A 115343-nucleotide genomic window follows, 5' to 3' on the forward strand; every position below is an offset into this window, starting at 1 on the left:
CGCCGCCACGTCCTGATCGACGGCGCCGAGTTGCTCCCGGACGGCGTTCGCGCGTCGGGCATCCGACGGGGACGGTCGGCGACGGGTGGGCGCCGTCGGTTCGCAACGATGCGAAGTTTCCCGTTAGTATGGCAATCGATCCGATTTGCCCTTTTGGCGAACGGCATGCAGTTCGGGGCGTCCCTAGTTTCGGCGGTGTGCCGCGCGCACAATGCGACCGTGTGCCCTGCACACACTTGCAAACCTGTTACACCCCGCCGCCAGGCCCGACCCCGACGGAGTGCCTTTTGCTCGTCATACTCTTCGCCCACGCGGTGGCCGCACTGCTCGCGCCATCCCTGGTCAGAGTCATGGGGAGAAATGCTTTCCTGCCGTTGTCGCTGGTACCGCTCGGCGGTCTGGGTTGGGTGCTGGCGAACTGGGGAACCGAGCGCACGCTCCACATCACCTGGGCCGCCACGGTGTCCATGGACATCGACATGCGTTTCGACTCGCTCGCCGCGATCATGTCGGTGCTGGTCCTCGGGATCGGTGCCCTGATCCTGCTGTACTGCTCGCGCTACTTCAGCGACGACGAGCCGCGCCTCGGCATCTTCGCGGCCGAGATGGTTGCGTTCGCCGGCGCGATGTTCGGCCTGGTCACCAGCGACAACATGCTCGTGCTCTACACCTTCTGGGAACTGACCACGATCCTGTCGTTCCTGCTGGTCGGCCACTACGCGGAACGCGCGTCGAGTCGTCGAGCCGCGACGCAGGCCCTGCTGGTGACGACCGCCGGTGGTCTCGCGATGCTCGTCGGCATCATCATCCTCGGGCAACTGGCCGGCAGCTACAACCTGTCCGCGGTCATCGAGGCCGCCCCGGGCGGCTGGCTCGCCGGGGTCGGCCTCGTGCTGATGCTCATCGGCGCGTTGTCGAAGTCCGCTGTCGTTCCGCTGCACTTCTGGCTGCCGGGAGCGATGGCCGCCCCGACACCGGTGTCCGGTTATCTGCATGCGGCGGCCATGGTCAAAGCCGGCATCTACCTGGTCGCGCGCCTCGCCCCGGCGTTCGCCGATGCGGCGCCCTGGCGACCGATCGTCATCACGCTCGGTCTGGCGTCGATGTTGCTGGCCGGGTGGCGTGCGTTCCGCGCGTTCGACCTGAAGCTGATCCTCGCGTTCGGCACCGTCAGCCAGCTCGGTTTCCTCACGATGCTGGTCGGTGTCGGCACCCGTGAGGCCGCGCTGGCCGGGATGACGATGGTCGTCGCCCACGCGATGTTCAAGGCGTGCCTGTTCATGGTGGTCGGCATCATCGACCACTCCACCGGCACCCGCGACATTCGCAAGCTTGCTCATCTGGGCAAGCGGGCCCCGTATCTTGCGGCCGTGGCGATCCTCGCCGCAATGAGCATGGCCGGATTGCCCCCGCTGCTCGGGTTCGTCGGCAAGGAAACCGCACTCGAGTCGGTGCTGGTCGCGGACGTGCTGCCGGCGTGGGCCCGGATCGCGGCGATCATCGCGATGGTGGCCGGCTCGATTCTGACCCTGGCCTACAGCATACGGTTCATCTGGGGCGCGTTCGGCCGCAAGCAGCTCAAGCGTCCCAGCCTCGCCGTCCAGAATTTCCACGCCCCCGGCCCGCTGCTGTTGTCGGCGCCGTCCGTGCTGGCCCTCGGCGGCCTGGCCGGCGGACTCGCCGCACCGTGGATCGATTCGCTGCTGAGCCCGTACGCCGACACCCTGCCTTCGAGCCTCGGCTCTCCGTATCATCTGGCGCTATGGCACGGGCTCACCCTGCCTCTGGGCCTGACCGGCATCGTCGTGGCCGGCGGTGTCGCGATGTACCTGGCTCAGCGCACCGTGACGCGACTGCGGTTCGAGCATCCGCCACTCGGCAACGCCGACCGCATCTACGACGCGACGCTGCGCGGCATGGACACCCTCTCGATGCGTCTCACCGGTGTCACCCAGCGCGGTTCGCTGCCGCTGACGCAGGCGACGATCCTCGTCAGCCTCGTGGTCCTGCCCTCGGTGCTGCTGCTCGTGTTCGGTCTCGACTCGGCACCTGCCACCCGCCTGTGGGACACCCCGTGGCAGGTCCCGGTCGTGCTGATCGTCTCGGCCGGAGCGCTGGCCGCGACCGTCCTGCGCAACCGTCTCGCCGGGGTCCTGGTCGTCGGTCTGACCGGTTACGGTCTCGGCGTCCTCTTCGCGCTGCACGGCGCTCCCGATCTCGCGCTCACCCAGTTCCTGGTGGAGACGGTGACACTCGTGGTGTTCGTGCTGGTGCTGCGCAAACTTCCCGCCGAGGCCGACCCGTCCGCGAACGTCGGCAAACGCCTGCCCCGCGCTCTCCTCGGGATCGCCGTCGGTGTCGCCGTCACCGCGATCGGCGCATACGCGGTCGCGGCCCGCAGCACCGAGCCGATCTCGCTGCTGCTCCCGGACGCGGCCTACAACCTGGGCAACGGCAAGAACGTCGTGAACGTGCTGCTCGTCGATATCCGCGCATGGGACACGATGGGCGAGATCTCCGTGCTGCTGGTCGCCGCAACCGGTGTCGCGAGCCTCGTGTTCCGCACCCGCCGGTTCGGGACGGCACCGCGCATCGCCGACGCACCCGCTGCACAACTCGACGCCGCGAACGCAAGCACCGAGACGACGTGGCTGCGCGGCGGTGACTTCATCGATCCGCGGCATCGTTCGCTGATTCTCGAGGTGACCACCCGCCTGGTGTTCCCGACGATGATGATGCTGTCGGTCTACTTCTTCTTCGCCGGGCACAACGCCCCCGGCGGCGGCTTCGCGGGCGGTCTCGTCGCGGGCCTGGCCCTGGTGCTGCGGTACCTCGCCGGTGGACGGTACGAACTCGGCGAAGCCGTTCCGATCGACGCCGGCAAGATCCTCGGCCTGGGCCTGACGTTCTCGGCCGGCACCGCACTGGCGTCGCTGTTCCTGGGCGCCCCCGCGCTCTCGTCCGCGACGATCGAGGTCACGTTGCCGCTGCTCGGCCACATCAAACTGGTCACCGCCATGTTCTTCGACCTCGGCGTGTACCTCATCGTGGTCGGCCTGGTCCTCGATGTGCTGCGCAGCCTCGGGGCCCGCCTCGACGCCGAGACGATCGGAGGTCCCCGGTGAACAGCGCGAATCTGACCCTCCTCGCGGCTGTCGGGGTACTCAGCGCGACCGGTGTCTACCTGCTGCTCGAACGCAGCATCATCAAGATGCTGCTCGGCCTGCTGCTGATCGGCAACGGCATCAACCTGCTGATCCTGACCCTCGGTGGCCCCTCCGGCAGCGCGCCCATCGTCGGCAGTTCCAACGACCTGCACGAGGCCATGGCCGATCCGCTGGCACAAGCGATGATCCTCACCGCAATCGTCATCACGATGGGCATCGCGGCGTTCGTGCTGGCCCTGACCTACCGCTCCTACACCATCCGGGCACGCGACGAAGTCGAGAACGACCCCGAGGACACCAAGGTCTCGCGGCGCCGCGCCCCCGCGGATGCACCGGACCGCGACCGGTCCGACGACCCGCTCACCGGCGAGCCCAGCAAGAGCGGCGACGCGTTCGACGCCGCGGGCAATCCGATCCCCCTCGAGGCACTGACCAACATCGAGGACCTCGAAGCCTACGAGGACCTGCACGACGGCGACTTCGACGACGTGACCGACTCGGCGTACACCGAGGTGCACGCGGGCGGCGACGAGCCACGCGACGGGGACGGCCGGTCATCCCAGCGTGGCCGGGACGCCTCGTCACCGAAGGGAGACCGCCGATGACGCTGTCCGCGGCCGCACTGATCCCCCTGCCCGTCCTGATCCCCCTACTCGCCGCCGCAACGACCCTGATCCTCGGCCGGCGGCCCCGCGCGCAACGGTTCGTGACGGTGTCCGCGCTGACCGGGTCGCTGGTCGTGACGGCGCTGCTGTTGTACCTCGCCGACCGCGACGGCATCGCGGTGCTGCAGATCGGCGGCTGGGAGGCCCCGATGGGCATCTCGCTGGTCGTGGACCGGCTGGCCGCCCTGATGCTGGTGGTCTCGGCGATCGTGCTGCTCGCCGTCATGCTGTTCGCGGTCGGTCAGGGCATCCACGACGGCAACGAGCAGCAACCGGTGTCGATCTTCCTGCCCACCTATCTCGCCCTGACGGCGGGCGTGAACATCGCCTTCCTCGCCGGCGACCTGTTCAACCTGTTCGTCGGATTCGAGGTGCTGCTCGCCGCGTCGTTCGTGCTGTTGACGTTGGGTGCGAGCGCCGACCGCGTTCGTGCCGGCGTCTCGTACGTCATGGTGTCGATGGTGTCGTCGCTGATCTTCCTGATCGGCATGGCCTTCGCGTACGCCGCGACGGGCACCCTGAACCTGGCGCACATGGCCGTGCGGCTGGACGACGTGCCGTCCGGGACCCGCGCCGCGATCTTCGGGGTGCTGCTCGTCGCGTTCGGTATCAAGGCGGCGGTGTTCCCGCTGTCGACGTGGTTGCCGGACTCCTACCCCACCGCGCCGGCCCCCGTCACCGCGGTGTTCGCGGGCCTGCTCACGAAGGTCGGCGTGTACGCCATCATCCGCGCGCACACGCTGCTGTTCCCCGGCGGTGAACTCGACAATGTGCTGCTGATCGCAGGTCTGTTGACGATGCTGATCGGCATCCTCGGTGCCATCGCCCAGAACGACATCAAGCGTCTGCTCTCGTTCACCCTCGTCAGCCACATCGGGTACATGGTCTTCGGTGTGGCGCTGTCCACCCAGACCGGCATGACCGGCGCCGTGTACTACGTGGCGCACCACATCCTCGTGCAGACCACCTTGTTCCTCGTGGTCGGGCTGATCGAACGACAGGCCGGTTCGGCGTCGCTGCGCCGGCTCGGTGGTCTGGCCCTGGCCAGCCCGCTGCTGGCCGTCCTGTTCCTGATACCGGGACTGAATCTCGGCGGCATCCCGCCGTTCTCCGGGTTCATCGGCAAGATCGCGTTGCTGCAGGCCGGCGCCGAGGACGGGTCGGCGCTGGCATGGATGCTGGTCGCGGGCGGTACCGTCACGAGCCTGCTGACGCTGTACGTCATCGCGCGCGTCTGGTCGAAGGCGTTCTGGCGGGCCCGCGCCGACGCCCCGGAAGGCGAGCTTGCCGATGTCGCCCCGTCGGCGCTGATCGACGAGTCTGCCGAGGACATCGCGTTCGACGACCGCGCCGATGTCGGCAAGATGCCGTTCGCGATGCTCGCCCCGACGGTCGGCCTGGTCGCGGTCGGCCTGGCACTGACGGTGTTCGCCGGGCCGCTGCTCGACATCAGCGAACGGGCAGCCGCGAACCTGCTGGATCGCTCGGTGTACATCGAGGCCGTGTTGGGAGGCCCGCGATGACGATGAAACGGTCGAATGTTCTGCGGTTGTTCGTGCTGGGCTGGATGACGCTCGTCTGGGTGCTGTTGTGGGGCAACATCACCGTCGCGAACGTCGCCGGGGGTGCACTCGTCGCCGTAGTCGTGTCGCTGGTACTGCCGCTGCCGCGGGTACCCGTCGAGGGTCGCGTGCACCTGGGGTCGGCTGCATATCTCGCGGTGGTGATCTTCGTCGAATCGATCCGGTCGACGATCGCAGTCGCGTGGCTTGCGATCCGGCCGTCCGCCCCTCCGGTGACGGGTGTGCTGCGCTGCCGGCTGACCATCAAATCCGACCTGGTGCTCACGCTGTGGACGGACATCATGAACAACATTCCGGGCACCATGGTCCTCGAGATCGATCAGGTACGCCGGATCATGTACGTGCACGTGCTGGATGTGAGCACCGACCGCGCCGTCGCCGACTTCTATCGTTCGGCGCGGCGCATCGAACGGCTGCTCATCCACACATTCGAGCGGGACGTCGACTGGCAGCCCAGCGCGTGGAAGGGCTCCTCGGAGGGAAGGTCATGACGACGATATTGACGGTCAGCGGGGTTCTGCTGCTGATCTCCGCGTTGCTGATCACCATTCGGGTGCTGGCCGGTCCGACGTCGCTGGACCGCCTGGTCGCGGTGGACGCGATCCTCGCGATCGCGATGTGCGGATTGACCTTGTGGGCGGTGTACAGCCGGGACACGACGATCGCACCGGCGATCGTGGCGCTCGCGCTGGTCGGGTTCATCGGGTCGGTGTCGGTGGCTCGTTTCCGGGTGCGTGACGACCGATGAGCACAGCCATCGACGTCGTCGGCCACATCCTGATCCTCGTCGGGTCGGTCATCTCGCTGACCGCCGCGGTCGGCATCATCCGCTTCCGGGACACCCTCTCACGCATGCACCCGGCAACGAAACCGCAGGTCATCGGGCTGCTGTTCGTGCTGGGCGGCGCAATGCTGATCCTGCGCGGCAACATCGACATCTGGATGCTGGCGCTGGCCGGCATGTTCATGGTGCTCACCGCGCCGGTCATCGCGCATCGGATCGGACGCGTCGCCTATCGCGAGCAGCTCGGCCGCGACGGGCTCATCGATTCCGACGAAGAGTCGTGGCCCTCGGGCTCCTGAGCGGGGAACGCCGTCCGGAAGGCGACGATCATCGCGACGAGTGAGGCGAGCAGCAGCGGCCCGGCGATCAGGGCGTGCTCGGCCATCACGGCCGGCAGATATCGGTAGGCGGCGAGCTGCGCGACGACGAGCAGCGTGCCGCCGGCGACGAGCCGGATCCGGAACGGTCCCCAGCCGCGGTCCGGGTCACGTAGCGCCGATTCGAGGGTCAGGCACAGCACCGCGCCGGTCACCAGATCGACGCCGTAGTGGTAGCCGAAACCGAGGGTCGCGGCGAGGGTGCCCGCCAGCCAGACCGCGCCCATCCACCGCAACCATCTCGGGCCGCTGCGCGAATGCAGGAACAGGGCCGTCGCCCAGGCGGTGTGCAGGCTGGGCATGCAGTTGCGGGGGGTCGCGTCGTCGAACGGAACCGGCACGGGCTGCAGGTTCAGCGGCGCCCACGCGGGCCAGGCGTCGACGATCTGCCAGCCGTTGCCGCTGCCGCCGAAGGCGAACACCGGCCCGACCACGGGAAAGAGCACGTAACACAGCGGTCCGACGAGGCCGATCAGCAGGAACGTGCGCACGAGGTGATGCGCCGGCCACGGTCGGCCGCCACCGACGTTCCGCAACTGGTACACGGCGACGACGATCGCGGCGACGGGCAACTCGATGTACACCCAGTGCAGCACCGCGTAGGCGACGTCGCCGAACTCGTTCAGAACCTGCCCCGCCAGCCACGACGGGTTGCCGAGCGCATGATCGGCGAGCTGGACGTATTCGTCGAGTACCTCGGGGCCGGCGAGCACGGTGAGCTTCAGCCACGCGTCCCCGATCTTCACCGACAGCACCAGCAGCACACCGAGTCCGATCCCGCGGAGCGCACCGCGGCGGGCCTCGCCGGTCATCGTGGCCGCGGTGTAGAGGGCCAGCACAGCCAGCACGATCGTCGGCCCGTTGCCGACGGTGAACGGCCCGTCCGCCAGGAGTCGTTCGACGAGGAATGCCCCGTCGATCAGGGCCGCAGCACCGATCGCCAGCCAGCGATCGCGGGCGGTCAGCCCGACCATCGCCAGCACCAGACCCGCCCACGGCACCGATGCGGACTGCGGAACTCCCACGACGTCACCGATCAGACCCGGCAGCGGCCCGGAGAATCCGGCATGCCGCGCGACGGCCTCGGCGATCAGGATCCCGGCGACCGCACCGGTGAGTGCGAACGGCACGAACCAGTGCGCGCGCTGACGCCGTTCCTGTCCAGTGGGTGGGGATTCCATGACCGACACCCGATGATGGTAAACGGGTGGTGAACGCGGACCGAATCATCGGTCGTCGAACGCGGGCGGGCTACCCGCCGTCAGTGACGCAGCTCGTCCACCAGCGAATCGACGACCGCACCGAGGTCGCCGCCGGTAGCCTCCGCGACACGGCGTTGACGCTGATAGGAAGCTCCCCGGACGGGGATGTCGGCAACCTTCGCCAGTTCGTCGGCGCAGCCCAGACGCACCGCTGTCGGCGTCAGCTGCTCGAGCAGGTCGTGCAGGTCGTCCGTGACGAGCCTCTCGTTGCAGACCGGGTCGAGGATCACCTCGGCGTCGAGCCCGTACCGCGCGGCCCGCCACTTGTTCTCCTTGACATGCCACGGCTGGAGCGTCGGCAATTCCTCACCGCGTTCGAGGCATTCGTCGAAGTACACGACGAGGGAGTGAACGAGGGCGACGAGGGCGGCGAGTTCACCGCGGTTCGTGATGCCGTCGAACACGCGGACCTCGAGGGTTCCCCACTTCGGTGCGGGCCGGATGTCCCAGTGCATTCCGCCGGGCTTGCTGATGACACCCGATTTGAGCTGGTCCTCGATGAACGATTCGTACTGCGCCCAGTTCGCGAAGTGGTAGGGCAGTCCCGCGGTGGGCAACTGCTGGAACATCAGCGCCCGGTTGCTCGCGTAACCGGTGTCGAGTCCGGCCCAGATCGGCGACGAGGCGGACAACGCCAGCAGATGCGGGTACTTCACGAGCATCGCGTTGAGGATCGGGATGACCTTCTCCGCCGATGAGATGCCGACGTGGACGTGCACGCCCCAGATGAGCATCTGGCGCCCCCACCACCGGGTCCGGTCGATCATCTCGTTGTAGTCCGGGCTGCAGGTCACCACCTGATCGGACCACTGCGCGAACGGGTGGGTGCCGGCGCACATCAGGTCCACCCCGAGCGGGTCCGCGGCGGCCCGCAGCAGATCGAGCGACTCGGACAGGTCGTCGACGGCCTCGGCTACCGTGTCGTGCACGTCGGTGACCAGCTCGACGGTGTTGCGCAGGAATTCCTTGGTCAGTCGCGGAGTATGCCCGGCCCTGGCCTCGACCGCGTCGAAGACGACCGCAGCGGTGTTCGACAGATCCCGCGTCGACTTGTCGACCAGCGCGATCTCCCACTCCACGCCGAGGGTGGGTCGCGGCGAACCGGGGAACTCAACAGACACACCCCGAATCCAACCACAGCGCCCCGGCGACCGGCACTCGGTCGCGGGGGCGCTGTGAGGGGCTGTGCTGTGAAACGTGTTACGCGGGCGCCGATCAGCCGATCACGCCGCACGCGAGACGCGCGCCACCGGCGGTCTCCTCGTGCACGACGACGGACGTGCCGTCCGGGCCCTGGAGGTCGGCGATCGTGAAGGCCGTGGTGGCGACGGTGGCCCGCGCGGTGCCGTCGGCGACGACGACGAACGCGCCGAGGTCGCCGCTCTCCGGAACGGCGGTGTGGCCGGGGACCTGCAGGTGTCCGCCGGCGGAAAGGAAGTTCCCGGGCTCGCCGCCGGTCGGTGCGGTGGAGTTGGTCTCACACTTGCCGATCGAGTGCACGTGCACACCGCGGTAACCGGCGGGCAGGCCCTCGAGGTTGAGCGTCACCTCGACGGCGTCGCCCTGGCCGGCGAACTCGATGGTGCCCGCCTCCTCGCCCGTCGGCGTCTTCAGCGTCGCGGTCAGCGATTCGGCCGCGCCGCCGCCGGCGGCCCCTTCGGTTTCTCCGTGGGCGCCCGCTGCGGGTGCCGGCGAACCGGTCCACACCGGCGGGGTGGTGCCGGGGATGTCGGACGCTTCCTCACTGTTGCTGCAGGCACTCAGGCCCACCGCAGCGATCGCGACGATCGGGGCGAGCGCACGCCAGGACATGCGACGGGTGGAACTCGAGGCCATCAAACCGCTCCTTCGAAATGCCGGAAAGTCACTCGATCATAACCGGGTCCGAATCACCCTCATTGGGAGGTGACGATGACGATGACGCCGGGCGAGGAGTCCGAGATTCCCTCGAATCGGGGTTGTGCGGTCACGCCGAGCGCCTCGGCGACGGCCTCGGCGGTCTCGCGTTCGCCGGGCCCGGTCCCGTAGTAGACGGAGGTGGTGGCGATCAGTCCGTCGCTGTAGTTGCCGGTCTCGCTGATGACGAATCCGTCGTCCTCGAGCAGGCTCGCGGTCTGCGCGGCCAGACCCGCCACCTCACTGTTGTTGAACACCCGCACCGGCGTCGCCGACTCGGGGGCGAGGCCGCCGAGCGACGACGTGCTCGTGGTGGCGGCGCTCGTGGTGGTTGCCCGCGCGGCGGTCGTGGTCGGAGCAGCGGCGGCGGTCGACGGGGCGGCCGCACGGGTCGAAGGGACGGCGGTCGATGTTGCCGGGGCGGCGACCGGTTCGGTCGCCGGTGGGGTGGCACTGTCCGAATCGGAACCGCCCAGCGACGCCAGGCCGATGCCCGCGAACAGTATCGCCAGCGAGATCAGCACCATCGCGAGTGCCCGCAGCGGTGGGCCCGAGGATTCGGTGTTCGTACGCACGCCTTCGACCATAGTTGCCTCGCCGATGTCCGCCCGCGGTCAGCGGGTGATCTCGAAACCCAGGCGCCGCGCGGCCCTGGCCTTCTGCCGGCTCGCCCGCAGCCGACGCAGCCGCTTGACCAGCATGGGGTCCGCGGCGAGCGCTTCGGGCCGGTCCACCAGCGCATTGAGCACCTGGTAATACCGGGTCGCGGACAGCCCGAACAGCTCCTTGATGGCTTCTTCCTTGGCGCCCGCGTACTTCCACCACTGGCGTTCGAAGGCCAGGATGTCGTGCTCCCGGCGGGTCAGCCCGTGCTCCCCCACCTCGTTCGGGTTCGCGGGAGCCTGAACCTCGGCGGCGTCGCTGCTCTGCTGGGGATCGTCCACGGACCGGTTCACATTGTCGTGCGCCGCTGCGCCGTCCATCTCACTCCTCGCCTGCCTCGAATCACACCGATAACACCCGTGTGTTTCCGACGCCAATTGAACCACGGGGTAGCGACAGGTACCGGTTCGTCGAGCGGGCGAGTCCGGCGCACTATTCTGTTCCACCATGGCCATCCTTCCCATCGTGATCACCGGCGACCCGGTTCTGCACAACCCCACGGCACCGGTGACCGAATCCCCCGCCGAGATCGCCCAGCTGATCGCCGACATGTACGAAACGATGGACGCGGCCAACGGCGTCGGTCTCGCCGCGAACCAGGTCGGGGTCGGCAAGCGCCTGTTCGTCTACGACTGCCCCGACCACGACGGCAACGGCAACGTCGTCCGCCGCCGCGGCGCGGTGATCAACCCGGTCCTCGAAACCTCCGAGATCCCCGAGACCATGCCCGACCCGGACGACGATCTCGAGGGCTGCCTGTCCGTTCCCGGCGAGAACTTCCCGACCGGCCGCGCCGAGTGGGCGAAGGTCACCGGCACCGACGCCGACGGCAATCCGATCGAGATCGAGGGCCACGGCTTCTTCGCGCGCATGCTGCAGCACGAGGTCGGACATCTCGACGGCTTCCTGTACATCGACGTCCTGATCGGCCGCAACGCACGCGCCGCGAAGAAGACGATCAAGCGTGCCGGCTGGGGTGTGCCCGGGCTGACGTGGCTGCCGGGGACCGTCGAGGATCCGTTCGGCCACGACGACGACGAGGACTGACGACACGGTTATGCCCTCCGATCCGGCGCGGCCTTCCGACCCTGGCGGCACGATTCCGCTGGGATCCCGGGTCGTGCTGCGCTACCGGCTGCCCGCCGGATACAGCCACCCGATGACCGACGTGATCGGTGAGCTCGTCGCCCTCGAACCCGCGGTCGTGGTCCGCACCGAAACGCGGCAGCTCGTCCAGGTCGCGCCGGACTCCGTCGTCGCGCTCAAGGCGCTCGCTGCCCGGCCCATCCGGACCCGCGAGATCCGGGCGCTCGAGGTGGCCGCGGCAGCGGGCTGGCCCGGTCTCGAACTCCAGTGGGTGGACGGCTGGCTGCTGCGGGCCGGCGCCGGATTCACCTCGCGCGCGAACTCGGCGATTCCGCTCGGCGAGCCCGGTACCGTCGCCGATCCGGCCGACCCGGAGGTCCGGGCACGGCTCGCCGGCTGGTTCGCCGACCGTGGGCTGCCGCTGCGCCTGCTGATTCCCGATCGGCTCGCCCGGATCCCCGCCGGGTGGCCGTCCGGTGAGGAGATGCAGGTCATGGCCGCCGACCTGGACAGCGTCCCGTTGCCGGAGGGACCGACCCCGGTCATCGTGAGCAGCACACCGGACCCGAACTGGCTGTCGCGGTACCGCGGAGGGACGCTGCCCGAGGACGCTCGTCGCGTGCTCGGCGCGGTCGCGCGCGGTGTGCTCGGGTTCGGCCGGATCGGCACACCCGGCACCGAGCCGGTCGCGATCGGCCGGGCCGCGGTGACCGACGCACCCGACGGCCGGCGGTGGGTGGGATTGACCGCGGTCGAGGTCGCGCCCGAGCACCGCCGGAACGGCCTGGGCACACTGCTGTGCGGATCGTTGCTGCGTTGGGGCCGTGGCCGTGGCGCGACGCACGCCTATGTGCAGGTCGCCGACGGCAACACCGCGGCGCGGGCGCTGTACCGCGAGTTGGGGTTCGTCGATCACCACCGCTACCGATACGTGACCGAGCCTGTCGGGCCGCTCGCCTAGAGTGTGCGTGTGCGCCTTGCTACCTGGAATGTGAACTCCGTCCGCGCCCGGACCGATCGGATCGTCGACTGGCTTCAGCGAACCGAGACCGACGTGCTGGCCATGCAGGAAACCAAGTGCAAGGACGAGCAGTTTCCGTACGGCCGTTTCGAGGAGCTCGGCTACCAGGTCGCGCACGTCGGGTTGAGCCAGTGGAACGGGGTCGCGATCGTCTCCCGCGTCGGACTCGACGACGTGCAGATCGGCTTCGATGATCAGCCCGGCTTCACGAAGGACCCGGATGCTGCGCCCGCGCAGGAGGCACGCGCGATCGGCGCGACCTGCGGCGGTGTGCGGGTGTGGAGCCTGTACGTCCCGAACGGTCGCGAACTGGAAGATCCGCACTACACCTACAAGCTGGACTGGCTCGCGAAGCTGCGCGCCGACGCACAGGGCTGGCTGCATGCGGACCCGCAGACTCCGATCGCGCTCGTCGGCGACTGGAACATCGCACCGACCGACGAGGACGTGTGGGATCCGGCCTTCTTCGAAGGCAAGACGCACACGTCCCGGCCGGAGCGTGAGGCGTTCTCCGCGTTCGTCGACGGCGGGTTCACCGACGTGGTGCGCCCGCACGCGCCCGGCCCGGGTATCTACACGTACTGGGACTACACGCAGCTGCGTTTCCCGAAGAAGCAGGGCATGCGGATCGACTTCGTCCTCGGCTCGCCGGCGCTCGCGGCGCGGGTCCGCGGTGCCGAGATCGACCGGAACGAACGCAAGGGCAAGGGCGCCAGCGATCACGCCCCCGTCGTGGTGGATCTGACGGACTGACCGTGCCCGCGCCGGCCGGGCGAATGCCCGTCAGGCGCGACGCCGCGCCGGTTCGACGGGCACGATCACGTCGCGATACTCGGGGTTGGAATCGAGGAACCGCCGCACGTACGTGCAGACCGGGCGCACCTTCCAGGCCCGGCGGCGAGCGATGTCCAGCGACCGTCCGACGAGAATGCCCGCCAGTCCCTGATGACCGAAATCCTCGACGATCACGGTGTGCAGGAAATCGACGACCGGATGGTTGCGTCCCGGAACACCCGACGGGCGGTCGGTGTCGAAGTATCCGAGGATACCCACGAGATCTCCGTTGAGCCGGAGCTCGAAGCGGTTCTGATCCGCATTGTCGGACACCTCGGCATGCGGCAAGTTGGTGACCATGAACCCCTCCGTGGTGCCAGAACATTAATGTGACGCACGCCACTATAGAGCACGACATGCCGGCCGCTGGAAGCCCCCTGCCGGTGTTCTCACTCCTCTCCGATCCGGGAGCCCCGATTCCATGACGCTCCACATCGAACACCCGCCGGGATAGGCCGAACGGCTGTCACCACCAGGACGTTTCGCCGAGACACGACCACCGTCGCCGGACCGGACCGTCACGCTCCGGCAGTCGCCGCCGAGCCCCCGGTAGGCTCACGCGCGTGAAGTTGCTGCCCTTGGCCCCCCGCGGCCAGACCCCGATCCGGGCCCTCACCATCGCCGGTACCGATTCCGGAGGGGGCGCGGGCATCCAGGCCGACTCGCGGACGATGGCGATGTGCGGAGTTCATGCGTGCGTCGCGGTGGCGGCGGTGACGGTGCAGAACTCGCTGGGCGTGAGCGGGTTCCACGAAATTCCCCCGGAGACCGTCGCCGCGCAGGTGCGCTGTGTCGTCGAGGACATCGGCGTGACGGCGGCGAAGACCGGGATGCTGGCGTCGACCGCGATCATCGAGTCCGTCGCGCAGGTGTGCACCGAAGTCGGCATCGGGCACGGGCAGCCGATTCCGCTCGTGGTGGATCCGGTGTGCGCGTCGATGCACGGCGATCCGCTGCTGCACGCCGAGGCCCTCGACGCGGTGCGCACCGTCCTCATCCCCCGGGCCACCGTCGTGACACCGAATCTGGACGAGATCCGGCTCATCACGGGCATCGACGTCGTCGACGATGTCACCGCGCGACGCGCCGCCGAAGCCCTGCACGCGCTCGGCGCGCAGTGGGCGATCGTCAAGGGCGGGCACCTGCGCACGTCGCCGGACAGCACCGACCTGCTGTTCGACGGTGACCACTTCCTGGAGTTCACGAGCCCGCGCATCGACACGGGCAACGACCACGGCGGCGGCGACACCCTCGCCGCGGCGATCGCGTCGGCGCTCGCGCACGGCTGGTCGGTTCCGGATGCGGTGGCGTTCGCGAAGGAGTGGGTCACCCGGTGCCTCGAGTGGGCGTACGACCTGGGCGGTGGGCACGGGCCGGTCAATCCGCTGTGGCGGCTGCAGGCCTGATCCCGGTCAGTTTCCGGATCGTTCCCGGTCCCGCGCGTCCCCGGTCGGCACTCCGTCGAGCGACTGCGCGTAGGTGCCGACGCCGTAGCCGACCGACGCGGCGGTGACCGCGAGCGCATCGCGGTCGATGTTGCCGAGGGTGTCCTGCGGCGAGTGGTAGTTCGGGTCGAACGCGGTGTCGACCTCGCCACCCCACTTGCCGGCCTGATCCGCGGACTTACGTTCGTCGGCCCCACTGAAGACACCGCCGGCCGGGATGCCGGCCTCGACGAACGGGCCGTAGTCCGACCGTCCGTCGAAGTCCGTGCCGTCGGCGGCGACGCCGCGGGACTCGAAGAACGAACGGAAGGTCTGTTCGATGCCGGCCGAGCCTTCCGGGCCCGGACCCGCACCCACCGCATCGGAATCGTCGCCGTCGTAGACGAGGTATCCGGGGTTCGGGGAACCCAGCATGTCGAAGTTGAGATACAGCGCGATCGAGTCGCGCTCGTCGTCGGACAGGGATTCGACGTACCGGGTCGAGCCGACGAGGCCGGTCTCCTCGGCGCCCCAGAACGCGAACCGCACCGCGTTGGTGATCGTCGGGCCGGAGCCGAGTTGCAGCGCGGTCTCGAGGACCGCAGCGACGCCGCTGCCGTTGTCGTTGATGCCGGGCCCTTCGGGAACGCTGTCGAGGTGCGCGCCGACCACGACGACGTCGTCGGTGCCTCCGGTTGCGGTCTGCGCGATCACGTTCCGGGAGCGGATGTCCTCGATGGTGGTGTCGACGACCAGGGTCGCGGTTTCGGCCGCGGCGAGGGCGGCACCGTCGTTGCCGCTGACACCGGCCGCGGGGATCAGCTCGTCGCCGTCCTCGCCGAGGGTGCCGCCGGCGAGGGGTCCGGGTTCGTTGTTGACGACGAGCAGCGCCGCGGCGCCGCGTTCGGCGGCGGCCTTCTGCTTGGCCGAGAACGGGCACACACCCCGGTCGACGACGGCGATGGCCCCGGCGGCGTCGAGGCCGTCGTAGTCGGTGACCTCGCAGCCGGGGGTGTCGTCGGCGGGGACCCGCACGACGCGTGCGGTGATGCCGTCCGGACCCGTGGACGGCGACATCCCGAGGACTCTCAACTCGACGGGTGCGCCGTCGACGGTCAGCGAGGCATCGTTGACATCGAACGAGGTGACGTCGAATTCCGGTGTCCGCACATCGAACCCGGCTTCGCGAAGTTTCCCGGCGACGTAGTCGACGCTCGCGTCGTAGCCGGTGGTCCCCAACGCACGGTTGCCGCCGTTCTCGGTGGCGATGCGTTCGAGTTCCTGCAGGTGCCCGACGACCGCGTCGAGCTGGACCGCGTCGGCGAGGGCGGGCGCATCGAGCGGCGCGGGCGGCGCGGAGGTGTTCGAGCAGGCGGCGATCCCCAGCGCAGCGGCGGCGATCATGATTCCCGACAGTGTCATCGCGTTCATCACGGTCCGCCCCATCCGGCGAGGATACCCGCCAGGTCCGTCCGAACCGGGGGACGACACCGAGACCGATAACAGAGCAACCGCTCTGTTATCGTGTGCGGCATGGCCCGCACCCGCACCTACGACCTCGACGGACTGCTCGACGCCGCCGAACGCATCGCCGCCGAATCCGGTGCCGCGGCCGTCACACTTCGGGGCCTCACCGACGCCACCGGCATGTCGAACGGCGCGATCTACCATGCCTTCGGGTCGCGGCTCGGGGTCGTCGGACAGGCATGGCTGCGCGCCGCACGCCGATTCCTCGAGATCCAGCGCGAGGCCGTCGAGGCGGCCCGGGCCGACCGCGCCGCCGATGCCCCGGCGGTCGAGGCGGTCGTTGCCGCCGCGGACGCACCCGCCGTATTCGCCGAACGCCACCCGACGTCGGCGCGACTGGTACTGACCGTGCGTCGCACCGACCTGCTCGGGTCGTCGCTGCCCGAGGATCTCGCCCGCGACCTGTTCGGGCTCGACCGTGAACTCGGCGAGCTGATGGCAGATCTGGCGACGGCCCTGTGGGATCGCCGCGACGGTGCCGCCGTCGACGTCGTGCACTCCTGCATCGTCTCCCTCCCCACCGGACTTCTGTTGCACACCAACAGATATCGCGACCCTGTCGCACGCCGCCGACTCGCCGCCGCGGTCCGCGCGGTGCTGGCACTCGGCCCCGAGAACTCCTCCCCGAAAGGCACAGCATGACCGTCTCCACGACCCACCACGACGCAGTCACCGTCCTGAATCTCGGTGACGACGAGAACCGCTTCTCCCCCGGATGGCTCGACAGCGTCGATGCCGCGCTCGACGAGATCGAATCCGGCGAGCCCACCGCGCTGGTGACCGTCGCGAGCGGAAAGTTCTATTCCAACGGACTGGACCTGGACTGGCTCGCGGCGAACGGCGAGAAGGCGCAGTGGTACGTCGACCGCGTGCACGGATTGTTCGCGCGTGTCCTCACCCTGCCGGTCCCGACCGTCGCGGCGATCAACGGGCACGCGTTCGGGGCCGGTGCGATGCTCGCGCTGGCCCACGACTTCCGGGTGATGCGCACCGACCGTGGCTTCTTCTGCCTGCCCGAGGTCGACATCCGCATCCCGTTCACGCCCGGCATGGCCGCGCTGGTGCAGGCCAAGACCACCCCGCGCACCGCGACCGCGGCGATGACCACGGGACGGCGGTTCGGCGGACCCGACGCGCTCGCCGCCGGCATCGTCGACGCGACGGCGGAGGAACCCGCGCTGCTGACCTCTGCGGTCGGCGTGGTGGCACCACTGGCCGGGAAGGACCCCGGCACGCTCGGCGCCATCAAGTCGACGATGTACGCGACGACGATCGAGGCGCTGACGAAACCCCAGTAGTCCCGATCCCAGCCTTCGGGAGACGCTCGGCCGCGGCAGTCGATTCGACCGCCGCGGCCGAGATCATCTACCGTCCGGAGAACCGGTCCAGCAACCACGATTCGACGCCGTGTCGCGCAGTCGCGGCCAGGTCCGTGGGATGTCCCGTGAACCCGTGCGGCGCCGCGGGATAGATCCGGCACTCGACGTCGTTCCCGGCGGCCGACAGCCGTCCGGCCATCGCCAGGTTGTCCTCCAGCAGCACGTCCTCGGCACCGACGATCAGCAACGTCGGAGGCAGGTTCCGGAGGTCCGCGAAGATCGGGGAGATATCGGGATCTGTTCGGTCGCCCACGTGACCGGCGTACGCCTCGATGAAGTATTCGTCCGCGATCAGGCGCCCGGCCGGGGTCTGCGCGCTGAGATCGTAGGTCCCGAATTGCAGTGCCGCGCCCACAAACCCAGCCTCACCACGGTCCCGCATCCGCAGCAGGGTCACCAAGGCAAGTGTTGCGCCGGCGGAACTCCCGCCGATCGTGCTCCGGGTGGTCCCGAATCGCGTCTCGGCGTACTCGACGAGCCACAGTGCCGCCGTTTCGCAGTCGTCGGGTGCAGCCGGCCACGGATTCTCCGGGGCGAGCCTGTAGTCGACGCTCACGACGGCGACGTTCATCCTGTCCGCAAGTTCACGGTTGCGGAGATCCCCTCGCGCAGCGGACTCCATGTAGAAGCCGCCGCCGTGGATGTCCAGGTGGACCCCCCGTACGAGATCGTCCGCCGGGGTGAACACCCGAACCGGAACGAACCGTCCAGCGGCACCGGCAACCAGTTCGAGCGCCGGTGGATCGGCGGCCGGCGGTGCAGACCTCGCCGCGCGCGCCTGTCGCAGTTCGTCGGGGTTCGCGGGGCCTCGGCCCGCCGTTCTCGACCGGTAGAAGGCCTGCGCGTGCTCGATCTGTCCTGCGGGTACGTCGGCGATCAGGGTGTTCAGTGTGAACCGCATCGTTCAGGCGTCGCGACGGTTCACCACCGCCACCGCGGCACCGAACACCACCAGCACGAACACCGCGAAGTACAGGAACGCACCCCACGGGCCCCAATGGAAATCGATGCCCTGGTCGGTGCCCAGGAAATAGTTGATGTTCGCGAACGGCAGGAACGGCTGCACGTTCCGGCCGAACGACCCGAACAGCCCGAACAGCGATTCGATGAGCATCGGCCACAGCAGCAGGATCGCGATCGTGCCGGCGGACTGACGCAGCAGGGCGCCGACCCCGACCGCCAGGATCGACGCCAGCAGCGCGAACAGCGCGGTGCCGTAGATCGTCCGTCCCGCCGAACCCTCGAGAACCAGGTCGCGTCCGGCCTCCGGCCCGGCGAGCGCCTTGGTCAGATAGAACGCGGACAGCGCGAGCACACCGGACAGGATCGCCCCGAGCACGCCGATGAACAGCGCCTTCACGACGAGCACGACACTGCGGTTCGGCAGTGCCTGGAACGTGGAGCGGATCACGCCGAATCGATATTCGCTGGTCACCGACAGCGCGGCGAGGATCATCAGCACCAGCACACCGAAGCCGGTCACCCCGCTGACGGCGACGTCGACGGTGGGATAGAACCGGACCGTTTCGTCGTCCGCGGACATCGACGCCTTCGCGGCCACACCGAGGATGGCGGCGAGCCCCAGCCCGAGCGCGACGATCACCGCGGTGCACCACCACGGTGACTGCACCGATGTCAGCTTGATGCGTTCGGCGCGCATCGTGTCGATCGCCACGCTCATCACAGGCCACCCTTCATCACGGAGTCGGCGCCGGTGCCGTGGAACTGCACGTCGCCACCGGTCATCTTCATGAATGCTTCTTCCAGCGACGCGTGCTGCCCGGCCAGTTCGTGGAGCACCACCGACCGGGCGGCCGCCAGCTCTCCGACCTCCGCCGTGGTCACCCCGGCGACCACGAGCGCACCGTCGTCGTCGCGGACGGTGTGACCGCGCTCGGCCAGCGCGGCCCGCAGTGTGTCGAGCTGGGGGCTGCGCACCCGTACCGCCGCTTCGGATGCCTGTGCGACGAAGGCGTCGACGGAGGTGTCGGCGATGAGCCGGCCCCGCCCGATCACCAGCAGGTGATCGGCGGTCTGCGCCATCTCCGACAACAGGTGACTCGACACCAGCACCGTGCGGCCCTCCGCGGCGAGCGCCTGCATGAACCGCCTGATCCACACGATGCCTTCGGGATCGAGGCCGTTGACCGGCTCGTCGAACAACAGCACCTGCGGGTCGCCGAGCAGCGCACCGGCCAGACCGAGGCGCTGCGACATGCCGAGCGAGAAACCACCCGCGCGTTTGTTCGCGACCTCGGTCAGGCCCACCTGGCGCAGGACCTCCTCGACCCGCGACGCGGGCAGCCCGTTCGACGCCGCCATCCACCGCAGGTGCGCGCGGGCCGACCGGTTCGGATGCACCCACTTCGCGTCGAGCAGCGCGCCGACGGTACGCAGCGGCCGCCGCAGCTCCCGGTAGGGCTTCCCGGCGACCAGGGCGGTGCCCGCCGTGGGGCGGTCGAGGCCGAGGATCATCCGCATCGTCGTGGACTTCCCGGCGCCGTTCGGACCGAGGAATCCGGTGACGATGCCGGGCCGGACCGTGAACGTCACGTCGTCCACGGCCGTCGTCGACCCGAAGGTCTTGGTCAGTCCCGTCACTTCGATCATGACCCCTACCCTGCCCGATCCATCCGGATTGTGCAGGGGGCTCGCCGGACCTACGGTTCGAGCGGGGACGACGCCTGCGCCCAGAACCGCTTCGGGATCCGGCCGGCGTGCCGCGCCCGGAAGCCCGCGTCGACAGCGTGCCGCATCGCGGACGCCATCAGCGCCGGATCCTTCGCCCGGGTCACCGCGGTCGCGAGCAGGACCGCGTCGCATCCCAGTTCCATCGCGAGCGCCGCGTCGGACGCGGTGCCGATGCCCGCGTCGAGCACCACCGGGACACCGGCGGCTTCGACGATCATCTCGATGTGGTGCGGATTGGCGATGCCCAGGCCGGTGCCGATCGGCGACCCGAGCGGCATCACCGCCGCGCATCCGACGTCCTCGAGCCGCTTCGCCAGGACCGGATCGTCCGTCGTGTACGGCAGGACCACGAACCCGTCGTCGACGAGTTGTTCTGCGGCGGAAACCAATTCGATGGCGTCGGGCAGCAGCGTGCGTTCGTCGGCGATGACCTCGAGCTTGACCCAGTCCGTTTCGAGCGCCTCGCGGCCCAGCTGCGCGGTGAGCACCGCCTCCTTCGCGCCGCGGCAGCCCGCGGTGTTCGGCAGCGGGGTGATGCCGAGGCGGCGCAGCAGGTCGAGCACCCCGGTTCCGGAGGCCGCGTCGACGCGCCGCATCGCGACGGTGGTCAGTTCGGTGCCGGACGCGACGAGCGCTTCCTCGAGCACCGCGAGATTCGCGGCGCCACCGGTGCCGGTGATCAGCCGCGACGCGAAGGTGCGCCCGGCGATGGTCAGCTGCGGCAGGTCGTGTGCCGGATCGCGGAGGTCAGCCACCTTGGACCGCCGTGAGAATCTCGATCTGCCAGCCCTTTCCGACCGGCTCGGACCAACGTCCCCGCGGGAACACCGCGCCGTCGACGGCGATCGCGATGCCCTTCTCCGGTAATCCCAGCTGCGCCAGCAGTTCGGTGACCGTCGGCGCCTCCGCGAAGTAGTGGTCCTCACCGTTGACGGTGATACCCACCGAGATCGGGTTCGTCATCACAGTCCTTCCTTCGAAAATCGTTGCGGATCGGCATTTTTCGCTTCGGGGAGCGGATCGTCGGCGAGTTCGGCGAGCACGGCGTCCGCGGTGATCGGGGTGAACAGGACCCCGTTGCGTCCGTGCCCGGTCGCGGCGACGACCCGCTCGGACAGCCGCCCGATCAGCGGCAGGTTGTCCGGGCTCATCGGCCGCAGCCCCGCCGTCGCCTCGTACAGCTCGTACTCGCCGATCGCGGGCAGCAGCGCTTCGGCGTCCGCGATCAGGTCGCGCACCCCGGCGACCGTCACCTGCGTGTCGTCCGCCTCGTACTGGGTGGCGCCGACCACGAGACCGTCGCCGCGCGGCACCAGATAGGCGGGCCGGCCGTGCACGCTGCCGCGGATGGTGCGGTTCGGTGCGGGGGTGGCACCGGGCCGCGCCCGCAACCGCAGGATCTCGCCTTTGACCGGTCGCACCGGAAGTCCCGGCCACACCCGGGCCGACGCCGAACCCGCCGCCAGCACCACCCGGTCCGCGCGCAGTTCGTCGAGCGAATCGACCGTCGCGGCGACGAACCGCACCCCGGTATCGACGCACGCGCGGTGCAACGCGTCGACGAGGACCCGGTTGTCGACGGCCAGTTCTGTCGGGGCGAGCAATCCGAGCCGGATCCGCGGGCCGAGCGACGGCTCGAGGTCCCGGATCTCGGCGCGTGTGAGCACCCGCATCTCGTGCCCCTGCGCCTGCACCCATTCGGCGACGGTGCGCAGGTCCGCGGCGTCGGCGGCGTCCAGGGCGACGGTCAGCGACCCGTCGGAGGTGAACAGGTCGCAGCCGGTCGCGCGCTGCAGCCGGTCCCCGAACTCGGGCCAGCGTCCGAGCGACGCGGCCCCCAGTTCCAGGACGTGTTCCTCGCCGGGCCAGCCTTCCGACAGCGGCGCGAGCATGCCGCCCGCGACCCACGAGGCACCCGACCCGGGTGCCGGGTCGTGCACCGTCACGGTCCAGCCGGCACACGCCGCGCGCCATGCGATCGACAATCCGATGACACCGCCACCGACGACGGCTACCGTTCCCACCTTGCGTCCACCTCACTCCCTGCGCCGGCATGATCCGGGTCAGGTCATAACGGTCGGGGCCGGCAGGCCCCCTCTCAGCCCCGCGTTCCCCGGGACTCCCGTGTTGTCATGTCTCCCTCAGAGGCTACCGTCTGGACTGTGACTTCCTATCTCGGCAACCACCCTTCCCCTCGGGAACGACTCGCGGACGCGCACCTGTACCTGTGCACCGATGCCCGGCGCGACACCGGCGACCTGGCGCGATTCGCGGAGGAAGCCCTCGCCGGTGGCGTCGACATCATTCAGTTGCGCGACAAGGACTCGGCGGGCGAGAAGAAGTTCGGGCGTCTCGAGGCCCGCGACGAACTGGCCGCGCTGGAGATCCTCGCGGACGCGTGCCGACGCCACGGCGCGTTGCTCGCCGTCAACGATCGCGCCGACATCGCGCTGGCCGCGGGCGCGGACATCCTGCATCTGGGTCAGGGCGATCTGCCGGTCGCGCATGCCCGCAAGATCCTGGGCCCGGACATCGTCATCGGCCGGTCCACGGGCAGCCGCGGGCAGGCGGCACTTGCCGAGATCGAGGACGGCGTCGACTACTTCGCGTCCGGTCCGGTGTGGGATACCCCCACCAAGCCGGGACGCAGCGCGGCCGGACTGGATGTGATCCGGGAGGTCGCGCAGTCCCACCCGACGCGCCCGTGGTTCGCGATCGGCGGGATCGACGCCGAGCGGTTGCCCGAGGTGATTGCCGCCGGTGCCACCCGGGTTGCGGTGGTGCGCGCGATCACGAAGGCCGCCGATCCGCGGGCTGCGGCCGCGGCCCTGAAGGCTGCGCTGCCGGTATAGCGCTGCCGGTATGAGCGGGCCCGGCCTGTGCCAGCCCGCGTGAGCGGGTCTACAGCCAGCCGAGGACCGTCGACGGCGACAGGGTGACCACCGAATGGGGTAGGCGCTGCCGCAGCCCACGGTCCGCGGTCACCACCACCGTCACCTCCGACTCGAGGGTGGCGGTGGTCCCGGCGAGTCGTGCCAGTTCGTCGTCCCCGCTGCCTGCGGCGGCGTGTACCGGGATGCGGGCGTCGTCGACGGTCGCATGCCGGGCCTGGCCTTCGAGCACCGCCTCGATCCGCGTCACCCAGCCGAACCCGCCGTCGGGCAGTTCGAGGGTGCGCGGCAGCACCGCCGCCAGTTCGCCCAGCAGCACGCCGGTCGCTCCGGGACGGTCGCGCCACCATCCGGTCGGCCGCGAGCCGAGCACGTTCGCGGTGTCGAGCAGGACCCGCACCACGCGGGTGCGCAGCGTCGGCCAGGACGCGGCGAAACCCGCATGCAACGCCATCGCTTCGACCTCGACCTCCGGCACCCACCGCAGTTCGGTGCTCTCCCCGTTCGGTGTCGTCGCCAGCGGGATCCCGGCGTCGGCGACGACCGTCGTGTAGGTCCAGCCGCCGGTGACGCCGGCGGTGACGCGCTCGGTCCGGACCGCGACCGCGTCCACATCGATGCCCGTTTCCTCTTGTGCTTCCCGGACCGCGGCGTCGACGGTGCTCTCGTGACTGTCGCGGGCGCCGCCGGGCAGCGCCCAGGTCCCGCCCTGGTGACTCCACGCGGCACGGTGCTGCAGCAGCACCGCGGGCTGACCGTCGGGCAGGGGCGCACGCAGCAACAGCCCGGCCGCACCGTGCTTGCCCCACCGGCGGTCGCCGTCGGGGCCGACGGCCCATCCGTCACCGTCACCGCGCATCGTGTCCGTCCTCCCAGCCGCCGCGGCCTGTCGAGCCCCTGTCCCGAGCGCGTTCGCGCGGCGCATTCCTGTCCGTACTGCTTATATGCTCGCCAAGGACAGTGCAACACCGAAAGGGGCGATTGGTGGACCCGCGTCTGCACCCCACGATCGACCCCGGCGAGCACCGCACCGCCGAATCGCGGTCCGCACCGGCCTTCGATCGGGAACGGACGAGCGGCCGCGAGGTGTCCGAGGACCTCGGTGCCGTCCTGCGCTCGACCCCTTCCAAGCTCATCGCGCTCGGCGTGATCGTTTCGATCCTGCTGTTGCTGTCGGGGTTGGTCGCGGCCCAGACGGTGAGCAGCCGCAAGGCCACGCACGACGCTCTGCTCGCGACGACCGAACCTCTCGCCGACTCCGCGCAGAACCTCTACAGCGCTCTGTCCGTCGCCGACGCGGCGGCCGTCACCGGGTTCATCTCGGGGGGCATCGAACCTGAGGCCGTCCGCGACCGGTACGAGAGGGCCGTGGCGGAGGCGTCCGCTCAACTGGTCGCGGCGGCCGGCGGCACCGGCGACGACCAGGACAGTTCCCGCCTGCTGTCCGGGATCTCCGGACGGCTGACCGTGTACACGGGTCTGATCGAGACGGCACGCGCCAACAATCGGATCGGTAATCCGGTGGGCACCGCGTACCTGGGCGAAGCGTCGCATCTCATGCAGACGTCGCTGTTGCCGATGGCGCAGGAACTGCACATCCGGGGTGTCCGAGCCGTCACCGACACCCAGCACGACGCGGTCCGGCCGCCGTGGTTCGCGATCGGGTTGCTCGTCGCGGCGGTCGCGGCGCTCGGCGGGATCCACCTGATCGTCTCCCGCATCAGCCGGCGTGCCCTCAATCCCGGGTTGATCCTGGCGATCGCCTCGACCGGCCTGCTGCTGGTGTGGCTGCTCGTGGCGGGGTTGGTGTCGTCCACCGCGACGCAACGCGCCATCCGTCACGGCGCCGAGCCGCTCGGCACGGTGGCCGCGGGTCGCATCCTCGCCCAGCAGTCCCGTACCGCGGAGACGCTGCTGCTGGCTCGGCGCGACAGCACCGGCGAGTACGAGGCGGTGTTCGAGCAGTCGATGGCTCGTCTCGGCGATCTGCTACGCGTCCATTCGGGCGGTGACCCGGTCATCGGCGATGCGGTGTCCCGTGCGATCACCGCCCGCAACGAATGGGTGACATCGCACGAACGCACGCACGCCGCCCTGTCGCGCGGCGACTACGGCGCAGCCGCGGTGCTGGCGGTCGGTCCGGGACCGAACGGGTCGGCGGCACAGTTCGCCGCCCTCGACCTGGCCCTGACCGAAGGTATCGAGACAGCCCGCTCCGAGCTGCGTTCCAACGAGGCCCGCGCCTCGCAGCTTCTGTCCGCGCTGGCACCGGCTGCGATCGCCCTCACCCTGGTGTCGTTGATCGGTGTCACCATCGGATTGTGGCCCCGGCTTCGGGAGTACCGGTGAGGAACCGCGCGGCGCTGGCCGCTGCGCTGCTGTGCGGCGCCCTCGTCGCCGGCTGCGCGTCGACGCCGGTGTCGCCGCTGCCCCGGCCCGAGTCCACCTACAGCGAGGTGCCGCTTCCCGAACGCGCGGCCCTGGCCCCGTCCCCCACCACGGAACCGGCGTTGCCCGACTGCGGCGATCCGACGGCGAGCCTGCGTCCCGACGGCGCGACCACCGGACCGACCCTCGACGCGATCCGCGCCCGCGGCCGGCTGGTGGTGGGTCTCGACACCGGCAGCAATCTGATGAGCTTCCGGGATCCGGCGACCGGCCGCATCACCGGTTTCGACGTCGACATCGCCCGGGAGATCGCCCGCGACCTGCTCGGCGACCCCGAGCTGATCGACTTCCGGATCCTCAACTCCGCCGACCGCGAGCAGGCCCTGCAGGATTCCACCGTCGACATCGTCGCCAAGACCATGTCGATCACGTGCGCCCGGCGGGAACACGTCGCGTTCTCGTCGACCTACTTCCTGGCCCGGCAGCGGGTCCTGGTGGTCAAGGGCTCGGGCATCCGGAACGCCGCCGATCTCGCGGGCCGGCGCGTGTGCATCGTGCGCGGTACCACGTCCCTGACCCGCATGCAGCAGGTGCAGCCGTCGGCGTCGATCCTGACCGTGCCGGCGTGGGCGGACTGTCTCGTCGTCCTGCAGCAGGGTCAGGTCGACGCGGTGAGCACCGACGACACCATTCTCGCGGGCCTCGCATCCCAGGACCCGTATCTCAAGCTGGTCGGGGACACCATGGGTGTGGAGCCGTACGGTATCGGCATCACGCGGGGCAACGACGATCTCGTGCGGTTCGTCAACGGCACCCTCGAGCGGATCCGCCGCGACGGCACCTGGGCGCAGTTGTACGACAGGTGGCTCACCGTCCTCGGGCCGACACCGGCGCCGCCGACCGCGACGTATGTGGATTGAGGGACGATTCGATGGCCCACACCGAACCCCCCAGCGGACCGGCGACCCAGCGCACCCCGCACCCCGCCGCGGCGGAACCCGGCGAGTCGACCCGGCGTCCCGCCGTCCAGCCGAGCGTGCCGTCGCAGCGGGCCTCGAGCCGCCGATCGCGTCCCCGCGGCCTGTTGCGCCGGCGGATCGCCGGACTCGTCGACGTTCCCGTTCCGGCACCGCTCGACCCGGCGAGCGTCGTACTGCGCGATCCGCACGTCGCCGAGGGCAAACGCTTCTGCTGGAAGTGCGGAAAACCGGTGGGGCGCAGCACCCCCTCCGGTCCCGGATCCCCCGCCGGCAGCTGCCCGTCGTGCGGAACACCGTTCGAGTTCACCCCGAATCTGGTTCCCGGCGACCTCGTCGCCGGACAGTACGAGATGCAGGGATGCCTCGCGCACGGTGGACTCGGCTGGATCTACCTGGCCGTCGACCGCAACGTCAGCGACCGCTGGGTGGTGCTGAAGGGACTGCTGCACGGCGGCGACGCCGAGGCGCAGGCCGTCGCGGTCGCCGAACGGCAGTTCCTCGCGGAGGTCTCGCATCCGAGCATCGTCCGGATCTACAACTTCGTCGAGCATCCGCGCCCGGACGGCACCCCGACGGGTTACATCGTCATGGAGTACGTCGGCGGGCACACCCTGCGTGATGTCCTGGGCACCTACCCCAAACCCGATCGGATGCCCGTCGACCAGGCCATCGCATACCTGCTCGAGGTCCTGCCCGCACTCGGTTACCTGCACGAGATCGGTTTGGTCTACAACGATCTCAAGCCCGAGAACATCATGGTCACCGACGAGCAGACCAAGCTGATCGATCTCGGCGCAGTCTCGGGCATCGAGGACTACGGCTTCCTGTACGGCACGCCGGGTTATCAAGCTCCGGAAATCGTCCGTACCGGGCCGACCCCGGCCACCGACATCTACACCGTCGGCAGGACACTCGCGGCGCTGACCCTGGATCTTCCGGTGGAGAAGGGTCGCTACGCCGACGGACTGCCCACGACCGAGCAGGCGCCGCTACTCGCCGAGTACGATTCGTTCCACCGATTGTTGTTGCGCGCCACCGATACCGACCCGGAAAGGCGCTTCCGATCCGCCGACGAGATGGCCGGTCAGCTCACCGGGGTGCTGCGCGAAGTTCTGTCGCAGCAGACGGGCACCGAGCATCCCGGTCTGTCGGCGAGGTTCAGCCGCCAGCGCACGACCTTCGGCACCGACGAGGCCGTCGCACAGACCGACGTGTTCGTCGACGGTATCGCCCGCGACAAGACCATCGCCTCGCGTGATGTGGCTGCGGCTCTTCCGGTTCCGCTGCTCGAACCGGACGATCCCAGTGCCGCGCTGCTCGCCGCTGCCGTGCACAGCGAACCCCAGCAGACACTCGACGCACTGCGGCACGCCCGCGACAACGGGCTCGAACGGGTCGTGGGCACCGCCGACGTCTCGTTCTCCCGCGAGATCACGTTGGCCGAGGTCCGCGCCCACCTGGACCTCGGGCACGGGGAACAGGCCGAGGAGCTCCTGCGCAATCTCGAACGCGACCTGGGAATGGACTGGCGGATCGACTGGCACGCCGGGATCGCCGCGCTACTGCTCGACGAATATCAGACGGCATTCGACCGGTTCGAACGGGTGCTCGAGGCGCTGCCCGGCGAGACCGCACCGAAGATCGCGTTGGCCGCGACCGCCGAACTCATTCTGCAGCACTGGGAGAGCGACGATCCGGGAGCGTGGCGCCGGTTCTGCGAGAACTACTACCGGACGGTGTGGCGCACCGACCACAACATCGTCAGCGCCGCGTTCGGGCTGGCCCGCCAGCTCGCCGAACGTCACGACCTGACCGCCGCGGTCGCAACCCTCGACCAGGTCCCCGCAACGTCCCGGCACCACAGCGTCGCCAGCATGACGAGCATTCTGATCATGTTGCACGACAGGCCGATCGATGACGTGACCGAGGCCGAGTTGCGCGAGGCCGCGCACCGCGTCGAGGCGCTGCCGCTCGACGAGGGTCGCGCGCTGCAGATGCGCACACTGGTGCTCGGCACCGCCCTCGAGTGGGTGCGCGCCGGTCACGCCTCCCGCAAGTCCCTCGATCCGATCCTCGGGGTCCCGTTCACCGAGAAGGGATTACGGAGAGGCACCGAAGCCGGACTGCGGGCGCTCGCGCGCAGCGCACCGGCGCGCACGCACCGCTACACCCTGGTCGACCTCGCCAACGCGATCCGCCCCCGCAGCCTCCTCTGACCGCACGATCGATCGGCCGAACCCGCTCGGCCAGTGGATATCCGCGCGTGCCCGAGCGCGCGCGGATATCGTTCCGCTCGGCGAATCCCGACGACGATCAGCAGGACAGGCTCTTCGCGAGCGCATCGGCGGCGCGGGCGATCGCCAGTTCCTCGTTGGTGGGGATCACCAGCACCCGAACCTCCGACTCGGGTGTCGAGATACACCGTTCCCCACTCTCGTGCGCCTTGTTCGCGACCCGGTCGACGGCGATGCCGAACCGTTCGAGCCCGGCGAGCGCATCCCACCGCACGTCTGCGTTGTTCTCCCCTACCCCTCCGGTGAAGACGATCACATCGACACCGCCGAGCTCGATCATGTAGGCGCCGAGGTACTTCCGGATCCGGTGCACGTACACGTCGTAGGCGAGTTTCGCGTCCGCGGACCCCTCCTCGACCAGCCGGTGCAACGCCCGGAAGTCGTTGACACCGCACAGCCCCTTGAGTCCCGAGCTGTGGTTCAGCATGTCGTCGATCGCCTCGACATCCATACCGGCACTGCGCTTCAGGTGCATGAGTACACCCGGGTCGACGTCGCCGCAGCGGGTTCCCATGGCCAGGCCCTCGAGGGGTGTCAACCCCATCGACGTGTCGATCGGGTGGCCGCCCGCGATCGCCGCCGCGGATGCCCCGTTCCCCAGGTGGAACACGATCTGATCGAGATCGGAGTATTCGCGGCCGAGGAACTGCGCCGCCCGCCGCGAGACGTATTCGTGTGAGGTGCCGTGGAATCCGTACCGGCGGATGCCGTGCGCGGCCGCGATCTCCCGATCGATCGCGTACGTCGCCGCCGCGGCCGGCAGGTCGTGGAAGAACGCGGTGTCGAAGACGCCGACGTGCGGAATGTCGGGCAGCACCGCGCGAGCGACTTCCATGCCGATGACGTTGGCCGGGTTGTGCAGGGGCGCGAGCGCGGACAGCTCGGCGACCGCGTGCACCACCGCGTCGTCGATGAGCGTCGGTGCGTAGAACAGGCCGCCACCGTGCACGAGCCGGTGCCCCACCGCGACGATGCCGGCCTCGTGCAGCGACCGGCCGAGCCCTTCGACCATGTCCAGCACGACCCGAAGTCCCGCCCGGTGATCGGCGATCGGCCCGAGACTCTCCTCGGTTCCGGTGGTGTGGTGGAAGACGATGCGTCCCTCCGGCTCACCGATCCGCTCGATCAGCCCGTGCGCCACCGATTCGGCCGTATCCGGGTGGATCAGCTGGAACTTGATCGACGAGGAACCGCAGTTCAAGACCAGCACGGTTCCCGCGGTCGCACCGTCGGGGGCAGTCATGAGCTCAGACCTCCTGTGCCTGGATCGCGGTGATCGCCACCGTGTTGACGATGTCCTGCACCAGCGCTCCCCGGGAGAGGTCGTTGACCGGCTTGTTCAAGCCCTGGAGCACAGGGCCGACGGCTACCGCGCCGGCGCTGCGTTGCACCGCCTTGTACGTGTTGTTGCCGGTATTCAGATCGGGAAATATGAACACCGTTGCGCGACCGGCAACTTCGGAGCCGGGGAGTTTCGCGTTCGCGACCGCGGGCTCGATCGCGGCATCGTATTGGATCGGGCCCTCGACCGGCAGATCCGGCCGTCGCTTCCGGACCAGCGCGGTGGCACTGCGGACCTTGTCGACGTCGGCGCCGATCCCGGAGTCGCCGGTCGAGTACGACAGCATCGCAATCCGCGGCTCGATGCCGAAACGGGCCGCGGTCTCCGCAGAGGAGATAGCGATGTCGGCGAGCTGCTCGGTGGTCGGGTCGGGCACGACCGCGCAGTCGCCGTATGCGAGCACGCGATCGGACAAGCACATCAGGAAGACGCTCGACACGGTGGAGACGCCGGGCCGGGTCCGGATGATCTCGAAGGACGGGCGGATGGTGTGCGCAGTGGTGTGCGCGGCCCCCGACACCATGCCGTCCGCGATCCCCAGGTGGACCATCATGGTGCCGAAATAGGATATGTCGCACATGATCTCGCGGGCTCGGTCGAGATTCACTCCCTTGTGCGCGCGCAGCCGGGTGTATACGGCGGCGAAACGCTCGGCGAGCTCGGAGGTACGAGGGTCGATCATCTCCGCCTTTCCGAGGTCCACGCCGAGTGCGGCGGCACGCCGGCAGATCTGCGTTTGGTCACCGAGCAGCGTGATGTCGGCGATGCGGCGTTGCAGGACCCGTCCGGCGGCGCGGAGGATGCGGTCGTCGTCGCCCTCGGGCAGCACGATGTGCCGGCGTTGCGCGCGGGCCCGGTCGATCAGCTGGTATTCGAACATCTGCGGGGTCGTCACCGTCGGATGCGGAAGACGCAGTCTGTCCAGGATGGCCGGTGCGTCGACGTGCTGTTCCATCAATGCGACCGCGGTGTCGATCTTGCGTTGGGCACCGTGCACCATGCGACCGCGGGTCCGGTCCGCGGCGGAGGCGGTGTCGAATGTGCCGAGGTCGGTCGTGAGGATGGGCAGGGCGGGCTCGAGACCCGCGACGAGTTGCGCGATCGCGGGATGGGGGCGCAACCCGCCGTTGAGGATGATGCCCGACAGTGACGGAAACCCTTCTGCGGCATCGGCATTGACAAGTGCGAGCAGGACGTCCGAACGGTCGGCGGATACGATGACCGCCGACCCCTCGGTGAGACGTTCGAGGATGTGTTCGGCAGTCATGTCGCCCACCACGACTCGCAGCGCTTCGCGGTGCAGCAGTTCGGGATCGCCGCTGTAGAGGTCGCCGTGAACGACGGCCTGCAATTCCGCCATCGTCGGCGCCACCAGGATCGGAACCTCCGGCAGCGTCCACACCGGCACGGGGTGCCCGGCGAAATGTGCGGCGACGGCGTCGAGTTCGGCCGGGTTGCAGCGATTGACGACGATCCCGGTCAGGTGTGCGTGGTGAGCAGCGAGTTCGGCGGACGAGACCGCCGCGAGCTGCGCGATCTCGGACGGTGTTCGTCGCGACCCGCGCAGCGCGAGCAGGACCGGCGCGTCGAGGTTCGCCGCGATCCGTGCGTTGTACGAGAGTTCGCTGGGATTCGCGATCTCGGTGTAGTCGCTGCCGACGACCACGACGGCGTCGCACCGGTCCGCGACGGCGTGGTACCGGGAGACGATCTCGCTCAGTGCCGCATCGGGGTCCGCGTGCACCTCGTCGTAGGTGACGCCGATGCAGTCGGCGTAGTCGAGGTCGACGGTGATGCGCTCGAGCAGCAGCTCGAGGATGTAGTCGCGATCGGCGTCCGAGCGCGCGATGGGCCGGAACACGCCGACGCGGGCGGCGGATGCGCACAGCATCTGCAGGATGCCGAGCGCCACCGTTGATTTCCCGGTGTCGCCTTCGGGCGACGCGATGTAGATGCTCGACACGGATCCCGCAGCGGCGCTCATGGATGCCACCCTAGTGCGGTGCGGGACGGCCCGTACCTGAGTCGCCCCGCACCCCGGAGTCGCGAATTCAGGCCAGCGCGCGCAGACGCGGGGCAAGATCGCGTTCGAACAGTTCGAGGAATCGCTTCTGGTCGTGCCCGGGAGCGTGGAACACCAGATGGTTCAGGCCCGCATCGACGTACGCCTTGACCTGCTCGACCGCCGCGTCGGGATCCGACGCCACGATCCAGCGCTTCGCGACCTGTTCGATGGGCAGCGCGTCGGCGGCCGCCTCCATCTCGATGGGGTCCTCGATCGAGTGCTTCTGTTCCGGGGTCAGCGACAGCGGCGCCCAGAATCGGGTGTTCTCGAGGGCGAGCTCCGGATCGGTGTCGTAGGAGATCTTGATCTCGATCATCTTGTCGATCTCCGCGACGTCCCGCTCCGCCTTCTCGGCACCCTCCGCGACGGCCGGCAGCAGCTTGTCGTTGTACAGCTCCATGCCCTTGCCGGAGGTGCAGATGAATCCGTCGCCGGCGCGGCCCGCGTAGCGTGCGACGACCGGCCCGCCCGCGGCGATGTACACGGGGATACCGCCCTCGGGCACGTCGTAGATCGAGGCGCCCTTCGTCGTGTAGTACTCACCGTCGAAGTCGACGCGGTCGCCGGTCCACAGGGCGCGCATCAGCCGCACCGACTCGCGCAGCCGCGCGAACCGTTCCTTGAAATCCGGCCATTCGCCCTGGTATCCGGTGGCGATCTCGTTGAGCGCCTCACCGGTACCGACACCGAGCATGACGCGCCCCGGGTACAGGCAGCCCATCGTCGCGAACGCCTGCGCGATCACCGCCGGGTTGTATCGGAAGGTGGGGGTCAGCACGGAGGTACCGAGCTGCAGGCGCTGCGTGCGCTCCCCGACGGCCGTCATCCAGGACAGCGAGAACGGCGCGTGCCCGCCGTTGTGCCGCCACGGCTGGAAGTGATCCGACACCGTCGCCGAATCCATGCCGTGCTCCTCGGCGAGCACGGCCAGCTCCACCAGCTCGCGCGGTCCGAACTGCTCCGCGGACGCCTTGTATCCCAACTTCAAGCCCTGTGCCACCGAGTTCTCCTATATGTCTTCGATCTCAATCTGCTTCGAGTATGACCGGACCGACGTGCCGGTGGAGAGTTCACCGTCCGGGGTGCGGCTCGGCGAGGTGAGGATCGGGCTGCCAGTCGTAGACGACCACGGTCCGCAGCACGATGTCCTGCAGGGACCGTCGTCGCCGATCGACGGCGACCACGATCAGCCCGACCGGGAACACGACGCAGAACCCGGCTCGCACCACCGCGCGGACCCAGCCCACGAGCCGGTCGTCGCGCCCCACGACCCGCAGGCCCATCACGACGGCGCCGACGGTGCGGCCGGTCGTCGCCCAGCACGCCGCGAGATACAGCACCGACAGTGCACTGAAGGTCGTCACCGACATGACGACCTCGACGTCGGGAAACGCGAACTGCTGCGGGGAGAACAGCAGTCGCATCAGCGCCCACGACAGGTACAGGCCGCCCATGCCTGCGAGCACGATGCCGAGATCGAGGAGGGCCGCGAGTCCGCGCGTGACGATGCCGGCGGGCCGGTGCTCGCTCACGCTTGCCCCTCCGGTCCGTGATTCTCGGGGCGCCGCCCGAACATGCGGCCGACGAGCCCGGAGACCGCGTCGTCGGCACGCATGCCCTGGCTGCGCACCCCCTGGACGGCCTCGGTGGACATCGTCCCGGTGGATTCCCGGATGATCGAGGGCAGGTCGACTCCGTCGATGACGGTGTCGGCCAGACCGATCAGATCGATGCGGCGGATCACCGCATCCACGTCCACACGTGCCGCGATCGCGTCCACGTCCACACGGTCCAGGATCGGCGTCAGATCCAGACGCGCGGCGATCCCGTCGATGTCGACCCGGCCGATGATCCGGTCGATGTCCACCCGCGCCGCGATCCCGTCGATGTCCACCCGGTCGAGGATCCGATCGATATCGACCCGCTCGGCAATCCCGTCGATGTCGACCCTGCCGACGATTCCGTCGAGGTCGACCCTGTCGACGATCTTGCCGACGTCGATGCCCTCTGCGACCGCGTCGAGGTCCACGTGGTCACGGACCACGGCGGTGATGTCCACCTCGAGCAGTGCCGCCTGGACGATCTTGCGCACGGTCACGCGCAGGATCCGGTCGAGGGCGGCGTCGGCCGCACGCAGCGTGTCCTCGCCGCGCGCCTCGAGATTGTCCAGGACCGGCGCGACCCCGGGCAGGCGACGGGCGAGACCGATGCTCAGGCCCATCACCTTCCCGACCGCACCGGCCAGCTCCGCCCCGGCGCCCACGGCGAGACGCACCGGATCCGCACTTCTGTCGACAGTCATACCCACATCAAAGTCTCGTATCCGGCGAAATGCACGTATCGGCTCACCGGCCGGGGAGAGTGAAGTCGTCGAAGTCGAATCCGGGGACGACGACGCACCCGACCAGACTCGGTTCGCTGCCGGCGGGCCGTGCCCGCTGCCAATGGCCCGGCGGCACCACGACCTGCGGCCGGTCACCGGCGGCGAAGTCGGGACCGACGCGGTACTCGGTGATCTGACCGGGTTCCTTTCCCGGCCCGGCGATCTCGAGCAGCACCGGGCTGCCCCTGTGATACAGCCACAGTTCGGCGCCACGCACCGTGTGCCAGGCGGACTGCTGCCCGGGCATGAGCAGGAACAGGATCGCGGTGCCGGCGCTGCGCGACGCGGGATATCCGGGCAGCGCCGCGACAGGAAGCTCGAGGTCGCTGCGCCAGGTCTCCCGGTACCAGCCGCCCTCGGGATGCGGGGCGAGCCCGAGAGCGCGGGCCCACTCCGGAAGGTCCTGGTCCTGTGCCCCGCCGGGGTGGCCGAATGTCACAGCAGGTCAGCCTAACCGAACCGCTGCGGCATTCGGCCCCGGACACGGTCAGGCGGCGCGCAGCCCCGCGAGCCCCCATTCCCGCGCGAGCAGTTCGTACGACCGCAGCCGGTCCTCGTGCCGGTGCGTCACCGACGTGACGACCAGCTCGTCGGCACCGGTGACCCGGCGCAGCGTGTCGAGCCGTTCCGCGACGGTGCCCGGGGAACCCACGAACTGGGTGGCGAGACGGTCGTCGACGAGTTCCCGTTCCTCGGCGGTGAGGGGATCCGCGGTCGCCGGGTCCTGGTAGGGCTCGGCGCCGCGGCCCGAGCGAATGCTGTGGGCCCAGTGCCCGTACGTCGCCGCGAGATCGCGGGCGGTCGCGTCGTCGTCGGCGACGACGGCGTCCGCGGAGACCACGACATACGGTTCGGCGAGAAACCGCGACGGGCGGAACGCCGCTCGGTACGCCTCGACGGCCTCGACGGTGCTGGACGGTGCGACGTGGTAGTTCGCTCCGAACGGCAGGCCGAGCCGGCCCGCCAGGGCGGCGGACGGGCCCGCGCTCGACCCGAACACCCACACCTCCACGTCCGCGTTCTCCCCCGGGTGGGCGTGCAGCTCGACTCCGTCGGCGGTGCGGTACGTGCCGTCGAGCAACGCGAGGATGTCGTCGACCTGCCCGTCGAAGTCCGGCGACTGCGCGCCAGGCTGCTGGAGCGCCGCGAAGGAGGCCGTGAGACGCGGTGAGGCGAGGATCCGACCGGTCGGGAACGGCGGCGGGATCACGAGTCCGTCCCGGATCTCGGTGGCGCGCGGAGCCGGCGGCTCCGCCCCGGACGCGGCGGCCTTCAGCGCTTCGACGCGGCGCTGCCCCGAACGGCCGAGACCGAGATCGATCCGACCCGGATGGAATGCGTCGAGTGTGCCGAACGCTTCGACGACACCCGCGGCGGTGTTGTGACCGAGCTGCACCGCCGCAGCACCGACCCGGATGGTGCTGGTGGCCGCGGCGATCGCGCCGATCAGCACCGCCGGGGACGACGAGGCCACCGCGACGAAGTGGTGCTCGGCGACCCAGTAACGCCGGTAACCCCACGTCTCGGCCTTCCGCGCGAGGTCGACGGTGTTGCGCAGTGCCTGCGGCACGGTCGACCCCTCGCTGACCGGCGACAGGTCCAGCACGGACAGCGGGACCGGATTCGTCACTGCCATGGTCACTCCCGATTCTGCGGTGTGCGCGGATTGCGTTCGCCTGCTTCGACGGCGAACGGCAGACGGTTCTCGGCGGGCGCGATCGGGCAGGTCGCGGCGTCGGTGAAGGCGCAGGGCAGATTCTCGGCTCGTGTGAAATCGATTGTGACGGCGTTGTTCTCGTCCGGAACACCGAGGTCGAGCTTCCGCGCGGCCGGGTATGTGGTGACCCCGCTGGTGGCGTCGGTGAACAGCACCCGCAGCGGTCCGCCCACCTCACCGAACGCGACGAGCGTGTGTTCGCCACCGTCGTGGCCGAACCGGACGAGTCCGGCTGCGCTGTGATGATGTTCGAGACCGTCGACGACGGCACCGGTGGTGACGGTGCGGGACTCGTCGAACGCTTCGAAACGTCCGGTCAGCACCCACTTCGTATCCGGTTCGTACACCGGCACTTCCGTGAAGGCGACGAGCGCGGGAGCATTCCGGTCATGGACACGGATCGCGAAACGTCCGGTGCGGCGGATGATCTCGACGTATCCGCGCTCGAACCGAACTTCGAGACCGGCGGCACCCTCGACCGGCGCGTAGGTGACCACCTGGCTTCCCGCCACGTGCACGACGGTGTCTCCGTCGACGTGCCAACTGCCCGGTGCCTCGTCGAATTCGGTGGGGTTCTCGTCGAGCCAGTGCAGCGCGGTGAGGCTGAGCCAGCCCAGCGGCTGCCGCAGCGCGTCGTTGCGCGCGGCGTGCCACTGCTGCCAGTCCTCGGCGAATCGGGTGTGGTCGAGTGTTGCGGTCACGATGCTCGGATCCCTTCGTTCGTCTCGTGCGGGTGGCGCAGCCCGAGATGGCCGCGCAGGGTGGTGCCGTCGTACTCGGTGCGGAAGCTGCCGCGTTCCTGCAGCAGCGGAACAACGCTGTCGACGAATTCGTCGAGTCCGCCGGGGGTCAGATGCGGAACCAGGATGAAACCGTCGCTCGCGTCGGTCTGCACGTAGTGGTCGATCTCGGCGGCGATCTGCTCGGCGGTCCCGACGAACTGCTGACGGGCGGTGACCTCGATGATGAGTTCACGGATGCTGAGATTCTCGGCTTCGGCCTTCGCCCGCCACTCCTGCGCGACCGCACGCGGGTCCTTCGCGTGCCGCACGCGACCGCGCGTGATGTTCACGTTGTCCTCCGGGTCGACGTCCGGCAGCGGACCGTCCGGGTCGTAGCCGGAGAGGTCGCGGCCCCACACCTGTTCGAGAAACGCAATCGCGGTCTGCGGGCCGACCTGCTGCAGCCGGATGTGCCGGGCACGCTCCTCGGCGTCCGCGGCGCTGTCGCCGAGGACGAATGCGGCCGCGGGCAGGATCTTCAGATCGTCGTAGCTGCGCCCGTACTTCGCGAGCCGGCTCTTGACGTCGGTGTAGAACGCGCGGCCCTCCTCGAGCGTCCCGTGCCGGCTGAAGATCGCGTCGGCCTTCGCGGCACCGAACTCGCGACCCTCGTCCGAGTCACCGGCCTGCAGCAACACGGGATAGCCCTGCGGGCTGCGCGGCACCTCGAAACGCCCGGTGATGTCGAACTGGGTGGTGTGCAGGTCGAACGGGGCGATGTCGGTGTCGGCCGCGAAGATGCCGTTCGCGCGGTCGACGACGGGAGCGCCGGGTCGCCAGCCGTCCCACAAGCTCCGGGCGACGTCGACGACCTCGTGGGCACGCACGTACCGCTGCGAATGGTCGAGGAAGCCACCCCGGCGGAAGTTCTCGCCGGTGAACGCGTCGGACGAGGTCACGAGATTCCACGCGGCGCGGCCCTCGGACAGGTGATCGAGGGTGGCGAACTGCTTGGCCACTTCGTACGGCTCGTTGAAGGTGGTGTTGATGGTACCGGCGAGGCCGAGATGCGTGGTCGCGCCCGCGAGTGCTTCGAGCACGGTGAGCGTGTCGGGGCGGCCGACGACGTCGAGGTCGTGGATGCGACCGCGGTGCTCGCGCAGCCGCAGTCCCTCGGCGAGGAAGAAGAAGTCGAACTTGCCGCGCTCGGCGGTGCGCGCAAGGTGCAGGAACGACGAGAAGTCGATCTGGCTCTTCGAATCCGGATCGGCCCAGACGGTGGTGTTGTTGACCCCCGGGAAGTGTGCGGCGAGATGGATCTGCTTGCGGACGATAGTGCGTGACAAGGTGATCGATCCTTCAGTGAGCGGAAGCGAAACGGTTGGCGGGGCGGGGCAGACCGAGCCGGTCGCGGAGGGTTCCCGTTGCCGGCGCGACCACGGGTCGGATGACGGGCAGGACGTTCTCGACGAGCCGGGGCAGGGTGGACGGGAGAGCAAGCGGTCGCAGTGTCACTCCGTCCACGCCCCGTATGTCTCCGAGGACCTCGACGGCCCCTGCGTCGGTGCCCACGTGGACGATCGTGTCGGAGACGTACGGCGCTCCGGCCCACGCTTCGAGTTGCGCGAGGCCGGCGACCGCTTCGGCCTCGGTGGCGGCGAGCAGCAGGTCCACGTCGAGCAGGACGAACACCGAGCGGTCCCCTGCGGCGGCCCGGATGCGCGCGGCGAGATCGGCCGCAGCCTCGGCATCTGTTGCCCGAATGCGCACGAGATCGGCTCGCCGCGCCGCGAATTCGAACGACTCTCCGCCGGTGACCGTCACCGCGACCAGCGGTTGCCCCTGCGGAGACCTCGGCACGATGGACGATCCCTTGACGGAGAAGTACTCGCCGACGAAATCGATGTAGTGAACCTTGTCGCGGTCGATGAAGCGGCCGGTGGCGACGTCACGGATCTCGGCGTCGTCCTCCCAGCTGTCCCACAACCTGGCCGCGACCTCGGCGGCCTCGTGCGCCTCGGCCCACAGCGACGCGGTGTCCTGCTCGTCCGCGCGCCCGAACAACGCGACCGGGTCGGCCCCCGGCGTCACCGCGACCTCCCAGCCCGCGCGGCCGAGCGTGGTGTGGTCGATCGCCTGGATCGCCTTGGCCACGTGGAACGGCTCGGTGTGGGTGACGGTCGCGGTGGGGACGAGCCCGATCCGGGTGGTGGCCGCTGTGAGACGCGCAGCGAGCCCCACCGCTTCGAGGCGACCCCGCACGGTGGACGCATCCGTGGTGACGCCGAAGGTGTCGGGGAAGAACGCGAAGTCCACGCCGGCGCGGTCGGCGGCCCCGACGAGGCCGGTCCAGTAGCGGGGGGTGAACAGTTCCTCGGCGCGTGAATCGTCGCGGCGCCACGACGACGGGTGGATGCCGGTGCCGGCGAATTCGACGGCCAGCAACAACTCTGAACTATCGGACATGATGGACCTTCCCGGGGATGGCCTTGAGCAACGTCTGCGTGTACTCGTGCCGTGGGTTGTCGAAAATTTCTGCGGTGGAGCCGTATTCGACGACCCGGCCGGCGCGCATCACAGCGACGGTGTCGCTGATCTGCCGGACGACGGCGAGGTCGTGCGAGATGAACAGGTAACTGAGCCCGAGTTCGGTCTGCAACGAGGTGAGCAGCTCGAGAACCTGTGCCTGGACCGACACGTCGAGCGCCGAGACCGGCTCGTCGAGCACGAGCAGGTCGGGTTGCAGCGCGAGCGCCCGGGCGATGGCGACACGCTGCCGTTGCCCACCCGACAGTTCGGCGGGTTTGCGGTCCAGGTGAGCCGTCGGCAGCGCCACCTGATCGAGGAGGCGTGCGACGTGTTCGGCACGTTCGGTCCGTGTGCCGATGCCGAATGCGTCGAGCGGTTCGGCGACGATGTCGCGGATCCGGAGTTTCGGATCGAGCGACGCGTACGGGTTCTGGTGCACGATCTGCACGCGACGACGCAGCGCCCGCAGTGCATTCCCGTGCAGACCGGTGATGTCGTCGCCGTCGAACCGAACGTGTCCCGCGGTGGGGGTCTCGAGCCGGATCGCGATACGCGAGACCGTGGACTTGCCGGAACCCGATTCGCCGACCAGCGACAGCGTGCCGCCGCGCGGTACCTCGAACGACACGTCGCGCACGGCGTGCAGCGCGGACTTGCGGTCGATGCGGAACGTCTTCGACACGTTCGAGACCGTGAGGATCGGGGCGGCTTCGCGCAGCGCGGGGCGTGCGGGCGCCTCCGCGAGACTCGGTGCCGCGGCGATGAGCGAACGCGTGTACTCGTGTTGCGGGTCGGTGAGTACCTGTGCTGCCGGTCCGGTTTCGACGACCCGTCCGCCCTTCATCACCACGATGCGGTCGGCACGATCCGCCGCGACCCCCAGGTCGTGGGTGATGAGCAGAACCGCCGCGCCGGTGTCGGCGATCCTCGCGTCGAGGTGGTCGAGGATGCGGCGCTGCACCGTCACGTCGAGCGCGCTGGTCGGTTCGTCGGCGATGACGAGGTCCGGGCGGCACGCGAGAGCGATGCCGATGAGCACGCGCTGGCGCTGCCCACCCGACAACTCCTGCGGGTACTGCCGTGCACGCAACTCCGGATCGTCGAGCCCGGCCTCCTCGAGGATGCGCAGTGTTTCGATCCTCGCGGTGCGCCGGTCGGCGAGACCGTGGATGCGCAGCACCTCGGCGACCTGATCCCCGACCCGGATGACGGGATTGAGTGAGGTCGTCGGGTCCTGCGGAACGAACCCGATGCGTGCACCGCGGAGACGCTCGAAGGCCCGCTCCGGCAGGTCGTCGAGCCGGGTGCCGTCGAAGGTCACCGACCCCGCGGTGACACGTCCGGTGCCGGCGAGCAGCCCGATGATCGCCTGGGCGGTGGTGGACTTGCCCGAGCCCGATTCGCCGACCACCGCGACCACCTCGCCGCGTGCCACGGTGAGATCGACACCGCCGACCGCGACCATCGGTTCGCGCGCCGATCCGTAGGCGACCTGCAGGTCGCGGACCTCGAGCAGGGTCATTTCGCGCTCCTGTCCTCGATGGCGTGACCGATACGGTGGGCGGCCAGCACGACGGCCACGATGACCAGGCCCGGCAGGGTCGTCATCCACCACGCCGCGGCGAGATAGTTGCGGCCCTCCGAGATGAGCGAGCCCCACTCGGGAGTGGGCGGGACGGCACCGAAACCGAGGAAGCTCAGCGACGACACGGCGAGCACGGCCATCCCGAATTCGACGGCGGCGAGGGCGGTGACAGGCGCGTACGAGTTGCGCAGCACGTGCCGGCGGAGCACGGTGCGCCAGCGGACACCGCACGCGAAGGCCGCCTCCACGTACAGGGCCTTGCGAACCCGCAGCACTTCCGAACGCATGACACGGGCGAAGTTCGCGACCAGGCTCACGCCGACGGCGATCGCGACGTTCATCGTGCCGAAGCCGAGTGCTGCCACCAGTGCGAGCGACAACAGCAGTGCCGGGATCGACAGCAGCACGTCGACTATGCGCATGAGGACTGCGTCGACGCCGCCGCCGAGCGCGCCCGAGAGCAGGCCGACGAGCGAGCCCACCACCAGGGCGATACCGACGGCGACGAGCGTCGCGGTGAGCGACAGTCCGGCTCCGTACACGACGCGCGTGTAGACGTCGCGGCCGAGATTGTCGGTGCCGAACCAGTGTGCTGCGCTCGGTCCCTGCAGTTTCTCGGCGGGCACGCCCCGCAGCGGGTCGCCGGACGCGAACACCGACGGGAACAGCGCGAAGCCGACGGCGAGGAGCAGGACGACCGCGGACACCGAGAGCACGACATTGCGTCGCAGCGCCGTCACGACGGACGAGATACGAAACGTTCTGTGCAAGGGCGGTTCCGGCCACGGCGACGTCGCCGGTGCCGTCTCGCGGATCAGCGTGTCAGACACGTGCCTCGACCTCCAGGAGAGTGTCGTCGTGAGCCGGGTTCCCCTCCGTCGACGCCACCGCAGCACGGCGCGGCGCCACCGCACCTCTGCGTTCGATGCCGTGGGTGATTCGCGGGTCGATGAGGGGGTAGAGCAGGTCGACGGCGAGGTTGACGAGCACGAAGACGGTGGCCGAGAACACGACGATGCCCTGCACCACGGGAATGTCCTGCGCCATCACCGACATCTGCGTCAGACGTCCGATGCCCGCCCGCGAGAAGACGGTCTCGACGACGACGGCTCCTGCGAGCAGGTTGCCGACGATGACGCCGGCGATCGTGAAGGCGGGGATGCTCGACAGTTTCAGGGCGTGCCGCGTGTGGATGCGCAGGCGCGACGCGCCTTTCGCCCGTGCCGCCTCGATGAACGGCTGCCGCCAGGTCGTCTGCAGGCTCGTCGCGAGCACCTGTGCGATCACCGCGCCGGTGGGCAGTGCCAGGGTGATCGCGGGCAGGATCACGTGTTCGATGCCCTGGTCTCCGAAGGCCGGGAACAGTCTCAGCCGGAACGAGAAGAGCTGCAACAGGATCAGGCCCACCCAGAAGGTCGGCACGGCCACACCCAGCGGAGGGAGCGAGAACAGCAGGCTGCGAAGCAGGTTCGTCCGAGTGTAGGTCGCGAGAAAGGCGACCGCCGTGCCGAACACCAGGGCGAACACCAGCGCTGTGCCCGCCAGTGCGAGAGTGCTCGGCAGGGCGGCGGCGATCGCGTCGGTCACCTGCTGGCCGGTGGAGATGGACATGCCGAAGTCACCTCGGACCGCGTTGCCCAGCGCGTTCCAGTACTGCACCGCGACCGGCTGGTCGAGTCCGTATCGAGCCTGGAGTTGTTCGATCGCGGCGGCGTCGACCGGCGTTCCCGCATCGGCGCCGGCGGCGATGGAGACCGGATCTGAGGGCAGCAGGAACAGGACCGCGAACGACACCGTGAACGCCGCCCACAGCACACCCACCGCCTGGAGCACACGGAAACCGAGATAGCGCAGCATGATCTACTCGCTCAGCCAGGTGTCGACGAACTGCAGTCGCGCCGAGGCCTCGAACTTCAGGTCCGCGACGTTCGGCCCGGCACCGATCGCCTGCGACAACTCGACGGTGGGAATCCACAGCCCGTTGTCGAGCACGAGTTGCTGCGCCTGCCCGACGAGCACGCCACGCGCCGCCGGATCGGTCGTGGACAGCTGACGACCGAGTACGTCGTCGAGCTCAGGGATCGGGTTGCGCCGGTTGATGTTCCGACCGTCGAGACCGAATGCCGTGCGCAGAATGTCGCCGTCGGCCCGGGTGCTGTTGTAGTAGGACGCCTCGTAGTCACCGGCGTTCTGCCGGGCGGTGGTCTCGGGAGTGGAGACGAGATCGAGCTGCAGGTCGATGCCCACCGCACGCAACTGCTGCTGCACGAGTTCGAGGATGGCCTGGTTACCCGCGAACACGGAGCTGAAGAGCACCGGGAAGCTCAGGCGCTGCCCGTCCTTGACACGGATTCCGTCGGGACCGGGCACCCAGCCCGCATCGTCGAGGATCTGCTCGGCCTTCCGCGGGTCGTAGGTGACGTCGGCGAGCTCGACGTAACCGGGGGTCGCGGAGGCGAGGGTGCTGGTGGCGGGGCGGAAGTCGGGCCCGAGGACGGTGTCGACGAGTTCCTGCCGGTTGATCGCCGGAACCAGTGCGCTCCGGACGGCCGGGTCGGCGAGGACGCCGCGGCTGACATTGGGCTGGAATCCGAACGGAATGCCCGGGTTCGGCGTGGTGAGGATGCGGCCACCGGCACCTTCGATCTGCGGGGCATCCTGCGGCAGGGCATCCGAGATCGCGTCGAGCTGCCCGGACGCGAGCGAGCCGGTGCGGACTCCGGATTCGGGCACGATGGTGAATTCGATGCGGTCGAGGTAGGCCTCACCGTCGTGCCCGAACGCCTCGGACCCCCACGAGTATCCCGCGCGCTTGACGAGCGTCGCGGACTTGTCCTGCTGATAGCCCTCGTAGACGAACGGACCGGTACCGGAAAGGTCTCCCGCGCAACGCTCCTCGGCGCTCTTCGCGGTGTCCGCGGCCGAGAGCAGACCGAGCTGGTGGCTGGCGGTGGCCTGCAGGAACGGCGCGTTCGGAGCCGAGAAGTTCACCTGTGCGGTGCGGTCGTCGACGACCGTGGTGCCGGTGTACCCGGCGAGGAAACCGACGGCCTGCGGTGCCTTGACCCCGCCGAGGGTGTTCACGATCGCGTCGAAGTTCCTCTTCACGGATTCCGCGCTGAGCGGGGTGCCGTCGCTGAAGGTCACGCCCTCCTTCAGGCGGAAGGTGAACCGGGTGCCGTCGGCGTTCGATTCCCAGCTCTCCGCCAGCCACGGCACGATCTCACCGGTCTCGGGATCCTGGTCGGTGAGCGAGTCGACGACCTGACGGGCAACGTAGATGGTCTGGTTGCTGCCGGCCTGGGCCGGATCCGCGCAGGTCGGTGCCTGCGACAGCCCGTATCGCAGGGTGCCGCCGGGCTGCGGATCCCCGGCGGGCTCCGAGTTCGCCGCAGTGCCGGATCCGCACGCGGTCAGTGCGGCTCCGAGCACTGCGGCTGCGGCTGCCGTGACGACGAGCCGGGACGCAGAAGAGGACGAGATGGACAACGACGGGCTCCATGATCTGGACATGGCTCCGGCAGCATGACGCAGGCGACGCCGCCGGGCGGACGGAAGGAAGGTGAATTCGACGCGGATCTCAGCGGCCGCGACACCTGGCCCCGCAGTGGCGGCACAGGTCGACGTGGATACGTTCCCACGCACCCGTCAGGCCTTCGCTCGTCATGTTCTCCTCCATCGTTCCCGGCGGTAGCACCCTCACCTGCCGGGGCAGGGGGTTGCTGCGACGTCGTCGAGCCAGGTCTCTCGGTCGCTCTGGATGGTCGTCGCCGACGGTAGTGACCTCTCGATCCCCCGAACACCTTTTTCGTCAGCGCGATCGAAACCCCTCCCGGCGACACCGGCGGTCACCAACGGCGAGGGGCCCACGAGTACCCGTTGTGCGCAGGGCACCGATGGCGCCGCGGATCCGCGGCGCCACCGGGCGTGGAGACAAGTTCGAGTCGACTCAGACGCGAGAACCGGAGTGGGAGGTCGCGCGCGACGGATACCGGTCGAGGGGCTCTGGATGGTCGGTGCAGACGTCAGCGAGCCCGAAGATCCCGGAACACCGTCAACCTCACCGCGATCGAAAGTCCATCTACTCGTGCCGGATGGGTGCCGACGCGCGCGCCAGTTCGAGGACCTCTTCCTCGGTCGGCGGACTCTTCGGGTGATAGGTCAGGCACAGCGGCGTCTGCGTCTTGCGGAATTCGGCCCCTTCGACGGCGGCGTAGAACTGCCCGGCGGGCAGCCGGCCGATATCGGGTACCGTGCCGCCCTTCACCGCGGCCATCTCCTTCGCCGCGTCGATCTGGGCGGGGCTGTTGAGCAGGCCGTAGAACTGGGTCGCGGCGTTGCCCGGTATCCGGTTGTTCAGTCCTTTCGGCGCCTGCGTGGCGAACACGAGACCCAGACCGTACTTGCGTGCCTGGGAGGCGAGAGCCAGCGTGCTCTGCGTGCACGCGGTGGTCTGGCCGGACGGCGCGAACGTCTGCGCCTCGTCCATCACGAACAGACCTCCCAGTGGTCGATCGCCGGCCGGGTTCTTCTTGATCCAGGCGAACAACGCCATCTGCAGCTGGTTGACGAACCCCTGGCGCTGGGAATCCGAGGGCAATCCGGACAGGTTCACCACCGACACCCGGGCTCGGCGGCCCGGCGACGGCGTCAGCAGCACGCCCGGATCCACCGCGGTGCCGATCCCGCCGAACATCGGGTCGGTGGCCATCGCGGCCTTGAGATTCTCGGCGAGGTCCGCGGCGATCTTCTCGGCGTTCTTGAGATTGCTGATGTCCTCCGGGAGCTCTTCGAGGAGAGCAACGAAATCGTCCAGCCCACCGGATGATCCACGGCCGAAGTATTCGAGGGCCTGTTTGAGCACGGCCTGCGCCTTGCCTGCCGCGGCGGTCCGTCCGTCGGCCCTCGCTCTCGGTGCCAGCGCAGCGACGGCGGAGTCGATGGCCGCGCCGAACTCGTCCCGGTCGTCGACGACGCTCGGGAAGTCCGGGAGCGGCTGGAAGCTGAGCGGCAGGCCGTTGGACCGGCGCGGCGTCCAGACCAGCACCTCGGTGTTGTTCAGGTAGTCGGCCGCCTTGATCTCGTCGCCCGGCGTCCAGCCGCGGGATCCGGCCGGCCACGGTGTGCCGAGCCGGGACAGGTCGTTGTTCGGATCGAGGATGATCGAGGACACCCCGTGGAGTGCACACTCCTCCACCAACCGGCGGATGAGCACGGTCTTCCCCGAACCGGACCCCGCGAAGATCGCCGTGTGCTTGCGCAGCGCTTCGAGGGGGATCCGAACCTCGGTTCCGCCGGCGACAGCGGTACCGACCGGGATCGACGGGACCTCGACGGAGTCCGCCGGGCCGGCCTCCGGCTCGTCCACCACCGACGCATCCGGCAGCGCGGCCGATTCGGACGTTCCGGTGCCGGTCGCCGGGGCGGGCTCCGCCGCCGGTCCCGGCGATGCACCGTCGGCCCCGGCGACGTCCAGCGCCGCGCGGAACACACCGACCTCGTGCGCGGGCCGTCGACTCGCCAACCACTCGTCCAGCCTGTCCGGGTTCGCCTCCAGCAGACCGTGAAGTGCTGTCAGGGTTCGGATGTCGTCGCGTGACAGCGGCAGTGTCCGCCCGCCTGCCGCATCGAACGACGCGACGGTCGCCTGAGTCTTCGCGCCCCCGGACCACGGCTCGTTCCGCAGCAGGAACAGCCGACGTCGCGGCATGCTTCCGGCCAACCCGGCTGCGGTACATGCCTTCTGGATTCGATTCATCGACGCGACGGCGTTCGTCGACGACACCGCACGGAACGCCCAGTGTTCCTCGTCCTCGGTGGCGGCATCGAGAGTGCGCCGAAGCCGTGCGTGCAGAGCAGGTTTCGCGCCGGGCAGCGGATCGCGCTGGAATGCGCCGTCCGGTGCACCGGCTTCCCGGATCCACGCGTCGAGCCCCGCGGCGAGCAGCCGTGGCACGACCGTGTCCTCCGATCCGGCGTCGACGGCATCGTCCGCGGCGGCTCCGGCCACGAGCGCCTCGAACCGGGCATCGAGCGCGGTGAGGTCCACATCGCCGCTCACTCCCGGCGTCTCATCCGGTTCTTCGCCGACGGCCCGTCCGAAGTCGGTCATCTCGATCACCGAGTCACGATCGAGACAACGCCGGATGTGCGCGTCGACCTGTTTCAGGAGTTCGCGCGGGGTGATGTCCGGGGTGCCGGCCAGGGCAGCGTCCGTCACGGGCCAGGTCGGATACGGGGCCTCGAACCCGACGGAACCGTAACCCGACCGAAACCGCTTCTCCAGCAACGCGCGAGCGATGTCCGGTGTCGGCAGACCCTTCAACGGCCGGTCCACCCGGAACCGGTCGCGGACGGTCGCGGTGGCTCGGTCCTCGATCAACGCCCACGCCCCGGGTGTGCACGAGACCACCGAGACGGTTCGCTTCAGTGTCTCCCGCAACGACATCAGTCCGTGCGCGATGTCCTCGAGCGCCGAATCGGCCGATGCTTCGGCGGAACCGCCCAGCGTCCGATGAGACTGCGCGATCAGGGTGTCGATCTGATCCACGGCCAGGACGGTGGGGCCCGTCTCCGCGAGCAGCAGGGAGATGTCCCGCGCGATCTCCTGGGGAAGCGTCACTGCCGGACCGATCCCCCACCGGCTACGTTCGCCGGGAGACATCTCCTCGACGGACAGCAGGAACGACTCGCCGACGTCCTGCAGATCGAGATCGGCTGCCGCATACAGCGCCAGGGCGCGCGCCGTGCGGCGACACTGCCTCATCAGCTGGGGCCGGACCTTCGCCAGGGCCATGACGAAGTCGTCCAGCACAGTCCTGTCCAGCACGGCGTCGCCGACGATCGCGCGGCGCTGCGCCCGCGTGATGTGGGCGATCGTGGCGAGCCGCCACAGCAACAGCCGGAGCTGGGTACCGTGCTCGGATGCCGGCCGCCCGAGATTGTCGAGCATCCCGACGACGGTCGAGCGCCAGAAGTCCGACGCGTCGATGAGCCCGATCAGGAAGAAGTACCCGTCCTCGCTCTGCACCCGCTCACGAACGTGCCCCAGCAGGTGAGTCTTCCCGGAGCCGGCCTGTCCTCGCACCACGACACCGAGGGGGCTCGCCGACGGGCTGTTCCGCGCGTCGTCGAACGCACTCATCACGGTGCCGATCACCGGGTCGTGCAGTCCCGGCACGTGCAGGTCGGCCTGCGGCTGCCACACGTCGTCCGGCGTCGGCGCCCACGACAGACGGATCGAGGCGAGTGCGCGGCGCTCGTCGTCGGTCGCGCGCTGCACGGGCTCGGACGTGGCCTGTATCAGCTCTGTCACTGCGCCTCGATCGCGATGGCGTGGTTGTTCTGGAAGCCGATCACCACGGCCGCGGCCCGGTCCCGTTCGGTGAGTGCCTTCTGGTTCTCCTCCGGAACGAGGACGACATCCGGCAGCCGGTACATCCGTGCCAGTTCACGGTCGAGTTCGTCCCTCGGCACGTCGGCCAGCACCTCGCGCAGGTCGGTCAGGCGCACCCACGCTCCCGGCCGTTCCGCCAGCCGCGTATACGCGATGCGGACACGATCCTCGACCGCACCGGATTCGGCGGTTCCCACGGGCGCCGAATCGGTGGCCGTCCCCGCCGGCAGGAACACGTCGGACGGACGCAGATCAGCACGGTCGAAGTACCGGCGCATCGCCGCGAGCATCGTGTAGAGCGTGCGGCCGTACGGGCCCGCTTTCGGCGGCGCCGCCGAACCGATCTCCTGGTAGCACCGTGCCCAGCCGCCGTCGGCCAGCACGTGCGTGTAGGGACGGCCGCTGGTGTCGGTCTCGATCAGTCCCAGCCGGTTCAGCTTCTTGCGGCTGTCCGGCCGCAGCTCCGGCCCGAGGGTCTTCAGTTCGGGGTTGGGCACCGGACGTGACTCGGCCATCAAGGCGAGCAGCACCAGGATCTCGCTCGCCGTCAGATCGTCTGCACTCACCGTGTACTGCCCTCCGTCGCCGACCTGGTCGATCCCGTCTCACGGCGTCGGCCGCGGACATACCCTTCGATGGCGGCCACGACCGCCGAGACGTCGTCGAGGACGTGCTCGTTGGTGAACCGCAGCACCGCGTAGCCGTCGAGCTGAAGCCGGACGTCGCGCCGCCGATCGGCAGCGTACTTGGCGGGCATCCGATGGTCGTCGCCGTCCACCTCCACGACGCATCGGGCGTCCGGCCACATCAGGTCGACACAGATCGGCGCACGCAGCGGATCCGGCTGATAGATCGTGTTCCACCGGCCGCCGCGGGCCCAGTCGCAGTCCTGCAGAGCCGCATCCAGCTTCTTCTCCGCGGCGCTGCCCGGGTGCGGTCGCCCGGCGAGCGCCGGGTACCGCAGCCGGACCGGCTCCGGCGAATGCGGCGACGACTCGCCGTGCGCGACCGTTCCGGTTCGTGTCCCCGGCAGCACGGTGACCGTGGTGAACCGATCGATCGCGGGGATCGCCGACGTGGCCACCGCGATCCCGATACGGCCTTGCACGGCAAGCCATTCGCACGCGGCCGCGAGCACGTGTTGATCGTCCACCGGCAGGTCCGGCGGCGCCGTGACGACGAGCACGGTGTGCGATCGCCGATAGCCGGTCGCGAGGACCCGGGCGAGACCCGCCGCCCTGGTCTCCCGGGCGTACCGGGACGGATCGAGGCGGGTGCCACGTACCGCCGCCTCGGCGAGGGCGGCGACGAACGGTCCGAAGTGACGGCTGGTCGCTGCCAACCGCTTCGCCAGTACCCGGACCGCCGCGACATCGAGCAGGGTCCGGCCGTCGATGTCCGCGCCGCCGGGCAACCAGGCCGGGAACAGGTTCAACGCGGCGGCTTCGAGGTCGTCGAGGATCCCCGCGACGATTTCCGCTGCGGAATCCGTCCCGCCGATGTGGCACACGAGAACGGCCGGTGCATCCTGCGTCTGCGGATCGAGAACGGCAGCGATGTCCGCCGTCGGGTGATTCACACACACGACCCGACCGGCCGGCACATCCGCCGGCCACCGGGCCGGCTCCCCCTCGGACTGCATCGGGACGGCACCGGTCGTCCCCGTTCGTATCGTTCTTGTCACCTATGCGGTCCTGATCCCCATCCACAACGTCACGCGCACCCTATCGTCGGCGCGATCGGCGACGTTTCAGGCGGAGGCCTCGGCGGCCCACGATATCGCGGCGGCGCGCTCGGACAGCAGGGACACCGTCGGGCAGGTCTCGGATCGGTTCGAGCGTGGTCACAGCGGTACCGCCGCGAGCCGTGCGGGCAAGACCCGATCAGCACGACGCGGACGGATACTTCTCGAACGGGTGCGGCCCGATCTCCTCGGCCGGGACGGCCGGATCGAACAGCGCGGTGTACCCGGCCGCCAGATACAACGCGACCGCTTCGGGTTGACGCCAGCCCGTGGTCAGGTAGATGCGGGTGTAGCCGCGCCGCACCGCCTCGGCCTCGAGTTCGTCGAGGACGATCCGGCCGAGCCCACGACGCCGGTGGCGGCTGGAGGTCCAGATGCGTTTGAGTTCGGCGGTGTGCTCGTCGTAGCGGCGGAACGCTCCCCCGGCGACGGGCTCGCCGTCCTCGGCGAGGACGAGCAAGGCCCCGTGCGGTGGGGCGAACTCCTCGCCGGGGTGGGTGGTCAGCGCATCGAACTGTTCCTCGAACGGCCGCTCGTACCGGGTGCTGTACTCGACGGCCAGTTCCGTGAGCAGCGGCAACGCAAGCGGGTCGTTCTGGGCGACGTGATGGACCTGGATGCGGCGGGTTTCGGTCATCGCGCGGCCACCGCCTCCCGGGTGCCGAACCGGAACGGCTCGGGTGCCCGCACCGTTCCGTCGACGAGATCGGCGACGAGTTCGCCGATCGCCGGTGCGAACTTGAAACCGTGCCCGGAGAATCCGGCGGCGACTGTCACGTCGCCGATCCGGTCGACGACGAAATTGCTGTCCGGGGTGGTCGTGTAGAGACACGTGTCGGCGGTGACGGAGCCGGGGTCGACGCCGGGCAGCCACGCGGTGGCGTAGTCCACGAGTCGCGCGACACCGGCGGGATCGGGCCGGTGATCCCGGGTTTCGGGATCGACCACCGGCCCCGTTCCGTGTTCGCCGATCTTGATGCCGTCGCCGGAACCGAGCCCGTAGATGCCCTCGGCGGCGAGCCCGGCACCGGGATGGTGCACGAAACTGGGCCAGTCGTCGTCGGTGACGGGTGCGAAGTGCGCGGGTTGTTCCTGCGTCGTGCGCAGTCGCGGCAGTTCCGGCACCGCGTCCAGACGCGCGGCGTCGATGACCGGCCGGGTCCATGCGCCGGCCGCGACGACGACGTGCCGGCCCGCGACGACATCGTCGTCGGTGATCACCTCGACGCCGGCTGCGGTGGTGCGGATTCCGCGGACGGTGACGCCGTGCCGGATGTCCGCTCCCGTCTTCCCCGCAGCCCGGCTCAGGGCCTGCACCGACCGGTCGGCGTGCAGCCGTCCGGCATCGGGATGGTGCAGGACCTGCGTGTCGAATCGGATTCCGGGCCAACGCCGTCCGGCCCGCTCCGGTTCGAGCAGTTCGTACGGGATCCCGAGCGCGGCCAACGCGCGGGCCTTGGCCGCGAACGCGCCGGGCAGCCCGTGATCGACGGCACCGGTGAGCGTGAGCACCGACGTGCCGGTGTCGTCTTCGAGGGCGCGCCACAGCGGCAGGGCCCGGGCGGCCAGAGCGGTGTAGAACTCCCCGTCGTACGCCTGCCGGTAGATGCGCGAACTGCCGTGCGACGCACCGCGATGGTGTCCCGGCCCGAACTGTTCGAGCAGCACGACCGACCGGCCGCGCTCGGCCAGGCGCCACGCCGCCGCCGATCCGATGACACCGCCGCCGACGATCACCACGTCGGCGCGGCCCTGATCTCGACTCATCGATTCCCTCCGGATGTCGCTGCTACGCAGGCTTCTTGGGCAGTCCGGGCGGGTTGATCACCGAGGAATCGATCGCCTCACTCGAGATGCCCCAGCGTTCGAGAACCTGCGCGTACGTGCCGTTCTCGATGAGATGGTTCAGCGCCTCGTTGATCGCGACGATCAGCCCGTTGTCCTTCTTCGTGAGCACCGCGATCTCGCCCTGCAAGTCAGCGCCCGCTCCGGAGAACGTGCCGACGACTTCGGTCTCGCCGGATTGGATGGCGTGGAACGCCGACGACGGGTTGGGGCCGACATACGCGTCGATGCGGCCCGAGCCGAGTGCGAGGTAATAGTCCGTGGCGTTCTGGTAGTAGAGGATCTCGGCGGGGTCGAGCCCGGCCGCGATGTTCTCCTCGTTCCACTGGACGAGCAGTTCTTCCTGATTGGTGCCCGAGCCGACACCGATCTTCAGGCCCGCGATGTCCTTCGGCCCGTCGAACGTGATACCGCTGTCCTTCTTGACCTCCACGGCGAGGCTGTCGAGGCGGTAGGTGGCGAAGTCGTATTTCTCCTTACGTTCCTCGGTGACCGTCACATTGGAGATGAAGGTGTCGGCCTCACCGGAGTCGATGCGCACGAAGTTCTGTGCCCAGTCCGCCGCGGTCAGCTCGATGTCCAGTCCGAGTACGTCGCCGATGAGGTACGCGAAGTCCGTTTCCGAACCGATGAGTGTGGTGTCGTCGTCGGCGTAGAACCGCAGTGGCGGGGCCGTTCCGGCGGAACCGGTCACGATCAGGGTGCCACGGTCGCGGATGGCCTGCGGGACCTTCGCGGCGATCTCGGGAACCTCGTCCGTGGTGATGCGGTTCTGGTCCGCGGTGAGGTTGTAGCCGGCCGCGGTCGCGGCGTCCGTCTCGGGGTCGCCGGAGCTGCACGCCGCGCCGGCGAGCAGGGCGACGGCGGTCAGGGCCGAGGCAAACAGCCTCGTGGGGCGGGTGGAGGCTGACATCGTGTCCTTCCGGAGGTCTTCGGTGTGAAAGGTTTTCAGAGCACCCGGGACAGGAATGCCCGGGTGCGGTCGTGGGTGGGGCGATCGAGAACGTCGGCGGGTGGGCCCTGCTCGACGATGACACCACCGTCCATGAACACGACGGTGTCGGCGACCTCGCGGGCGAATCCGATCTCGTGGGTGACGATGACGAGGGTCGTACCGTCCCTCGCGAGGTCGCGGATCACCTCGAGAACCTCGCCGACGAGTTCGGGGTCGAGCGCGGAGGTGGGTTCGTCGAACAGGATCACCGCCGGACGCAGTGCCAGCGCGCGGGCGATCGCGACGCGTTGCTGCTGTCCGCCCGACAGCTGCTTCGGGTAGTCGTGGATCTTGTCTCCGACGCCGACGCGGCGGAGGAGTTCTCGGGCTTCGGCCTCCACGGCGGAGCGTTCGCGCTTCTGCGCCGACAACGGGGCCTCGACGACGTTCTCGAGCGCGGTCAGATGCGGGAACAGATTGAAGTTCTGGAAGACGAAGCCGATCCGGGAGCGCTGGCGCAGTACCTCGCGCGGGCGCAGCTCGTGCAGTTTGTTGCCGCGCCGCCGATAGCCGATGAGTTCGCCATCGATACGGATGGTGCCGCGGTCGACCTTCTCGAGGTGGTTGAGGGTGCGCAGCAGCGTGGATTTCCCCGATCCGGACGGACCGAGAATCACCGTCACTTCCCCCTTGCGGACCTGCAGGTCGATGCCCGCGAGCACGTCCAGTGCGCCGAAGGACTTGTGGACCCCGCGCACGTCGACGGCGTAAACCTGCGGATCTCCGGTCGTGGTCAAGTCGTCGCTCCCCTCGGCGCACCGATCCCGGTGTCTCGGATCTCGCGGTACTTGGCCAGCAACTTCTGCCGCGGGGTGGGCGGCAGCGCGCGGGCGGAACCGCGGGCGTAGTGACGCTCGACGTAGTGCTGGACGATGGACAGGACGGTGGTGAGCAGGATGTACCAGACGGTGGCGACCATGAGCAGCGGCACCACCCGGCCGTTGCGTCCGAAGATCACCTGGACCTGGTAGAACAACTCGGCAATCGCCATCGTGGAGACGATCGATGTGCCCTTGAACAGGCTGATGACCTCGTTGGCGGCGTTAGGCAGGATCGCGCGCATCGCCTGCGGCAGGACGATTCTGACGAACTGGCGGTGCCGTGGGATGCCGAGGGCGTTGGCCGCCTCGATCTGCCCGTGATCCACGGAGATGATGCCTGCACGGATGATCTCCGCGGAGTAGGCGGCCTGGTGCAGGGCCAGACCGATCACCGCAGCGGTGAAGCCGGAGATCACCCCGGTCACGTCGAACTCGAAGAAGCTCGGTCCGAACGGAATACCCAGCGACAGTGTCTGGTACAGGTACGCAATGTTGAACCAGAACAGTAGCTGCACGATCAGCGGAATCGAGCGGAACGCCCAGATGTAGGTCCACGAAATGACCTGGAGCACCGGATTGTTCGACAGTCGTGAGACGGCGAGCAACACGCCGAGAGCGAAGCCCAGAACACTGCCCCACAGGGTCAGCTTCACCGTCATCCACAACGCAGCCAGCACCGATTCGGCGGTGAAGTAGCGGGCGAAGGTCGACCAATCCCACCCGGGGTTGGTGGCGAGGCCGTGCAGGAACTGCGCGACGACGACCAGCACCGCAAGGCTGATCACCCACCGCCACGGGTGCCGGGTACGGGCGACGACGAGATCCGCGTCGTCGACGGTGTCGGGCGCCGGTGACGCGGGACGATTGCGGGTCGGCGCGCTCACGCCGGCCTGCCGAACGCTGCGGACATGGAGGTGCCTTTCGAACTGGACAGGGGAATCCCAGAAGTCGGATTGCGGGGACCGGACAGTCAGCGGCAGCGGCGCGAGGCGCCGCGGCACAGATCGATGTGCCGTCGGCGACAGGACGCGCGCTCGTTGCTGCTCATGGTCGGACCTCTCCCTCGGTCCCGTCGGGATCGGCGACCGTCGCATACAGCGTGTTCGTGACGGCCGTCCCGGTCACTGTTTGAAATCCGGGTGATTCGAACACCTCGACCCTCCCGACACCACCCCCTTCGGGTGCTGGGAACCTTCACCCGGAGGGGGCGCGTGCGGGGTGGGGCCGAGGAGCGGGGCGACGGTGGCCGGTCCGTAGACTTCGATCGGTGACTGCGTTCGAACTGTTCCTCGTCGCCCTGGCCGGTCTGGGAGCCGGCGCAATCAACGCACTCGTCGGCTCCGGCACCCTCATCACCTTCCCGACTCTCGTGGCGTTCGGGTTGCCGCCGGTGACTGCGACGATGTCGAATGCGGTCGGGCTCGTCGCCGGTGGCGTGTCGAGCACGTGGGGATATCGGCGCGAATTGCGTGGGCAGTGGCTGCGATTGCGCTGGCAGATTCCGGCCTCGCTGTCCGGCGCGGTGCTGGGATCGTGGCTGCTGTTGCACCTGCCGGAGTCGGCATTCGAAACGATCGTGCCCGTTCTCATGGTGCTCGCACTGATCCTCGTTGTGCTGCAACCGAAACTGCAGAAATGGGTGCTGAATCGGGCCGGTGGGACCGGCGACGACCGCATCGGGCCGGTACGGATGACGATTCTCGTCGCGGGCACCTTCGCCGTCGGCGTGTACGGCGGCTATTTCACTGCGGCACAGGGCATTCTGCTCATGGGACTGTTCGGTGCGCTCCTGCACGACAACGTCCAGCGACAGAACGCGGCGAAGAACCTGCTCTCCCTGTTGGTGAACATCGTCTCCGCCACCGCGTACACCCTCGTCGCGTTCGACCGGATCAACTGGACGGTCGCCGGGCTCATCGCCGCGGGCTCGTTGATCGGCGGCGCGCTGGGCTCACGCTACGGTCGTCGCCTGTCCCCCACGGCGCTGCGCGGCACCATCGTCGTCGTCGGCCTGATCGGCCTCTACCGACTGCTCGCGTGAGCGGGTGAGAAAATGGCACGGTGAGTACATCCGAGGACACCACCGCCCCTGCCTGGACCTATCTGATGGACATGGACGGCGTGCTCGTCCACGAGGACGCACTGGTCCCGGGCGCAGACGCCTTCCTCAGTGAACTGCGGTCGAACGGAACACCGTTCATGGTTCTGACCAACAACTCGATCCGCACTCCGCGTGATCTGCGGGCCCGGCTGCTCCGCACGGGCCTGGACATCCCCGAGGAATCGATTTGGACGTCGGCGCTCGCGACCGCGACGTTCCTCGCGAACCAGCGACCCGAGGGAAGCGCCTACGTCGTCGGCGAATCGGGCCTGACGACGGCGCTGCACGACATCGGGTACGTGCTCACCGACCGTGACCCCGACTACGTGGTGCTCGGCGAGACCCGCACCTACTCGTTCGAGGCGATCACCACGGCGATCCGACTCGTGGAGCGGGGCGCGCGGTTCATCGCGACGAATCCCGATCCGACGGGACCGTCGCTCGAGGGTTCGCTGCCTGCGACCGGCGCTGTCGCCGCGTTGATCACGCGGGCGACCGGCCGCGAACCGTACTTCGTGGGCAAGCCGAACGCGCTGATGATGCGGTCCGCGTTGCGGGCGATCGGCGCGCACTCGGCGACGACGGTGATGATCGGCGACCGCATGGACACCGACATCGTGGCCGGGCTCGAGGCGGGCCTGCAGACGCTGCTGGTGCTCACTGGGATCTCGACGCGCACGTCGGTGGAGCTGTACCCCTACCGGCCCACGCGGATCATCGAATCGGTCGCGGATCTGGTGGGCCGCACCGCGAATCCGTTCTGACGTCGCCTTCCGGCCCCCACCGGGCCGGAAGGCGACAGCGCCCCGCCACCGAGAAGATGAGGTTCTCGGTGGCGGGGCCGGCTACCTGTCGCGGGTACCTATCAGCCGAGGCTGAACGGCTGACCCCACAGGGTGACCTGCTGGACAGCGGTCTTGGTGTTGACCGTGACCTTCACGAAGCTGCGAGCCTGGGCGTAGCCGGCACAGCCGGAGATGCCCACGGTCGAGTCGGCCCAGGTGACGCTGCCCTCAGTTGCCTTCGAAACCACCGAGAAGGGGCGGAAGACCCGCTCACCGAAGGCGTTCTCCTGCTCCAGGGAAAGAACGTTGAAGGAGGAGGTCTTGCCGGGGGACAGAGTGATGCCGACGTTAGCGCTCAGCCCGCCGCTTCCGGTCGAGCTCTGGGTCGACGCAGTCACAGTCGGGTCTGTTGTGGGGGTGTCAGTGGTGGTGGAGCTTGCGCCGCCTCCGCCCGCGGCATTCGCACCCGCCCCGCCCGAGCCGCTGATATCCACCTGGCAACCGGCAACATAGCCCGGCTGAATGCGGAAGTTGGAGACGTCCTTGGCACCGGCTCCTGACAGCTTGACCTGAGCCGACCCGGACACCCACACATTGCGGTGGACAGGGGTGGCGCCCATCGACGGGGAGATGTTCGCCGACTCGCCCGTGGTGGAGACCGTGACGACGACGTCGCCCGGCAGGGTCTCGGTGATCGAGCCTTCCTTCAGGGGGATGAAGGTGTCGGCATTGGCCGCACCGGCGGACGCAAAGCCGATCGCGACGGCGACGGTGGCGCCGATACCGGCAGCGCGGAGACCGCGGCGCAGGCCCTTGGTGATGCTGGTCTTCATGTCTTCTCTCTCGAGTTCGTGGCTCGCGTGAGCGAGGAGTCAGTCAGGGTCTGGTGCGGTGATCAGCCGATGCTGAACGGCTGGCCGTACAGGGTGGTCTTGACGTAGTCCTTGCCCACGACCTCGAGCACGGTGTAGGCCCGAGCCTGCGCGTAGCCACCGCAACCACCGTTACTGAGCTCGGTATCCTGGTATTGGACGGTGTACTCCGTGTTCTTCTCGGTGATGTCCTTGCCCTCGAGGTGCACGAAGGTCACCTGGCCGGGCTGCAGCGGAACGGAGAGAGACGCCGTCGGGCTGACCGCATTTGTCAGGGTCGTGACACCGGTGACGGCGTCTGTCAGCAGGTTTCCGGTCATGGCGCTGCTGCCACCGGTGCTGAAGTTGATGCCCAGGTTGCCCTTCAGACCCGAAATGTCGACCTGGCAACCGACGATGTAGCCGGTGTTGATGCGCGAGACGCCATGCGTCGAGGAATTGTTGGCACCGGCCAGGGGCGAGGTGCTGCCGTCGGTCTTACCCGGTTCCTTCGGGATGTCGACGTTGACCCGAGCGGTGATCTTGCCGGACACCCACGCGACGCGGTTGGTCGGGTTCGCGGCCATGGACGGCGAGATGAGCGCGCTCTCCTCGGTCCGGGTCACCGTGGCCTTACCTCCCGGAGCCGTGATCTCACCGTCGGGCAGGGGAACGAGGGTGTCGGCGTTTGCGGCGCCGACGGACAGGAATCCCAGGGCGATGGCCGCGGCGGCGGCCACGCTACCGATCCGGGCGCCGCGGCGCATACCGGAGGTGTGCTTCTTGCTCAATTTGTACCCCTAGTCAGGTGTGTGCGGTGCCCGTCCGTGGGAGGGCACGGTCGAACACGCCGATCTCCGGGCAGCAGAGATCGACTGGTGTTTATCACAGTGATTCGCTTTGGCCGAAAGACCCTACTGCACAAGGACCTCGGCGCACGGTCGACTGTTCGCCCCAGGGGGCACTGTGGCCGTTTGACAACCAGCCGGCCCCAGTTCGTGACGAACGATAACACGGCTTGTGAATAGCGCCACGAACGATCTCATCCATGTGACCTAGATCACTTACTGGTTACGGATGAGTAAAGAGTAGGTCAAACCCAACAGGCGGGAATCGGTGTTCGAAGTACGAATATTACTGCCCGGTAGCCGCATTCGGCATCGGAGACCGCCAGAGGCCGGTAGAGCTTTATATAGTGACACATTACAGGGACGTAAACCAGTAACCGCCGGTTGCACACAGATCCGTCAGCGGAGCCGCACCGGGATACCCGCGACGACGAGGGACACCGAGTCCGAAATCTCCGCGACCCTCGTGTTCAGGCGGCCGAGCTGGTCCCGAAAGAGCCGACCCGACGCACTCGCCGGGACCACCCCGCTACCCACCTCGTTGCTCACCGCGACCACCGGAACCGCACAGTTCGCCCACGCGGTCAGCAACTCCTCGACATCCTGTTCGACGGCAGCGAGGTCCCCGCCCGTCCACACCTCGTGCAGGTCGAGCCGCGCGGTGAGCCAGGTACCGAGACAGTCGACGAGCAGCGGTTCGGTCGCCGACCGCAGCACCTGCGCGACGTCCGATGTCTCTACGGTGGACCACGATTCGGGTCGGCGGTCGCGGTGCAGCGCCACCCGCTCCGCCCACTCCGCATCGCCCTCGCGGGTCCCGCCGGTCGCCACATACGTCACCGCGGGGTAGGCGTCGAGCAGTTCCTCGGCGTATCGGGACTTCCCGGATCGCACCCCACCGAGGATCAGCGTCCGTTGTCCGGTACCGTATTCGCATCCGGAAGCACCCACCCGAACCACTTCCCCGTCGTTGCCGACCCGCGCGCCGCAGCCACTGAGCCGACGGCGAACCTGGGCGATCGGCGGATTGTGATGCCCCAGGTGCACCGCGACCACATCGGTGGCATCGACGACCGCGCCACACGCGCGCAACGCCGCAACGGTGTCCGCGAACGCCGCCAGTGTGTGGTGGCCGGCGCTGAGATCCGAACGGTCACCGAAGGTTTCCTCGAGGAACACGGCATCGAACGCCGCGTCCGCCACATCGTCGAACCAGGCGTCCGGCAGCGGCCCGGTGTCGCACGCCCACAGGATGCGGGCACCGTCGGGGCCGGTAACGTCGTAGAGCACGGCGTCACCGTCCTCGAACACCTTGTGCCGGGCCCCGAGGACCCCGACCCGGTAGTCGCCGACGGTCAGCACGTCCCCCGCGGCCACCGGCACGAACCGGACGGGATCGTCCGGCCCCACCCAGTCGCGGCACGCATCGACCGCGGCGGCGGGTCCGACGACGTCGACGGTGAACCCGGCTGCGACCCACGAGCGGAACAGCAGCGCTTGCGGCCCCAGGTGATCGGCGTGGGCGTGCGTGAGCAGAATGTGCCGGACCCGAGCCAGATTCCGGCCGTGGCGCAGGGCCGCGCGCGGAGCTTCCGGCCCGCAGTCGAGCATCAGCACGTCGTCGATGAGCGCCGCGGTCTGCCCGCGGATCTCGCCGCGCCGGACGGCGTCGTCGCACGAGGCGCACGTGCAGAACGGATTGGGCCACCCGTCCGCGGCACCGGTACCGAGCAGCAGTAGCTCCATCACATCTCCTTCGGAGGATGCCGCAGGGGAAGTACTGCGAATCCTCCTGGCCGGTCCAGGATTTCGACCCTCGCTCCGTAGACGTCACCGATCCGCTCGGCAGTGAGGACCTGCGCGGGCGACCCGTCCGCGACGACTCGGCCGGAGTCGAGCAGCACCAGCCGCTCGCCGTACTGCGCGGCGGAGGTGAGGTCGTGCATGGCCGCGAGCACCGTGAGGTCACCGTCGCGGCGCAGCGAATCGATCAGGTCGAGAACCTGCTGTTGGTGGCCGATGTCGAGAGCGCTGGTCGGCTCGTCGAGCAGCAGCACCCGCGGTTGCTGGGCGAGGGCGCGCCCCAGCACCACCCGTTGCAGCTCCCCGCCGGACAACTCGGTCGCCGGTCGTGACGCGAGCGACTCCAGGCCGAGACGGTCGATCACCGAGTCGACGACAGCGCGATCGTTCGGGGTGTCGGTCGCGAACCGCGGGATGTGCGGGGTGCGGCCGAGCCGGATCAGTTCGCGGACGGTGACACCTTCGGGAACCACGGGCCGCTGCGGCATCAACGCGACCACCCGGGCGATCGCGCGGCGGCCCGCGCCGGGCGTCAGCCCCGCGATGCGGACGTCCCCGGTGGACGGCACCAGTCCGGCCAGCGCGTGCAGCAAGGTCGTCTTCCCGGCCCCGTTGGGTCCCAGGATCGACACCCACTCCCCCTGCTGCACAACGAGATCCACGGAGTCGACGACGCGGACTCCGTCGCGTTCGACGACGACGGACCGGCACTGCACCTCGGTCACAGGCCCCCCCTGCTCCGACGGAGGACGAGCAGGAAGAACGGCGCTCCGATCGCCGCGGTCACGACCCCGATGGGCAGTTCCGCCGGGGACATCACGGTGCGGGCAACCACGTCGGCGAGCACGAGGAACGCCGCGCCCGCCATCAGCGACAGCGGCAGCAGCATCCGGTGTCCGGGCCCGACGAGCAGCCGGACCGCGTGCGGGACCACGATCCCGACGAAACCGATCAGGCCGCTGACGCTGACGACCGCCGCGGTGCCGAGCGTCGCCACGCACACCAGCACGAGCCGTACCCGCGCCGGATGCACACCGAGGCTGGCCGCCTCGACGTCGCCGACGCCCATCACGTCGAGGGTGCGGCGGTGGAGCAGAACCACCGCGGCGGCAATCGCGACGTACGGTAGCACCACCACCACGTCGGACCAGCCGTCCGTGGCGAGCCGGCCCAGCAACCACGTGTAGACCTGGCGCAGGCTGTCGTCGGAGAGCTGCAACGCGAATGTCTGGGCGGCGTTCGCGAACGCCGCGACCGCGACGCCGGCGAGGATGATCACCACCTCGGAGCGGGCACCGCCGGCGGTCCGCCCCAGCGCGTAGGTCGCCGCGACGGCGAGCAGCCCGCCGACGAACGCGGCGACGGGCACTCCGGCCATGCCGAGCACACCGCCGAGGGCGATCGCGAGGGTCGCGCCGAGACCCGCGCCGCTCGAGACTCCGAGCAGATAGGGGTCGGCGAGCGGATTGCGGAATACCCCCTGGTAGGCGGCGCCGGCAATCGCGAGCATCGCGCCGACCAGCGCCCCCAGCACGACGCGCGGCATCCGGATGTTCCACAGGATCGCTTGCTGGCGCGTGGACAATCCACTGTCCACGTCGACGAACGGCAGTGCGTCCAGCAGCTCGAGCAGGACCCCGCGTACGGTCAGGCCCGCCGGCCCGACGAGGATCCCGACGAGCAGCGCCGCGATCAGGACGAGGAGCGCCCCGCTCAGCACCAGCACCCGGCGCCGTGGCGCACGGGTCACGACGTGGGCTGCGCGGCGGGAAGTGCGGCCGCCGTCGCGGCGAGGTCGCGGAGCAGATCCACGACCCGCGGACCCCAGCGGCTCGCGATGTCCTCGTCCAGCACGTGGACGCGGCCTTCGCGGACAGCGGTCAGTTCCCCCCAGCCGGCGCGCGCGGCAACCGTCTCGGGGGTGACGCCGCAGCACTGCCCGTCGGCCAGGAAGATCAGGTCGGGGTCCGATTCGACGATGTACTCGGCGGACAGCTGCGGATAGGCGTCGGGCCCGGTCGCGATCGAGCGCAGACCGACCAGCCCGTACAGGTACCCGAGGAAGGTGTCGTCGGTGATGGTGTAGAACGTGTCGTCGAGTTCGTGGTAGTAGCTCAGCGGCTGGTCCCGTTCCGGCACGGTCGTGAGGATCTGCTCGATATCGCTGCGCATCGACGCGGCCAGTTCCGCGGAATCGCCGATGTGTCCGGTGGCGGCCCCGACCTGCTCGATCTGGGTGTAGATGTCGTCGAGGGTGTCGGGGGCGGGCAGCAGCAGCGTCGGGACCCCGGCCTTCGCCAGGCCCGCGACGACGTCGCCGTTGTCGTCGGTCGCGACCACCAGGTCCGGCTCGTACCCGAGGATCGCCTCGACGTTGGGGGTATAGCCCGAGAGTCCGGTGACGGGCACCCCCGGCGGATAGTCGGACTGGTCGTCGACCGCGACGACCTGATCCCCGGCGCCCACGGCGAAGAGAATCTCGGTGGTGGTCGGGGCGAGCGAAACGATGGCTGCGGGACGCGCCTCGACGGTGACGGCGGTGTCGCCGGAACCGACGGTGACCGGAAACGTGCCGTCGCCGGTCGGTGCGGCACCGTCGGCGTCGGTGCCGGAGTCGTCACCGCCACCGCAGGACGCCACGATCAGGGCGAGCGTCGCGACACCCGCCCCCAGCATGCGGCGCACGCGGAACCTGTTGGTGGACACAACCATCCTCCGTTTCGGAGAACGAAAGCAGCACGGCTGCAACGGAAGTCCGTCGCGGCACGGCACCGTCCTTCGCCCGAGGACCAGTACGTGACCGCAGCGGCGGCCGATCTGACTCGTCCGGCCCGCGGCCGGCTTCACAGTTGCGGGACAGTGCCGGGATCGCACCGGACTTCACCGTGACGCTGCGGTGCCCCGACCTGACGGCCGGGGCCACCCGCAGCGTAGCGCAGTGCCTGGCACGTGCCCTTAGCGCAGTGCCTGCGCCAGGTCCTCGAGGAGATCCTGGGAATCCTCCAGACCCACCGACAGGCGCACTACTCCGTCCGCCAGGCCGATGGCGGCGCGTCCTTCCGGGCCCATCGCGCGGTGCGTCGTCGTCGCCGGGTGCGTGATGAGCGACTTCGCGTCACCGAGGTTGTTGGAGATGTCGACGATCCGCAGCTTGTTGAGCAGCTCGAACGCCTTCTTCTTGCCCTCACCCTCGCCGGCGGCGAGCTCGAACGTGATGACGGTTCCGCCGCCGCTCATCTGCGACCGGGCGAGCTCGTACTGCGGGTGCGATTCGAGGTACGGGTACTTGACCCAGCTCACCGCGTCCTGCGTCTCGAGGAACCGGGCGAGTTCGAGCGCCGTGTCCACCGACCGCTGTACGCGCAGCGCCATCGTCTCGAGGCCCTTGAGCAGCGTCCAGGCGTTGAAGGGGCTCAGCGCCGGACCGGTGTGGCGGATGAGCTGCTGCACGGGGCCGTCGATGTAGTCCTTCGGACCGAGGATCGCGCCACCGAGCACGCGGCCCTGGCCGTCGATGTGCTTGGTCCCCGAGTAGACGACGATGTCGGCGCCGAGGTCCAGGCTCCGCTGCAGCAGCGGGGTGGCGAACACGTTGTCCAGCACCACCTTTGCGCCGGCGGCGTGCGCCATCTCGGAAACCTTGCGGACGTCGACGAGGGTCTGCATCGGGTTCGACGGGGTCTCGAAGAACACCGCGGTGGTCGGCACCGACAGCGCCTGCTCCCACTGGTCGAGGTCCTCACCGTCGACGAACACGGTCTCCACACCCCACCGGGGCAGGATCTCGTTGCACACCACGAAGCACGAGCCGAACAGGCTGCGGGCCGCGACGAGCCGGTCACCCTTGCCGAGCAGCGCCGCCAGTGCGGTGAAGACCGCCGACATGCCGCTGGCGGTGGCGTAGGCCCCTTCGGCGCCGTCGAGCAGCCTCAGCCGCTCCTCGAACATCTTCACGGTCGGGTTGCCGTACCGCGAGTAGACGAAGTGGTCGACCTCACCGGTGAAGGCCTGCTCCGCGGCCTCGGCGGACTCGTACACGAAGCCGGAGTTGAGGTACAGCGCCTCCGAGGTCTCCTCGAACCCGGAACGCAGGAGGCCGCCGCGGACACCGAGGGTGGCCGGGCGCACCGAATCGGGCAGTGGCCGCTGGAACGCGCCACCCTGGGGAATTGCACTCACGACTGCCTCCACGGCAGGCCCGCGGCCCGCCAGCCCTCGGCGCCCCGATGCCCCTCGGGGTCGAGGGCGCCTTCGAATCCTTCGAGAACGTTGTAGGACGGGGTCAGGCCCGCAGCGGTCGCCGCGACGGCGGCACCGATGGAACGCTGCCCCGAGCGACACAGGAAGACCACCGGACCGCCGTCGATGCCGGCCGCGCGCAGTTCGTCGACGAACCGTTCGTTGGGGGCACCGCTCGGGTAGCCGACCCATTCGACGAAGACGGTGCGGCGACCGATGGACGAGGTCTCGGGAACCCCGACATATCTCCACTCGGCGTCGGTACGCACATCGACGAGCACGGCATCCGGGTTTTCCTGCAGCAGCTCCCAGGCTTGCTGCGGCGTTATATCACCTGCGTAGCTCACCGCACCAGCTTTTCACAGACGTGTCGGGGCCTGCGAGGCGGGCGGATCAGTCGGTGCAGATCCGCCAGCTGCCGTCGATCCGCGTCAACGACCAGACGACGGTCTCCTGCGCTCCGTCGACGGTGGTGCGAACATCGATGCGGCCGCGGTCCCCGTCGATGTCGGCAGTGCCGAATTCGTCGATCTTCACCTCGCCGGCAACGCCGGCGAGCGGCGCCCGATCGGCGGGCAGCTCGGCGCAGCGCAGCCGCGTCATCGCGGCCACATCGGCGGCGTTGTGGGCTCGCACGTAGTCGTCGACGGTCCGGGACACCAGGTCGGAGTCGCTCGGCGACTCGTCGGACGACCCGAAGACCTGCCCGGCGACGACGACGATGATGAGAACGACCAGGACGGCCAGCGCCCCGAGGAACGGGCCGGCGGTGCTGCGGTCCGGCTCGCCGGGATCCGGTTCGGGTGCGGGTCGCTTGTCTGCCATGCCCCTGATCCTAGGTGGACCGCAATCTCCGCCGGTCCGGGCGAGTTTGCCTAATAAACCCTCTCGAGGTAGGAATTGCCCATGGCCTCTGCACACCTCGTTCGACGTCTGGCCGTCGACCTCTGTCGTGTGTCTGCCCATATGTGTTGTCGCTGAAGCGATTCGCCATCCAGCTGCGTTCTGTGCGCACTCGCCGCCCCCGTGTCGCGGCATCGTGTCGGCCCATCAGAGGGGCGACCTAATTTAAGCTGAATCACGTCCGTCCGTTCTCCGAAGAGGTAGTTGACCCCTGATGACCGATCAGACTCGTCCCCTTCGCGTCGCCATCGTCGGTGCCGGTCCCGCCGGTATCTACGCCGCCGATGCGCTCATGAAGTCCGACACTGCGCAGGATCCCGGGGTCAGCATCGACCTGTTCGAACGCATGCCGGCGCCCTTCGGCCTGATCCGCTACGGCGTGGCACCGGATCACCCGCGCATCAAGGGCATCATCACGGCCCTGCACAAGGTGCTCGACAAGCCGAACGTGCGCCTGCTCGGCAACCTCGACTACGGCACCGACTTCACCCTCGAGGACCTGAAGCGGTTCTACGACGCGGTGATCTTCTCCACCGGCGCCAACGCCGACCGGGCCCTGAACATCCCGGGCATCGACCTCGACGGCAGCTACGGCGCCGCCGACTTCGTGTCCTGGTACGACGGCCACCCGGACGTGCCGCGCGAATGGCCGCTCGAGGCCGAGAAGGTCGCGGTGCTCGGGGTCGGCAACGTCGCCCTCGACATCGCCCGCGTGCTCGCCAAGACCGGCGACGAGCTGCTGCCGACCGAGATCCCGCCGAACGTCTACGAGGGCCTGAAGCAGAACAAGGCCGTCGAGGTCCACGTGTTCGGTCGCCGCGGCCCCGCGCAGGCCAAGTTCACCCCGCTCGAGCTGCGCGAACTCGATCATTCCCCCACCATCGAGGTCATCGTCGATCCGGAGGACATCGACTACGACGAGGGCTCGGAGCTCGCGCGCCGCAACTCCAAGCAGGTCGACATGGTCGCCAACACCCTGCAGGACTGGGCGATCCGCGACGTCGGCGACCGCCCCCACAAGCTGTTCCTGCACTTCTTCGAGTCGCCGTCGGAGGTGCTCGGTGAGGACGGGAAGGTCGTCGGCCTGCGCACCGAGCGCACCGAGCTCGACGGTACCGGCAACGTCCGCGGCACCGGCAAGTTCAACGACTGGGAGGTCCAGGCGGTCTACCGCGCCGTCGGCTACCTGTCGCAGAACATCGCGCAGCTCCCGTTCGACGACCAGGCCGGCACCGTCCCCAACGAGGCCGGCCGCGTCGTCGCCGACGAGACCGCCGAGGGCCACGACCGGTTCCTGCCGCACACCTACGTCACCGGCTGGATCAAGCGCGGCCCGGTCGGCCTGATCGGCCACACCAAGGGCGACGCGAACGAGACGGTCGCGAACCTGCTCGAGGACAACGCGAAGGGCCGCCTCAACACCCCGGCCGAGCCCGAGGCGGACGCGGTCGTCGCGTTCCTCGAGGGCAAGCAGCTTCCGTACACGACGTGGCAGGGCTGGTACCGCCTCGACGCCCACGAGCGCAGCCTGGGTGAGGCCGAGGGCCGCGAGCGCGTCAAGGTCGTCGAGCGCGACGACATGTTCCGCGCGTCGGAGCCCCACAAGGCCTGACGGGACGCCACCCCCCCCCGTTTTTCCGAGCGGACGGCACACTCGGTCGGTTGATCCGACCGAGTGTGCCGTTCGCTCGTTGTAGGCGGAGTTCAGAGCACGAACAGCACGGCCCACAGCCAGGCGCCGGCGGCGACGAGACCGCCGAGCAGTTCGACCAGCATCGACAGGCCGACCGCCTTGGTCGCCTCGACCGTCGAATCCCACGCGCCGCGATGGGTGCGGTGCCGCTGTGCCTCGGACAGGTACGTGCCGAGCAGGAAACCCAGCACGAGACCGATCACCGGCACCACGAAGAATCCGACGATACCGACGAGACCGCCGACGACGAGCGAGCGGGTCGGCACGCCCGCCTGCCGGATCCGTTTGCCGGGCCACGTGTACTTCACGATGCCGGTGACCACCAGCGCGACCGTCGCGATCGCGAACACGACCCAGGCCGTGGTGCCGCCGGTGAGGATCGCCCACAGCAGGATCGCCCCGAAGATCAGGATGGCGCCCGGCAGGATCGGCACGACGATCCCGAACAGGCCGACGAGGATCGCCAGTCCGACGAGGACCTCCGCGCCCGCGCTCACGGTGCGACCGGTCGGACGAGCGCGGCGGCTTCGCCGGCCCGGGCGCGGGCGGTGTCGACGTCGGGACCGGTGGCCACGGCCACTCCCATCCGGCGCCGCGCGTAGGACTCGGGTTTACCGAACAACCGCAGATCGGCCTCGGGCACGCGCAGTGCGTCGGCGACCCCTTCGAATGCGATCCCGGTGGCGTCGACGCCGCCGTAGATGACCGCGGACGCACCCGGCGTGAGCAGGGCCGTGTCGACCGGCAGCCCCAGGATCGCGCGGGCGTGCAGTTCGAATTCCGACAGCCGCTGGCTGCGCAGCGTCACCAGGCCTGTGTCGTGCGGGCGGGGGCTGACCTCGGAGAAGTACACCTCGTCGCCCTTGACGAACAGTTCGACACCGAACACGCCGCGACCGCCGAGTGCTCCGGTGACCGCCGCCGCGACCTCCCGTGCCCGGGTCAGCGCCGCCGCGCTCATCGGCTGCGGCTGCCACGATTCGATGTAGTCGCCGCGGCTCTGCAGGTGCCCGATCGGCTCGCAGAAGAACGTCTCGACGTCCCCGGACTCGCCGACCGCGCGGACGGTGAGCTGGGTGATCTCGTAGTCGAAGTCGACGAATCCCTCGACGATGACGCGACCGAAGTTGATGCGGCCGCCGGCCAGCGCGTATTCCCACGCGGCGGGCATCTCGTCGGCGGACCGCACCGTCGACTGGCCCTTCCCCGACGACGACATCACCGGCTTGACGACGCACGGATATCCGACCGCCTCGGCCGCGGCGAGCACCTCGGCGAGCGATTCGGCGAATCGGTAGGGCGAGGTGGGCAGGCCCAGTTCCTCGGCGGCCAGCCGCCGGATGCCTTCCCGGTTCATGGTCAGCTGGGTGGCGCGGGCGGTGGGAATGACCTCGGCGAGCCCGCGTTCCTCGACGACGGCGAGCGCGTCGGTGGCGATGGCCTCGATCTCCGGGACCACCAGGTCGGGTCGTTCGGCCTCGATGATCGCGAGCAGCGCCTGCGGGTCACCCATGTCGACGGTGTGGGCGCGATGCGCGACCTGCTGGCCGGGCGCGTTCGAGTACCGGTCGACGGCGACCACCTCCACACCGAGCCGTTGCAGCGCGATGGTGACCTCCTTCCCCAGTTCCCCGGCGCCGAGCATCAGGACACGGGTGGCATTCGGCGACAGCGGAGTGCCGAGACGCGGTGAGATCATGGTGGGACTATATGTGGCACCGGCGGTCGTTCCTGGAGGATGCGATGAGCAGTAGCCAGACGGACAGCACGACGCGCGAGCACGACGGTGATGCGTCCGATATCCACCGTGCCGATGTGCGGAAGTTCACCGCCGCCGATCGTCGGCATTTCACCACTCCCGGTGGTGATCCCGCGGACGAGGTGGACTGGCAGCGCCGCGACGCGCGCATCGTGCACCACGGCACCGGCGCGGTGGTGTTCGAGCAGACCGATGTCGAGTTCCCGTCCGGGTGGTCGCAGAACGCGACGGACATCGTCAGCCAGAAGTACTTCCGCGGCGAACTCGGCTCCCCCACCCGGGAGCATTCGCTGCGCGACGTCGTGGCCCGCATCGTCGACACCGTCACCGCGTGGGGCACCGCCGACGGGTACCTCGACGACCCGGAGACGTTCGCGGCGGAACTGACGTATCTGCTCGTGCACCAGAAGGCGTCGTTCAACAGCCCGGTGTGGTTCAACATCGGAGTCGCGGGCGTTCCGCAGCAGGCCAGCGCGTGCTTCATCCTGTCGGTCGAGGACAGCATCGATTCGATCCTCGAGTGGTACCGGCAGGAGGCGGTGATCTTCAAAGGCGGTTCCGGGGCCGGGGTCAATCTGTCCCGGATCCGCTCGTCCGCCGAGCCCCTCGGTGGCGGCGGCACCGCGTCGGGGCCGGTCAGCTTCATGCGCGGCGCGGACGCCTCGGCCGGGACCATCAAGTCCGGCGGCAAGACGCGGCGGGCCGCGAAAATGGTGATTCTCGACGTCGGCCACCCCGACATCGAGGAGTTCGTCGACTGCAAGGCGGTCGAGGAGCGCAAGGCCCGCGTGCTCGATGCCGCCGGTTTCGACATGGGACTCGACGGGCGCGACAGCCATTCGGTGCAGTACCAGAACGCCAACAACTCGGTGCGGGTCACCGACGAGTTCATGCAGGCGGTTGTGGACGATGCGCAGTGGCCGCTGCGTTCGGTCACCACCGGTGCGACGGTGCGCACGGTCTCGGCACGAGAATTGTTCGGCCGCATCGCTTCCGCAGCATGGGAGTGCGCAGACCCGGGCATCCAGTTCGACACCACCATCAACCGCTGGCACACCGCGGCGGTGACGGGGCGGATCAACGCGTCGAATCCGTGCTCGGAGTACATGCATCTCGACGATTCCGCGTGCAACCTGGCGAGCCTGAACCTGTTGACGTTCCTGCTCGAGGACGGCACGTTCGACGTGGCCGGGTTCCGGCACGCGGTCGCGGTGCTCATCACCGCCCAGGAGATCCTCGTGGGCCGCGCCGACTATCCGACCGAGCGGATCGGCGACACCTCCCGGCGGTTCCGGCAGCTCGGACTCGGATACGCGAATCTCGGTGCGCTGCTGATGGCATCGGGCCTCCCGTACGACAGCGACGGCGGTCGCGCGTACGCCGCGGCGGTGACCGCCCTGATGACCGGTCACGCCTATGCGGTCTCCGCGCGCCTGGCCGAGCGGCTGGGGTCGTTCGACGGTTTCGCCGACAACCGGCAGCCGACCCTCGCGGTACTCGCGCGGCATCGCGGCGCACTCGACGACGTGGACGCGGACCTCGCACCGGCCACGGTGCTCGCCGCGGCCCGGGAGAGCTGGGACGACGCGGTCGCGGGCGCGGCCGAGCACGGGGTGCGCAACAGCCAGGTGACAGTGCTCGCCCCGACCGGCACGATCGGTCTCGCAATGGATTGCGACACAACGGGTATCGAACCTGATCTGGCGCTGGTCAAGTCGAAGAAGCTGGTCGGCGGTGGCACCCTGTCGATCGTCAACCGCACGGTGCCGCGCGCCCTGTCGCGGCTCGGTTACACCCCGGCGCAGGTCGCGGACGTGGTGACCCACCTCGATACCCGCCGCACGCTGGCCGGTGCCCCGCACGTGCGGGACGAGCACCGCGCGGTGTTCGCGACATCGATGGGCGACAACGTGATCGAGCCACGCGGTCACGTGCTGATGATGGCGGCGGTGCAGCCGTTCCTGTCGGGGGCGATCTCGAAGACCGTGAATCTGCCCGAGTCCGCGACCGTCCGCGACATCGAGGACCTGTATCTCGACAGTTGGCGGCTGGGCCTCAAGGCGGTCGCGGTGTACCGGGACAACTGCAAGCTCGGACAGCCCCTGTCGACGGCACCGGCACAGGCCGCTTCGGCTCCGAAACTTCCCGGAACGGTAGTGCCCGCCCCGAGACGCGAACGTCTTCCACGAACCCGTAATTCGCGCACGTTCGAGTTCCGGGTCGCGGACTGCAAGGGGTTCTTCACGATCGGCGAGTACGACGACGGCAGGCCCGGCGAGATGTTCCTGCGGGTGTCGAAGCAGGGCTCGACCCTGGCCGGGATCATGGATGCGTTCTCGATGTCGGTCAGTTACGGCCTGCAGTACGGGGTTCCGTTGAGCACGTTTGTGCGGGCGTTCACCAGTACCCGGTTCGAGCCCGCCGGGATCACGGACGATCCCGATCTGCGGTTGGCCACGTCCATCCTCGACTACATCTTCCGGCGGCTCGCGATGGACTACCTGGAGCCGGACGAGCGTATGGATCTGGGTATCCGCACGGGTTCGGAGCGGTCGGCCCAGCTCTCCGCAGGCACCGAGACGGTCACCGACACCCGCGAGGGTCACGCCGGCAGCTCGGCCCCGTCGTCGGACGCTCCGTACTGCATGCAGTGCGGGGTGCGGATGCAGCGATCGGGTTCGTGCCATGCGTGTCCGTCCTGCGGAAACACCAGCGGTTGCAGCTGAATCCGGACCCGCCATACTGGCGCGATGGAATTGGGGATCGACACCGAACTGACATTGCTCGCCGCGGGCCTGATCTTTCTACTCGCGCTGGGCCTGGGCGTGTGGAAGTACCGGCAGATGGTCACGTCGGAGAGCCACCTCGCGCACCCGTACGTCGACATCGCGCACCGGTCGGCTCTGCTGTACTCGTTCGCGACGATGCTCACCGCGGTGTTCGTGGAACTGAGCGTGTGGCCGACGGCGGTGAACCTCATCGCCGCGGGGGTGCTCGTGGGCTTCTTCGTGATCGCGATCGGCAGCTACGTCGTGCACGGCGCGCTGCGCGACACCACCAATCAGTTCGAGGACGCGGACCGCGGCACGACCGTCGCGATGATCGCGCTCATCGTCGGCGAGATCGGTGGATTCTCGGTCCTGCTCGCCGGATTCGTGTGGGGCAGTTTCCTCGGCGGCTGACCTGCCGCACCGGCGGCGGTCAGGCCGGCGGCTGGGTCAGGGACAGTACGTTGCCGTGCGGGTCGCGGAACCAGGCGACCCGCAGGCCGTCGGGGGCCGTCCACACGTCGTGGTCGTCCTGATCCATACCGTTGTATCGAACGAGGTCGACGCCCTTGTCCCGCAACGCGTCGACGGTGGCGTTGACGTCGGCGACCTGCCAGCCCAGCACCGTGTACCCGGTGTCGGACCGGGATTGCACCAGCGTCACCCGCACCGGGACACCGCCACCTCCGTCGATCACGAGGGCGAAGTGGTCGCGGGCGATCTTCCGGAATCCGAGCGTGTCGACATAGAACATTTCCGAGACATCGAGATCGGTGCTCGGCACGAAACCCACGAGTTGGCCGCTGATCGTCATGGTGTCCACTGTGCTCTCCGCCCTCGGCACCCGGCAACCCAATCACCACATTCACCCACCGTCCCCGGTCACTGACTAGCATCTGCGGATATGAGCACCTCGGAGATCGCCACCGTCCTCGCCTGGCACGACGCCGTGAACGACAACGACGTCGACACCCTGCTGGAGTTGTCCAGCGACGACATCGTTCTTCCCACGGACGACGACGACGAGGATCAGGGCCTCGACGAACTCCGCGAATGGGCGACGACGGCCGGTGTGACGCTCACGCCGGGCCGGATGTTCGTGCACGGCGGCATCGTCGTCGTCGAGGAGACCGCGACGTGGGCGTCGGAACCGGACAAGGCACTCCCCGAGGCGCTGGCGTTCCGGGTGGTCGACGACCAGGTCGTCTCGGTCTACCGGCATCCGACGCTCGAGCACGCCCTCGAAGCGACCCGTCTCGGCGAGGAGGACCTCTACGAGGGGTGACCCCCGGCACATCTAACGATCGCTAAAGGTAGCCTCACGGGGACAGGTCCCAACGTCCCGAATGAGGTTCGCCGAGTGTCCGCTGAAGCAGTTGAGAAGAAGGGTCCGCTCGCGGGTATCCGCGTCGTCGAGTTCGCCGGTCTCGGCCCGGGTCCGCACGCCGCGACCCTGCTCGCCGATCTCGGCGCCGACGTCGTGTGCGTCCAGCGTCCCGGATTGATCCCGCCCGCCGGTCACCGCGACCAGATCCAGCGCGGCCGCACGATCGTCGAGGCCAACCTCAAGGATCCCGAGCAGGTCGAGAAGGTGCTCGGGCTCATCGAGCGCGCCGACGTGCTCATCGAAGGGTTCCGTCCCGGCGTCACCGAACGCATGGGCCTCGGCCCCGACGTCGCACTGGCCCGCAACCCGCGGCTGGTCTACGGTCGCATGACGGGCTGGGGCCAGGAAGGCCCGCTCGCCAACGCCGCAGGTCACGACATCAACTACATCTCGCTCACCGGTGTGCTGCACGCCATCGGGCGCAAGGGTGAACGCCCGGTGCCGCCGCTGAACATGGTCGGCGACTTCGGTGGCGGTTCGATGTTCCTGATCTTCGGCATCCTGTCCGCGCTCGTCGAGCGGCAGACGTCCGGCAAGGGCCAGGTCGTCGACGCCGCGATGGTCGACGGGGCGCTCGCGCTCTCGCACATGATGTGGGCATTCCGCGGTCGCGGCCTGTGGTCGGACGAGCGCGGCACGAACATGCTCGACACCGGCGCGCCGTACTACGACGTGTACGAGACCTCCGACGGCAAGTACATGGCCGTCGGGGCGATCGAGCCGCAGTTCTACGCGCTGCTGCTCGAGGGCCTGGACCTGGACCCGGCCGAACTGCCCGGGCAGGCCGACATCACGGCGTGGCCGCAGCTGCGGAAGGTGTTCACCGAGAAGTTCCTGTCGAAGACCCGCGACGAGTGGTCGCAGATCTTCCTCGGCACCGACGCGTGTGTGTCCCCCGTGCTGACCTTCGGCGAGGCGTCGGGCAACGAGCACATCGCCGCGCGCGGCTCGCTCATCGAACTCGACGGGGTCACCCAGCACGCGCCGGCACCGCGCTTCTCGCGCACGCCCGCGGGTGCCCCCATCCCGCCGGCCGGTGAGGCGACCGACATCGAGTCCGTCTGGACGTAGGTCCCGCTAGAGCCGGTGCACGGACCCCGCCGTGACCGCGTCCTCGAGGAACGAGGGTGGCACGGCGGGCCGTCCCGGGCGTGCGCGGTCGGCGCGGATGTCGTCGAGGACGCGCCGCGCCACCGCCAGCACGTGCGGGCCACCGTCCGGGAGGAGCCGGGCCAGTCCCGCTTGCGCACCGGTGTCGGCGACCGATGCGAGCAGGTCGGCGGCCTCGTCGGGGCGCCCGGCCGCGTCGAGACACGCCACCAGCAGCCGCTCGGCCAGCAGAGTGCGCCGCGGCCACCGGCCGTCCCGCCACGTCCGCACCCACTCCGATGCCCACCGGCAGGCGAGGTCGGCGTCCTCGGGGGTGGGGTCGGCCAGCAACAACCGGATCGCGGTGGCATCGTCGATCTGCGCGGTCAGCAGAGCGGTCCCGGACTCGGGTCGCGTGGTCGCCCCGTACCGCGCGACCGGGCGCTGTCGACGCACCGGCGGCAGATCCAGCCGGATGCGTTCGTTCTCGACGGCCGCGGCCAGGCGGTCGAGGTGCAGATTCGCCGCGGCATCGGCGCCGTCCCGTAGCCGGTCGGCCGCCATGTCGCGGTTACCGCGCAGCGCCGCCACACGCGCACCGACGACGAATCGGGCGATCTTGAAGTCGACCACGCCCCCCTCGGCACCCAGCGCGTAACCGTCGTCGAGCAGCCGTGCCGCCTCGTCGAGTTCGCCTCTCTCGTAGAGGAATTCGCCCCACACCGATCCCGCGAGCAAGGCCGGCGACGAGTGCCGGCCGCCACTGCGCCGCGACAGCGCCAGGGCTTCCCGGAAGTGTTCGGCCGCGGTGTCGACATCGAGTTCCTCGAATGCGGCGAGCCCGAGCAGGGTGTGCCCGTGCATGAGGTTGTACGGTCCGGCGTTCAGTTCGTGATACGGCCGCGCGAGTTCCTGCAGCCGACGCGCTTCCGCGAAAGCACCGCGATACACCGCATCGAACGTGGCGGTGTTCAATCCGGACGACACCACCACGGACGGGAGGGTCGCCGCCCGGGCCAGGCAGTGCTCGACCACGTCGTCCGTCCGCCCGGTCCGATCGGCGCGGATGTCGACGAAACTGTGGATCACCTCCACCTCCACGGCCATGTCGGCGGCTTCGTCGCCCGTGATCGCGCCGGCTGCCAGCCCGCTCTCGACCAGGCCGAGGGCCCGCAACCCCGGCTGGGTGCGGTGGGAGACGACGTTCGCCCACGCGATGGCCAGTTGCAGGCGGGGACGACGCGCCGTCTCCGACGCGGGCAGCTTCGCGACGAGACCGAGCAGAGCCGATCCCCTGCCGTGTTCGAGGAGGCGGCGGCCGTCACGTTCGACGAGGTCGACGGCACGCTCGTCGTCACCCGTCGCGAGCGCATGTTCGACGGCCTCGGTGACCATGGCATGCTTCTCGCACCAGTCCGATGCGGCGCGGTGCAACTGCATCAACCGCTCGGGATGGTCCCGTTCGAGACGTTGACGCAGGAACTCGGCGAACAACGGCTGGAATTGGAACCACCGCCCTTCCTGGTCCAGCCGGTGGAGGAACAGGTCGCGTTCCTCGATCTCCTCGAGCATCGCCTGTCCGCGCTCGTGCCCGCTGAGGGTGGACGCGAGACTCCCGCAGGTGCGTTCGGTGACGGCCGCGGTGAGCAGGAAGTCGACGAGTTCCGGTTCCAGCGACGCGAGGACGTTCTCCGTGAGGAACTCGCCGATGTCGCGGTGACGACCGGACAGGTGGGCGATGAAGTCGTCCAGGTCGTCGTGCCCGCACATCGACATCGAGGCCAGCTGCAGTGCGGCGGGCCACCCGTCCGTCGCTGCGGTCAACGCCGCGACACGGTCGTCGTCGAGGTTGAGGGCGCACTGCCCCACGAGGAATTCGCGGGCCTCGGGGATGCTGAAACGCAGTTCGTGGGAATCGATTTCGATCAGGTCGTCGCGCACCCGCATCCGGCTCATCGGAAGCCCCGCCCGGGTCCGCCCGACGACCATCACCTGCAGGTGACGACAGCAGTTGTCCAGCAGGAACCCCATCGCCGCGAAGGTGGCCCGGTCGGTGACGCGATGCCAGTCGTCCAGAATGACGACGATTCGTTCGCCGGCGGCGTGAATCTCGTCGATCAACGAGGTCAGCACGTACGTCTCGGCCTCACCGCCGTGCTCGGCGAGCGCCTGCCCGAGCTCGCCGACGAGTGCCGGGCGGACCTGGCGGATCGCCTCGACGAGGTGCGTGAGAAACCACACGACGTTGTTGTCGTCCCGGTCGACGTTCAACCACGCGACCGGGACGCCATCCCGGTCGAGGGCGTACCGCCACTGCACCGCGAGCATCGTCTTGCCGAACCCGGGCGGCGCGTGCAGGACGATCAGGCGCCGACGGCGCTGACCGGCGAGCCGGGCCAGCAACTTGCGGCGGGCCACGAGCCGTCGCGTCGGCACCGGCGGGCGGAATCGGGTGGCGGGGGCCGGCGGGGTGGTGACCCGCGCGCCGCGCCCCGTGCGCCGCGCACTGCGTCCGCTGGTCCCGGTTCCGACCCCGGGCGGCATCGGTTCGTGCACCTGGTCGGCGGCACCGGCGATCGACAACTCGTCGACGACGAGGCCCTGCTGCCTCTGCACGTCCTGCAGTTGCTCACCGAACGCGGCGGCGGTCGCGGGCCGATCCCGCGGATCGGCCGACATGGCCTGCTCGATCGCTGCGGACAGTGCGTCGGGCACACCCTCCTCGCGCAGGTCCGGGACGGGTTCGGTGCTCACCCGCACGAACTGGGTGACGATCTTCTCGCCGCTGCGGCGTTCGAAGGCCGCGTGCCCGGTGAGCGCGCAGAACAGGGTCGCGGCGAGGCCGTAAACATCCGACGCGGGTGTCGGGGTGTGCCCGGCCAGCACCTCGGGCGCGGTGAACGCCGGTGACCCGGTGATCTCTCCGGTCACCGTCTCGAAACCGCCGCGGATCCGCGCGATCCCGAAGTCGGTGAGCTGCGGCTCCCCGAACTCGCTGAGCATGATGTTCGCGGGTTTGACGTCGCGGTGCAGGATGCCGAGCCGGTGTGCCGTCTCGAGTGCCCCGGCCAGCGCAACCCCGAGGTGCACTGTTTCCTCCCAGCCGACGGGACCGGTACGGCGGATCCGCGCGTCCAGCGAATCCCGGCGGTGGTACTGCATCACCAGGTACGGGCGGCCGGACACCGTGGTACCGACCTGCATCACGTTGACGATGTGCGGATGCCCGGACAGACGGCCCATGGCGCGTTGTTCGCGGAGGAACCGTTCGAGATTGTCCGCGGCGAGGTGCGAGGTCAGGACCTTGACCGCGACGGTCCGGTCGAGCGCGACCTCGTGGCAGCGATACACGATTCCGAAACCGCCGCGGCCGATTTCGTACGCGTCCACGAATCCGGCAAGGGCGAGTTCCGTTGCGACGTCGGCTCCGACGTCGCGCTGTGTGGACAGCGGATCCTGCCCGGCCACGGTGGACCTCGCATCTCGTTCGCAGTGCCGATGCTTGTTTCTTCCCGCCTCCATCGAGGATAACGTCCGCGGCCGACACGCGGACCCGGGTCGCTCACGAGGCCCCCGGCGATCAGACCACCAGGCGCGGTTCGGTGAGGTCGCGGTCCGTCGCGAGCGCCCGGTAGGCGTCGGCGACCGCCGCGGCACCGCGGCGCAGATCGTCGGGTTCCCGCGTGTAGGGCAGGCGCACGAATCGTTCGAATGCGCCCTGCACCCCGAACCGGGGTCCCGCGGCGAGCAGCACCCCGTGGTTGGGGGCGATCGCGGCGAGCGCCGTCGACACCGGTTCCGGCATGCGCACCCACAGCGACATGCCCCCTCGCCCCACCGAGCACTCCCATCCCGGCAGGTGCGTGCCGAGCTCCTCGAGCATCACCGCCCGCTGATTCCGCAGCTGCGCGCGGCGCCCGGCGAGCAGTTCGTCGACATCGGCGAGCAGGTGCGCCGCGGCCAGCTGTTCCATGACGGGGGTGCCGAGGTCGACCGCGGTCCTCGCACCGGTGAGCCGGGTGATCAGGTCGCGGTCGGCACGGATCCAGCCGACCCGCAGACCACCCCACAGCGACTTGCCGGTCGAACCGATGGTCACGACCGAGTCACCGTGACCGAGAGTGTGCGCGTAGGACGCGACCGACGGGGGCGGCGGGGCGTCCAGCCACAGATCCACCATCGTCTCGTCGACGACGACAGTCATGCGGGTCTCGCGCGCGATGCGGGCGAGTTCGGCGCGACCGTCCTCCCCCAGGCACAGCCCGGTCGGATTGTGGAAGTCGGGGATCAGATAGGCCATGCGCGCCGCGGTCTGACGGGCGGCGCTGCGCAACCCGTCCGGGTCCCAGCCGCCGTCGGCGCCACCCTCCGGCCGCACCGGCACCGGGACCGGGCGGGCACCGTGCCGCCGGATCGCCTCGAGCGCGTTGGGGTAGGTGGGGTGGTCGACGACGACGCGGTCGCCGGGGTCGGTGAGCACCCCGAGCAGCAGTCGCAGCGCGTGCTGGGCTCCGGTCGTGACCATGATCTGCTCGACGCTCGTGGGCAGCCCGCGCTCGGCGTAGCGCTGCGCGATCACCGCGCGCAGGCCCGGGATGCCGATCGGTTCCACCCCGTGTCCGGTCAGATAGGCGGGCATCGCTCGCAGGGCCGCCGCGTAGGCGGCTTCGATCTCAGGTCCCGGTGCCGGCATCGACGCGTCGCTCAGATCGACCGCGTCCCCGACGGGCGTGGCGGCTCGATCCCGGTTCCTCACCGGTCGCGGGGCGTCGACCGGCTTCGCTACGACGCTCCGGGCGCCCTGGCGGCTGTGGAGGTAGCCCTGTTCCCGCAGGACGGTGTACGCGGAGGTGATGGTGGTGCGGCTCAGCGACAGCGCGGTCGCGAGTTCACGTTCGCTCGGCAGCGCGACCCCGAGTGGCACGCGGCCGTCGTGCACGAGCAACCGGATGCCGTCGGCGAGCGCCCGGTACGCGGGGCGCGCGTCGTCGGTGTCCTGCCAGGTGCCCAGGTCCCGTGCGAGAGAGCCGGCGCCGATCGCGCGAATCATCACCGGTCCAGTATGGCAGTCCAGTCGCGACCGGTGGCCATCTGTCGGCGGTCCAGTTCATACTGGGACGGTGACCGAACCCGGCGCCACCGACAACCGAGAACAATCGCCTTCGGCATTTGCGCTGTTCGACACCGCGATCGGCACGTGCGCGATCGTCTGGTCGGCGACCGGCGTCATCGGGCTGCAGTTGCCCGAACCCGCACCGGAACCGACCCGGGACGAGGTGCGGCGCCGATTCCCCACCGCCGCCGAGCATCCCCTGCCGCCGGCGATCGCGCCGATCGTCGAGGCGGTGACGGCGCACCTGGCCGGAGCCCCGGATGATTTGCGATGGGTGCCGGTGGACTACCGGGACGTCTCCGAATTCGACTGTTCTGTCTACGAATTCACCCGATCCCTCGATCCCGGTTCGACGGCGACCTACGGCGACGTGGCCGCGGCGCTCGGACGACCGGGCGGCGCGCAGGCGGTCGGCCAGGCGCTGGGCCGCAACCCGGTTCCGATCGTCGTGCCGTGCCATCGGGTGCTCGCGGCCGGTGGCGCCATCGGCGGGTTCTCCGCGCCGGGCAGTATCGTCACCAAACGCGAACTCCTCGCCCTCGAACACACACCGGGATTCGACGACCCGACGCTGTTCTGACCACGACGCTGCCCGGGCCGCACCGCTTCAGTGCCGCTCGCGCAGCGCCTGTCCCAAGTGCGCACGGTCGGTGACGTCGAGCTTCGTGCACGCCCGGTAGATGTGCCCCTCGACGGTGCGCACCGACACCACCAGTCGGTCTGCGATCTCCCGGTTACTCAGTCCGGTCGCCACCATCGTCGCGATCTCCCGCTCCCGACTGGTGAGCGGAAGCGGCTGTGCTGCAGCGAGAATCGCCGGCGTGGTCACGTGATCGCACTTCTCGGCGAGCGTGTTCGCCGCAGCAGCCGCATTCAGCGCCTCGTTCCGGCGGCCCGCGATCATCGCGGCCCGCGCGGCCTGGGCGTAGGCATCGGCGGCGTCGATCGGCATCCCGATGGACTCGTATTCGCGTGCAATCTCGTCGAGTTTCCGGAAATCGCCGGCCGCGACCGCCGCGGCCTGCGCGGCGGCGAGAGGCACCAGGCGTCCGTCGCACACCTTCGTGAGTTCGGCGAGCCGCTGCGCGGTGGTGGTGTCACCGAATCGCATCGCGGCGTACAACGCGAGCGCTTCGACACCGAATTGTCCGCTCTCCGAAGCGGATTCGGCGGTGGATCGGGCGGTGGCGAGCGCACGGGACAGTTCGCCGCGGGCCGCGAACAGCCAGGCCCGGGCGAGTTCGTGCTGCACCGCGTTGAGGAGCAGCGGACTGTGACGCGCGGCCGCGACCGCCAGGATCGCGTCGGCGTCGGCGGTGCGGCCCAGCAGCGCGTACGCCACGACCAGCGGCCCGTACGCGGGGAACACCCACGCGATCGCGTTCGTCGGCGGGCCGACACTCAGCGCCGCGATCGCCTGTTCGAGCCGGCGCGCCGCATCGGAGACCTTCCCCCGCGCCAGCTCGACGGCGGCGACCACGACACTGGCTTGCCCCCAGGCGAGATATTCGAGACTGCTTGCGCTGTCGAGGAACTTGCGGGCCCGGCGTTCTGCGGCATCCAACTCCCCCGCGAAGAGCTGGGCATTGACCGACGCCACCGCGGGCATGTAACGGAACAGTCCGTCGACCTTGTCGGCGATGGTGTCGTTGCGCGCCGCGGCCGCGCACGCGGCCGAGCTGCGTCCGGACACCCCGTGCGCCCAGAGCTGCGCGTAGGTGGCGAATTCGACGGCCCAGGGCAGCAGGTCCGGTTCGGCCATCACCGCGTCCGCCTCGGCGAGTCCTTCCTCGAGCCGGTTCCGCGAGACCGCGCAGGTCGCCGTCAGCGCGCGCACCGCCAATACCAGCGCGGGATGCTCCATGCGCTCCCGGAGCAGCGCGAGAACCTGCTCGGCCGTCGCGACGTCGCCCTTGCCGAAGAACAGGTTGGAAACGCGGGTCAGGCCCCACCGCAACAACTGTGCCGGGTCGAGTTCGTCCGGATCGAATCCGGCCAGCACGGTCTCGGCTTCGTCGCATCGGCCGAGCCACAGCAGTGTGCGGGCCAGGAGCTGCGCGGCGTCGAAGCCGCCTCCGGCACGCACCGCGGCACGCGCGAAACGCTCACCGAGACCGAAATCGGCGAGCCGGATCGCGCTGCGCGCCGCCGAGGTCAGCAATGCGATATCGGGTGCGCGGTCGCTCTCGAGGGCGAGTTCGGCGAGCCGGATGTGCGCGGCCGGGGTCGACAGGTCGGAGGACTGCAACGCCTCGACGAGCGATCCGCGCAGGCGCCGCGCCGCGGCCCGGCCGACGCCGGCGCGGATCACCTCGCTGAACAGCGGATGCGCGTAGCGGACCTCGAGCTGCGAACCGTCCTCGTGGATACGGATCAGGCCGCGCCTCTCGGCTTCCTCGATGGCGTCCTCGCTCGCGATGGACGCCAGGGTGTCGAGGTCGATCGGTTCGCAGAACGCGAGGAGCTGCAGGCAGCACAGCACGTCGTCGGGCAGCTGCGCGATACGGCTCTCGAGCAGGGCGGCGAGCTCGGAGGTGATGGCGGCCCGGCCGCGGAGCTGCCAGACACCGCGCTTCTCCCGGAGCGTGCCCGCCTCGAGGGCGCCTTCGACGAGATGCCTTAGGAACAGGGCGTTTCCGCCCGATGCCTCCCACATGCGGTCGGCGCTGAGTTCCTCGAGGGTGCCGCCGAGCACCGACTCGATGTACTGGGTGCTCTGTTCCCGGCTGAACGGGGTCAGTTCGAGGTGCTCGAGGTAGCCGTCCTTCCACAGCGAGGTCACCGCGTCCGGCACCGATTCGCCGGTGCGGACGGTCGCGACGATGTGCGCGACCCCGTCGATGGCGAGCTGGTGCAGGAACGTCGCCGACAACTGGTCGAGCAGGTGCGCGTCGTCGACGCCGATGACGATGCCCGTACCGTCCGCGAGCAGCGCTTCGCGGGCGGCGGCGAGGAAGTTGACGGGATCGCGCGAGGTCGCCGAGCCCACCAGATGAGCGAAGACGCCGAGCGGGATGCTGCGGGCGGACTCGGTGCCGGCCACCCAGCGCACCCCACCCGGCAGCGATGCGGTCGCGAAACGGGCGAGAGTGGTCTTGCCGACCCCGGCGGCACCGGTGAGGACCACCCCACACGTGCCGGCGTCGGCAGTGAGAGCCCGAAGTATGACGTCGAACTCCCCCTGGCGCTGAATCAGCGGCCACGTCTGACTCATGGCCAGGATTCTAGTCCCGGCAGCAGGCGCCTACAGCAACTCGGCGAAGACCACGAAACCGGCCGTTTGCCGACCTCAGGCCAGCACGTCGTGGCGCACGATGGTTTCGTCCCGGCCCGGTCCGACACCGATGCACGAGACGCGGGCGCCGGACAGCTCTTCGAGGCGCAGGACGTAGTTCTGCGCGTTCTTCGGCAGCTCCTCGAAGGTGCGGCACTGCGAGATGTCCTCCCACCAGCCCGGCATCTCCTCGTAGATCGGCTTGGCGTGGTGAATGTCGGTCTGCGTCATCGGCATGTCGTCGACGCGCACGCCGTCCACCTCGTAGGCGACGCAGATCGGGATGGTGTCCAGGCTCGACAGCACGTCGAGCTTGGTGAGGAAGTAGTCGGTGATGCCGTTGACGCGGGTCGCGTAGCGGGCGATCACGGCGTCGAACCAGCCGGTGCGGCGGGCACGGCCGGTGGTGACACCGACCTCGCCGCCCTGCTTGGCCAGGTAGGCGCCGTGGTCGTCGAACAGTTCCGTCGGGAACGGGCCGGAGCCGACGCGGGTGGTGTACGCCTTGAGGATGCCGAGCACCGTGGTGATGCGGGTGGGGCCGATGCCCGATCCGACCGCCGCGCCGCCGGAGGTGGGGTTCGACGAGGTCACGTACGGGTAGGTGCCGTGGTCGACGTCGAGCAGCGTGCCCTGCGAACCCTCGAGCAGTACGGTCTCGCCGCGTTCGAGCGCCCGGTTGAGTTCGAGCCGGGTGTCGGTGATGCGGTGCTTGAACCCTTCGGCCTGACCGAGCACCTCGTCGACGACCTGCTGCGGGTCGAGAGCCTTGCGGTTGTAGATCTTCGCGAGCACCTGGTTCTTGAACTCGAGGGCCGCCTCGACCTTCTGGGTGAAGATCTTCTCGTCCAGGACGTCGGCGACACGCACACCGACGCGGGCGATCTTGTCCTGGTAGCAGGGGCCGATACCGCGGCCGGTGGTGCCGATCTTCTTGGCGCCGAGGAAGCGTTCGGTGACCTTGTCGATGGCCACGTGGTACGGCATGATCAGATGCGCATCGGCGGAGAGCAGCAGGCGGGAGGTGTCCACCCCGCGCTCTTCCAGACCGGCGAGTTCCGTGAGCAGCACGCCCGGATCGACGACGACACCGTTGCCGATCACGTTGGTGACACCCGGGGTGAGGATGCCCGACGGGATCAGGTGCAACGCGAACTTGTCGCCGTTCGGAAGGACAACGGTGTGGCCGGCATTGTTGCCGCCCTGGTACCGCACGACCCACTGCAGGCGTCCGCCCAGTAGATCGGTAGCTTTGCCCTTGCCCTCGTCGCCCCATTGGGCGCCGATCAGGACGATTGCCGGCATCTCGCGGTCTCCTAAGCAGGTGTCGATGTGCGGGCGGTCTCTCGCCTGCAGGTCCTGCCGCCACCGGGCAGCAGCCGGGAGGACAGTCTAGTCGACGGCCGGTTCCTCCTCGTGCCCGGCGTCACCGAACGCCGCGCACGCCTTGCCCGAGGCTTCACTACAGTGGAGGCCACGCTGGATACCTGCCCGACCCGACCCGATCAGTTGCGAGGAGCCCTGTTGACCCCGGTAGTGCTCAAATGCGGTGAAACACCCGTACCGTTGGCGCTCACGCCGGTGACCGCAGTGTCCGCGCCCGCCCTGCCGGAGAAGGACGACTTCGAGTCCGTGTTCGCCAATCTCGAAGCGGTCGAGAATCCTCGCCTGATCGTGGTCGGCGGTGACGCCGCGTTCGCAGCCACCCTCACCCGGCTGATGCGCACCGACCGCCTGGCCGTGGAGCTGGCGTACGTGCCCGAGAAGCGCACGCCTGCCACAGAGGCCTACGGATTGCGGACGGGGTCGAAAGCGGCCGCGGAGGCACTGCAGGGAACGGCCCGGTCCATCCCGCTGATCCGCGACGACGCCGGGATCGCCCTGGTGGGCCGCGCGCTCGTCGAGGGCGACGGCCCCGATCTCGTCGGGGAAGCATACGTCGACGACACGCGGCTGTTCTCCGGCTCCGTTCCGGGCCTGCGCATCGAGCCGACACCGACGCTGCCAGGGCTGCGTGCGGCCGTCGATCGTCCGCGCTGGTTCGGCGGGTACCGGTGGCTGGAGGGACGTGCGGTGCAACTCGGCTCGCCCGGCGCATTGCTGACGCGGGACGGTGTCGCGAACTCCCGCGCGGTGAAACGCTCCACGTTCTACCGGCACGATCAGGACTGGCTGCTGGTGCGCTGACGAGCCGGTCCGCCCCGGCGGTCCTGCTCCCCCCGCGGTCCGCCGTGCGCGGACGTCGAAAATACTGCGCTGAAGCACTACTCGTGAGATCGCACAATCGGTCCCTGTGCTCGGCCGCACTTGGCTTGTCAATTCGATAGCCAGGGTCTACCGTTGCTGACTATGGAAGTCCATAGTCACATTGTTCGGCCGGTGACCTCTCCGACGACCACCCTTCCGGCCAGCACCGATCTCCCGTTCTCGTTCGACGCCACCTGGCAGGGATTCGGGGGTCTGCACGGCGGCTTGCTCGCCGGGGTGCTGCTGCAGGCCGCCGCGGCGGAACTCGATGCCGTGCCTGCCGCGATCACCGCGCACTTCTACGCGCCGGTGCCGCCCGGCCGGGTCGAAGTGCACGTCGAGCCGCTGCGCGCCGGTCGCACTGCGGGTGCGCGTGCCGTGCTCGGGAACGGTGCGGTAACCGGATTGGTGCGGCTGGTGCGCGATCTCGCGCCCGCTAGGTGGTCACCCGCGGCAGCGATACCTGATACCGATCCGCAGTCCCGGCCGGCGCTGGAGATACCCGTCGATTTCGTGCCGTTCTCGCAGTATCTCGACATTCGGCCGATCAATGCGGCCCGCCCGTTCGGCGGCGGTGCGGATCCCACGTTCGAGGTGTGGATCCGATTGCGCCCCGACGTGTTTCTACCGCCGATGATTCGCGCCGCGGTGCTGCTCGACGCCCTGCCCCCGGGTCTGTTCGCGACACGGACCGCACCGGTGCCGATTCCCACCGCGGAGTTCACGGCGCACCTGGCACCCGGTGCGCACGATGCGGCCGGCGAGTGGTTCCACCTGCGCCAGCACACGACGTGGGCGAGCGCCGACCTGTGCGTCGACGACACCGAACTGCGTTCGGCTGAGGGAGTACTCGTTGCTCAGGGCCGGCAGTTGCGTCGCATCATGGGTGGTTGAGCTGCGCGAGGCGTTCCCCAGCAGCGCGCAGCGCGGCCCGTAACGGGGCCGGGGCCAGCACCTCGACACCGCCGCCGAGAGCGAGGAACTGGTCGACCGCGACATCGGCACCCTCGAGCATGAGATCGACCGTGACCCAGCCGTCGTCGTCGGATGCGGTCGGCTCCACGTCGGCGGCTCCGGCCCCGACGACCTGCGCGAGTCGGCGCCATGCCCTCGGGGACAGACGAACCGTGCATGCGAACGTCCGTATCGCCCGGTCGAATTCGAGAGCCGACGCGGACCACCACCCGGCGAGATCGAAATCATCCGGGCGGCTTGCCGTTTCGTCGAGCACGACGGCATCGCCGATGCGGCCGACCCGGTAGCTCAGAATGCGGCCGCCGCGGCCGGCGACGAGATACCAGATACCCGCCTTGGCGACGAGACCGAGCGGGTCCAGGGTACGGATCACGACGGTATCGCCGCGCCGGTAGCGGATGCGGAGGCGGCGCCCCTCGAACACGGCGGTCGCGACGGCCGAAAGATGCTCGTTCCCATCGGCTTCGGTGAACCAGCCGGGTGCGTCGACGTGCACACGGTCGCGCTGGATCTGTGCGGCGCTGCGCAACGGCAGGGGCATCGACCCGAGCAGCTTCGACCGGGCCGCGTCCACCTCGACACCGAGTTCGGCGGCGAGGGTCGGCACACCCAGCAGCATCAGGGCGGCCGTTTCGGGCCGGGTCAGCCCGCTCAGCCGTGACTGCCAACCGTCGAGCAGCCGGATGCCGCCACCGGGCCCGCTCTCGGTCCACACCGGCACGCCCGCCGCGGACAACGCCCCGACGTCGCGGTAGACGGTCCGCACCGAAACCCCCAGCTCGTCGGCGAGGTGCTGCGCGGTGACGCCCGGGCTGCCCTGCAGGCGCAGCATCATCTCGAGCAGCCGGGCCGATCGCATGGCTCGACACTAGACGGCCGACGGCCGACGGCCGAAAATCCCTGACATAGGACGTCAGGGATTCACCGGCACAGTGGTCGCATGGCAACCTGGGGACAATTCCGTATCGAAGCACCCGAACTGGCCGAAGCGATCGCCGCACGCTGGTCGGCGCACAAGCATCACGTCCTGGCGACGCTGCGCCGCGACGGCTCCCCGCGGGTCAGCGGCACCGAGGTCGAGATCGTCGAGGACCGGCTCGCGATCGGATCCATGCCGGGCGCGCTCAAGGCCCGCGACCTGCAGCGTGACGGACGCTACGCCCTGCACGCGAATCCCGGCCACCACGACATGGCCGGCGGCGACGCGAAGGTCGCGGGACGGGCGCGGGAACTGCTCGGCGACGAGAAGAGCGCGTTCCTGGCGGCGTACCCGTCCGACGTGCCGGAGGGCCCGATGCACCTGTTCGAACTCGACATCGACGAGGCGGTGCTCGTCACGGTCGACGACAAGCTCCACGTCGATCTGTGGCGCCCGGGCGCCGGAGTCGTCCGATACGACCGCTGAAACCCGGCCCGCCCCCGTGCGTGGTTTCGGTAGCGGCCGCTACCGAAACCACGCACGGGTGACGGGAACCGTTCACCTGTCCACCCGACCCGACGGACCCCTCCCCCGGGAAGGCGCGCATACTGGGACCTTGTGCCCGGAGCGAGGAGGAGGCCGAGTGAACGACGAACTGTCCGCCTACCGTAGCGAGTTCACCCGCATCGAGAAGAAGGTGGCGGGGGAATTCCGTGCCGGTCGCCGGCAGTGGGCGCTCGCCGGATGCGTGGCGGTGCTGGTCGTCGCGCTGCTGCTGCCCCAAACCGAGACCGCGGCGTCGTGGACGGTGCTCGGCACGTGGTTCGGCGGGCACGCGACCGTCACGGTTCCGATGCGCATCTTCATCTCCCTGTCGCTCGTGTTCGGGGTCGTCGTGTCGACCGCGGCGCTGTCCCTGCGCCGGTGGCGACTGGCCGTCGCCGCGATGCTCGGCTCGGGTCTGTCGTCACTGTTCGGGCTGCTCGGGTACTGGTCGCAGAACGGCATGGAGACGTCGGCGCCGCATTCGCCGTCGTTCGGGATGGTGCTGGCGTGGCTCGCGATGGTGGTGCTGACCTCGCAGTGGCTGCCCGTCGTGCTCAGCAGGTCACCGACCGATATCGGACCCCGCCCCACGACCCTGTTCGCGCCGCGTTAGAACTCGTTCAGGCCCGCCGCAGCAGGTAGGTGTCCATCACCCACCCGCGCGCGGACTTCGATCGTGCCCGCGCCGCCTCGATACGTCCCCGAACCTCGGACAGGCGCCCGGCGACGAGCTCCTCGTCGGAGGTTCCGAGGTTCGCACCCCACCAGATGTCCCACTCCCCCGGCAGTTCGGTGCAGGCGAGGCCACCGTCGAGCATCACGACGAGGTTGTCGCCTCCCGCCGCGACATCGCGTGCCAGGCGACGACCGGTCGTGATGGTGATCGGGCCACCGATCCTGTTGAGCACCAGCCGGTGCCGCGCGGCGAGCATCTGCACGCTGCTGACGCCGGGGATCACGTCGTAGTCGAGGTCGACGATGCCGCGTTCACGGATGCGTTCGACGACGCGAATAGTGCTGTCGTACAGGCTCGGATCGCCCCACACCAGGAATCCGACGGTCTCGCCGTCGAGTACCTGTTCACGCAGCACCGTCTCGTAGGCCTCCGCGCGCGCGGCATGCCAGTCCCGAACCTCGCTGCCGTACCGCTCCGGTGCACGATCCCGCGGCGGGTCCGGCACCACGATCACCCGGTACTCGCCGGTGATGTGGCGACGGCAGATCTCCTCGCGCACCGACACCAGGTCGTCCACGCCGCGCTGCTTGTCCGCCACGAGGAACACGTCCACGTCGTTCAGCGCATGGACCGCTGCCACGGTCAGTTCGTCCGGGCCGCCGGGTCCGATTCCGATGAGGCGCGCCCTCATTCGCGGTCCTCGAGGTCCCCTTCGACGTCGAGGTAGGCCTGTTGCAGTGCCTGCATCGTCGCCGGGTCCGGCTCGGCCCACAATCCGCGGTCGGCGGCCTCGGTGAGCCGCTCGACGATGCCGCGCAACGCCCACGGGTTCGCCTCGCGCAGGAACCGCTGGTTCTCCGGGTCCAGCGCGTAGGTCTGCGCGAGACTTTCGTACATCCAGTCGGCGACGACCCCCGCGGTCGCGTCGTACCCGTACAGATAGTCGACGGTCGCGGCCAGCTCGAACGCACCCTTGTAGCCGTGCCGCCGCATCGCCGCGAGCCACCGCGGATTGACGACCCGCGCCCGGAACACCCGCGCGGTCTCCTCCGCCAGCGTCCGGGTGCGCACCGCATCGGGCGTGGTCGAGTCGCCGATGTACGCCTTCGGGTCGCTCCCGGTCAGCGCGCGCACGGTCGCGACCATGCCGCCGTGGTACTGGAAGTAGTCGTCGGAGTCCGCGATGTCGTGTTCGCGGGTGTCGGTGTTCTTCGCCGCGACCGCGATGCGCCGGTAGTTGGCGCGCATGTCCTCGGCTGCGGGGGCGCCGTGCACGCCGCGCCCGTACGCGAATCCGCCCCACGCCGTGTACACCTCGGCGAGGTCCTCGTCGGTACGCCAGTTGCCGGAGTCGATGAGCTGCAGGATTCCTGCGCCGTAGGACCCGGGCTTGGACCCGAAGATCCGGCGCACCGCGCGGTCCGGGTCGCCGTGTCCGGCCTCGTCGCGCCGGGCGTGTGCCCGGATGTAGTTCGACTCGTCGGGTTCCTCGAGGGCCGCGACCATGCGGATCGCATCGTCGAGCATCCCGATGACGTGCGGGAACGCGTCGCGGAAGAACCCGGAGATGCGGACGGTGACGTCGATGCGCGGGCGGCCGAGCTCGGCGAGCGGCACGACGGTCAGCTCGCGCACGCGACGGGACTCGGGGTCCCATTCGGGCCGGACACCGATGAGGGCGAGGACCTCGGCGATGTCGTCGCCCGCGGTGCGCATCGCGGAGGTCCCCCACACCGACAGTCCGACGGACTGCGGGTAGCTACCGGTGTCCGCGAGGTAACGCTCGACCAGTGCGTTCGCGAGCGCGACCCCGGTGTCGTAGGCGAGGCGGCTCGGCACGGCCTTCGGGTCGACGGTGTAGAAGTTGCGTCCGGTGGGCAGCACGTTCACCAGACCGCGCAGCGGTGAGCCGGACGGACCCGCCGGGACGTAGCCGCCGTCGAGGGCGTGGAGCACGGCGTCGAGTTCGTCGGTGGTCTTCGCGAGCCGCGGGACCACCTCCTCGGCGGCGAACGCGAGCACCCGTGCGACCTCGGTGTCGGTGCGCCCGAGCACGGATTCGACGGTCCGAGAAGCGGTTTCGGGGTCCCACCCGCCGTCCTCCATCGCCTGCACGAGTGTCCGGGCCTGCGACTCGATCGCATCCACCTCGGTCAGCGGCGCATCGGGTTTCAGGCCCAGCGCGGCACGCAGACCCGGAATCGCGTGTGCCTTGCCGCCCCACACCTGGGCGGCCCGCAGGATCGACAGCACCAGATTCACCCGCGCCTCGCCGACCGGGGCACCGCCGAGCACGTGCAGCCCGTCGCGGATCTGCGCGTCCTTGACCTCGCACAGCCAGCCGTCGACGTGCAGCAGGAAGTCGTCGAACTCCGCGTCGTGGGGCCGGTCGTCCAGCCCCAGGTCGTGGTCCAGTTTCGCGGCCCGGATCAGGGTCCAGATCTGCGCGCGGATCGCCGGGAGTTTCGCCGGATCCATCGCCGCGATGTTCGAGTACTCGTCGAGGAGCTGCTCCAGACGAGCGATGTCACCGTACGATTCGGCGCGCGCCATCGGCGGGATCAGGTGGTCGACGATGGTCGCGTGTGCGCGCCGCTTGGCCTGCGCGCCTTCACCGGGATCGTTGACCAGGAACGGGTAGATCAGCGGCAGGTTGCCGATCGCCGCGTCGGTCGCGCACGCGGCCGACAGCCCCGCGTTCTTGCCGGGCAGCCATTCCATCGAGCCGTGCTTGCCCAGGTGCACGACGGCGTCGGCCTCGAATCCGCGCTCCACCCAGCGGTACGCCGCCAGGTAGTGGTGCGAGGGCGCCATGTCCGGGTCGTGGTAGATCGCGACGGGGTTCTCCCCGAATCCGCGGGGCGGCTGGATCATCAGCACGACGTTGCCGGCCTGCAGGGTCGCGAGCACGATGGCCGCGTCGTCGCCGTCACCGTCGACGAACAGCGCACCGGGCGCCTCACCCCACGCCTCGGTCATCGCGTCGGTCAGTTCCGCCGGCAGGTCACGGGTCCATGCCCGGTACTGGGATGCACTGACACGCACCGGATTACCGGCGAGCTGGTCGGCGGTGAGCCACTCCTCGTCCTGCCCGCCGGCGTCGATGAGCGCGTGGATCAAAGCGTTTCCGGCCTCGGTGTCGTCCAGCGCGGGGTCGTCCATACCCGGAAAGCCCTCACCCAGGTCGTAACCCTGGTCACGCATGGCCCGCAGCAGCCGGATCGCCGAGACGGGGGTGTCCAGACCCACCGCGTTGCCCACGCGGGAATGCTTCGTCGGGTACGCGGAGAGCATGATCGCGATCCGGCGCTGCGCGGGCGGCACGTGCCGCAATCGTGCGTGCGCGACCGCGATTCCCGCCACCCGCGCGCAGCGTTCCGGGTCGGTGACGTAGCGCGGCAAGCCGTCGGCATCCAGTTCCTTGAACGAGAACGGCACCGTGATGATGCGCCCGTCGAATTCGGGAACCGCGATCTGGGTGGCCGAATCCAACGGGGAGACACCGTCGTCCGAATCGGCCCAGCTGTCCCGGCTCCAGGTCAGGCACAGTGCCTGCAGGATCGGGATGTCGAGCGCGGCCAGTGCCGCGACGTCCCAGGCCTCGTCGTCCCCGCCCGCACTCACCGTGGCCGGCCGGGTGCCGCCCGCGGCGAGGACCGTCACCACGAGTGCGTCGAGGGTGCCGAGTTCGGCGAGCAGATCGTCGGGTGCACCACGCAGCGAGGCACAGTGGATCACCACGGCCCGGGCGCGGCCGGTCGCGTCGATCGCGTCCGCGAGATCGTGCGCGAACTGCACGTTTCCGCTGGTGTGATGCGCCCGGTAGAACAGCACGCCCACCCGCGGCAGATCCGCGGTCGCCGGGTCGGGACGCTCGGCCACACCCCATTCGGGCAGCACCGCGGGGGGCTCGAAGCCGTCGCCGCCGAGCAGCACGGTGTCCGAGAGGAAGGCGTGCAGCTGCGCGAGGTTCGCGGGTCCGCCGCACGCCAGGTAGCGGTGCGCTTCCGCGGCGGTGCCGATCGGCACGGTCGAGTAGCCCATCAGCTCCCCGTCGGGAGTCTGCTCGCCGCCCAGGACGACCACCGGGACACCGTGCGCGAGTACCCGGTCGAGCCCCTCCTGCCAGGACCGGGCCGACCCGAGGATCCGGACGATCACCAGGTCGGAGCCCTCGAGCAGGGCGGGCAGAGCGGTCGGAGAGTCACCGGTCAGGTCCAGACGGGACGGGTTGCCGACCACCCAGGCAGCGCCGCTCGCCCGGGCCGACAGCAGGTCGGTGTCGGACGTCGACAGCAACGTCAGGCGCGCCACTGCGCGCCCCGGAACAGCACGAATACAGCCATGTTCAGTCTCCAAACCCTCGTGGACCTCGCGTGCCGTGGCCGGTCTCCTGGCTGACGGATCGACGCTGCTCGGCCGACCTTCCCGGAGGTGACTCCAGTGGTCTCCGCACCGGCGGACCGGCACGGACGAGGGCGAACAACTACCCGCTCACAGTGGCGAGGGCCGCGCCGGCTTCTCACCGGCTTCCCGAGCACCACGGCACGGCGAGCGTAGCGCACCGTTTCGGCAGGTGTGCAACCATGTGCGCCCATGACGGACCATTCGGCCGACCATCTGCCTCCGGATCGCTGCCCGGGACTGCTGCGGCCACACCTCGCCGCGGACGGTGCGCTGGTGCGCGTACGCGCGCCCGGCGGTCGGCTTCCCGACGGCGGCCTGCGGCTCCTGTCGACAGCCGCCCGCACGTTCGCCGACGGGGACGTACACCTCACCTCACGGGGAAATCTGCAGGTCAGGGGCGTCACCGTGGACGGATGCGGCGGCGTCCCCGATGGGCTGGTCGAATCGGTCGCGGCGGCCGGATTCCTGCCGTCCGCGACCCACGAACGCGTCCGCAACATCGTCGCGTCGCCGCTGTCCGGACTCACCGGAGGTCTCGCCGACGTCCGGCCGATCGTGGCCGCGCTCGACGAGGCGCTGTGCGCCGACCCGATGCTCGCCGACCTGCCGGGCCGGTTCCTGTTCGGGATCGACGACGGTCGCGGCGACATCAGCGGCCTGCGCTGCGACCTGTCCGCTGTGGCTCTCGACGACGGGCGCGCCCGCATCGTGATCGGTGCACTGTCCGGCCCGGTGGTGCCCCTGAACGGCGTCGCCGACGCCCTGATCGACTCGGCCCGGCGGTTCCTGCAGGTACGGTCGACGCAGTGGCACGTGCGAAAACTCCCCGACGAGGGACGCGAACTGGGCGGGGGCGCGCAGCTTCCGCCGCCGGACCCGCATCCGATGCCGTACGGGGTGCTCGAAGCGGCGGTGTCCGTGCTGGTGCCGCTGGGAATCCTGAGTCCCGAGATGGTGGCGGTGTTGCCCGATCGTGGCGTGATCGTCACGCCGTGGCGGGGCCTGGTTCTGCCCGCCGGGACCGATCCGGAGGTCCTCGCGGCCGCCGGATTCGCGCTGACCGCCGATTCGCCATGGTCGCGGGTCACGGCGTGCACCGGATCGCCCGGGTGTAGTCTCGCCCGCAGCGATACGCGAGAAGTGGCCCGACGAACCGTCGCGGGGCCGGCCCCTTCCCGGCACGTCCACATCGTCGGATGCGAACGTGCTTGCGGCGCACCACATTTTCCCCATACCCTCGTCGTCGCCAGGAGTCCCATGTGATCGAGACGCCCCCACCCCGCCGGTACGAGTACGAGACCGACGGCGCCGAGATCTACGTCCGTTCGTTCGCGACGATCCGCGCCGAGTCGGACCTGACGAGCATTCCCGCCGACGCCGAGAAGGTCGCGGTCCGGATGATCCACGCCAGTGGCCAGACCGACCTGACCGACGATCTGGTGATCCATCCCGGTCTGGTCCGGGCCGCGCGCGATGCCCTGAACGCGGGTGCCCCGATCCTCACCGACGCGAACATGGTCGCCTCCGGGGTGACCCGCAAGCGCCTGCCGGCGGACAATCCGGTGCTGTGCCTGCTCGGCGATCCGCGGGTGCCGGGCCTGGCCGAACGCTGGGGCACGACCCGGTCCGCGGCGGCGGTGTCGCTGTGGGCAGAGCACCTCGAGGGCGCGGTCGTCGCGATCGGCAACGCGCCGACCGCGCTGTTCCATCTGCTGGAGATGCTCGACGCGGGCGCCCCGCGTCCGGCCGCGATCGTCGGGGTACCGGTCGGCTTCATCGGTGCCGCGGAATCGAAGGAAGCCCTGATCGAACACGAACTGCAGATCCCGTTCCTGGCGGTCCGGGGACGGCGCGGCGGGTCGGCGATGGCGTCGTCCGCACTCAATGCACTAGCGCAGGAGCGGGAATGAGCACCGGACGACTCTACGGCGTGGGTCTGGGACCTGGCGATCCCGAACTGATCACCCGCAAGGCAGCGCGGCTGATCGGCGAGGCCGACGTGATCGCCTACCACTCCGGCACCCACGGGCGGTCCATCGCGCGATCCATTGCCGCCGAGCTCATTCCGGACGGAGCGCTCGAGGAACGGCTGGTGTATCCGGTGACGACCGGCACCACCGACCACCCCGGCGGATACGACGGGGCGATCGCCGACTTCTACGACGACTGCGCCCGGCGTCTCGCCGCGCATCTCGAGGCGGGCCGGACCGTCGTGGTGCTGTGCGAGGGCGATCCCCTGTTCTACGGGTCCTACATGTACCTGCACGATCGGCTCGCCGATCGATTTGCGGCCGAGGTGATTCCGGGGGTGACATCGTTCTCCGCCGCGGCGGCCGCAGCCGCGGAGCCGCTCGTGCGCCGCACCGACGTGCTCACCGTCCTGCCCGGCACCCTGCCGGAACCGGAACTGGCGCGGCGCCTCGCCGATACCGACGGCGCCGTGATCATGAAGCTGGGCCGCACATTTCCTGCGGTGCGCAGCGCGCTCGCCCAGGCGGGCCGGCTCGACGACGCGGTGTACGTCGAACGCGCCTCGATGGGCGGACAACGCATCGCGCCGGTTTCCGAGGTGGATTCCGATGCGGTGCCGTACTTCTCGGTGATCCTCGCACCCGGCGACCGGGCACCGCGCAATCGCGACACCGCCGACCGTTCCCGGCCCGAGGTCACGCAGGATCCGGAACCGTCGGCGGCGCAGGAACTGCTGGTGATCGGGCTGGGTCCCGCCGACGAGCGGTGGCTGACCCCGGAGGCGTCCGCGGCGCTCGCCGATGTCGATCACGTCGTCGGTTACGGACCATACGTAGACCGGGTTCCGGTTCGTCCGGGGCTGCAACGACATTCGAGCGGAAACACCGTCGAGGTGGACCGGGCGCGCTTCGCACTCGACCTGGCGCTGTCCGGCGAGAAGGTCGCGGTCGTCTCCGGCGGCGACGCCGGTGTGTTCGGGATGGCGTCGGCGGTGTTCGAGGCCGCGCAGGACGAGCGTTACGGCGAGGTTCCGATCCGGGTGCTGCCCGGGGTATCCGCGATCCAGGCCGTCGCCGCGCGGGCCGGTGCCCCCATCGGTGGTGACTTCGCGGTGATGAGCCTGTCCGACCGGCTCAAGCCGTGGCCGGTCATCGAGAAGCGCCTGGCAGCGGTCGCGCAGGCGGATCTGGTCCTCGGTATCTACAACCCGGCGTCGCGGTCGCGCACGACTCAGGTCGCCGACGCCCGGGCGGTGCTGCTGCGACATCGGCCCGCCGACACGGTCGTCGTCGTCGGCCGGGACGTGGGCAGGCCCGGGGAGTCACTGGAAGTCACCACGCTCGAGAAGCTGGACCCGGCGACGATCGACATGAAGTGCCTGGTGATCATCGGTGCGGCAGGTACGTCGGTGACACCCTCGGGTGCGGTGTGGACCGCCCGATCGGTGGACTGAACACCGCGTGGCCGGCCTGCTACGCGGTCCGCTACAGCGCGGGGTCGTCGATGATCGCTTGCACGAGCGCGCCGTAGGTAGCGACGAGCCGGTCGCTCTCGATCACGTCGGGGGTGACCAGCTCGAAGGTCCGCAATCCGCTGGCCAGCCCGAGCAGCATGCTGACGATGAGCCGGGCACGCACCTGCGTCGGGGTGTCCTCGCCGATCGCGGCCGCGATGCGCGGCACGAACCGCGCCTCCATGTTCGCGCGCGCCGCGTCCCGGTCGGGCGCCTCCTGCAACAGGAACGGCGCCATCGCCCAGAACTCGAAGTCGCCGGAATCGCGACGCTCGACGAGTGCCCGGGTCATCCGGTGGCCGAGCGGCTCGGCGGGATGGTCGGGTTCGTCGACGTTCGGCGCGTCGGGGACCGCGGCCTCGAACAGCTGTGCCTTGCTGCCGGTCAGTTTCATCACCAGCGCCGGTGAGACACCGGCGCCTTCGGCGATATCGCGGATCGTCGTCGAAGTGAATCCGCGCTCGGTGAACAGTTTCCGGGCCACCTCCAGGACGGCATCCCGGGTGGTGCGTTCGGTCACGACCCCGCCCGGACGGACTCCGGGGTCGTCACCGGTTCGATACGTGCGCGAGCAGCTCTGGGTAGGAACACACCGGCCAGGGTAGCCAACAGTGTCGCGGCACCGGCGACCCCGAACATCGCGACGAACGCACCGTGTCCGGGGAAGGTGTGCCCGGCGGCCTCGACGGTGATTCCGGTCAGCAGTGCGGCGACCACGGCGCTCATGCTCGACGAGCCGACGGTGCGCAGCAGCGAGTTGAAGCCGTTGGCGGCGGCGGTCTCGTTCAGGGGAACCGCGTTCATGATGAGGATCGGCATGACGGCGAAGGCCAGCGCATTGCCGATGCTCACGAGGACGCTGCCCACGATGATGAGGACGACGGTGTCGTCGAAAGCCATGCGGAAGGCATAGGCCGACGTCATCAGGAGCGTCGACGCGACCAGGGTGGTGCGCGCACCGAAACGTTCGGTGATCCGCGCCGAGAGCGGGGAGATGATCATCATGGCCATGCCGCCGGGCACCATGCACAGGCCCGCGGTCGCGGCGCTGAGCCCGAATCCGAACCCCGTGATCTCGGGCAGCTGCAGCTGCTGGGTGGTCGCGAGAGTGTTGGCGTACGCGGCGAACGAGACGAACAGACCCGCGATGTTCGTCAGCAGAACAGGGCGGCGCACCGAGACGCGCAGGTCGACCATCGGCGCCTTCGCACGGAGCTCGTAGGGCACCCACACGGCGAGGACGAGAACGGCCGCGCCCAGGCTCAGCAGGATCCGTGGGCTGGTCCAACCCCAGGCCGGCCCTTTCGAGATGCCGAGCAGCAACGCGACCAGCGCGAGGGCGAGCAGCACCGCGCCGAGGACGTCGAATCGGCCGGAGGTACCCGAGACACCGGCCGGAACGAGGATCAGAATGCCGGTGAGCAGCAACGCGCCTGCGGCCGCGGACACCCAGAACACCGAGCTCCAGCCGAAGTGGTCGAACAGTACACCCGCGGCCGGAAGACCGAGCGCACCGCCGATACCCATCGTCGCGCTGACCATCGCGACGCCGGACGCGACCTTCTCCCGCGGCAGCACATCGCGCAGCACAGCCATCGCGATCGGGATCAGCGCGGAGGAAAACCCCTGAAAGGCACGGCCGACGAGGACCGCGACGTAGGTGCCTCCGACCGCCGCGATCAGGGAACCGAGCACCATCATCGCCAGCGACAGGATCATCATCCGGCGTTTGCCGTACATGTCGGCCGTCCGCGAGACGACGGGTGTCGCGACCGCCCCGGTCAGCAGGGTGATCGTCACGAGCCAGGTCGCGTCGCCGTCGCTGACGCCGAGGACGCCGGGCAGGTTCGGCAGCAGCGGGACCACGAGGGTCGTCTGCAGAGCGACGACGAGCCCCGCCAGGCTCAGCAGCGCGGTGACGGCGGTACCCGATTTCGGGTTCTGGGGAGGTTGGATCACTGGGTTCTCCATCGTTCACACAGGGGTGAACGATGTTCACCCCTGCGCGTCAAGGGCGCTCACCGCATCCGGGGCCATCGCCGCAGCAAGCGCCACTCTCCGCCAAAGAGAATGTGATTGACATCTCATTCGAGACGATGCTAGACAGATGCTCAGCACACATGATGTCCACCGGGTGCGGCGTCCTTCTCCGTGTTCCGTGCGAAGTCCGAGGTGACGAGTGAGCGTGACCCCCGCAGTTCCTTCCTGCTACGTCGGCATCCGGGTTCCGCGCATCGAGGACCCGCGGCTGCTCACAGGCGCGGGTCTGTTCGTCGACGACGTCACGCGACCGGGCATGTTCCACGCGTGCTTCGTCCGCAGCCCGATCCCTCGCGGCAGAATCCTCTCCATCGACACCAGCGCGGCCGAGGCACTCGACGGCGTGCACGCGGTGTTCGTCGCATCCGATCTCAATCCGCGCGTCCGCGAGCAGAAGTACGCACTCGACGGGCCGTTCATGCCGAGCCTGAACTGGCCGCCGCTCGCCGACGACGAGGTCCGGTTCGTCGGCGACCCGGTCGCGTTGGTCATCGCCCGCGACCGCTACATCGCCGAGGACGCCGCCGAACTCGTCGTGGTCGACTACGACCCGCTGAGCCCTGTCGTCGATTACGTCACCGCCGACACGAACGAGGAACTCGTGCACGCACAGTTCCCCGGCAACCACGCCGGCGGCATGGCGATCCCGCCGTCCGACGAGCTGCTGCGTATCTTCGACGAGGCCCCGCACGTCGTGAGCCGGACCGTCCACCAGCAGGCCTACATCGCGGTGCCGATGGAGACGCGCGGCCTGGTCGCCGAGTGGGCGAAGTCGACCGGGGAAATGACGATCTGGGCGTCGACCCAGTCGCCGCACGAGGTCCGCGGGTTCTGCGCGAAACTGCTCGGCATCGACGAACACCGGGTGCGCGTGCTGATGCGCGACACCGGCGGCGGCTTCGGCCAGAAGGTCGTGCCGCAGCGCGAGGACATCTGCGTCATGCTCGCGGCGACGATGCTGCCGTTCGCGGTCAAGTGGATCGAGGACCGGCAGGAACACATGATGTCCGCCGGCATGGCGCGGGAGGAACACGGCGAGGCCCGCATGGCGTTCGACGCGGACGGCAGGATCCTCGCGGCCACCCTCGACCACGTGCAGAACGTCGGTGCCTATCCGGTGCCGTCCCCGGTGACGGCGGCGTCCGCGGTCGGCATGCTCTTCCCCGGCCCATACCGCATCCCCGCCGCGACGTTCAGCCTGAAGCTGCACTACACCAACACCGTCGGGCGCGTCGCCTACCGCGGCCCCTGGCAGTACGAGTCGATGGCACGAGAAGTGCTGTTGGACAGCGCGGCCCGTCGTATCGGGCTCGACCCGGTCGAGCTGCGTCGCCGGAACATGTACAGCAGCGACGAGTTCCCGGTCGCGGCACCGACCGGCATGCCGTTCAGCGACGTCACCCCGCGCGAGACGTTCGAGCAGGCACTGTCGATGCTCGGCTACGACGCGTTTCGCCGCGAACAGGAGAAGGCCCGCGCCGAGGGCCGCTTCATGACCGTGTGGGGTCGCGGCGCCTCTTGCGTTGGTCGACGAGGATCGTCGAGTCGGCGCGGTGCCAGTGGACGCCGTCGTACTCGATCACCACCGTCCGGCCCTGATGGTCAAGGTCGATGTCCGTCATCGAGGAGTGGCGTAAGGCGAACGCATCGTTGGCAGTCCACGAACTCCAAGGCCCTGTCTGCCATGTGGTCCCGGCCTACTTCACCGCACTGGACCCCACCCCCTCCTCGCACGGGATGGACGCGTGTCGCGTGCGCGGTCAGTGCGCCTCGAACGACAACAGAACCGAGGCATGCAGTCTCCCGTCGAGAACCACGACGGAGTGCGAGATCGACACAAGAGTGTGTCCCTCGGTCTGGTTTGCCATCGTCACCGCCGTCTCAACATGATTGGCGAGATCGGCGTGCAGAGCGTCCAGATCGTCGTAGGGACCGAGCGCGATCGTGGAGAGCTCGTAATTTCGCTGCGTGTCCATGGCCTGACCGTAGTGCCGCGCCGCCCGTCGACATCCCCGTTCGTCACGGGTGCACCATCAGCCCATCCACCCGGCAGACGACCACCCCTTACCCCGCCGCGCGCAGCATGTCACCGCTACAGCACGGCTACCTGCATCGATGACACGTCCCCGACGGTCGCCATACGTCGAGTGTGCGCCGGAGCCGGCGGACCGAGGACCAGCGCAGCCGCCCGGCGCGCAACCCTCGTACTTGCGGCCCCGAGCCCGGATGATCTCACGCGGCACCGGCGAGGGCGTGCACATCGACCGAGGTCGCGGCCGGATTCGATCCGGGCACCGAGAGTTGCTTCCGGTTCGTCCGCACTCCGTACATCCCCGCTTCTCGATCCACCGGCTCGGGGCAGGCGAACCGTCTGCACCCCGCCCTGTCCGATGCAGTGTGACCAGACCGACCTGCCGAGCCGGTGACGGATGGATACCCGGTCCGCACCACCCACCGACAGGCCCTTCTCGATGCTCATCCGCCCCGTGGACCACCGCCAAGCGCTCGTTACGATGACCGGCTCTTGACCGATTGGCCACATGCGATGTCTGCCGAGTCCTGAGCCGGGCCGGCATGCAGATCGCCTCGTCGACGTACTAGGCAGCCAAGTCCGGCCAACCGTCGGCGAGAACCGCCCGCGATATGGAACCCGTCGACCAGATCCACCGGGTCCACGCCGACAATTGCGGCGTCATGGCGCTCATCATCCAGTCATCCAGCATCGCAGTGCACATGCAGTTGGCCCGGCGTCACGACCCCCCACCGCCGACGAACCGACCGACCGGCCGACCGGCCGACCGGCCGACCGGCCGACCGGCCGACCGAGGAAGCGTTGCACCACAAGGTATGTCGCACCTCGGAGTCACCCGACCGTGTCGGGCGTCGCTGCAGCGCTACCGACAGGGGTCGCGGTCGCAAACATCAATCCGAACCCACTCAGGCCGGCACGCCGGGATCAAGAAAGATCGAGGTTGGACAGAACAAGGCGTCCCTCTGTTCTCAGCGCGGTGTTCGCCGCAATTGAAAGCATGGAACCCCGATCGAAGTGACTACTGTGCGGTGTAGCCGCCGTCGACAACGAGTTCCGCCCCTGTGACGAACGAAGATTCATCCGAGGCGAGGTAGAGGATCGCGTAGGCGATGTCTGCGGCGGTCCCTAGTCTGCCGATCGGATGTTTCGCGGTCAGAGCCGCCCGCCCTTCCTCGATGTCGCCGCCTTCCGATGCAACCGCCTGGACCATGGGTGTCCAGATGTAGCCGGGATGGACGGAGTTGACGCGAATTCCGTAGCCGGCGTTGGCGCAGTGCAAGGCACTGGACTTGGTGAAGATCCGCACGCCTCCCTTGCTGGCATTGTATGCGGGGAGCGAAGGATCACCGATGATTCCTTCGATAGATGAGAGGTTGATAATCGAACCTCCGCCGGTCGACTTCATCGCCGATATCGCTGCCTTGGTGCCGAGGAAGACACCATCTAGATTGATCGCTTGCAGCCAACGCCAACGTTCAAGGGTCTCCTCCTCAACATTCGACGTCGAAGCAACACCGGCATTGTTGACTAGGATGTCAAGGCGTCCATAGATTTCGACAGTTCTGTCAACGACATCGATCCACGACTGTTCGTCGGCTACGTCGTGTTTCAAGAACCACACACGCTTGCCTGCGCTGTCGAGACCAACAGCAGTAGATGCGCCTGCGGACGCGTCGATGTCGGTGAGTACCACCTGGGCACCCTCGCTAAGGAGGAGGCGTGCGGTGGCCTCGCCGATTCCTTTGGCACCTCCGGTGATCAGTGCGATCTTGCCTTCAACTCTTCCCATCATTTTCTCCTCTGACGATTCTGTTGGATGGACAATTCAGAGCCTTCGACTGCTGAATCGGAGCACGTTCGTAGTGCCACGATTCTGAACGGCTTAACCCAAATGTCGGGCAGGCTAGCTCGGTTCGAGCACTCGGGAGCCGAGAAGGTGGCATAGTTCCAGCGCCACTGCAACAGTGATGCGGTCGGTTTCGATGCCGTGACCTACATGCGAGGGGATCTTTCCGAGACGGTACTTGACCGTGTTTCTGTGTACGTTGAGTAGCTCCGCGGTCCGAACGTAATTATCGCCGGTCTGAAGGAAGATTCGACAGGTTTCGCGAAGTACAGCTGCAGCGTCGTCATCTTTGGCGAGCTGGCCGAGAACTTCTCCAACCCATGCCCTTGTGAGCTCGAGTTGTCCGACGACAAGCGAGGCGACACGGACACCTTGGTCGTCGTAGCAGGTGATCATGCGCTCGGCTTCACTAGCAGCGGCCATCGCCACGGACTGTGCCTTCGCTGCCAACCTGTGAGACTTGACGAACCCGTCTGCATCCCGAGCCGGGACACCCACAGCCAGTCGGTACAGCCCGGCCTTATCCACCCGCGCGCGCAAGTCCAGCGTCCCTCGCGCGGTCGATCCCGCTGCAACCGGCATCCAGATCCAGGTAGTGGATTTGTCGATCATCTGTACCAGCGGACGTCCGACAGCGCCGCATGCACTTTCGAGTGTGCGAATGAAGTTGCGCGTGTCGTCGGGTGTCGGAGCGTCCACCACGGTGGGACGCACCCACAGGATCATCGCGAGGTGGTTGGCAGTGAGTCGGTAGCCCGTTCCTCGTTCGAACTTGCGTTGGTCGGTTCCTTCGTCTGTCAGCAGCGCTCGGATCAACGGGAGTCCGGAGGACAGCTGGGACCACCGATTCTGCTCCTCGGCGTGAATTCTGCCTACTTGGAGGGAGACCCAGTCGATGTAGCGGAAGAGATATGCGTTGATTCGCCGGAGAACCTCGTATTCGAGATCGGCGGGCACGTCCCCTCTGCGGACTTCGTCGAACGCGCTCTCGAGTAGATAGTTCTGCCCGATCGCATAGGCGCGAATGAGATGACTGGCAGGGATCGACCGTTGGGCGAGCGATCGCGCGTAGTCGACCGCGCCGCCTGGTGCCTCGATCTTCTCGATGGGGATCTCGTTTGCAAGCCCGTGGAAGAGAGTGGTGACGTTGCTACGGATGCTGCGTTTGAGCTGTTCGATCAGGGGTTGATCTCCACCGATGAGTTCGATCTCCGCTGCCAGTACCACCGCCATACCTGAGGTGATCTCGTCCTGCTTTGCGTAGAGATCCTGTCCGGCCTTGAGTACGTATCCACGGGCTCTGTCCGTGGCGCTCTCGCCGAGTTTGTGGGCAGCGAATTCATCGCCGATCGTCATCGGTGATCACCAGTTCTTTGCCTGCAACGCCGCGCGGGCAGCATTGTAGCCACACATGCCGTGCACGCCTGCTCCGGGCGGGGTGGCAGATGAACACAAGTAGGTGCCGGGAACGCCGGTCCAATACGGATTCAACGAGAGCCTGGGCCGGCCGACGATTTGCCGTGCGGTGTTCGCACCGGCAGAGATGTCACCACCAACATAGTTCGCATTGTAGGACTGGAATTGCTGGACAGAGCGCGTATGGATGCCGACGATGCGCTCCCGGAACCCTGGCGCGAATCGTTCGATCTGGTTGACGACCAGGTCGGTGACATCGTCAGGGTGGTTGTTGGGCACATGGGCGTACGCCCAGACCGGATGGATGTCTCCCACTGATCGCGAGGGGTCGGCGAGGAACTGCTGCCCGACCAACACTATTGGACGGTCGGTCATCTGCCCACGCGCAACACTACCTTCGGCCTGGATCAGCTCCTTCATCGTGCCGCCCAGATGCAGGGTGCCGGCCCTGCGAGCCGCGTCGTTCGTCCACGGCACGACATCGGTGACGTCACCGGAGGAGCCCCGGACCGCGAAGTCGACCTTGAACGCCGCCGGCCCATACGCGTAGCGGCGATATGCCTTCGCGATTCGGGACGGCTGCCTCTCGCCGAGAATACGAGTCGCGGCGTTGGGGGCCACGTCAAGCATGACCAGATCTGCATCGGCGACTTCGGAGTAGTCACCAATGGTACGGCCGGTTTCCACTTTCCCACCGAGGGAGAGAAGAACCGAGGCCATCGCGTTGGTGATTGCTTGCGAGCCGCCCCGTGCCACGGGCCACCCGTGGGCATGCGCAGCGGCCGTCAACATCACTCCGACCGCGCTGGACATCGGCGCGGTGAGCGAACCGAACAGATGGGCCGCGACACCACCGAAGAGGGCTTGGGCCTGGGGAGTCCGTAGTCTGCTGGAAAGTACGGATGCCGGCAGCATCGCCTTGACGCCGAATCGCGCGAGCAGCAGAGGATGGGAGGGAACACGGACCAAAGGCTGGAATGTGTCGAGGACGAGGTCGTCGAAATGTTCTGAGGCATAACCAAACAGCCGTCGCCAAGACCCGCCGTCGATGCCGAGTCCTTCACACGTTCGGTCGAGGTCCCGCCAGAGAATCCCTGCGGAGCCGTCGTCGAGGGGGTGCACGAGGTCGATCTCGGGCCATGCCCAGTGCAACCCGTGTGAACCCAAGTCGAATTCGGCATCGAGTTCCCTGAGAAAGGGAGAGGCGAGAGCGGTGGGGTGAAACGCGGAGCAGTCGTCATGGAGCAATCCGTCCACGATGTATTCGCTACTTCTGGTGCCGCCACCGATTCGGTCCGCGGCCTCCACAACACGAACATCGATCCCGTTCCTGGCCAGTTCGATCGCTGCCGCGAGCCCATTCGGGCCGCTGCCCACCACCACCGCTGTCGCCATGTCTCTACCTGCTTTCCACCGTGAGGGACGACTCGTTCGTCGAAGACCGCGTCCATGTGATGTTCATGGGGATAGGGCCGTCGGGGAGCCACGGTTGTGGCTCGCGCGCATCCTTGACCGTGTACGTGCCACGCTCGATGACACCGAGGCCCAAGTCGATGACCTTGTACTCGAGGTAGTTCTTGTGGAGGGGCTGCGACTCGATCCACACCACGACCACTTCGCCCGGCTCGAACTGCGCACGTCGCTGAATCTCGGTGAGCAGCAGTTCGTTGAACAGATGGCCGTCGCCGAAGTGCCAGCCCACCAGGTTCGCGATCATCGACTCGCCCTCGCGCAGGGTGTAGCGGTCGATGTCGTCGAGGTTCCGGGACAGTGCCGACAGCATGGCCGGACCCTGGGTGTGCATGGCGCGCCACGCAATTGCCTTCTGCAGCAGCATCTCCGCCAGGTCGTAGCCGTACGCCGCGCCGAGCTGGTCGACTTGGTTCGGGGAGGACATCAGCACCTTGTCTGCGAGCTTCTTCTCGGCACCGGGAGCGAATGCCCACATCGCGGACGCCCAGTTGCCGGCGTACTGGCGCATCGAGGGCAGGAACGAGACCAGGTCCGGCCGCAGGTTGCCGAGGACGGGGAAGAAGCACAGCGCTGCAATGATTCCTGCAGTCAGCCACGGGCTCGATATGTCACTCACGGCGTAGCCGTCCCAGGTCGGGAAGCCCAGGAAGAGGAACGCTGCAACGAAGGCGAACATGGCGTTCCATTCCAGCGGTACCGCGACCGGGAAGGTGAGGAGAATCGTGATGTGGAACGCCACCATCAGCAGCACGGCAAACAACGTGATCGTGTGGTTCGTCGAGAACAGCATGATCAGCGGTGCCACGATCTCGACGACGGTGCCGAGGATGTGTGCGACGCCCGACGCTCGGGGCGACGGCCGAAGGTCGTTCGGGAAGTTCTTGTACAGCTTCCGCTTGAGCGTCTTGCTGACCATGATCGGCGCATTCGACATCATGACCGGAACTACCTTGGTGAAGTGGTGGCCGAACTTCGAGACGCCGGCTCCGACCCAGATCACGATCATCAGCAGTTTGCACGCGACGATCATGTCGGTGAAGGGAAGTGCCGCGAAGAACACAACGGCGGGCAGGTACTGCTCGGCGCGCATGGCAAGGAAGGTGACTTTATCCCGCAAACCCATGACGACAGCAAGAACGAGCAAGGGCCACAAGAGAACCGGGTTCAACAGCCCTGCGGTGGCCTCCGGGTGTACAGCCGCCATGGACGTGCTCTGCACGCCTGGCAGCACCAGAATCACAACGAGGCTGAGAATGACCGACGCATACAGCGCCACGTCGTACTCGGTGCGAACGCCGCCCTTGGTGAAGGGCACTTTGCCCGGCCACGGCGGATTGCGCAAGGTGCCGGACCGGAGCCAGTAGCGGTGACCGCCGACGCGCGGACTGAATCGGAAAGCCATCGGACCCGACGAAGCGCCGAGGCCGAGCATCTCCCACAGCACTGTGAAGATCACCATCTTCTGGTAGACGATGGGCTCGCTCCACCAGTCTGCGACGCCCCAGGGAGCGCCGGCACCTGTGGTGACCGTTGCGATGGTGATGCCGAGGATGGCGTAGATGAGAACTTTGACCGTGTACCCGACGTGCGTCTTCTTCGCGGTTCCGAATCCGTAGTCCACCCAGTGGGTGGCGAGGTAGCGGATCCGTTCGAAGGTGGGCATCCGGACGATGTCAGCCGGATTGTCGGGCGGAAGGTCGGGGACGAAGTATCCCATGACGACTCCTAGAATCGAGAGACGAGCGGACCTGTGGTGATACCGCTTCTGGGTGCATTCCACTGACGCTCGACCCACGGAGCGGTGCGAGCGGTCGGGGAGAAGGGATCGGCGCCTAGGCCCGCAGTTGGGTGCGCAGTCCTGGTTTGTCGATCTTGCCGACAGGGTTCTTCGGCAGGGTGTCCAGAACATAGATCTGGACCGGGATCTTGATCTTGGTCAGGGTCGATGTGAGATGGTCGAGCAGCTCGTTCTCGGCGACTGCACGGCCCGGGTAGGGGACGACGAAGGCGACGGGCACTTCGCCATAGACGTCGTCCGGGCGGCCGACAACGGCAGCTTCGAGGACCGCGGCGTGTCCGTAGAGTGCGTTCTCGATCTCCTTCGGGTAGAGGTTCTCTCCCCCGCGGATGATCAGATCCTTGATGCGGTCGACCAAGGTCAGGTAGCCGTTCTCATCGAATCGGCCGACGTCCCCGGTGTGAAGCCAGCCGTCGATCACCGTCTCGGCGGTTGCGCCAGGCTTGTGGAGATACCCGCGCATGACGTTCGCGCCCCGGACGACGACCTCTCCGGCTTCGCCCACGGGAACCGGATTTCCGTTGGCGTCGATCACCCGCACGTCCTGGCCAGGTAGAGCGGGCCCCACGCTACCGAGACGACGGACTCCGTCGAGGGGGTTGCAGCAGCTCACACACGTTCCCTCGGTCAGTCCATAGCCTTCGACCAGAGTGATTCCGAGACGATCCTCCACTCGAGCAAGAAGATCCGCCGAGACGGGAGCCGCTCCACACAGCGCGAACCGCAAGGAGGTGATCCCCTGGGTCTGCTCGTCGGGAAGTTCCATGATGCGAGCGAGCAAGGTGGGTACCGCCGAGAAATAGGTCGGCTCGTGGTCTCGCACCGCTTGCAGGAAGGTCTGCGCTTCGAACCGACGCAGGATCGTCAGCCGTGCACCACGATAGGTCGAGGCGAGCAAGCTGACACAGATCGCGTTGACGTGAAACAGCGGCAGAACGAGCAGACAGTGGTCGTTCTGGGTGATCCGGAAGTGCTCGGCCAGCGTTGACGCCATGGCCACGAGATTGTCGTGGGTGAGCATGACCCCCTTCGGTCGCCCGGTCGACCCACTGGTGTAGATCAGCAGCGCGATGTCGTCGCCAGGAACCGTGGGGGCGTTCGGCAGCGATCGCGGTACCGGCCCGCCCTGCGGCGGGACCAGGTCGGCGACCGCGAGCGTCGAATGCGACGAGAGATCGGCGCCGATCGCGTCGTGCACGACAAGCTTCGCTGCCGCGTCTTCGATCTGGTACGCGGCCTCACTCGTCGTGAGCGTCGGGTTGACCGGAGTGACGGCAGCGCCAATGCGCCACGCGGCCATCATCACGATCGGCAACTCCACCCGATTCGCGAGCATCACCGCGACGACGTCGCCGGCACCCACACCCCGCTCCGACAGCTGCCCGGCGACCGCGTCGGTCCACCGCGCGGCGTCACCATACGTGACCGCCCGATCGGCATCCTGCATCCAGGGGCGTGTTCGCCACTCGGCCGGGTGGTGCCACGGCAGATAGGAATGAATCACGTTTGTTCCCTTCTTGTTTGGATGCCAAGGTCGTGGCGTCGAACGCGATGGTTCATACGGTAGCGATTCAGATCACACAAGCGCTCCGGCAAAGATCACCAACTTGAAGTCGCCGGTTGTGCAAAGCTGCCAAACTCCACGAACGGGCGCGTTGACGAGCGCAGTCAGCCTCGCCCGATCAGAAGCGATGGCGCGACGGCACTCGTTTCGCTACGCAACCGGGTTGTAGAAGTGCAGGACGGGTGGGGCTTCCGCCACGTTCAGCGCTTCGGTCAGATCCAGCGTTCCGTCGGTGAGACCCGCGCCCAGGAGGCCGACCGTGGCCTCCAGATCGTCCGTGTCCACCTCGTACAACGCCAGGTACCGGTGCGGCGGCGCCACCTCCTGCGGCGTCAACTGCGCCTCGGCATACTTGTACCGACGACCGCCGACGATGCCAGGAATTCGTTCGATGACCTGCGGAATGTGGACCTCGTCGTACCACCGATTGAACTCGGCCTCGTGTTCCGGACCGGTGGGGTGAACATGCGCCACCAGAACAGCTTTTGCCACGACAGATTCTCCGCTCTGACTGTTGAATGGTCGGGGCATCGGTAGGGCCCCGACCAGGGACCGGGCTAGAGGATTCGAGCGAACGCAAGAGACCGCTCGGCATTCGCCTGCTTCCGTTGGATGTGTCATTCAACGGTGCCCGCAGAAGTACGGTAGCGATCTACATCACACAGCCCCATGGCAGAACCGACGAAAAGGTCGCGGTCCATAGTGCAAGAATCACAAAGGCTTGCGAGGCCACTCGCGGTCACCCTGTCGGGCGTCGTCCTCGTCAGCGTGGGCAGCGCATTCCGGGGTCTGTTCGCAGGCAGTGCCGTGTACGTGATCTTGGTCTGCATTGGTGAGCGTCGGGATCAGCGCGAACAGCTCGAGTTCAGCGTTCCTCGTCGTCATCGGCTCCGTTTCGATTGTCGCGCTTACGGGGTCGATGCTGGTCAAGCATCTCGACAGCCGAGTATCCAGCCGTCGCGCGACGGGATACCAGGGGCAGCAGCGGGGATCACGAGCGCATCCGCCGGCATGGGAGGACCGCCGATCACGGCATACGAGATCCTCACCGATTGGCCGCATCGCTCGTTCGTGGCTACGGCACAACCGCTGTTTCCGGTTGTCGGAAACGTTTCATTCTGCGCGAAGCCGGCACTCCTCCCAGCCGGAGCCCCAGCTTGGGCGGCGTGGATGTGGTTTGCACTGGCGTGCAGCCTCCCTACGGGACAGCGATCGGGGATCTACTGGCCAAACGGATTGCGCCATCGGCAATCCGAGTGTTCGTTGCGACAGTCGCGCTGGTGGGAGCTGCCTCTGTCCTGTGCGAGTGACTGTTAGCGTGAACGGCAGTCACCCCATTCGCATGTCGACGACGTCGTCCGCGATCGTCCGCACCACACCGGTGTCGTGGCTGATCACCAGCAAGGAAATCGCATGCTGCCGGGTGAGCTCCGACAGTAGCTCCAGGACCCGCTGCTGAGCTACGGGATCGAGGCCGGTAGTGACCTCGTCGCAGATCAAGACCGAGGGCTGTACCGCGAGCGCGCGTGCGAGCGCAGCACGTTGAGCCTCACCACCGGACAGGGAGCCGGGTCGTTGCAGTGCGATCTGCGGATCCAGACCGACACGGTCCAGCGCATGGGTGGCGGCGGCGGCTGCGGCGGCGTGAGTGGCCCCACGCAACCGCAAAGGTCCGCGGAGGATCTGCTCCCACACCGTGCGATACGGATCGAAGGCTGCTTTGGCGTCCTGGGCGACATAGGCAATATCGGCGAGATCGGATCGGACCCGTCCGTGAATCGCTCCTGCCAGCGGTCGACCATCGAGGAGTACACGTCCGGCCGTGGGTTGATGGAGGCCCGCGGCCACCCTCGCCGCGGTCGTTTTGCCGCACCCTGACGGGCCGACCAGGGCGACGCATTCGCCCGGCTCGATGTTCACCGTGAAGTTCTCGAGGACGGCGCTCTTCCGGAATCCAGCCGTGATATCGGCCAAGGACAGACGGGGCGCGCCCGGCGATGCGGTGCGGTCGGGTCGACTCTGTCGTCTCGTCCTGGATTCCGCCCCGACAAGTGCGCGCGTCTGCTCCTGCACCGGGGCGTCGAGCAGGTCTGTCCCACCTGTCTCGATCACCCGGCCGCCGGCCATCACGATCACGTGGTCGGCCACCGACCGGACGGCGCCGAGGTCGTGCGTGAGCAACACGATCGTCAAGCCGGATTCCGCGAGCTGGGCGATCTCGTCGAGAATCACACTGCGGTGCACCGGGTCCTGCCCGGTGGTCGGCTCGTCCATGATCAGGCAGGTCGGGTCGGTGAGCAGTGCGTGGGCGATGACCAGCCGTTGTTGCTGGCCGCCCGAGAGCTGATGTGGATAGCGGCGCAGGAGCGCGCGATCGAGTGGGAAACTTGCCCGCTGCAGCGCCTCGGCAACGGAGATCGTCGAGCCCGCTCGATGGGCGCTGCGCTCGATCTCGCGTAACGCAGTCCCGAGGCGCAGCACGGGGTTGAGCACCGCGGACGGGTGTTGCGGAACAAACCCGAACCGCACACCGGCGGAGTTTGTCCTTGCGGCCGTCACGCTCACCCCTGGACGATGCTCCCCCATCAGGGCGAGCGCGGTGGTGGTCTTTCCGCTGCCTGAGCTGCCGATGATCGCGGTCACGCCTCTTGCGGGGACGTCGAGGTCGATGTGATCGACCAGGGTGCGTTCAGCCGAGGTGGCGGTCAATCCCCGTACCTGGATGGCTGTGCATGCGGTGGGCGTTGTCTCGGTCATCTGCCCGACGTCTGTTGCCACGTCGCTCATTTCGTGGACCTCGGCTCGAACTCTTGCGTGACCGCACGGGAGCCTGCGTCGAAAAGCAGGTTCGTTCCGACAGCGAGGGCGATGATCATTGCGGCCGGGACAATCACGCCCCACGGAACCAGGACGATGCCACTGCGGTTACGGTCGATCATCACAGCCCAGTCGGTTCCCGCGGAGTCTGCGGAAACACCCAGGAAGCTCGCGGATGCGACGAGGTAGATGGCGCCGACAAAGCGGAGCCCGGCGTCGGCCGCGACCACCGGTAGAAGGGACCGCCCGAGATAGCCGACGTTTCGGCGCCACCACGTTTCATCCTGCAGGTGTAGGGCTTCCATCGCAGGGGTGTGGGCCGCCCGAAGCGCCGATGCCCGCACCAGCCGAGTTGCATCCGGAAACAGGAGGACCGCGACCGTCACCGTCAAGACCACCGGGTGGGCGCCGGTCAGCGCGGCGACCAGCAGGAGCAACATCATCGAGGGCAGCGCCAACAGTAGGTCCAGCGGGCGCATCAGTAGCTCGTCGAACGCTCGTCGTCGAGCGGTCGCGGCCGCAACCCCCCAGGGCACTGCGATCAGGTACGTGACCACAACCGCGCTGGTGGCCACCAGCACCAGTGAGCGTCCGCCGAGGAGGACTTGCGTGAACACGTCGCGTCCCTCGGCATCGGTGCCGAGGAGCCAGTTGTCACCCTGAGCAAACGCCGGCCCGCGGGGACCGGGTTCAGCCATCAGCGGGCCGAGGCCCGCGATGAGCAACGGAACCGCGGTGAGTGTGAGGCCGAGAAGATGCCGAGGCCCGGCCAGCCGCCACCCTGCCGGTGTGCCCCTCATAATCGTTCTCCTGCGGTGGGGTTGAGCCGAAAGGCGATGATGTCCGCGAGCGTGTTCACGGTGACGGTGATCAGCGCGAACAGGGCGACCAATCCCATCAGAAGCGGGAGGTCCCGACTGCTGACGGCGCTGACCAGTACCTGTCCGAGGCCGCCGAGCGCGAAGACTGCTTCGACGACGACGACTCCGCCGAGGAGCCAGTCTGCGACACGGGCGAGGTGCTGTACGGCGGGGGTCAGTGATCCCGGTAGCGCGTGGCGCCACACAACACGGCGCGGTGGAACTCCAAGCCGGAGTGTGTGCCGGATGTATTCGGAGTCGAGGGTGGTGATCATCGATGACCGCACCAACCGGGACAATGAACACACCGGCCGGATGGCCAGTACCACTACCGGCAGTAACCACAGTTCGGGTTGGGTGAGCAACGGGCCGCTGGACCCGATCGCGGTCGGCGCGAAGAGCCCCAGGCCGACTGCGAAGACCGCGACCAGCACAACCGCCAGAGCGAACTCCGGTGCCGCGTACAAGGCGACGGTCAGCCCGGAGATCGCGCGGTCGATCCGCCCACCCCGGCCGACGGCGGCAGCGACCCCCAGCAGCAAAGCGAGTGGGATGAGCACCACCAGGGCGAGGACCGCGAGGGTCAGGGTCGGCGCCAGTGCGGCGGACAGCATCTCGGTGACCGGGCGACCCGAGATCGAGGACATGCCCAGGTCTCCCCGCAGCAGACCGGACAGCCAGTCACCGAGTTGAACGACCAGTGGACGATTGAGCCCGAGCGTGTCGCGCAGCTGCGCAATCCGGGCAGGGTCGGCGTCGTCGGAGGCTATGACTACCGCCGCGTCGCCGGGCAGCACCGATGCCACCAGGAACACGACGATCAGTACACCGACAACCTGGACCAGCCCGAGCATCAACCTCGTCCCGGCGTAGCGGGCCAGGATCACGACAACCAGACCTTGTCGAAGCGCGCGTATCCGAGAGTGTTGCTGGGGGCGTTCTGCGCCATCCCCGCCACGTTCGGGGCGAGACCGTGCAGCCCGTCGGAGAACCCCCACACCAGCAGGCCACCTTCCGTGTACAGCTGGGTCTGCATATCCCGGTACGCACGGGCTCGCACCTCGACGTCGGTGGTTTCGCTGGCGACCGCGAACAAGGCGTCGAACTCGGGCCGTCGCCATTGGGTGTAGTTCTTCGACGAGTTCGACAGCATGCGCTGCGCCAGGTGGGTTTCGATGGGCATGGCTCCGGATCGGAAACTCGACAACACCCCCTCGTCGAGGGTCCTGGTCCAGAACGTGGACCCTTCCCCGACCTTCACCTCGATGTTCAGCCCGGCCCGTCCGGCTTGTTCGGCGAAGATGTTGGCCGCCTCGACGAAGCCGTTGGTGGAGCCGGTGGTCTGCAGTTCGATCGTGGTGTTCTGGACACCGGCCTTGCGGATCAGTGCCTTCGCCTCGTCCAGGTCCAGACTGCGCTGGGGAAGGTCGGACGCGTAGTACTCGGTGTCTTTGCCGAACAGGTCGTTTCCTACGACGCCGGTGCCACCGAGCACGGTACCGACGAGTTCTTCCCGGTCGACGAGAGCGAACATCGCCCGCCGCAGGTCGAGATTGTCGAAGGGAGGACGGTCCACCTTCATCGCGAACCCGGACATCGAGCTGCGGGGCGAACGCAGAATCTGCATCCGGGAATCGGTCTGGTAGGTCCGCGCCGAGGTGACCCCGAGGTCGTCGGCGTACTCCACCTGCCCACCCAACAGGGCGTTGATTCGTGCGGTTTCGTCAGGGGCCGTGAGGATCTCGAGTTCTTCGATGTGGGGAGCACCGTTCCAATAGTCGGTGAATCTCTGGGCGACGAACGATCGGCCTGGCTCGAAGGAGGCGAACGTGAACGGTCCGGATCCGATCGGCCGGCTGAAATCCGTCGTGCCGTCGGGGATGATGTACGCGCCGAACGCTGCCAGCACGTTCGCAAGATCACCGCACGGGCGTTTGCATACGAATTCGATGGTGTGGTCGTTGATCTGGCGGGATCGTGCGATGTCGATCACTTCGAGTGAGGCCCGCGGGCGCAGCGCGTTCGTGGGTTCGAGGATGCGCTGGTAGGAGTAGAGCACATCCGCTGCCCGTACCGGCCGGCCGTCGTGAAAGACGGCGGGGCGCAGTTCGACGGTCCAGGTGGTGGCGTCGGCGCTGGGACTCCAATCGGTTGCGAGACGTGGGACGGGTCCGAGGTCGTCGCCGTACTCGACAAGTTTGTCGTAGAGGGCGTTGGCTCGGGCGACGTCGGCGTACAGATTGGTTTTGTGGGGGTCGAGAACCTCCTGTGCGCCGCCGCCGGCGAACACTGCCCTGAGCCGACCGCCGTCGCGAGGTGTGACGGTTGTCGGGGTCGCGGTCTCCGCGGCCCCGCAAGCGCTCAGCAGAACAGCTCCCGTGGCGGCGGCACCGAGGCCGAGGAAACTACGACGGCTCAGGTGCGGCAGCTTGGGCGGGAACGGGTGCAGGGTCATGGGTTTGTCTCCTCGAGCGGTGCAACAGTAGGAATCGAGTTCTTGGAAGCGGTGTGTCAGATTGCCTCGGCGACGACGTGCAGCCGGTCCCCAGTGAGCGATGCTCCACCGAGAAGACCTGGCAGCTCGGCGGGATGGGTAGGGGTTGGCCAACCGCTTTCTGCGCGGGGACCAGGGGTGTCGAAGATCGCTTTGACTCTGAATCCTGCGCGGCGCAGGTGGCTCGTCAGCTCTACCGGAAACAGCAGTCGCCACGCGGAAGTCTGGAGGAGGTCGTCCGACTCTCCGGAGACGCTCCAGCGCCGGCGGCGGCGCAGCAGCTGGGCGGCGTGGTCGATCCACAAGGTGGTCTCGGCCTGCCAGGTGTCGCCCTGCCAGGAGAAGGACGAACAGGTGGGGTGGTCGAGTAGTTCGGTATTACCGAGGAAGAAGGCGCCGTTGCGCATCTCTGCCACGAGAAGCCCACCATCGCGGAGGTGGTGGCGGCAGCTCGACAGGCACGATTCGAGCTCGAGGTCCGTGTGGCAGTACAGCAGCGAGCTGTCCAGACAAATGATGGCGTCGAAGTACGCACCGAGCGAGAATTCACGCAGATCGTCGACCGCGAACGCGGCGCTGCGGTGGTGCAATCGCGCGTAGCTGACCATCGCTTCGGACCGGTCCAGACCGACGCAACGGTAGCCACGATCGGCCAGGTAGCCGAGGTCGCGACCGGTGCCGCACCCGAGATCGAGTATCGAGTTCCGGTGCCGTTCCGGACTGTTCACTCGCGCCGGAAGGTACGTGCGGACGATGTCGTCGACGAATCGGGCGGCAACGTGGTCGGGGTCGGGAAACCGTGCCTCGTACAGGGCGGGGTTGTCTGTCAGGAGATTTCGCGAGTCGGTAGTGCTCATGCCGAGGCTCCGGCCGGTTCGGCGAGAAGGTTCCGGCGGTGCAACAGCCACACAGCGCCCGCCGATCCGGCGGCAAGGGTGACGCACACCAACGCCCCCGGCCAGCCGTTTCCGAGTTCGATGCCGTATCCGATCAGGGCGTTGCCGCCGGCGGCCGCGACCCCGGACACCAGGTAGAACATCCCGAACAGCGTTCCCGAGATGCGCGAATCACCGTACGCAGG

The 115343-nt window shown here is 68.6% G+C and carries 101 protein-coding genes and 3 riboswitches (1 of these 104 running past the window's edge); of the genes, 32 read left to right on the forward strand and 69 right to left on the reverse strand.

The annotated features are described in order from the left end of the window. Nucleotides 1–287: 287 nt before the first annotated feature. The 6 genes from RZ1_RS18020 to mnhG are packed head-to-tail and all read left to right on the forward strand — an operon-like array spanning nucleotide 288 to nucleotide 6498. Nucleotides 288–3125 carry a Na+/H+ antiporter subunit A gene (locus RZ1_RS18020; protein WP_072813878.1) on the forward strand — a complete coding sequence of 946 codons (2838 nt, stop codon included), beginning with the start codon at nucleotides 288–290 and terminating at the stop codon, nucleotides 3123–3125. After that, complete coding sequence (locus RZ1_RS18025) at nucleotides 3122–3772, forward strand: Na(+)/H(+) antiporter subunit C (protein WP_072813879.1); 651 nt, start codon at nucleotides 3122–3124, stop codon at nucleotides 3770–3772. The genes RZ1_RS18020 and RZ1_RS18025 overlap by 4 nt, the downstream gene beginning before the upstream one ends. Further along, nucleotides 3769–5355 (forward strand): Na+/H+ antiporter subunit D, encoded by a 1587-nt coding sequence (locus RZ1_RS18030; protein WP_072813880.1) that lies wholly within the window; start codon nucleotides 3769–3771, stop codon nucleotides 5353–5355. The genes RZ1_RS18025 and RZ1_RS18030 overlap by 4 nt, the downstream gene beginning before the upstream one ends. A gap of 2 nt (nucleotides 5356–5357) precedes the next feature. Then, nucleotides 5358–5906 carry a Na+/H+ antiporter subunit E gene (locus RZ1_RS18035; RefSeq protein ID WP_072813881.1) on the forward strand — a complete coding sequence of 183 codons (549 nt, stop codon included), beginning with the start codon at nucleotides 5358–5360 and terminating at the stop codon, nucleotides 5904–5906. Continuing rightward, the gene (locus tag RZ1_RS18040) at nucleotides 5903–6163 is read left to right on the forward strand and encodes a monovalent cation/H+ antiporter complex subunit F (protein ID WP_072813882.1); all 261 of its coding nucleotides are present in this window, start codon (nucleotides 5903–5905) and stop codon (nucleotides 6161–6163) included. The genes RZ1_RS18035 and RZ1_RS18040 overlap by 4 nt, the downstream gene beginning before the upstream one ends. Then, nucleotides 6160–6498, forward strand: coding sequence for a monovalent cation/H(+) antiporter subunit G (gene mnhG / locus RZ1_RS18045; RefSeq protein WP_072813883.1), 339 nt, complete (start codon nucleotides 6160–6162; stop codon nucleotides 6496–6498). The genes RZ1_RS18040 and mnhG overlap by 4 nt, the downstream gene beginning before the upstream one ends. Here mnhG and RZ1_RS18050 read toward each other — a convergent pair. From RZ1_RS18050 to napA, 5 genes are all read right to left on the reverse strand, one after another. Further along, complete coding sequence (locus RZ1_RS18050; RefSeq protein WP_072813972.1) at nucleotides 6429–7757, reverse strand: phosphatase PAP2 family protein; 1329 nt, start codon at nucleotides 7755–7757, stop codon at nucleotides 6429–6431. The two genes, mnhG and RZ1_RS18050, sit on opposite strands and share 70 nt — an antisense overlap. A gap of 80 nt (nucleotides 7758–7837) precedes the next feature. Next, nucleotides 7838–8959, reverse strand: a complete 1122-nt coding sequence (locus RZ1_RS18055; protein ID WP_072813884.1) for a glutamate--cysteine ligase — start codon at nucleotides 8957–8959, stop codon at nucleotides 7838–7840. Nucleotides 8960–9053: 94 nt separating this feature from the next. Beyond that, nucleotides 9054–9674: a superoxide dismutase[Cu-Zn] gene (sodC, locus tag RZ1_RS18060; RefSeq protein WP_072813885.1), complete on the reverse strand. Its 621-nt coding sequence runs from the start codon at nucleotides 9672–9674 to the stop codon at nucleotides 9054–9056. 59 nt (nucleotides 9675–9733) lie between these two features. Continuing rightward, a complete protein-coding gene (locus RZ1_RS18065; protein WP_072813886.1) occupies nucleotides 9734–10321 on the reverse strand; it encodes a LytR C-terminal domain-containing protein in 588 nt (195 codons plus the stop codon). Nucleotides 10322–10348: 27 nt separating this feature from the next. Then, nucleotides 10349–10717, reverse strand: coding sequence for a nucleoid-associated protein NapA (gene napA, locus RZ1_RS18070; RefSeq protein WP_072813887.1), 369 nt, complete (start codon nucleotides 10715–10717; stop codon nucleotides 10349–10351). Nucleotides 10718–10844: 127 nt separating this feature from the next. On the opposite strand from napA, the gene RZ1_RS18075 reads away from it, so the two are divergent. The 3 genes from RZ1_RS18075 to RZ1_RS18085 are packed head-to-tail and all read left to right on the forward strand — an operon-like array spanning nucleotide 10845 to nucleotide 13257. Further along, a complete protein-coding gene (locus tag RZ1_RS18075; protein WP_072813888.1) occupies nucleotides 10845–11444 on the forward strand; it encodes a peptide deformylase in 600 nt (199 codons plus the stop codon). Between the two features lie 10 nt (nucleotides 11445–11454). After that, nucleotides 11455–12444 (forward strand): N-acetylglutamate synthase, CG3035 family, encoded by a 990-nt coding sequence (locus tag RZ1_RS18080; RefSeq protein ID WP_072813889.1) that lies wholly within the window; start codon nucleotides 11455–11457, stop codon nucleotides 12442–12444. A 9-nt stretch (nucleotides 12445–12453) separates the two neighbouring features. Further along, complete coding sequence (locus tag RZ1_RS18085; protein ID WP_072813890.1) at nucleotides 12454–13257, forward strand: exodeoxyribonuclease III; 804 nt, start codon at nucleotides 12454–12456, stop codon at nucleotides 13255–13257. A 30-nt stretch (nucleotides 13258–13287) separates the two neighbouring features. Here the strand turns inward: RZ1_RS18085 and RZ1_RS18090 are convergent, their stop codons facing one another. Next, complete coding sequence (locus RZ1_RS18090; RefSeq protein WP_072813891.1) at nucleotides 13288–13638, reverse strand: GNAT family N-acetyltransferase; 351 nt, start codon at nucleotides 13636–13638, stop codon at nucleotides 13288–13290. Between the two features lie 263 nt (nucleotides 13639–13901). Between RZ1_RS18090 and thiD the strand changes: the two genes are divergently transcribed. Continuing rightward, nucleotides 13902–14744 carry a bifunctional hydroxymethylpyrimidine kinase/phosphomethylpyrimidine kinase gene (gene thiD, locus RZ1_RS18095; RefSeq protein WP_072813892.1) on the forward strand — a complete coding sequence of 281 codons (843 nt, stop codon included), beginning with the start codon at nucleotides 13902–13904 and terminating at the stop codon, nucleotides 14742–14744. 6 nt (nucleotides 14745–14750) lie between these two features. Here thiD and RZ1_RS18100 read toward each other — a convergent pair whose 3' ends face one another. Next, nucleotides 14751–16208: a M28 family peptidase gene (locus RZ1_RS18100; RefSeq protein ID WP_372481615.1), complete on the reverse strand. Its 1458-nt coding sequence runs from the start codon at nucleotides 16206–16208 to the stop codon at nucleotides 14751–14753. Between the two features lie 87 nt (nucleotides 16209–16295). On the opposite strand from RZ1_RS18100, the gene RZ1_RS18105 reads away from it, so the two are divergent. Then, nucleotides 16296–16931: a TetR/AcrR family transcriptional regulator gene (locus RZ1_RS18105; protein ID WP_072813893.1), complete on the forward strand. Its 636-nt coding sequence runs from the start codon at nucleotides 16296–16298 to the stop codon at nucleotides 16929–16931. After that, nucleotides 16928–17587 (forward strand): enoyl-CoA hydratase-related protein, encoded by a 660-nt coding sequence (locus RZ1_RS18110; protein ID WP_072813894.1) that lies wholly within the window; start codon nucleotides 16928–16930, stop codon nucleotides 17585–17587. The genes RZ1_RS18105 and RZ1_RS18110 overlap by 4 nt, the downstream gene beginning before the upstream one ends. Nucleotides 17588–17654: 67 nt before the next feature. On the opposite strand, the gene RZ1_RS18115 is transcribed toward RZ1_RS18110, so the two are convergent. The 6 genes from RZ1_RS18115 to thiO all read right to left on the reverse strand — a co-directional run bounded on the left by RZ1_RS18115 (nucleotide 17655) and on the right by thiO (nucleotide 22383). Beyond that, a complete protein-coding gene (locus RZ1_RS18115) occupies nucleotides 17655–18569 on the reverse strand; it encodes an alpha/beta hydrolase (protein WP_072813895.1) in 915 nt (304 codons plus the stop codon). Nucleotides 18570–18572: 3 nt separating this feature from the next. After that, on the reverse strand, nucleotides 18573–19349 hold the full coding sequence (locus tag RZ1_RS18120) for an ABC transporter permease (RefSeq protein ID WP_072813896.1): 777 nt from the start codon (nucleotides 19347–19349) through the stop codon (nucleotides 18573–18575). After that, a complete protein-coding gene (locus RZ1_RS18125; RefSeq protein ID WP_072813897.1) occupies nucleotides 19349–20278 on the reverse strand; it encodes an ABC transporter ATP-binding protein in 930 nt (309 codons plus the stop codon). Before RZ1_RS18125 ends, RZ1_RS18120 begins: the two co-directional genes overlap by 1 nt. Nucleotides 20279–20328: 50 nt before the next feature. Further along, a complete protein-coding gene (locus tag RZ1_RS18130; protein ID WP_072813898.1) occupies nucleotides 20329–21114 on the reverse strand; it encodes a thiazole synthase in 786 nt (261 codons plus the stop codon). Then, a complete protein-coding gene (thiS, locus tag RZ1_RS18135; RefSeq protein ID WP_072813899.1) occupies nucleotides 21107–21322 on the reverse strand; it encodes a sulfur carrier protein ThiS in 216 nt (71 codons plus the stop codon). Before thiS ends, RZ1_RS18130 begins: the two co-directional genes overlap by 8 nt. After that, nucleotides 21322–22383, reverse strand: a complete 1062-nt coding sequence (gene thiO / locus RZ1_RS18140; RefSeq protein WP_072813974.1) for a glycine oxidase ThiO — start codon at nucleotides 22381–22383, stop codon at nucleotides 21322–21324. Before thiO ends, thiS begins: the two co-directional genes overlap by 1 nt. Then, nucleotides 22381–22495: riboswitch (TPP riboswitch) on the reverse strand. (Overlaps the previous gene by 3 nt.) Nucleotides 22496–22521: 26 nt before the next feature. On the opposite strand from thiO, the gene thiE reads away from it, so the two are divergent. Further along, complete coding sequence (thiE, locus tag RZ1_RS18145) at nucleotides 22522–23211, forward strand: thiamine phosphate synthase (protein ID WP_072813900.1); 690 nt, start codon at nucleotides 22522–22524, stop codon at nucleotides 23209–23211. Nucleotides 23212–23260: 49 nt separating this feature from the next. On the opposite strand, the gene RZ1_RS18150 is transcribed toward thiE, so the two are convergent. Next, nucleotides 23261–24109, reverse strand: a complete 849-nt coding sequence (locus RZ1_RS18150; RefSeq protein WP_072813901.1) for an NUDIX hydrolase — start codon at nucleotides 24107–24109, stop codon at nucleotides 23261–23263. Nucleotides 24110–24234: 125 nt separating this feature from the next. Between RZ1_RS18150 and RZ1_RS31410 the strand changes: the two genes are divergently transcribed. The 3 genes from RZ1_RS31410 to RZ1_RS18165 are packed head-to-tail and all read left to right on the forward strand — an operon-like array spanning nucleotide 24235 to nucleotide 28834. Next, nucleotides 24235–25599, forward strand: coding sequence for a GlnX family signal transduction membrane protein (locus tag RZ1_RS31410; RefSeq protein WP_139281889.1), 1365 nt, complete (start codon nucleotides 24235–24237; stop codon nucleotides 25597–25599). Next, nucleotides 25596–26558, forward strand: a complete 963-nt coding sequence (locus tag RZ1_RS18160; protein WP_072813903.1) for a glutamate ABC transporter substrate-binding protein — start codon at nucleotides 25596–25598, stop codon at nucleotides 26556–26558. The genes RZ1_RS31410 and RZ1_RS18160 overlap by 4 nt, the downstream gene beginning before the upstream one ends. Nucleotides 26559–26569: 11 nt before the next feature. Continuing rightward, a complete protein-coding gene (locus RZ1_RS18165; protein ID WP_072813904.1) occupies nucleotides 26570–28834 on the forward strand; it encodes a serine/threonine-protein kinase in 2265 nt (754 codons plus the stop codon). A gap of 97 nt (nucleotides 28835–28931) precedes the next feature. Here RZ1_RS18165 and RZ1_RS18170 read toward each other — a convergent pair whose 3' ends face one another. From RZ1_RS18170 to RZ1_RS18275, 22 genes are all read right to left on the reverse strand, one after another. Further along, nucleotides 28932–30155, reverse strand: coding sequence for an acetate kinase (locus tag RZ1_RS18170; RefSeq protein WP_072813905.1), 1224 nt, complete (start codon nucleotides 30153–30155; stop codon nucleotides 28932–28934). A 4-nt stretch (nucleotides 30156–30159) separates the two neighbouring features. Then, nucleotides 30160–32238 carry a phosphate acetyltransferase gene (pta, locus tag RZ1_RS18175; protein ID WP_072813906.1) on the reverse strand — a complete coding sequence of 693 codons (2079 nt, stop codon included), beginning with the start codon at nucleotides 32236–32238 and terminating at the stop codon, nucleotides 30160–30162. Nucleotides 32239–32305: 67 nt separating this feature from the next. Continuing rightward, nucleotides 32306–33319, reverse strand: coding sequence for a glucose-6-phosphate dehydrogenase (coenzyme-F420) (gene fgd, locus RZ1_RS18180; protein WP_072813907.1), 1014 nt, complete (start codon nucleotides 33317–33319; stop codon nucleotides 32306–32308). A 70-nt stretch (nucleotides 33320–33389) separates the two neighbouring features. Then, nucleotides 33390–33851: an RDD family protein gene (locus RZ1_RS18185; protein WP_072813908.1), complete on the reverse strand. Its 462-nt coding sequence runs from the start codon at nucleotides 33849–33851 to the stop codon at nucleotides 33390–33392. Next, the gene (locus tag RZ1_RS18190; protein ID WP_072813909.1) at nucleotides 33848–34621 is read right to left on the reverse strand and encodes a hypothetical protein; all 774 of its coding nucleotides are present in this window, start codon (nucleotides 34619–34621) and stop codon (nucleotides 33848–33850) included. Before RZ1_RS18190 ends, RZ1_RS18185 begins: the two co-directional genes overlap by 4 nt. A gap of 43 nt (nucleotides 34622–34664) precedes the next feature. Next, nucleotides 34665–35141 carry a cupin domain-containing protein gene (locus RZ1_RS18195; protein WP_072813910.1) on the reverse strand — a complete coding sequence of 159 codons (477 nt, stop codon included), beginning with the start codon at nucleotides 35139–35141 and terminating at the stop codon, nucleotides 34665–34667. Between the two features lie 48 nt (nucleotides 35142–35189). Then, a complete protein-coding gene (locus tag RZ1_RS18200) occupies nucleotides 35190–36338 on the reverse strand; it encodes an LLM class flavin-dependent oxidoreductase (protein ID WP_072813911.1) in 1149 nt (382 codons plus the stop codon). Nucleotides 36339–36340: 2 nt separating this feature from the next. After that, the gene (locus RZ1_RS18205) at nucleotides 36341–37120 is read right to left on the reverse strand and encodes a DUF1684 domain-containing protein (RefSeq protein ID WP_072813912.1); all 780 of its coding nucleotides are present in this window, start codon (nucleotides 37118–37120) and stop codon (nucleotides 36341–36343) included. Beyond that, nucleotides 37117–38487: an NtaA/DmoA family FMN-dependent monooxygenase gene (locus tag RZ1_RS18210; protein ID WP_072813913.1), complete on the reverse strand. Its 1371-nt coding sequence runs from the start codon at nucleotides 38485–38487 to the stop codon at nucleotides 37117–37119. Before RZ1_RS18210 ends, RZ1_RS18205 begins: the two co-directional genes overlap by 4 nt. Before the next feature lie 13 nt (nucleotides 38488–38500). Beyond that, nucleotides 38501–39607, reverse strand: a complete 1107-nt coding sequence (locus RZ1_RS18215) for an LLM class flavin-dependent oxidoreductase (RefSeq protein ID WP_072813914.1) — start codon at nucleotides 39605–39607, stop codon at nucleotides 38501–38503. Next, complete coding sequence (locus tag RZ1_RS18220; protein ID WP_072813915.1) at nucleotides 39597–41192, reverse strand: dipeptide ABC transporter ATP-binding protein; 1596 nt, start codon at nucleotides 41190–41192, stop codon at nucleotides 39597–39599. Before RZ1_RS18220 ends, RZ1_RS18215 begins: the two co-directional genes overlap by 11 nt. Beyond that, nucleotides 41189–42025, reverse strand: coding sequence for an ABC transporter permease (locus tag RZ1_RS18225; RefSeq protein WP_283235935.1), 837 nt, complete (start codon nucleotides 42023–42025; stop codon nucleotides 41189–41191). The genes RZ1_RS18220 and RZ1_RS18225 overlap by 4 nt, the downstream gene beginning before the upstream one ends. A 52-nt stretch (nucleotides 42026–42077) precedes the next feature. Further along, nucleotides 42078–43112: an ABC transporter permease gene (locus RZ1_RS18230; RefSeq protein WP_072813917.1), complete on the reverse strand. Its 1035-nt coding sequence runs from the start codon at nucleotides 43110–43112 to the stop codon at nucleotides 42078–42080. A gap of 3 nt (nucleotides 43113–43115) precedes the next feature. Further along, nucleotides 43116–44744 (reverse strand): ABC transporter substrate-binding protein, encoded by a 1629-nt coding sequence (locus tag RZ1_RS18235; protein WP_072813918.1) that lies wholly within the window; start codon nucleotides 44742–44744, stop codon nucleotides 43116–43118. 183 nt (nucleotides 44745–44927) lie between these two features. Beyond that, a riboswitch (SAM riboswitch) is annotated at nucleotides 44928–45022 on the reverse strand. 314 nt (nucleotides 45023–45336) lie between these two features. After that, entirely contained in the window at nucleotides 45337–48570 is a 3234-nt protein-coding gene (locus tag RZ1_RS18240; protein WP_238071851.1) for a helicase HerA domain-containing protein, read from the reverse strand. Then, the gene (locus tag RZ1_RS18245; protein ID WP_072813919.1) at nucleotides 48567–49217 is read right to left on the reverse strand and encodes a hypothetical protein; all 651 of its coding nucleotides are present in this window, start codon (nucleotides 49215–49217) and stop codon (nucleotides 48567–48569) included. The genes RZ1_RS18240 and RZ1_RS18245 overlap by 4 nt, the downstream gene beginning before the upstream one ends. Beyond that, a complete protein-coding gene (locus RZ1_RS18250) occupies nucleotides 49214–50230 on the reverse strand; it encodes an endonuclease domain-containing protein (protein WP_169918001.1) in 1017 nt (338 codons plus the stop codon). The genes RZ1_RS18245 and RZ1_RS18250 overlap by 4 nt, the downstream gene beginning before the upstream one ends. Nucleotides 50231–50534: 304 nt before the next feature. Next, a complete protein-coding gene (locus tag RZ1_RS18255; RefSeq protein ID WP_072813920.1) occupies nucleotides 50535–51032 on the reverse strand; it encodes a GNAT family N-acetyltransferase in 498 nt (165 codons plus the stop codon). Beyond that, nucleotides 51029–52162, reverse strand: coding sequence for an FAD-dependent oxidoreductase (locus tag RZ1_RS18260; protein WP_072813921.1), 1134 nt, complete (start codon nucleotides 52160–52162; stop codon nucleotides 51029–51031). The genes RZ1_RS18255 and RZ1_RS18260 overlap by 4 nt, the downstream gene beginning before the upstream one ends. Before the next feature lie 22 nt (nucleotides 52163–52184). Further along, on the reverse strand, nucleotides 52185–53153 hold the full coding sequence (locus RZ1_RS18265) for an ABC transporter substrate-binding protein (protein WP_072813922.1): 969 nt from the start codon (nucleotides 53151–53153) through the stop codon (nucleotides 52185–52187). A gap of 35 nt (nucleotides 53154–53188) precedes the next feature. Further along, nucleotides 53189–53971: an amino acid ABC transporter ATP-binding protein gene (locus RZ1_RS18270; protein WP_072813923.1), complete on the reverse strand. Its 783-nt coding sequence runs from the start codon at nucleotides 53969–53971 to the stop codon at nucleotides 53189–53191. Then, the gene (locus tag RZ1_RS18275; RefSeq protein WP_072813977.1) at nucleotides 53968–54939 is read right to left on the reverse strand and encodes an amino acid ABC transporter permease; all 972 of its coding nucleotides are present in this window, start codon (nucleotides 54937–54939) and stop codon (nucleotides 53968–53970) included. Before RZ1_RS18275 ends, RZ1_RS18270 begins: the two co-directional genes overlap by 4 nt. 383 nt (nucleotides 54940–55322) lie before the next feature. On the opposite strand from RZ1_RS18275, the gene RZ1_RS18280 reads away from it, so the two are divergent. Beyond that, nucleotides 55323–56096: a sulfite exporter TauE/SafE family protein gene (locus RZ1_RS18280; RefSeq protein ID WP_072813924.1), complete on the forward strand. Its 774-nt coding sequence runs from the start codon at nucleotides 55323–55325 to the stop codon at nucleotides 56094–56096. A 65-nt stretch (nucleotides 56097–56161) separates the two neighbouring features. Beyond that, on the forward strand, nucleotides 56162–56920 hold the full coding sequence (locus RZ1_RS18285) for an HAD-IIA family hydrolase (RefSeq protein ID WP_072813925.1): 759 nt from the start codon (nucleotides 56162–56164) through the stop codon (nucleotides 56918–56920). A gap of 101 nt (nucleotides 56921–57021) precedes the next feature. On the opposite strand, the gene RZ1_RS18290 is transcribed toward RZ1_RS18285, so the two are convergent. From RZ1_RS18290 to RZ1_RS18330, 9 genes are all read right to left on the reverse strand, one after another. After that, a complete protein-coding gene (locus RZ1_RS18290) occupies nucleotides 57022–57774 on the reverse strand; it encodes an MspA family porin (RefSeq protein ID WP_072813926.1) in 753 nt (250 codons plus the stop codon). Between the two features lie 62 nt (nucleotides 57775–57836). After that, nucleotides 57837–58583, reverse strand: a complete 747-nt coding sequence (locus RZ1_RS18295) for an MspA family porin (protein ID WP_072813927.1) — start codon at nucleotides 58581–58583, stop codon at nucleotides 57837–57839. Nucleotides 58584–59039: 456 nt separating this feature from the next. Continuing rightward, on the reverse strand, nucleotides 59040–60386 hold the full coding sequence (cobU, locus tag RZ1_RS18300) for a bifunctional adenosylcobinamide kinase/adenosylcobinamide-phosphate guanylyltransferase (protein WP_072813928.1): 1347 nt from the start codon (nucleotides 60384–60386) through the stop codon (nucleotides 59040–59042). Further along, the gene (locus RZ1_RS18305; protein ID WP_072813929.1) at nucleotides 60386–61168 is read right to left on the reverse strand and encodes an ABC transporter ATP-binding protein; all 783 of its coding nucleotides are present in this window, start codon (nucleotides 61166–61168) and stop codon (nucleotides 60386–60388) included. Before RZ1_RS18305 ends, cobU begins: the two co-directional genes overlap by 1 nt. Beyond that, nucleotides 61165–62193: a FecCD family ABC transporter permease gene (locus tag RZ1_RS18310; RefSeq protein WP_072813930.1), complete on the reverse strand. Its 1029-nt coding sequence runs from the start codon at nucleotides 62191–62193 to the stop codon at nucleotides 61165–61167. The genes RZ1_RS18305 and RZ1_RS18310 overlap by 4 nt, the downstream gene beginning before the upstream one ends. Further along, nucleotides 62190–63155 carry an ABC transporter substrate-binding protein gene (locus RZ1_RS18315; protein ID WP_072813931.1) on the reverse strand — a complete coding sequence of 322 codons (966 nt, stop codon included), beginning with the start codon at nucleotides 63153–63155 and terminating at the stop codon, nucleotides 62190–62192. Before RZ1_RS18315 ends, RZ1_RS18310 begins: the two co-directional genes overlap by 4 nt. 243 nt (nucleotides 63156–63398) lie before the next feature. Next, complete coding sequence (locus RZ1_RS18320) at nucleotides 63399–64622, reverse strand: O-succinylhomoserine sulfhydrylase (RefSeq protein ID WP_072813978.1); 1224 nt, start codon at nucleotides 64620–64622, stop codon at nucleotides 63399–63401. After that, on the reverse strand, nucleotides 64619–65029 hold the full coding sequence (locus RZ1_RS18325; protein WP_072813932.1) for a rhodanese-like domain-containing protein: 411 nt from the start codon (nucleotides 65027–65029) through the stop codon (nucleotides 64619–64621). The genes RZ1_RS18320 and RZ1_RS18325 overlap by 4 nt, the downstream gene beginning before the upstream one ends. 46 nt (nucleotides 65030–65075) lie before the next feature. After that, nucleotides 65076–65507: an Rv0361 family membrane protein gene (locus RZ1_RS18330; protein WP_072813933.1), complete on the reverse strand. Its 432-nt coding sequence runs from the start codon at nucleotides 65505–65507 to the stop codon at nucleotides 65076–65078. Nucleotides 65508–65799: 292 nt separating this feature from the next. On the opposite strand from RZ1_RS18330, the gene RZ1_RS18335 reads away from it, so the two are divergent. Then, the gene (locus RZ1_RS18335; protein ID WP_072813934.1) at nucleotides 65800–67197 is read left to right on the forward strand and encodes an FAD-dependent oxidoreductase; all 1398 of its coding nucleotides are present in this window, start codon (nucleotides 65800–65802) and stop codon (nucleotides 67195–67197) included. Between the two features lie 92 nt (nucleotides 67198–67289). Here RZ1_RS18335 and RZ1_RS18340 read toward each other — a convergent pair whose 3' ends face one another. Next, entirely contained in the window at nucleotides 67290–67775 is a 486-nt protein-coding gene (locus tag RZ1_RS18340; protein ID WP_072813935.1) for a DUF456 domain-containing protein, read from the reverse strand. Then, nucleotides 67772–68977, reverse strand: coding sequence for a formate-dependent phosphoribosylglycinamide formyltransferase (gene purT, locus RZ1_RS18345; protein ID WP_072813936.1), 1206 nt, complete (start codon nucleotides 68975–68977; stop codon nucleotides 67772–67774). Before purT ends, RZ1_RS18340 begins: the two co-directional genes overlap by 4 nt. 44 nt (nucleotides 68978–69021) lie before the next feature. On the opposite strand from purT, the gene RZ1_RS18350 reads away from it, so the two are divergent. Both RZ1_RS18350 and RZ1_RS18355 read left to right on the forward strand, forming a co-directional pair. After that, nucleotides 69022–71763, forward strand: a complete 2742-nt coding sequence (locus RZ1_RS18350; protein WP_083583767.1) for a vitamin B12-dependent ribonucleotide reductase — start codon at nucleotides 69022–69024, stop codon at nucleotides 71761–71763. Between the two features lie 24 nt (nucleotides 71764–71787). Next, nucleotides 71788–72219: a hypothetical protein gene (locus RZ1_RS18355; RefSeq protein ID WP_072813937.1), complete on the forward strand. Its 432-nt coding sequence runs from the start codon at nucleotides 71788–71790 to the stop codon at nucleotides 72217–72219. A gap of 19 nt (nucleotides 72220–72238) precedes the next feature. Here RZ1_RS18355 and RZ1_RS18360 read toward each other — a convergent pair whose 3' ends face one another. Then, nucleotides 72239–72619 carry a VOC family protein gene (locus RZ1_RS18360; protein WP_072813980.1) on the reverse strand — a complete coding sequence of 127 codons (381 nt, stop codon included), beginning with the start codon at nucleotides 72617–72619 and terminating at the stop codon, nucleotides 72239–72241. 90 nt (nucleotides 72620–72709) lie between these two features. On the opposite strand from RZ1_RS18360, the gene RZ1_RS18365 reads away from it, so the two are divergent. After that, nucleotides 72710–73090 carry a nuclear transport factor 2 family protein gene (locus tag RZ1_RS18365; protein WP_072813938.1) on the forward strand — a complete coding sequence of 127 codons (381 nt, stop codon included), beginning with the start codon at nucleotides 72710–72712 and terminating at the stop codon, nucleotides 73088–73090. A gap of 75 nt (nucleotides 73091–73165) precedes the next feature. Continuing rightward, nucleotides 73166–74263, forward strand: coding sequence for a CaiB/BaiF CoA transferase family protein (locus RZ1_RS18370; RefSeq protein ID WP_072813939.1), 1098 nt, complete (start codon nucleotides 73166–73168; stop codon nucleotides 74261–74263). A gap of 6 nt (nucleotides 74264–74269) precedes the next feature. Here RZ1_RS18370 and RZ1_RS18375 read toward each other — a convergent pair whose 3' ends face one another. Both RZ1_RS18375 and yczR read right to left on the reverse strand, forming a co-directional pair. Next, a complete protein-coding gene (locus RZ1_RS18375; protein WP_072813940.1) occupies nucleotides 74270–77749 on the reverse strand; it encodes a serine/threonine-protein kinase in 3480 nt (1159 codons plus the stop codon). Nucleotides 77750–77861: 112 nt separating this feature from the next. Beyond that, nucleotides 77862–79334, reverse strand: coding sequence for a MocR-like transcription factor YczR (gene yczR / locus RZ1_RS18380; protein ID WP_072813941.1), 1473 nt, complete (start codon nucleotides 79332–79334; stop codon nucleotides 77862–77864). A 67-nt stretch (nucleotides 79335–79401) separates the two neighbouring features. Here yczR and RZ1_RS18385 point away from each other — a divergent pair, with 67 nt between their 5' ends. After that, a complete protein-coding gene (locus RZ1_RS18385) occupies nucleotides 79402–79974 on the forward strand; it encodes a methylated-DNA--[protein]-cysteine S-methyltransferase (RefSeq protein WP_072813942.1) in 573 nt (190 codons plus the stop codon). A 27-nt stretch (nucleotides 79975–80001) separates the two neighbouring features. Here RZ1_RS18385 and RZ1_RS18390 read toward each other — a convergent pair whose 3' ends face one another. Both RZ1_RS18390 and RZ1_RS18395 read right to left on the reverse strand, forming a co-directional pair. Further along, nucleotides 80002–82608 carry a helix-turn-helix transcriptional regulator gene (locus RZ1_RS18390; RefSeq protein WP_072813943.1) on the reverse strand — a complete coding sequence of 869 codons (2607 nt, stop codon included), beginning with the start codon at nucleotides 82606–82608 and terminating at the stop codon, nucleotides 80002–80004. Nucleotides 82609–82683: 75 nt separating this feature from the next. Continuing rightward, nucleotides 82684–83973, reverse strand: coding sequence for an adenylosuccinate synthase (locus tag RZ1_RS18395; RefSeq protein WP_072813944.1), 1290 nt, complete (start codon nucleotides 83971–83973; stop codon nucleotides 82684–82686). Nucleotides 83974–84204: 231 nt separating this feature from the next. Here RZ1_RS18395 and RZ1_RS18400 point away from each other — a divergent pair, with 231 nt between their 5' ends. Next, entirely contained in the window at nucleotides 84205–84855 is a 651-nt protein-coding gene (locus tag RZ1_RS18400) for a hypothetical protein (RefSeq protein ID WP_072813945.1), read from the forward strand. 192 nt (nucleotides 84856–85047) lie between these two features. Further along, nucleotides 85048–85809, forward strand: coding sequence for a thioesterase family protein (locus RZ1_RS18405; RefSeq protein WP_072813946.1), 762 nt, complete (start codon nucleotides 85048–85050; stop codon nucleotides 85807–85809). Here RZ1_RS18405 and RZ1_RS18410 read toward each other — a convergent pair. After that, nucleotides 85796–86749, reverse strand: coding sequence for a helix-turn-helix transcriptional regulator (locus tag RZ1_RS18410; protein ID WP_072813947.1), 954 nt, complete (start codon nucleotides 86747–86749; stop codon nucleotides 85796–85798). The genes RZ1_RS18405 and RZ1_RS18410 overlap by 14 nt on opposite strands. Before the next feature lie 81 nt (nucleotides 86750–86830). On the opposite strand from RZ1_RS18410, the gene RZ1_RS18415 reads away from it, so the two are divergent. Together RZ1_RS18415 and RZ1_RS18420 are read left to right on the forward strand one after the other, a co-directional pair. Beyond that, nucleotides 86831–87295 carry a pyridoxamine 5'-phosphate oxidase family protein gene (locus RZ1_RS18415; RefSeq protein WP_072813948.1) on the forward strand — a complete coding sequence of 155 codons (465 nt, stop codon included), beginning with the start codon at nucleotides 86831–86833 and terminating at the stop codon, nucleotides 87293–87295. Nucleotides 87296–87452: 157 nt separating this feature from the next. Next, entirely contained in the window at nucleotides 87453–87968 is a 516-nt protein-coding gene (locus RZ1_RS18420) for an Rv2732c family membrane protein (protein ID WP_072813949.1), read from the forward strand. Nucleotides 87969–87975: 7 nt separating this feature from the next. On the opposite strand, the gene cobF is transcribed toward RZ1_RS18420, so the two are convergent. Continuing rightward, nucleotides 87976–88722 carry a precorrin-6A synthase (deacetylating) gene (gene cobF / locus RZ1_RS18425; protein WP_072813950.1) on the reverse strand — a complete coding sequence of 249 codons (747 nt, stop codon included), beginning with the start codon at nucleotides 88720–88722 and terminating at the stop codon, nucleotides 87976–87978. Then, on the reverse strand, nucleotides 88719–92345 hold the full coding sequence (cobN, locus tag RZ1_RS18430; RefSeq protein WP_072813951.1) for a cobaltochelatase subunit CobN: 3627 nt from the start codon (nucleotides 92343–92345) through the stop codon (nucleotides 88719–88721). Before cobN ends, cobF begins: the two co-directional genes overlap by 4 nt. 52 nt (nucleotides 92346–92397) lie before the next feature. Beyond that, nucleotides 92398–92591, reverse strand: a riboswitch (cobalamin riboswitch). Between the two features lie 36 nt (nucleotides 92592–92627). Here cobN and RZ1_RS18435 point away from each other — a divergent pair. The 3 genes from RZ1_RS18435 to RZ1_RS18445 are packed head-to-tail and all read left to right on the forward strand — an operon-like array spanning nucleotide 92628 to nucleotide 95862. Next, nucleotides 92628–93701 (forward strand): ferredoxin-like domain-containing protein, encoded by a 1074-nt coding sequence (locus RZ1_RS18435; RefSeq protein WP_072813952.1) that lies wholly within the window; start codon nucleotides 92628–92630, stop codon nucleotides 93699–93701. Beyond that, nucleotides 93698–94348 (forward strand): precorrin-8X methylmutase, encoded by a 651-nt coding sequence (locus tag RZ1_RS18440; RefSeq protein WP_139281891.1) that lies wholly within the window; start codon nucleotides 93698–93700, stop codon nucleotides 94346–94348. The genes RZ1_RS18435 and RZ1_RS18440 overlap by 4 nt, the downstream gene beginning before the upstream one ends. Beyond that, nucleotides 94345–95862 (forward strand): precorrin-2 C(20)-methyltransferase, encoded by a 1518-nt coding sequence (locus RZ1_RS18445; RefSeq protein ID WP_072813953.1) that lies wholly within the window; start codon nucleotides 94345–94347, stop codon nucleotides 95860–95862. The genes RZ1_RS18440 and RZ1_RS18445 overlap by 4 nt, the downstream gene beginning before the upstream one ends. A 31-nt stretch (nucleotides 95863–95893) precedes the next feature. On the opposite strand, the gene RZ1_RS18450 is transcribed toward RZ1_RS18445, so the two are convergent. Both RZ1_RS18450 and RZ1_RS18455 read right to left on the reverse strand, forming a co-directional pair. After that, nucleotides 95894–96442, reverse strand: coding sequence for a TetR/AcrR family transcriptional regulator (locus tag RZ1_RS18450; protein ID WP_072813954.1), 549 nt, complete (start codon nucleotides 96440–96442; stop codon nucleotides 95894–95896). Further along, nucleotides 96439–97881, reverse strand: a complete 1443-nt coding sequence (locus RZ1_RS18455; protein ID WP_238071719.1) for an MFS transporter — start codon at nucleotides 97879–97881, stop codon at nucleotides 96439–96441. The genes RZ1_RS18450 and RZ1_RS18455 overlap by 4 nt, the downstream gene beginning before the upstream one ends. A gap of 226 nt (nucleotides 97882–98107) precedes the next feature. Between RZ1_RS18455 and RZ1_RS18460 the strand changes: the two genes are divergently transcribed. Then, nucleotides 98108–100081: a xanthine dehydrogenase family protein molybdopterin-binding subunit gene (locus RZ1_RS18460; RefSeq protein ID WP_218020467.1), complete on the forward strand. Its 1974-nt coding sequence runs from the start codon at nucleotides 98108–98110 to the stop codon at nucleotides 100079–100081. A gap of 931 nt (nucleotides 100082–101012) precedes the next feature. Here the strand turns inward: RZ1_RS18460 and RZ1_RS18470 are convergent. The 12 genes from RZ1_RS18470 to RZ1_RS18525 all read right to left on the reverse strand — a co-directional run. After that, nucleotides 101013–101786, reverse strand: a complete 774-nt coding sequence (locus RZ1_RS18470) for a glucose 1-dehydrogenase (protein WP_238071718.1) — start codon at nucleotides 101784–101786, stop codon at nucleotides 101013–101015. 111 nt (nucleotides 101787–101897) lie between these two features. Further along, nucleotides 101898–103196 (reverse strand): PucR family transcriptional regulator, encoded by a 1299-nt coding sequence (locus tag RZ1_RS18475; protein WP_072813957.1) that lies wholly within the window; start codon nucleotides 103194–103196, stop codon nucleotides 101898–101900. 6 nt (nucleotides 103197–103202) lie between these two features. Beyond that, on the reverse strand, nucleotides 103203–104651 hold the full coding sequence (locus tag RZ1_RS18480; protein WP_072813958.1) for a phytoene desaturase family protein: 1449 nt from the start codon (nucleotides 104649–104651) through the stop codon (nucleotides 103203–103205). Between the two features lie 4 nt (nucleotides 104652–104655). After that, nucleotides 104656–106446 carry a DUF3556 domain-containing protein gene (locus RZ1_RS18485; protein ID WP_072813959.1) on the reverse strand — a complete coding sequence of 597 codons (1791 nt, stop codon included), beginning with the start codon at nucleotides 106444–106446 and terminating at the stop codon, nucleotides 104656–104658. Nucleotides 106447–106561: 115 nt separating this feature from the next. Further along, entirely contained in the window at nucleotides 106562–108031 is a 1470-nt protein-coding gene (locus tag RZ1_RS18490; RefSeq protein ID WP_072813960.1) for a class I adenylate-forming enzyme family protein, read from the reverse strand. A gap of 210 nt (nucleotides 108032–108241) precedes the next feature. Then, complete coding sequence (locus RZ1_RS18495) at nucleotides 108242–108583, reverse strand: DUF4286 family protein (RefSeq protein ID WP_072813961.1); 342 nt, start codon at nucleotides 108581–108583, stop codon at nucleotides 108242–108244. A gap of 837 nt (nucleotides 108584–109420) precedes the next feature. Next, nucleotides 109421–110878: an ABC transporter ATP-binding protein gene (locus tag RZ1_RS18500; protein WP_238071717.1), complete on the reverse strand. Its 1458-nt coding sequence runs from the start codon at nucleotides 110876–110878 to the stop codon at nucleotides 109421–109423. After that, a complete protein-coding gene (locus RZ1_RS18505) occupies nucleotides 110875–111633 on the reverse strand; it encodes an ABC transporter permease subunit (protein WP_238071716.1) in 759 nt (252 codons plus the stop codon). Before RZ1_RS18505 ends, RZ1_RS18500 begins: the two co-directional genes overlap by 4 nt. A gap of 71 nt (nucleotides 111634–111704) precedes the next feature. Then, on the reverse strand, nucleotides 111705–112655 hold the full coding sequence (locus tag RZ1_RS18510) for an ABC transporter permease (protein ID WP_072813963.1): 951 nt from the start codon (nucleotides 112653–112655) through the stop codon (nucleotides 111705–111707). After that, nucleotides 112652–114223 carry an ABC transporter substrate-binding protein gene (locus RZ1_RS18515; RefSeq protein ID WP_072813964.1) on the reverse strand — a complete coding sequence of 524 codons (1572 nt, stop codon included), beginning with the start codon at nucleotides 114221–114223 and terminating at the stop codon, nucleotides 112652–112654. Before RZ1_RS18515 ends, RZ1_RS18510 begins: the two co-directional genes overlap by 4 nt. A 56-nt stretch (nucleotides 114224–114279) precedes the next feature. Continuing rightward, nucleotides 114280–115119, reverse strand: a complete 840-nt coding sequence (locus tag RZ1_RS18520; RefSeq protein ID WP_072813965.1) for a class I SAM-dependent DNA methyltransferase — start codon at nucleotides 115117–115119, stop codon at nucleotides 114280–114282. Further along, nucleotides 115116–115343: the 3' end of an MFS transporter gene (locus RZ1_RS18525; protein WP_072813966.1), read on the reverse strand. It continues 1029 nt past the right edge of the window; 228 of the gene's 1257 nt are visible here — the last part of the coding sequence; the start codon falls outside the window, past its right edge; the stop codon is at nucleotides 115116–115118. The genes RZ1_RS18520 and RZ1_RS18525 overlap by 4 nt, the downstream gene beginning before the upstream one ends.

The sequence above is a fragment of the Rhodococcus zopfii NBRC 100606 = JCM 9919 genome (assembly GCF_001895025.1).
In the GTDB taxonomy this organism is placed as follows: domain Bacteria; phylum Actinomycetota; class Actinomycetes; order Mycobacteriales; family Mycobacteriaceae; genus Rhodococcus; species Rhodococcus zopfii.

Excerpts from the sequence above, each read along its gene's own strand:
- RZ1_RS18030 (WP_072813880.1), top strand. The coding sequence starts at position 3,769 with ATGACGCTGTCCGCGGCCGCACTGATCCCCCTGCCCGTCCTGATCCCC.
- RZ1_RS18035 (WP_072813881.1), top strand. The coding sequence starts at position 5,358 with ATGAAACGGTCGAATGTTCTGCGGTTGTTCGTGCTGGGCTGGATGACG.
- RZ1_RS18040 (WP_072813882.1), top strand. The coding sequence starts at position 5,903 with ATGACGACGATATTGACGGTCAGCGGGGTTCTGCTGCTGATCTCCGCG.
- mnhG (WP_072813883.1), top strand. The coding sequence starts at position 6,160 with ATGAGCACAGCCATCGACGTCGTCGGCCACATCCTGATCCTCGTCGGG.
- RZ1_RS18050 (WP_072813972.1), bottom strand. The coding sequence starts at position 7,757 with ATGGAATCCCCACCCACTGGACAGGAACGGCGTCAGCGCGCGCACTGG.
- sodC (WP_072813885.1), bottom strand. The coding sequence starts at position 9,674 with ATGGCCTCGAGTTCCACCCGTCGCATGTCCTGGCGTGCGCTCGCCCCG.
- RZ1_RS18065 (WP_072813886.1), bottom strand. The coding sequence starts at position 10,321 with ATGGTCGAAGGCGTGCGTACGAACACCGAATCCTCGGGCCCACCGCTG.
- napA (WP_072813887.1), bottom strand. The coding sequence starts at position 10,717 with ATGGACGGCGCAGCGGCGCACGACAATGTGAACCGGTCCGTGGACGAT.
- RZ1_RS18075 (WP_072813888.1), top strand. The coding sequence starts at position 10,845 with ATGGCCATCCTTCCCATCGTGATCACCGGCGACCCGGTTCTGCACAAC.
- RZ1_RS18080 (WP_072813889.1), top strand. The coding sequence starts at position 11,455 with ATGCCCTCCGATCCGGCGCGGCCTTCCGACCCTGGCGGCACGATTCCG.
- RZ1_RS18090 (WP_072813891.1), bottom strand. The coding sequence starts at position 13,638 with ATGGTCACCAACTTGCCGCATGCCGAGGTGTCCGACAATGCGGATCAG.
- RZ1_RS18100 (WP_372481615.1), bottom strand. The coding sequence starts at position 16,208 with ATGGGGCGGACCGTGATGAACGCGATGACACTGTCGGGAATCATGATC.
- RZ1_RS18105 (WP_072813893.1), top strand. The coding sequence starts at position 16,296 with ATGGCCCGCACCCGCACCTACGACCTCGACGGACTGCTCGACGCCGCC.
- RZ1_RS18110 (WP_072813894.1), top strand. The coding sequence starts at position 16,928 with ATGACCGTCTCCACGACCCACCACGACGCAGTCACCGTCCTGAATCTC.
- RZ1_RS18115 (WP_072813895.1), bottom strand. The coding sequence starts at position 18,569 with ATGCGGTTCACACTGAACACCCTGATCGCCGACGTACCCGCAGGACAG.
- RZ1_RS18120 (WP_072813896.1), bottom strand. The coding sequence starts at position 19,349 with ATGAGCGTGGCGATCGACACGATGCGCGCCGAACGCATCAAGCTGACA.
- RZ1_RS18125 (WP_072813897.1), bottom strand. The coding sequence starts at position 20,278 with ATGATCGAAGTGACGGGACTGACCAAGACCTTCGGGTCGACGACGGCC.
- thiS (WP_072813899.1), bottom strand. The coding sequence starts at position 21,322 with ATGACGAACCCGATCTCGGTGGGTATCACCGTCAACGGTGAGGACCAC.
- RZ1_RS18150 (WP_072813901.1), bottom strand. The coding sequence starts at position 24,109 with ATGCGCGGTGACGGTGACGGATGGGCCGTCGGCCCCGACGGCGACCGC.
- RZ1_RS18165 (WP_072813904.1), top strand. The coding sequence starts at position 26,570 with ATGGCCCACACCGAACCCCCCAGCGGACCGGCGACCCAGCGCACCCCG.
- RZ1_RS18170 (WP_072813905.1), bottom strand. The coding sequence starts at position 30,155 with ATGACTGCCCCCGACGGTGCGACCGCGGGAACCGTGCTGGTCTTGAAC.
- pta (WP_072813906.1), bottom strand. The coding sequence starts at position 32,238 with ATGAGCGCCGCTGCGGGATCCGTGTCGAGCATCTACATCGCGTCGCCC.
- RZ1_RS18190 (WP_072813909.1), bottom strand. The coding sequence starts at position 34,621 with ATGACTGTCGACAGAAGTGCGGATCCGGTGCGTCTCGCCGTGGGCGCC.
- RZ1_RS18200 (WP_072813911.1), bottom strand. The coding sequence starts at position 36,338 with ATGGCAGTGACGAATCCGGTCCCGCTGTCCGTGCTGGACCTGTCGCCG.
- RZ1_RS18215 (WP_072813914.1), bottom strand. The coding sequence starts at position 39,607 with ATGTCCGATAGTTCAGAGTTGTTGCTGGCCGTCGAATTCGCCGGCACC.
- RZ1_RS18220 (WP_072813915.1), bottom strand. The coding sequence starts at position 41,192 with ATGACCCTGCTCGAGGTCCGCGACCTGCAGGTCGCCTACGGATCGGCG.
- RZ1_RS18230 (WP_072813917.1), bottom strand. The coding sequence starts at position 43,112 with ATGCTGCGCTATCTCGGTTTCCGTGTGCTCCAGGCGGTGGGTGTGCTG.
- RZ1_RS18255 (WP_072813920.1), bottom strand. The coding sequence starts at position 51,032 with ATGACCGAAACCCGCCGCATCCAGGTCCATCACGTCGCCCAGAACGAC.
- RZ1_RS18260 (WP_072813921.1), bottom strand. The coding sequence starts at position 52,162 with ATGAGTCGAGATCAGGGCCGCGCCGACGTGGTGATCGTCGGCGGCGGT.
- RZ1_RS18265 (WP_072813922.1), bottom strand. The coding sequence starts at position 53,153 with ATGTCAGCCTCCACCCGCCCCACGAGGCTGTTTGCCTCGGCCCTGACC.
- RZ1_RS18285 (WP_072813925.1), top strand. The coding sequence starts at position 56,162 with ATGGACATGGACGGCGTGCTCGTCCACGAGGACGCACTGGTCCCGGGC.
- RZ1_RS18290 (WP_072813926.1), bottom strand. The coding sequence starts at position 57,774 with ATGAAGACCAGCATCACCAAGGGCCTGCGCCGCGGTCTCCGCGCTGCC.
- cobU (WP_072813928.1), bottom strand. The coding sequence starts at position 60,386 with ATGGAGCTACTGCTGCTCGGTACCGGTGCCGCGGACGGGTGGCCCAAT.
- RZ1_RS18315 (WP_072813931.1), bottom strand. The coding sequence starts at position 63,155 with ATGGTTGTGTCCACCAACAGGTTCCGCGTGCGCCGCATGCTGGGGGCG.
- RZ1_RS18330 (WP_072813933.1), bottom strand. The coding sequence starts at position 65,507 with ATGGCAGACAAGCGACCCGCACCCGAACCGGATCCCGGCGAGCCGGAC.
- RZ1_RS18335 (WP_072813934.1), top strand. The coding sequence starts at position 65,800 with ATGACCGATCAGACTCGTCCCCTTCGCGTCGCCATCGTCGGTGCCGGT.
- purT (WP_072813936.1), bottom strand. The coding sequence starts at position 68,977 with ATGATCTCACCGCGTCTCGGCACTCCGCTGTCGCCGAATGCCACCCGT.
- RZ1_RS18350 (WP_083583767.1), top strand. The coding sequence starts at position 69,022 with ATGAGCAGTAGCCAGACGGACAGCACGACGCGCGAGCACGACGGTGAT.
- RZ1_RS18355 (WP_072813937.1), top strand. The coding sequence starts at position 71,788 with ATGGAATTGGGGATCGACACCGAACTGACATTGCTCGCCGCGGGCCTG.
- RZ1_RS18360 (WP_072813980.1), bottom strand. The coding sequence starts at position 72,619 with ATGACGATCAGCGGCCAACTCGTGGGTTTCGTGCCGAGCACCGATCTC.
- RZ1_RS18365 (WP_072813938.1), top strand. The coding sequence starts at position 72,710 with ATGAGCACCTCGGAGATCGCCACCGTCCTCGCCTGGCACGACGCCGTG.
- RZ1_RS18390 (WP_072813943.1), bottom strand. The coding sequence starts at position 82,608 with ATGAGTCAGACGTGGCCGCTGATTCAGCGCCAGGGGGAGTTCGACGTC.
- RZ1_RS18395 (WP_072813944.1), bottom strand. The coding sequence starts at position 83,973 with ATGCCGGCAATCGTCCTGATCGGCGCCCAATGGGGCGACGAGGGCAAG.
- RZ1_RS18410 (WP_072813947.1), bottom strand. The coding sequence starts at position 86,749 with ATGCGATCGGCCCGGCTGCTCGAGATGATGCTGCGCCTGCAGGGCAGC.
- RZ1_RS18415 (WP_072813948.1), top strand. The coding sequence starts at position 86,831 with ATGGCAACCTGGGGACAATTCCGTATCGAAGCACCCGAACTGGCCGAA.
- cobF (WP_072813950.1), bottom strand. The coding sequence starts at position 88,722 with ATGAGGGCGCGCCTCATCGGAATCGGACCCGGCGGCCCGGACGAACTG.
- RZ1_RS18435 (WP_072813952.1), top strand. The coding sequence starts at position 92,628 with ATGACGGACCATTCGGCCGACCATCTGCCTCCGGATCGCTGCCCGGGA.
- RZ1_RS18445 (WP_072813953.1), top strand. The coding sequence starts at position 94,345 with ATGAGCACCGGACGACTCTACGGCGTGGGTCTGGGACCTGGCGATCCC.
- RZ1_RS18470 (WP_238071718.1), bottom strand. The coding sequence starts at position 101,786 with ATGATGGGAAGAGTTGAAGGCAAGATCGCACTGATCACCGGAGGTGCC.
- RZ1_RS18475 (WP_072813957.1), bottom strand. The coding sequence starts at position 103,196 with ATGACGATCGGCGATGAATTCGCTGCCCACAAACTCGGCGAGAGCGCC.
- RZ1_RS18480 (WP_072813958.1), bottom strand. The coding sequence starts at position 104,651 with ATGGCGACAGCGGTGGTGGTGGGCAGCGGCCCGAATGGGCTCGCGGCA.
- RZ1_RS18485 (WP_072813959.1), bottom strand. The coding sequence starts at position 106,446 with ATGGGATACTTCGTCCCCGACCTTCCGCCCGACAATCCGGCTGACATC.
- RZ1_RS18500 (WP_238071717.1), bottom strand. The coding sequence starts at position 110,878 with ATGAGCGACGTGGCAACAGACGTCGGGCAGATGACCGAGACAACGCCC.
- RZ1_RS18515 (WP_072813964.1), bottom strand. The coding sequence starts at position 114,223 with ATGACCCTGCACCCGTTCCCGCCCAAGCTGCCGCACCTGAGCCGTCGT.
- RZ1_RS18520 (WP_072813965.1), bottom strand. The coding sequence starts at position 115,119 with ATGAGCACTACCGACTCGCGAAATCTCCTGACAGACAACCCCGCCCTG.